Here is a 115,343-nt window from a genome sequence, read left to right as displayed (position 1 = left end):
GTGAATTGTGAAGTAATCGACGCCTTGCTCCGCTTGTTCGATTAAAGTATCCCGGAATAATTCCCAGGTCAGATCTTCGGCTTTTCCGTTCACTTTCTCCAAAGCCTGATAAATCGGTACGGTGCCGATTGGAACCGGAGAATTGCGGATAATCCACTCGCGGGTTTCATGAATGTTTTTTCCTGTAGAGAGATCCATAATTGTGTCCGCACCCCAGCGACAAGCCCACACAGCCTTTTCCACTTCTTCTTCAATGCTCGAAGAAACAGCAGAATTACCAATATTGGCATTGATTTTTACGAGGAAATTCCGGCCGATGATCATCGGTTCACTTTCCGGGTGGTTGATATTTACCGGAATAACCGCCCTTCCGGCAGCAACTTCCGCCCGCACAAGCTCCGGTGTAATCAGATTTTTTGGCGTGTTTGCTCCAAAGCTATTTCCGGCATGCTGGTGGCAAAGTGTATTGGCTTTGCCGTTTAATTCCTTGATCTGTTCTTCAATCCGCTGATTCTCGCGGATCGCGATGTATTCCATTTCCGCCGTAATAATTCCCTTTTTTGCATAATGCAGTTGAGAAACATTCTGGCCTGCTTTGGCTCGAAATGGTTTACTGATATGTGCAAATCTCAACGAGTCAAGGCTCTTGTCATTTTTTCTTTTTGTACCATATTCAGAAGAAATCGATTTCAGTTGTTCAACATCGCCGCGGTTTAAAATCCAGGAGGTTCTTAACGGTTCGAGTCCCTTTTTTACATCAATATCAATGCTTGGGTCTGTGAATGGACCGCTGGTATCGTACACTGTAACGGATGGATTTTTCTCAAGTAGGCCAGCTTTTCCGTGCACTTTGGTATCTGTCAGCGCTATTTCACGCATCGCTACGGATATGTCATGCAGTTGACCTTTTACATAAATCTTGGTCGATTTTGGAAATGGAGTACGGGTAATGACTTCGGTGTTGGGTGTCTTTTCAATTTTCATGGATGTACTGGCTTTTAGCTATTAGCCTTTGGCTGTAAGCTGTATGGATTGTAGGAAATCTGTGGAATTATTGTAGGTCGTTAACATGATTATCCACCCTGAGTTGCTTTGATCAGGGTTATTTTATCTTCGGGATGAAGAATACGAACTTGCCATTCTGTTTTTGGAATGATAGCCTGGTTGATGGCGATGGCAATTCCTTTTTTAGAATCTGTGAACAAAAAGGACAAAAGCTGTTCGACCGAAAAACGTTCGGGAATTTCTGTACGTTGCTGATTAATGCTGATTTCCATTCTGAAAAACTGTTTTATGAGAAAAACTTCAGGAATGGACCTTGCGAAAGATTCATTAAGATACAGTAGCAGTATCTCTTACTTTTCCCTATCGGCAGTACTAACTGCATCAGGTTCAAAGGGTATTATCTCAGTCCGCATACGGGACACCCCTAAAGTTTCCGTAAAGCTATTGGAAAAATTGGGGAAAGGAAAATAAATTCTACAAAGTTGGCGGTATCAACAAGCTTATAATTTGAGATTTGGTAATTTGAGCTAACTTTGAAACATTAACATCACCGATTAAACCGACCTAATCTTTTAATGGATCTTATCATAAGAAACGCTGCTCCGAAGGATTTACCCTCAATTCTCGAAATTATTAATCATGCCATTCTTACGACCACTGCCATTTATGACTACGATGCGAGAACATTGGAAGAACAAACGGCCTGGTTTGAAAAGATGATAAACGATGGCATGCCGGTTATCGTTGCAGAACATGATAAGCGTGTTATTGGTTATGGATCCTATAATATTTTTCGCCCGAAAGTCGGGTACCGGTTCAGTGTGGAACATTCCATTTATCTGGACGATAAGTCAAGAGGAATCGGAGTGGGTGGCAAACTTTTGGGAAGTTTAATTCAGCGTGCCAGGGAATCAGGCCTGCATTCCATGATCGGAGCAATCGACGCTGCAAATCGTGGAAGCATTGAGTTTCATAAAAAATATGGCTTTATCGAAAAAGGGTATCTCAGAGAAGTCGGATACAAATTTGACCAGTGGCTGGATGTGGTTTACATGCAGCTGATTGTGGAGGAGGAGGAATAATCTATTACAATTTCGATTCTAAAATCAGTCTTTCAAGATCAACAGGAACGTCTGTGGAAATCCACCTCGTTGTATTCTCATTAGATAGTCCTTTGACATAAAACAAATCATCTGATATGTTTTGAGAGATAGAAGCTTTTTTCTTCTTTTCTTGCTCTTCTTGTCCCAATGATGCGGATTTTCCCATTTCTAATTAAAAAATAAGCTGTAAGAAAGTGTGATAGTAATGTTCAAAAGGACTCTTAAAATTGGATTTGTACGGATTTTGAAGTTTTAGGTCACATTTTTATTAGTTCTTTTACAAGATTGCCTCAAAATCAAACTAACAATGCTCATGTATGTCTATGAGGGTTTTTAGAATTAAATATAAGCAATACAGTCCATCTCAACCAGCGCATTTCTTGGAATACCGCCATTTGCTGCAATGGTTGTTCGAACCGGCGGTTTGTCGCCGAACCGGCCTTTGTAGACTTCGTTCAGGTCTTTAAAATCCTTCATATCGTTTAAAAAAACGCTTACTTTCAAAACCTTTTTCATCGAAGAACCGGCCAGGTTCAGTTCTTTTTCTAATTCATCCAAAACATTTTTTGCCTGAGCCTTGATGTCACCTTCAACATTGGCCGCTTTACCTGCAATAAAAACCATATTCCCCAGCTTGGTATGGCTGGAATAAAGAGGAACTTCCTGGAAATTGATAATGCTGCCAACTTCTTTTTTGGTTAACGTTTCCACACTTTTTGCCTGTGAGGAACTAATACCGAACCCTGCAACACCGGCTATCGATGCAAATAAGTTTTTTAGTATTGAACGGCGTTCTGTTTTCATAAGATTCCTGTAAGTCCGGTTAAGTGATCTTTTTGATGCTGCGTTCTGTTTTGTTAAGATAGATAATTATTCCTTTTAAAGAAACGAAGTGCGTATTTGTTCCACGATTCCTACTAATAAATCATCCTTGCCGGGAGTCATGCCTGTGGAACGATTCTTTAAATAAACTCAGCAGATAAATTAGTAGATAACCTTTTAAATATATACGCTATGATACGTGAAAGAGGAGAACCTGCCATTGCCGATACGAGCAAACCTATTTTGGAAGCGCCTGTAGTTCCGGATTTTCCGGAGAACACGCAGCCGAAACGTCAGCCGGCCAATGATCCTGACCTGCTGAGAAATTCGAAGGAAGAGTCGGATGAGGAAGACGAAGATGATGACGATGTAGATTAAAAGATCATCCGGTTAACCGTTTAATTTTTGAAATAAAATAACAGGAAGCCTTTCAACCGAGCGTTGAGGGGCTTTTTTGTTTTTAAAATATGAGTATTCAAATGGATATTATGCCTTATCCTGCTAAATGCGGTACCATAAACCGCAAAGCCCAACCATCTGACTTCTTTGAATTAAATCCTGACCTTTAACTTACTAATGAGTTCAAACAAAAACGACGTTACACAAAGTATTACCCAGGTCATTGCCGCATCCTCTCTGGGAACACTGATTGAATGGTATGATTTCTACATTTTTGGTAGTCTGGCAGTTATTATCGGTCAGCAATTGTTTCCTAGCGATGCCGGCGCTTCTGCACTGATTAACACCCTGGCTATTTTTGCTGCCGGTTTTATTGTACGCCCTTTTGGTGCACTGGTTTTTGGACGCCTGGGTGATTTAATCGGGAGAAAATACACATTTCTTTTAACACTGGTTTTAATGGGCGGATCTACTTTTCTGATCGGCCTTATACCATCTTACTCGAGTATTGGTTATGCTGCTCCAATTTTGGTTTTGATACTCAGGTTGGTACAGGGACTTGCCCTGGGCGGAGAATATGGCGGAGCAGCGACTTATGTTGCGGAACATGCGCCGGTAGGAAGGCGAGGTTTTTTTACGAGCTGGATACAGACAACAGCGACAATGGGGCTTTTTCTGTCGCTCGGTATCATCGTTTTAACAAAGAATTTAATCGGTGCGGAGAAGTTCGCAGACTGGGGCTGGAGAATTCCTTTTCTTGTGTCGATCCTTCTCGTGGGTGTATCCATTTACATCCGTATGAAAATGCATGAATCGCCTGTTTTTACAAAACTTAAATCCGAAGGCAAAATTTCAGCTAATCCTTTAAAGGAAAGTTTTCAGAAAAAAGCCAATTTTAAAATGGTGCTCCTGGCGCTTTTTGGAGCAACAATGGGGCAGGGTGTTATCTGGTACACAGGTCAGTTTTATGCTCAGTCCTTTCTGGAAAATACCTGTAAGCTTGATTTTAACGAATCGCGGTATATTTTGCTTTGGGCAATCGTTTTGGCAACGCCATTTTTTGTAGTGTTTGGTTCATGGAGTGACAAGGTTGGCCGTAAGTGGATCATGCTTAGCGGCATGTTACTGGGAATTATCTTTTACAGACCCATTTACCAGTATTTTATCGATGCGACAAATGTTAAAGAATTTCAAAAAACGGAATTGAAAACGGCGACTGCGCCGGAAATTACCCGTGAGCTTGTGAAAGGAGAAAAAGATTCGATCATTACCACGACCTCTTATAAAACACTAAACAGCGGTTTTACTTTTAAAGAGTCAGTAGTTAAAATAATTCCTGACGATGTGCTGGCTCCCCTGCCGGAAGACAAAACGGTTATCGCGGATGTGACGCTTCCCGGCAAGACCTATGTAATTATTATTCTGCTGGTATTCTTTCAGGTTTTGCTGGTAACGATGGTTTACGGCCCGATTGCTGCATTTCTGGTTGAGCTGTTTCCCACGCAGATACGCTATACTTCCATGTCACTTCCTTACCATATCGGAAATGGTGTTTTTGGAGGACTTGTACCTTTCATTGCTACACTGGTCGCATCCTTTCCGGGTTCCACGCCGCTTTCAGGCCTTTGGTATCCGATTGGTATCGCGGCACTTTCGTTCATAATTGGTGCCGTTTATATTGATAATCGTGGTGACAGAAACGTAATGGACTGACCGGTTTTACAAATGTCTCATTGTTTTAAATTTTATTTTAAAAAAATATGAATGTTTTAAAAAAGATATTGGGTATCCTCTGGATCGTTTTGGGGCCGGTTATTATCCTGTTTTTGATCATGCAGGCGATTGAAAAAGTAGCCGCAGCAGCAGAAGGAATCGCCAGAACAAACACAACTTTGCAATGGTCAATCATCATTTTAATCTTTATTCCGATTTGTGCGGGATTGATGATCTTTGGCGTCTATGCTTTTAAGGGAGAATATGAACGCTTGCCCACAAGTTCTGATGAGTTATAAATAATTAGGGTTTTAATAACCTCAACACTGATTTTCGACAAAGGCGCAAGGATTTTCTTTGCGCCTTTGTTGCTTGTATATAACTTTGAAATATTGATTCATCAAACAGAAACCATGAAAGAGGAAGTTTTTATTTTATCTGCTGCACGTACGCCAATCGGAAGTTTTGGTGGTGTGCTGTCATCCGTTCATGCTGCCAAACTGGGTGCAACGGCCATTCAGGGTGCGGTTGAAAAATCGGGCTTGCCCAGGGAGGCCGTACAGGAAGTATTTATGGGGAATGTTATTTCCTCAAATCTTGGCCAGGCTCCGGCCAGACAGGCAGCGATTTACGCGGGTTTACAGCCAGATGTGATTTGTACAACTGTTAACAAAGTGTGCGCTTCCGGGATGAAAGCGGTTGTTTTTGGCGCACAAGCCATCCAGCTTGGCGATGCAGAAGTGGTTGTTGCCGGCGGAATGGAGAATATGTCTCAAATACCTTTTTATCTACCCAAAGCGCGATACGGCTATGGATATGGTAATGGAGAATTGGTTGACGGACTGCTTAAAGACGGCCTCACGGATGTTTACGACCAAATCGGAATGGGCGTTTGCGGAGACAGAACTGCTTCCAAATATTCTATTAGCAGAGAACAGCAGGATGCTTTTGCAATACAATCCTATCAAAGAAGTGCATTTTCAACAGAAAACGGATTTTTTAAAAATGAGATCGTAAATGTGGAAATACCTTCACCGAAAGGGGGAGAGCCTGTAATCATCAGCGAAGATGAAGAATACAAAAAAGTAAAATTTGAGAAAATCCCATCACTGAAACCTGTCTTTTCAAAGGATGGATCGGTTACCGCCGCCAACGCATCGACGATTAACGATGGAGCTGCTGCATTGGTCCTAGCAGGTGCATCAACAGTTAATCAAAAGGGATCAAAACCAATTGCACGGATCGTTGCTTATGCGGATGCTGAGCAGGAACCTGCCTGGTTTACTACAACACCGATTCTGGCCACACGGAAGGTTCTTAAAAAAGCAGGAATGTCGGTCTCTGATATTGATTTCTTTGAGGTAAACGAGGCTTTTGCGGTAGTTGCACTGGCCTACATGCAAGAATTGCAGCTAAGCAACAACCAGGTAAATGTTTTTGGGGGAGCAGTTTCTCTGGGGCATCCACTGGGAGCTTCGGGGGCACGAATTATCACGACACTGCTTTCTGTTTTGGATCAAAAAAACGGACGTTATGGATTGGCGTCTATCTGTAACGGTGGCGGAGGAGCATCCGCGATTATAATAGAAAGGCTTTAAGTTTAGCGGATCAGGACTTTTAACCGGTTGTAAAAGCCTGTACTTTTGAAGGTAAAAGTTTTGTGTAGAATATAATTGCTGATAAAGCTGAATCCCATTCCGACGATGTAACAAACCATGTCATTGACATTGACATCTTTTTTGGAATAGGGTATAAAAAAAATGTATTTCTCGAAATAATTATTTGAAATGTAATAGGCAGCAGTTGAAAATATGTAAGTTACAAATCCTGAAAATACAGCTACCATTAGAAATTTGACCATTTCCCGGCGGCTTTGGTTTGATTTCCGGGCATCAAATGCAAATAATTTTGTTAATGCGAAACCGACAATGAAAGATGCAGCATAAGCTGGCAAAATCGATTCCTGGAAAGTTAAATTAAACCAATCCTGAAATAAACTACTACAAAGTAGCTGAACTACTGCTCCTGTGCCGGCTACAAGAAAATAAACAATTAAATCTTTTGCATTAAAAATTTTACTCTTTTGACCTTGCGACACTTTGTGTATAGTTAGTTTGCAACTTTTCAAATCAGGGCGCAATATTAAAAATAAAATGATCCTGAAACAATTCAGGCACGGCAATTTGATTCAATGGTAATCGATCAGATTGTGCAATACGTAAATATTGTTGTGACCGATTTGATACTTTGCTGTCTTAATCTATCATCTTTGCTGCCAGGTTGGTTTTTTGCATATCAGCGGATAACTTAATTAAAGCAGTAAGAACAGGATTTTTGTATTTGCCGGCTTTGCTGGCCATTTTATTTTTAGTTATGAAAAAATATTTTTTGATTATCGCATTCTCACTAACAGTGTTCATTGCCAGTGCGCAAACCCAAAAGTGGGCAATCGGGTTTAAAATTGGGGAACCAACCGGTGTCAGTCTTCGTAAGTATGGGGATCGTAACGGGCTGGACCTGACAATAGGTACCTACACCGGTTTTCTCAAAAACAAGAAAACGTATAAGAGCTCCAAGGATGATCTGGGCAACATCGGACTAACCTTTAATGGCACCTATCTTTGGTACGTTCCCTTCCTGAACGACCGGATGATGGCTTACGGCGGAGTAGGAGTCCAGTTGAACTCGCGACGTTATTATCCTGATAGAAACATAAATTCGGTGCACACAACCAACATTTCCACAGGACCTTCTGCAACCGCCGGACTTGAATTTTTCTTTGCCAACAAACCAACTTCGTTTTTTGTTGAAGGTGGCGGTTATATAGAATTATTGCCTAAGATATTCTATTTCAATCCTAATCTTAACATCGGTTTAAGACATAATTTCTAAATCATTCAGGGTATGAAAACCAAAAATTTACTGTTTTTTGTTTTTGCCGTTTATGCCGGTTTTTCCTGCACAGGGGTGAAAAATATGTCAGGGACTCTTTCCAAATCGGATAACGGAAGGAGTACAGCAACAACGACTACCAGCAAACATGGTGATTATCTCTCATCGGGTTCGACGACGGACAGCAGTTACCGCAGGCCGGTTTCGAAAAGTTCATATACCCCCGTAATTTCTGCCACAGAAACAAGGAATTCAGAAACATACCGAAAGGATTATGGGAGATTAGCAGATACCAAAACAGAAAATTCAGTTCCCGTTATTTCCGGAAATGTTGATTATAATCAAAAGCTCATTGCTTTGTATACTGAGATGGACAAGATGGCGGATGTTGTTTTGTACGAACTTGATATTACCGAACGGCGTTGGAACATGCTTTTGGAAAAATATAAGACATCAAATGCCAACGATCGTGATATGATTTCAAGAGATCTTGACAAACTCACTGCAGATCAGCTGACGCTTTACAAAGCGTACACGAATATCTACAAAAACGGGAAATCAGATTGGCCAAGGGTAAAAAGTGAAGTAGAATCAACCCTAATGAATTTGAGGGGATTTGATAAAAAATGATCGCGGAGCCGGGTTACCATCCGGCTCCTTTTGTATTTGTCTTTATACGGCACAGATAACCGTCGACAGTCAGGTAAAGGACGGTTCCATCATTTCCCCAGGCGCAGTTGGACGTCAGTTCTCCCATTTCAATTCTCCCAAGTAATTTTCCAGCAGGTGTAATAACCAATAAACCTCCCGGGCCGGACGACCAGATATTGCCATTTTGATCAACCTTAAAACCATCGGGTAAACCTGCGGAACCTGCCTTTACCATTGCAGTTGCATCGTAAAGCAGTTTTCCTTTGCCTATATTTCCATCATTATCAACCGGATAAGACATCCAGATTGCTTTCTCGGGATCCGACTGTGCTACATAAAGTAATTTTCCATCAGTAGAAAAAGCAAGTCCGTTTGGTCGGGACAGATCTCCAATCTGCAAGGTCGTTTTTCCTTCCGGACTTATTCTGTACACACCAAATTGTTTTACTTCTCTCGACGGGTCATCCTGTTTTTTAGCAAGTCCGTATGGTGGATCGGTGAAATAGTAGCTGCCATTTGTTTTATGCTGAACAACATCATTCGGGCTGTTTAAACGTTTGCCTTCATAATTATCACTTAACGTGATTTTTCCTCCCAAAGTCAAAGACATAGCAGAAATACGGCGATCTCCGTGTTCGGAGGAAATTAACCTGCCTTTGCTGTCAATAAATAGTCCGTTACTTCCCGGTTCATCGCTGTATTCACCCAGGCCCGTATACCCCGAAGGTTTGAGAAAAACGGAAAGTCCTGATTTTTCTTCCCATTTATAAACGGTGTTTTTAGGCACGTCCGAAAACAGCAAATATCCGCCTTCTTTATTCCAAACCGGTCCTTCCGACCACTCAAAACCGGATGCAAGTACTTCGATCTTTGAGGATTTGGGGAGCAGCTTCTCAAATGCGGCATCTTCATAAATGATTTTGCCCATTGTTGGATAAGCTTTCTGTGCCAGTAGAACGCTGCCGGTTAGCAGAAAACAGCACGCCAAAAGAAGTAAAGAAGTTGGTTTCATTTTCAGGTTTTTCTTTTTGTCAGATAAAAGATATGCCGGCTTGCGTCCTACTACTGTCATTGTTTTCAGCATAAAACCAGACTTGCGAAAGGCGGCAGGTTCCAGCTTGAATTTACTTCGCTGACGATTTTATCACTTGCAAAAAGCACAGTTTTAAAATTTTTCTTTTCCTCAGGAAGCTGAACAGTTTTTGCATTTCCTGATAAATTATGAATAATCAAAACCGATTTGTCAACATTCGGACGGAGATAGGCGAGGAGTTCATCGTCTAAAAGGTGAACATTTAGCAGGTTTGGAGCAATTGTCTGACCAAGTGCAGGCTCACTTTTTCTAAGCGCAATTAAGGTTTTGTAATGGTTAAAAACCGATTGGGGATCCGCTTCCTGTTGCGCAAGGGGTTGTATATTTTTCAGGGTTGAAAATTCAGACTGTATCCATGCCGTGCGATCCGGATCGTCCGCTTTTTCAGTCCACAAGAAAGGTTCGCGTATATAAGGATCAGGTTTAGTGCCGAGCATTCCGAGCTCTTCACCATAATAAATATAAGGCTGTCCAGGTAAGGTAAGCAGGACGGATGCTGCTAGTTTTATTTTACCGGTATTGTTGGCGACTACACTCCCGATCCTGTCCTGGTCGTGATTGGTCAGGATAGTCGCATCGACAAATAACGGGTTGTATTTTGCAAACAGGAGATAACTTTCCAACAATTTTGCAATCAGGTTTTCATCTTTTTCTTTTATCAAAATCCGTTGCAGCGCAAAACTCAAATCGAAATGAAAGGCTCCGTTCAGGTTTTTAAAGTAAGGAGCAACCTCGGCAGCCGGCGCCCAGATTTCACCGACTGTGTAGGCCTCTGGTTTAATGTTTCTGACAAAATAATCAAAATACCACCAAAAATTCTGGTTATTATATTCCACCCAGGGCGGATAAATGTGGCGGGCTGCATCGAGCCGGAAGCCATCCACACCGATATCGATAAGCCAGAAATAAATAATTTTGGAGAGTTCAAACCGCAGTTCTTCCGAATCATAATTCAGGTCCGGCATGCCTTTCCAGAACATCCCGTAAAACTGTTCCTCATCGCCGGGATTGTCATGCCATGGATAAACCTCATCCGAATCTGCCGAAGTCTCTCTTTTACCAATACCTAATTCTTCAATTTTTTCAGGTGTCATCCACCAGAAAAACTTTCGGTATGGATTATCGGGACTTTTGCTTGCTTCAATAAACCAGGGGTGCAAAGTGCTGATGTGGTTTACGATCAGATCAAGATAAACGGCTATGCCACGCTCATGCGCCTGGGAAAGCAGGTTTCTAAAATCGTTAAGTGTGCCGTATTCAGGATCTATTTCGTAGAAATCGACGACATCATATTTGTGATAACTCGGAGAAGGGTGTACAGGTGTAAGCCAGATTGCCTCAATTCCAAGATCCCGGAGATAGTCCAGTTTTGAAATGATGCCGTTTAAATCACCAATGCCGTCACCGTTGGAGTCGCAAAAGGAACGGACAAAAATCTCGTAACAGACGCGCGGAATAAATTTCGTTTTATCAGTTATCATGAAAAGTGTCGGTCGGTTGGGAATTTAAAGCCTGTTTAGATTTAGAATGTAAAATTGTTTATCGCTCATTTTTTGAGCGACCGTCGCGCGGCGAAACAAGGTTAATTTTTATAGTGACGGTGCGCCGCGCGATAGCGAGCTATCGCGGAAAAATTTGACGCGGTTGTAGCTAAAAAATAGCATAAACAAATTACAGAATGAATTTTAACAGGCTCTTATTATGATGAAGTATTCATGTAAGGTTTTAGCAGCTGGTAAACCAAATGTACCGGAAGACCCATGATCGTATAAAATGATCCTTCAATTTTTTCGATACCAATCATGCCAATCCACTCTTGAATTCCGTAGGATCCCGCTTTGTCAAACGGTTTATATTGCTCAATATAGTAGTTTATTTCCGCATCATCCAGTTGCAGGAACGTAACCAGTGCAGTATCCGATACGGTTGTGATCGTATTTTCGTGCAAAATGCTAACCGCTGTAACGACCTGATGTGAATTTCCGGACATCATTTTCAACATCCGGAACGCGTCATCCCGGTTTGCCGGTTTGCCCAGAATCTGATTGTCCTGAATAACAACCGTATCTGCTGTCAGGACAAGTTTATCACTGTTTGCCGGACTTTTGAACATTTCTGCCTTTTCGTGTGAAATAAATCCAGCCACCTGATTTGACGCAAGATCGGCGGGAAAACTTTCATCTGTCGGCAAAACCTTTAATTCAAATTCAAATCCAGCTTCTGATAACAGTTGTTTTCTTCTCGGAGAATTGGAAGCAAGTATTAGTTTTTTCTTTAACTGAAACATTTAATTGAATTTTGTAAAAGGTTTAAGTGTCTGATTTTTAAATATTTGAAATTTAGTAAAAATATAAATCAAAATTTTTCTTCAAACAATGAACCATTAAAAGATAAATACATGTTACTACATTAAATGTATATACATAAGTATTGCATCTTAAATGATTCAGACCATGTCTATTGAAACTGATATAAAACAGAAAAAATTTCGAAGTCCTTATCAAAGGCTTTCTATTAATCTGACGTATACGAGCAATTGGTTGGGCTATAAGCAGTTAGAGCTTTTTAAGGAACATGATATAACTTCCCAGCAATACAATGTGCTGAGGATTTTAAGAGGGCAGCAGTCAAATGCGATCAAGGTTACTGAAATAGCCGAGCGTATGCTGGATAAAAATTCGAATACATCCAGGCTGATCGACAAACTTTTGGTAAAAGGCTGGGCAGAACGCACTTCCTGTCCGAGTGACCGACGCGCTGTTGATGTAGTGATTACACCGGCAGGTCTTGATCTTTTATCCAAAATGGATCCGGCACTTGAAGAGTGGGAAAACGGTCTTAGTTCTGTGATCACTCCGGAAGAAGCAGATTTGATGAGCAGCCTGCTCGATAAGATGCGTGAAGCAGAAAACAATAATTTATAATAACAGTAAACAACAATCAATTACAATTTAATGAAAACTACAATGAACTCAGTGAAATCTTTTGTTGCATCTCTTGCACTTGCTCTTTTTGTTTCTTCAGCAGTTTCGGCGGCAGATGCTGGTAAAGCAAAAGCAACAAACTATAAGGTAAATGCTTCAAAAAGCGAACTTACATGGCTTGGAAAAAAAGTCACAGGTGAGCATACCGGCAAAATTTCTTTGAAAGAAGGCGTTATCACTATGGACGGCGCGAAACTGACTGGTGGTAAATTTGTTGCTGATCTTACAAGCATCACTTGTACTGACCTTACAGACAAAGAGTACAACGGTAAACTGATTGGTCACTTGAAATCAGATGATTTCTTTTCGGTCGAAAAACATCCTACTGCAACTTTCGTAGTAACAAAAGTTGCTCCAAAAAGCGCTGGTGTTTATGACGTTACCGGTAACCTTACTATCAAAGGAATCACAAAACCAACTACTTTCCCTGTAACTGTTAAAACTACCTCAACTGGTGCAGAAGCAACTGGTACATTGGTTGTTGACCGTTCTAAATACGATATTAAATACAACTCCAAGTCATTCTTTGAAAATCTTGGTGACAAAATGATCAATGATGATTTCACTATCGATGTTAAATTGGTAGCAGCGAAATAATCTTAGGAACTGAAATTCCGTCAGAAAGTTACCGAAAACGCCTGTCAGACTTCAGATTTGACAGGCGTTTTCTATTTTAAAAATAATCAGAAATTAAATTACTGTCTGTAAACCGGAAAATCGTCCAGGTACTCAATCCGGCCATTAACAGCCTGAAAACAATAGTGGCTCATGCCATTTGTTGCGGCCAGATAAGTTGGTCGCAGCGTGAAATTGTACCGGCTGATCTGGGCCAATGCAGCTTCTCCAACAGAGATAAACGGCGCTTTGCATTCAACCAGCAAAAAAGGACTGCCGTCTCCGGCCAGAATCATGATGTCGGTTCTTTTGGCAAGTGTATTGTATTTCATTCCCGTTTCAATCGCAAATAAGGATTTGGGATAACCATATTGATTGATAAGGAGATGTATAAAATGCTGGCGCACCCATTCCTCAGGCGTAAGCGAAACGAATTTTCTGCGTATAATGTCAAAAATATATGGTTTCCCGTTTACCTGCTTAACTTTGTATTCGAACGCGGGAAGATTCAATGATTCCATAGACGAAGATAATACATTGAAAAAGAAAAAATGATTGTAAACTTATCTTGAGAAGCCGTTGCGGTGTGTTTGAGCAAACTGAACCTAATTAAGAAAATATGACTACCAAAGAACAAATCGTTGAAAACTGGCTTCCGCGTTACACAGGTACACCTGTTGAGGAATTTGGCAGTTATATTTTGTTGACCAATTTCGTAAACTATGTAACGATGTTTGCGGAAAAGTTTGAGGTTGAGATAAAAGGGCAGGGCAGGGCGATGCAAACGGCTACGGCCAATGACATCACAATCATCAATTTCGGGATGGGAAGCCCGATGGCAGCTACGGTTATGGACCTGCTGTCCGCGATCAGCCCCAAGGCAGTTCTTTTTTTAGGAAAATGCGGCGGTTTGAAAAAAACACAGGTTGGAGATCTGATCCTTCCAATTGCAGCGATCCGGGGAGAAGGAACGAGTGATGACTACATGCCCGCAGAAATTCCTGCATTACCTTCATTTCGTCTTCAGAGCACGGTATCTGCAAGTATCGCAAAGCACAAACTGGATTACTGGACAGGAACAGTTTACACAACCAATCGCCGGATTTGGGAACATGATGACACTTTTAAAGAATATCTCCGGGATATCAGGGCAATGGCGATTGATATGGAAACGGCTACTATTTTCATTGTAGGCTTTGCAAATTCAATTCCTCATGGTGCGCTTTTGCTTGTGTCCGATAACCCGCTGGTGCCCGAAGGTGTAAAAACAGAAGAAAGTGACAAAAAGGTGACGAACGATTATGTAAAACGCCATTTGGAAATTGGGATAGACTCACTTACCGAACTGGCACGTTCAGGAGAATCGGTGAAACACCTTCGTTTCGAAAGTTAATAGTACCTGCGTAAATGAATGAGGAAGAAAAATGAATGAAATAGATAACAGATCACTTTATGAACGCATTGGCGGTGATCAGGCATTAACGCTGCTCACCGACCGGTTTTATGACCTGGTTTTTGAGCATGAATTAATATCCCGGCTTTTCAAGAGCGATAAGAATGAAATAAAAGAAAAACAGCGTCTCTTTCTTACCCAGTTTCTGGGAGGGCCCCAGTTATACTCTGATGTGCACGGCCACCCGATGATGCGGGCACGCCATATGCCGCATACCATTACCGAAGATGATGCCGTGGCATGGCTTCAATGCATGTCTACCGCAGTTGGCGAACTTCCGATAGATAAGTCATTAAAAGACGAATTATTTGATCGTTTCCCACGAACTGCATTTTTTATGGTAAATAGTTGACTATTCCTGCTTAAAAAATAGACGGCTTTCAGCGGTCTGAAAACAGCCCTCCTAAAATTAATTAAAATAATTATACGTTTTACGGATCTAAAGTAGCCAAAAAAGCGTAACTTGTTTTCAATGTGATAATTTTAGTATAAAATGTAATTATGGGCGCATGAGTTTACTGGTGTACTTGCTTCGGTTTTTGGTGGGAATGATTTGGCTTGTGGCCGTTGCTATAACTGCAATTTTACTTGCACCTTTTCAGCTTTTCGTAATGTTGTCCGCCCATATCTGGCAGCCACAGAACATTCGTTACTAGATTTTAATCAATACAATTGATCGTCTTCAACCTGTTGTCGGCAGAATTTGCTGTATGTGACAAAATGAGGTGCTTATTGTATTTTGTCTTCACTAAAACGCTTTTGGTGTAGTTAAGGGTAAGAATTTATACCTTTGCCGCATGAATTTTAAAGAGCAGTTAATCCATTATCCAATTCTTGAAATTGTTGCCAAAGCTTCGGAAGAGCTGGGTGTGGATGCATATATTATTGGGGGTTTCGTTCGTGACCTTATTTTAAAACGTTCCAGCAAGGATATTGATATCGTTTCAATTGGCAGCGGGATTGAGCTGGCAGAACTTGTGGCTTCGCAGCTTGGGCCTGATGTACATGTAAGTATTTATAAAACTTTCGGAACTGCACAAATCCGTCAGGGAGATCTGGAAATTGAATTTGTTGGGGCCAGAAAAGAATCCTACACATCAGATTCACGCAAACCAGCTGTAGAAGACGGAACGTTACAGGACGATCAGAACCGGCGGGATTTTACGATCAACGCCATGGGGATAAGTCTTCACAAAAAGACATTCGGCGATTTGATCGATCCTTTCGAAGGTGTCAGAGATATCAGAAAAAAAATAATCCGAACGCCGCTTGCTCCGGATATCACGTTTTCCGATGATCCGCTGCGTATGATGCGCGCAATCCGTTTTGCTTCCCAGCTGAACTTTGATATCGAACCTGATACTTTTGACGCAATCATTGCCATGAAAGATCGGATTGAGATTGTTTCCATGGAAAGGATTTCAGACGAGCTGAATAAAATAATTCTTTCACCGGTCCCTTCTTACGGGTTTAAACTGCTTTATCATGCCGGCCTGCTTCACATTCTTTTTCCTGAAATGATTGAATTGCAGGGTGTGGAAATCATTGAAGGCAAAGGACATAAGGATAATTTTTATCATACTTTACAGGTTCTCGACAACGTCAGCAAGAACACCGATGATCTTTGGCTGAGATGGGCGGCTATACTTCATGACATCGCAAAACCTGCAACTAAAAAGTTTGACAAACGCGTAGGCTGGTCCTTTCACAATCATGAAGAAGTTGGAGCACGCATGGTTCCGGTTATTTTTCGAAGGATGAAACTACCGCTGAATGAAAAGATGAAGTTTGTAAAAAAACTGGTCCGTCTTCATTTACGTCCCATTGTGCTTTCAAAAGATCAGATAACGGATTCTGCCATGCGTCGTTTGCTGGTAGAAGCTGGTGAAGACATTGAAGCATTAATGAAACTCTGCCGGGCTGATATTACTTCCAAAAATCCTGATAAGGTAAAACGCTTCCTGCAAAACTTTGATCTGGTTGAACAGAAACTGAAAGATCTGGAAGAACGTGACAAACTGCGGAACTTTCAGCCGGTTATCACAGGTGAAATTATCATTGATACTTTCGGATTGAAACCTTCGCGCGAAGTAGGGATTATGAAGGAAATTGTCAGGGAGGCGATTCTGGAAGGTATTATTCCCAATGAGTTTGACAAAGCTTTTGCTTTCATGATTGAAGAAGGGAAAAAAATGGGATTGACTCCTGTGCAGTAGAAATTTGCATTATAGACATTTTCTTATCCTGTTTGACCAGATACCATATTGTTCTGTCGCCTTCGATTTCCTACTTTTGCAGACCTGATAAATCGATTTTTTAATACCTCCAATGGAAGCTACACGTTTCAGACGTTTTTTTGGTGCCTTACTTACACTGCTTGGCATCGCGGTTTTACTTTTTGCCTGTGTGGCATTCTTGTCAGACAAGCCTGTTTTGGGACTTACAGTGACCAAGTGGGAATCGGTTGTGCCATTTTTGGTTGGTTCGGTTTTTCTTCTGACGGGTGTTAATCTGGTAAGCCGATCTTAGGAACGAACAAGGCCCGAGCCGACGATACAATCCAGGCATTTTCGTTTTGAACAATAGTTGTTGAACCATTCGATTAGGGCTTGCGAGTCACCTGCTGTTTTTACTTTCATTCCCAGCTTTTCCCATTCCCGGGTTATGCGGTTATTTTCTGTTGGGATTTCCGATAACCAGCTTATCGCTCTTTCCAATATCTCCGGCTGCTGACGGTTTTTGGAATAGGCAACCATCAGCGGAACAACAGCATTGATAATCAGTAAATTGATTGCGTCTTTTCCCATAGCCGGAACTTTTGATTTTGATATTTTTCCAAACTGAAAGTGTTTTTGCCAGTATTCTGATTGCTCTAAATTCAGCAGTTCGTGCATCGGTCTTACCGTTTTTGGTGAAGTCAGTGAAGAAAATAAACCATTGCTTTTACTTAACAAAACAGCCAGCTGTGCAAGACGAATTGTCGGAAAACCGGCCGGCCGCAGCCGCAAAAATTTCCATTCATGCGGCTTCATCTGTGTATTTTGTAACCGGTATTTTGCGGAAAGAAATTTGTATTCACGATTTAATGCTATTATGTAAGACGTTTCAAGCGAAGTTATATCCGACTGATCAACTTCCGGATTTCCCGGAATCAAACCTGCTGTTCCAAAAAGTATGGCTTCGATTTGAAGAAGACTGTTACGATGTTTTAAAATAATTTTTAACGGAACCGCTTGGCTGAGCCTTAAAAACGCAGGATCGTTTAGTTTAAAGCCAAAGTGCTGTGTCAGCCATTGATAAGCAGTTTCTTCCCAGTCCTGTTGATTGGCATTCAAAAGATTTAAAACCTGTTCCCCTTTTTTATCCAATCGTTCGAGTAAAACACGATCCAGCATCGAAAACTTTTGCAGTTCCGAAACCTTTTCAAAGCTTTTGCTGCAGGGAATTTCCTCGTCTTCCTGCACGAGCTGGTTATAACGTTCGATGACAGATAATCTGACCAGGCCTTTGAGTGAGAGCGTTGGAACCAGTGAACTGTCTTGCCGGTAAACAGGTTTGTCATTTTCCCAAACAACATGTAAAACCACGCTTTCGTAAGCCGGATCGGTTTCGTGTGTATGCAGAAACCAATCGGAAGACTTTACATGAATTTCCACGCAGCCAACCCAATCCACGCCGTCAATCCGCACACGGGCATCCGAAAAATCCGGTCCGGCGTTTCGGTTTTTGAATCCTGTTCTTAAAACCGACAAGTGTGATCCTTCATCCGTCCTGAGATTTACCGATTCATAATAACCGAACCGCCATACAAAACTTAGTATCTCTTCATTCATAGCGTTCTGAAACAGAGTGTGAAGAAAAATAAGGCAGAACAGATCAAAATTTTCTTTGTCTATACCTGATTAGTTTCAGTTCTTTGTACGCTGTTTTACTCATTAGGTTTCTGTTAAGGAAGGAAAAAAATATTTTATGCTCCGCCGTTTGTCTTTTATTGCCCTTAGAATTTTTCTGTATTTTTTTGGAATTACCGTTATCTGGGTTTTAGTATTGAAATTTTTGCCCGTTTGGGTTACCCCGTTTATGCTTTCACGGAAAATCGATGCTTTTAAAGAAGATCAGGAAACCGAGATTTATAGCGATTGGGAACCGTATGAAAACATCTCAAAAGAAGTTGCATTGGCGGTAGTTGCCTCCGAAGATCAGGCTTTTCCGGATCACTGGGGTTTTGATTTTAATTCCATTTATGATGCCATGACCGAAAAGCGCAAGCGTGTCCGCGGTGCAAGTACGATTTCGCAGCAGGTGGCAAAAAATGTGTTTTTATGGCACGGAAGGAGTTTTATCCGGAAAGGCCTTGAAGCTTATTTTACCGTTTTAATCGAGATAATCTGGGGTAAAAAGCGAATTCTTGAAGTATATCTCAATGTGGCTGAAATGGGAAAAATGACCTTTGGCGTTGAGTCGGCTTCCCTGCGGTTTTACAAAAAATCAGCAAAGAATTTAACAAGGGCAGAAGCTGCGCGGATTGCGGCTGTGTTGCCCAATCCCGTACGTTTCTCTATCAAAAATCCTTCTGCTTATGTGATGAAACGCAGCAATCAGATTTCCCGTCAGATGCGTGCATTAGGCGGGCAGAAATACATTGCTGATCTGTAAATTTCTTGGTGTAAAAATCTTTCACGCTTTTGCCATTCCCGTTTTTCTTCATACCGGGATATGATTGTTGTCATATTTATACCAGGTGAAAAGTTTCAAATTTGCTAACATAGAATTGAAACTTTGATCAGGAAGAATATGAAAACGTTAGCAGGAAAAACAGCCATTGTAACAGGAGCGGGTTCAGGAATAGGTCGCAGTGTTGCTTTGATTTACGCTCAGGAAGGAGCCAATGTAGTCGTTTCTGATATCAACGAAAACGAAGGAAATGAAACGGTTCAGCTCATTACCGGAAAAGGCGGGGAAGCTTTTTTTGTAAAATCGGATTCATCAAAGGCAGAAGAAAATGAAAAACTGGTAGCTGCTACCGTTGAAAAATATGGCGCTTTGCATATTGCCTGCAACAATGCCGGCATTGGCGGCCCCTCTGCACCAACCGGTGAATATCCTGTTGAAGGGTGGGATAAAGTGATTGCAATTAACCTTTCAGGTGTGTTTTACGGAATGCGTTATCAAATTCCTGCCATGTTGAAATCGGGTGGCGGAGCCATTGTAAACATGGCATCAATACTTGGCAGTGTAGGTTTCGCAAACAGCCCTGCTTATGTTGCTGCAAAACATGGTGTAGTTGGGCTCACCAAAAACATCGCACTGGAGTACGGTTCACAGAACATCCGCGCAAACGCTGTTGGTCCCGCTTTTATCGTGACACCTTTATTAAAAGATTTCGACGAAGCAACCATGAAATTTTTGGAATCCAAACATCCGATCGGAAGACTTGGCAAACCGGAGGAGGTCGCTGAACTGGTTTTGTTCCTGAGTTCCGAGAAAGCGTCTTTCATCACCGGATCGTATTACCCCGTTGACGGCGGTTACCTGGCGCAGTAAGATTTTGATGCAGTTGTCCATCTTAAACGGGCAACTGCTTTTTACGGCAGCATGGAATAAATCCGTTCCGCAATCTGCTTCATGCCTTCATCTCCCGGATGGTTGGCAACGCCATTGTGATCAATCACATGTTTGGCTCCATCGTCACCCGTCACAATTGCTCCAATGCTGCTTTTATTTTCTTTGGTATCTAAATCATCAAGAGGAATGTACAGCACTTTTGCTGATTCGGCTGCTTTTTTTATTGCCAGATCTTTCGCGTGGTTTGTCCAGAAATTACCTGTAACAACAATCCGTGCAGCCGGTGATTTTTCTTTTATGTAGTTTATAAAATTGAGGTAGGACTGATCAAAACCTGCCAGCTCTTTTACATTTTCTCCAAGTCTGATAATGACCAGGTCGGGTTTATTTAGAAAAACGCTGTCATACGCAGCAAACACAAACTTTTCGTGATTCCTTTCCCAGCCGGACGCCTGCAATACCGAAAAATCGATCGACGGGCTGCGCTGCCTTAACAGCGAAACCAGTAAATGCACAAAATCTTTTTCCTTCGTACTTGCTGCCATCCCCCAGTTTCCCCACCAAAACGGTGCAAGCGGATGTTTGGTAATGCTGTTACCGATGATGAGGATGTTTTTGTAAGGCGTTTTACCTGAATTTTGCGAAACAATCGTTTTCCGGGCCGGTGCCTGAGAAATTAAACCTGTTTTTATTTTATAGGAAAAAGCGAGATGTGCATTTTCCATCACAGTCAGCTCGTTGCCCTTTCTGTTTTTTGAAACAAATATCTTACCTCCTTTTCCTGCAAAATAGCGCACAGGTCCGGCGGGTGTTTTGATGAAAAGCTGCTGGCCGGATTTGATGGTTTCATTAACGGCAATGACGTTTAAACCCGGTTTAACTTTTCTTTGAAATTTACGTTCAGGGATAAAAATATTGAATTGGTCGATAAGGCCAATCGCAAAAGTGACAGATCCGGTATATGCAGCGTTAATTTCAATTTTAGTTAGCAGCCCATCGGCAGGAGACAGTTCTTCGTTTCCATACCAACCTTCATTTTTTGTTTCCTTAAATGTTTTGTTAAAATCAGTGCCGCGTCCCAAGGTTAATGTGTCTGCGTCTATAAGTTTCGAATTGAAAGTTGCACAGACTCCATTTTTCTGGGAAACCAGGTTTAAGAAAAGCAGGAATGTGAAGATTAGCAAGTAGTTACGGTTTTGCATTTGTCTTTCAGGATTTAGGTAAAAATCAATGTCCTGACGACCAGAATGATTTGGCTGCCAGGACACGAAGTAAAACAAATTAAGTAACAGTGAAAAATCAGCTTAATGTTTTGGCAGCATGTTTAATGTCATTGCTTAAAACTTGCAGCTAACCGCTAATTAAACAGCCATTTCCGTTTCAGGAATTTTACATCTGAAAAAGAAAATTTGGATTCATCTTCCCTTGTTTTGTTGTAATAAGGCGAATACATCTTCGCCGACATGGTTTTCTTTTTTGTATCAATTTCCAAAAGCCTGATATAACCGCCGCCAAAATCTTCGTGCTGGTAATCCTGAAGCATCTGATAAATATCATTTCCTTTTTCGCCCTTATCTATTCGGTGCGCAGAAGGAACAACATGTCCGCTTAGTACCATCCTTACATTTTTGTGTTTGGAAATCATCTGATCATAAATCGCTTTCGTAGTCAGATCCCCGTAACCGGCATTGGTTTTGTTGATTTCTCCTTTTGGCGTCAGGTGAAAGTGCGTGAGGATAATCACGTTGTACTTTTTGTTGTCCGAGATAATTTTATTGGCCCAGTCAACAGGTCCCTGACGTGCACAGAATTCAAGAGTAATCACCAGCCATTTCATTCCGCCGGCTTTGAAAGTATAGTAAGCATTATCACTTTTATTTTCCTCATAACGACCCTTTTGCATGGTAAATCTACTTACAGGAAAGTAGGTGTTGAACTTTGTTGTTTTACGCAAATTCTGATTTACATTTCCCGGAGCGGCACTTCCGCTATTTACACCAACTGCCTCCGTATCATGATTTCCAACAGCAATGGCATAACCGACCTTCGCACTGTCCAGGATTTTGTAACCTTTGCTGGCGGTTTCGTAATGTTTGATGTTATCGAAATTAACCAGGTCACCTACATGCAGAACGATCGGCATATTCAGCGAATCTTTACTTTTTGCGATCCAGTTTAGCTGGCTGTAAAACATTTCCGGCTTGCTGCCTACTTCCGATTGTGTATCCGGAAGGATAGGCAAAACAAACTTTTGAGCTGAAACCAGCTGACTGCCTGTTGAAAATATTACAGCGGTTAAAAAAAATATTGCGCCTTTTAATCTGAATTTTTGAGCTTTCACTTTCTGAAATTTAATTTTTAAATAGGGGCAGATTACCATTTTGGATTTTGTTTCAAAGCCGGATTCAGTCCGATTTCGTTAACCGGGAAAGGCCACAGGTAATCTTTTGCCGGGTCGAAAAAGCGGAACGAAGCATTCTGAGCAATAATGTATCCCTGTGGATCCAGTACAACGGGTGTTTCGACGCCGAATTCTGTTTTGAAATAAAAATTGCCTAAAACTGTTTTTGGAAGTTCTGTTTCAGCCGTTTTCCATCGTATCAAATCCCAGTAGCGGAGGTTTTCTAAAGCCAGCTCAACGCGACGTTCACGGCGGATTTCTTCCTGCATACTCAAACCGTTGGCGGTAACGAAAGCGTTTGTCAACACGGCAACTTTTGCCCGTTTGCGAAGCAGGTTTATAGATAAATCAAGATCCGCATCCGAAATAGTGCCATCCAACTCATATTTCGCTTCTGCATAGGTTAACAAAACCTCGGCATAACGAAGCAAAGTAAGATCGAGCAAAGCCTGACGGGTTGTAAAGTCCAGTGCGTTAAAATATTTCTTGGGACCAAATCCTGTTTTGAAATAATTCAGTGGTGTGTTGAACTTTGCTCCCGTATTGTAATCTTCGCCTTGTTTGAAAACAGTTCCGGTAAGACGTTCGTCACGGTCTGTAAAGACGTCAACCGAAGTAACGGGGGTTTTGTATAGCGGTGATTTTGTTATTGGCAAACCGTCCTTCATCAGGTAGCTGTCCACCAGACTTTTGGTTGGGTTGACTCCACCAGTGTATAATTCAGTCGAAAAATTATGGTTTAAGACGAGGTTGGCGGGATCGGTTCCGTATTGTTTTACCAGGATATTTTCTCTGTTTGCACGTCCCTCACCTGCATACTGAAATAATGCGGTATAATTTGCAAAAAGGTCATGTTGTTTGCTGTCGATTACGGCTTTTGCTGCCGCGGCGGCCAATGTCAGATGCTGGGTTGGGTCTCCGTCTTTGTGAAACTTTGCCCGCGTTCCTTCAAACAAAGCGATCCGGGCTTTCATGGAAAGTGCTGTTGTATTGGCGATACGTCCATAACCGGCAGTTCCCAAAACAGTTGGCGTTGGTAAATTCGCTGCTGCGAAATCCAGATCTTCGTAAATCTGTTTCATGATTTCAGCACGTGGTTTTGCAGGTTCATTTAGTTCCGGAGAATCATTCTGCAATGTTTTCAGGATAAGCGGAACATTGCCATATTTCTGCACAAGTCTGATATATCCGTAAGCCCTGTAAAACCGTGCTTCTCCGATGTAACGGTTTTTAATGGCATCTGTAACCGGTGCCGGCGGAACTTTTTCAATGATGTTGTTGGCTGCACGAATCAGCTGATAAGGAGCTGTATAATCCGCAGATGTTGCCGGAGCCAGTCTTGTACCATCGCTGATCGGGTCTGACTGGGTGCCATAAGCATTGTCTGACCAAACCTCATCTTCGGTGAAACCAGGTAAAAATGTGTACAAATAATTGGCCGCTGCCTTGATGTCGGCTTCTGATTTCCAGAAAGATGCATCACTGATCTGCGTTTCGGGAAGCCGCTCTACGTCACAGGCAAGCAGACTTACAATTAACAGAAGAACAGGTATTTTATATAGTATCTTTTTCATAAATGTCATGAAAATATTTTTTTCTGAATAAACCATTAGAAAGTAAGGTTAAGACCTACGGCTGCCGTTGCAAAAAACGGATAATCAGCCGCTACGCCGTCGCGCTGTTCCGGATCAAAATAACCTCTGAATTTACCCAAACCCGAAAGCGTGAAAAGATCCTGACCGGTGAAGTAAATTCTTGCCCTTGCAATCTTCACTTTACTCAGCAGGGAAGGACGTAATGAATAACCCACCTGAATATTTTTCAGACGGACATATTTGCCATCCAGGATCCACTTATCGGCTGTCAGGTAGTTATGTGTTGCGTTCACAAATGGGCGGGGGAACATCGCATTCGGGTTTTCTGGTGTCCAGTAATCTCGGTGAACGGCCAAAGCCTGGTAGTAACTTGCGATGTTCGGGTCAAGTGCCTGACGGGTTGGAACAAAATTTCTTTTTCCTACACCTTGTAAAAAGGCAGTAAAGTCAAATCCTTTCCATTGCATGTTCAGGTTAAAACCGAATAAATAACGAGGCTGGGTTGTTCCCTGATAAACAAGGTCACCATGATCTTCTGAACTTCCTGAACCAACACTGATCCTCTTGTCACCATTTACATCAATATACTTCACATCACCAGCTGCCGTGCGGCTATCCTGAAATGCCCATGTTTTCACTTCGTCGTTGGTCTGGAAATAACCATCCGTTTTGTAACCCCAGATAGAATTGATCGGATAACCTTCCAGCGTACCAACTGTTCCGGCAGAAATTACTCTTCTTCCGGCAAAATTGATCAGTTTGTTCTGGTTGTCGGAAACATTCAGGCCAACATTAAAAGTAAAATGATCGCCGATGCGGTCGCGGTATCTAAGTTCCGCTTCCCAACCCCATGATTTAAGCTCGCCATTATTTACCCTTGGCGTACCTACACCAAATGTTGCCGGCAGTTGCAATGCACTAAGCATGTTACGGTTGTACTTCACATAATAGTCAAGACTAGCAGAAACTTTATTTTTGAAAAGGCCAATGTCAAGTCCGCCATTTGTCGTTTCAATTGTTTCCCATGACAGCTGTGAAGAAGGAACTGTTGTTTGAGCAAAATAGGTGCTTTTTACTTCCGGAGATCCCAAAACCAGATTTGCGTTTCTGTTCATTAAAGCCAGATAATCGTAAAGACCTATTCCCGAAGCAGCGCCAAGTCTTCCCCAGGATCCTCTTAGTTTTAACTCTGAAACAAATGGGACCGAAAACCAGGATTCACGATGGATGTTCCAACCGGCAGAAAGGGAAGGAAATGCTTTGGTACGAAGCCCGGGAGCCAAACGCGAACTTTCATCAACACGGAAGGTAGCCTCAAAAAGATACCGGTCGGCATAACTGTAATTAAAACGACCGAAGTAAGACTGGAACGCGTAGGTATTAATTCTTTGCGAATTTGTTTTTGTTGTTTCGTCTCCCAAACCAAGTGATGGCAATTCGTTGCTTACCATGTTGGTTACACCGGTTGAAATTTCTTCAAAACGGCTGTCTTCCCACTGGTAACCTCCCAAAACATGGAATTTATGATTTTTGGCAATCCGCAGATCGTAATCGACCAGAAACTGGAGGTTGGTATTTTGCGTCACATCGTTTGTTACAGAATAGGAGTTAGGTGTATTCAGGATATCACCGATGGCCGTACGATACCATCTTTGTACGGTACGTTTGAAAATATCACGATCTCCGCGGCGATACTGTGCGCCATAAATTGCACGTACTTCCAGACCTTTTACAAAATTGTTCAGCCTTGCGGTAAAAACGCCATCGAAGAAATTACGGTTATAGTTGTTGAACCCACCTGCGTCCATCTGAGCATAGGCGGTTGCACCCGAAGTGGTGTTATAACGGCCGTCGGGCGTCAACAATGGGTTTTGGCTCGAATAACGGTAAAGGTTAAAAAGTAAAGCTCCGTTACCGTTCGTTCCTACAGAAGGTGCTTCCTGTTTCTGCAGCGTGTAGGTAATTCTGGAATCCAGAGAGAGATGTTTCGTTAGTTGAGTTCCTAAATTCAATCGTAAATTATAACGGTTGTTTTTATCAGGACCCACTTTGAAAACACCCTGTTTGTCATAATATCCAAGTGAAACCAGGAAATTCAGTTTGTCCGTTCCGCCTCTTGCAGAAATGTTGTGCGTTTGCATCAGCGTGTTTTTCCTGAGCAGCTGATCAATGATACTTTCTGTTCCGTAGTATTGGTAACGGGTTGTGTCATTGGGATTAACACGGTAAGTAATTTTGCCTTCTTTTAAAATAGCAATCGTTTCGGCGCTGTGTGCCGCTGCCGCGCCCGAGTTCAAGCGGGCCATGTTGTTGTATTCCAATTCCTCCCAGGTCGGCATTCTTTCCGGCACGTTCAATGCCCAGTCTGTACCTACGATTGATGAAAACTCAAATACTGTTTTACCCGATTTTCCTTTTTTTGAAGTAACAAGAATAACGCCTCCCGCAGCCTGCGCACCGTAAATGGCCGCGGCTGCTGCATCTTTCAAAACTGTTACACTTTCAATATCATTTGGGTTGAGCGCCTGTAATGACACGCCGGGACTGCTTACACCATCCACAATCAAAAGCGGCTCTACGTTTCCGTTGGCAGAAGTTGCTCCGCGAACCTGGATCCCGATTCCTTCTTCTCCCGGCTGACCGGTTTGGCGGGTAATGGATAGACCGGGAGATAAACCCTGCAATGCCATAGCCAGATTGGATACAGGACGATTTTCTATTTCCCTGGAAGTAACCGTTGAAACTGCGCCTGTCAGATTTTCCTTTTTTTGCGTGCCGTAACCCACGACAACGACTTCTTCCAGCGATTTTGGATCAACACGAAGATCAATATCCAATCGTGAGCGGTTGCCGACGGTCGTTTCGAAAGAAGTGTATCCAACAAAGCTGAAAACAAGCACTGCGTTTTCATTAGGAACATTTATTTCAAAAGCGCCTTTACCATCGGTGGTCGTTCCCTGCGACGAACCTTTTAGAATCACACTTACACCGGTCAGAAATTCTTTGTCGTCCGGATCCCTGACAGTTCCTTTGATGGTTATTTCGGCTTTTGGAGAATTGGGCAAAGGTGTGATTACGCCTGTTTTTGGTTCTTCGGTGGCTGCCGGAGCTGGTTTTTTATTCAGGATAATGTAGTTTCCTGAAACGGTATACTTAATCTGAAGCGGCGTAAGAATCTGTTCAAGCACAACATCCAGCTGTTGATTGCTGGCGGAAATACTTACTTTCTGATTTTGAACCAGAGATGGCACATAGGAGAATTTTACTTTTGTGCTTTTTTCAATGGAAGCTAAAACAATTTTTAACGCCTGTTGATCAGCCTGAATACTTACCTGTCGGTTCAGTAACTCCTGGCCCAAACCATTGCTGGCAAGAGAAAGGCTGCTGAAAAGCAGTGTGATAAGAAATGGTACTAATGTAACTTTCATAGCAGTTGACAAAAGTTTTGACTGTATACAATTTTTTTGCATAATTTTAGAATGGTTTTAAATGTAAACGAACGGGCAAAACCCTCCCTTGCTCCATTTTATGGTGCTTTGTTTTTTAGTAAAACAGGGAGATTTCAAGCCGGCAATGCTCGACCCATTGCCGGCTTTCTTGATTAATCAGGTACTACTTTACAGGCATAGAAAGAATCAGATAGTTTAAATTTTTACTTTATTCACAACCTTCTCCGGAAATGATAATTTGTCCGTCTCTAACCTGATAGCTCGCACCAACTGTTTTGCAAACAATATCAAGCTTGGAGAAAAAGGATTCATTACTTAATGCAACTCTGAGAAAACAATGGCGCATAACAGCTTCGTCATAAATAATGGGGATACCGTAGGCTTTTTCCAGAATGGAGAAAACTTCGCCGATCGGGCGGTTATCGAACACAAAATCCGGCTCCGATTCGGGTTTGGTAATTTCAACCGGCGTTTCCACAATTGATTTTGAGATCAGGTTATCTTTTGCAGAAAACAGGGCTTGTTGGTTAGGGGTTAGGAGTAGTTCAGTATTCTTTTTTTCCTGATGGGCTATATCCCGGATCGGCACCACGGTTACCCGGCCTGAGCGGACAAGCACTTCAACATCCGCATCGATAGCTCGAATAAGAAAGCTGGTGCCTACAACCCGGGTTAAAAGACCATTGGCATAAACAAAGAATGGATTTTTAACATCCTTTTCTACATCAAAAAAAGCTTCTCCTGTCAGATAAACTTCTCTTTTATGATTTCTAACAAAGGTTTCAGCATAGCTGATACGGCTCGAAGGTGTTAGTTTCACGACGCTTCCGTCAGGTAGTTTGACCTGTTTTGAAACATTGGTCTCATTCACAATCTCCAGCAGTGGTTCATCAATCCGGGAAACATACTGGCTGTATGCTTTCACCGACTGCGGCTGATTTATGTCACTTGTGATCTTCCAGCCTATTGCTGTAAAAATGATCACAGAAGCGGCAGCGGAAAACCATTTAATGGGAAACAACGGCCTGGATTTGGCCACAATTTCTTTTTTGCCGGTTGTCTGCATGATGCGGTTCACTTCATTTTCCAGTTCAGGAGCAGAAAGTCCGGAGTTGCTTGCTATCAGGCTGAGGATGATTTCTCTTGCCTGGTACATGAGCGCAACTTTTTCGGGATAGTGAATGGCAATTTCATTCCAGATTTCATCACCTGCATGATCCTGCCCTGCAATCCATGCACGGAACTGGTCATCCAGTAAAAAGTCTTCGAGGGTGTAGTTATGATAGTCTTTCATTTCAAAGCACCATAATTGCGGCGCTTCCAAATGTATAATCGGAAATCCGATCAATTATCATCAAAAAAATGAAAAAAAATCTTAGATTAATTAATTGTTAAATTTTTGATTCTGAGAGAGGGCAAATTGTTAATCAAATAACAGTACTGAGAAGAAAGTATAAAGAAGAACCTGCCATTTTTCTCTGAATAATTTCAGGGTTTGGTAAAGCAGGTTGGCTACGGCAGGGCGAGAGATAACGAGTAATTCGGCGATTTGATCGTTGGATAGATTCTGATAAAATTTGAGATGGATGATCTCCTGCTGACGGCGCGTAAGCGTGCTCAGAATATGTTTGATCTGAAGCTTTTTTTCGTCGGACAACTCGTTTGAAATTATTCTGGTTTCTTCGTCTTCCTCAAAACCAAACTGGGTTGAGTCATGTTGGTCTGCTTCCTCGAAAACATCGGAGCGTTGTTTTTCTTTGTAGATCCGGTTACGTAAACTTTTCAGCAGATAAGGCCGGATGCAGTCGGTTTGTCCAAGCGCTTCACGACGTTCCCACAAATTGGTAAACAAATCGTGAACATGATCTTTTAATGCATCCCGGTCGGAGGTGAACTTTCGGCCGTACTCGAACAGAGGCTGGTAGTAGGTTCTAATCAATGATTCAAAAGCAACTCTGTCGCCTTCCTTAAATCGTTGCCAAAGAATACTATCCTGCTGCATTACCGGGTTGGAGAAAACTGTTGATTCAAAATTACCGCATTTCCTTCTGTGCTGAAAGTTTTCTGCCGTTCCGGAGTCATTGGTAACGATAAGATAATATTCCTGTGTTTCAAAAACTACTTACGTTTGAAACACAGGAACAGATGTTTATTTGATCGTTGCTTTAATCAAAACAGGTTGATGGTCAGAAGGATATCGTTGTTCCTTTGCATCGGTTAGTACACCGTATTTTAGTACATCAATATTCTTTGTCACAAAAATATAATCAATCCGAACGGTCATAGGTGCGTCAAACTTAAAAGCATTAAAGGTGCCTTCCGGCCCATAGGGTGGCTGTTTGGTAATATTATGTGAATCATTTAAATGTGCCTGGATTGTTTTGATCTGTTCTGTGTCGGGCGTTGAGTTGAAGTCGCCGGTCAGTATTGTCGTTGCATTTCCTGCGATTTCTTTGATCTTTTTAACCATTAAAAAACCGGATTGCCTGCGCGCTTCCACACCCTGATGATCAAAGTGAACATTGAAGAAAAAGAATTCTTTTTTGGTAACTAAGTCCTGAAATTTACCCCAGGATGAGATCCGGTTACAGCAGGTTGCGTCCCATCCTTTTCCCGGTTTATCAGGTGTTTCGCTAAGCCAGAAATCGCCGGATTTGAGTAACTTGAAACGGTCTTTTTTGTAAAAGATCGCAGAATGTTCTCCTCCTTCCAATCCGTCATCACGCCCTTTTCCAATGTAGGCGTAACCCGGTAATTCCGCTATGTTCTTCAACTGATCAACTAACGCTTCCTGGACGCCAAAAATATCAAATTCATGAAAAACGATAAGGGCTTTTACATTTTCCTTCCGGTTTGGCCAGGCGTTTATTCCGTCACCTTTGTTGTTATACCGAATATTATAACTGGCAATATTTAAAGTCGTACTTTTCTGTGCGACAGTAACTTCTGTAATAAATGGCAGAAGAAAAATTAAAAGAAATAACTTTTTCATGAATTAAACTATGTGGTAGCAAAAAATGGTTGAACTATTGATTTTAATAAAACTCTGTTTGATCGGCGGATAACCAGCTAATCGCTTACAGCTTCGTAATGATCATAAGCCTAAACAAGACAGGATTTACCTGGATTTTTTTACGATCGTATATTTGCCTACAACTTCGCCGTCGTCGCGAATCATGCGAAGATTCAGTTCTTTGCTGGTTGCATGCAGCTTGATCAAAGTGCGGTTTCCTTCAATCGGACCGCCGCCGATTACGATAGGAAAATTATGCGTTGCATCTGCATCGTGAGTAGCATAACGATGCGTATGTCCGGAAAGCTGAAGATCAAATTTTGCCTTGTTCAACGTAGGTCCAAAAACCTGCCGGCAATGCAAAGTCCCATGCCAGTCGCCTGAATGCCAGGGCGAGATATGGATTAACAGTATGCGGAAATGTGATTTTTTAAAAGCCTCTGTTTCAATTTCCTTTTCCAGCCATTTTTGTTGTGTTTCACGATAACGGTCAAATGCTGAAAGACCGCCGTACTCTACACTGTCGTCCGCTTTGTCTTCACCCGAATCAAGGATCACGAAATGAACGGGACCTCTTGTGAAAGAGTAGTAGAATTTGTTTTCAGGATAGGCAAAGTATTGCGGAATATGCCGGGAAAAGCTGCCGCGGCACTCGTGGTTTCCCTGTGTGAGTATAAAAGGAAACTCCGTAGCAAAAATATCAACGGTTGGTTTAATAAGATGATCTACTACCTGGCTCTCTTCTGTAACCCAGTCAAAACAGTCTCCGTTGAAAACCACGAAATCGTAATCCCGTTTGTTGCCCGTGTAACCGTGTCGGTAAAGCAGCTGCGGAATGATTTGAGGCCGGTCGTGAATATCGTTAAAAACCACCATTTTAAATTCATCTTCGTTAGCAGCAGGTGTTTTGAAACCATACATGACACTGCTGATCGTTTCACCAAACTCGACTTTTGAACCCTTGTACCCCAGAACTTCGGTAGAGACGATTTTGTACTTATGTTCGGTACCTGGCTTCAGACCTGAAATGGTGATTTTGTTGATCCGGTTGTTGGCTTCGATCAAACCGTTGCTATAACCGAATTCCCGCTTGCTGGTGTAAGTTCCCGCACCATATTCCAGCCAACTGAAACTGTTTTTGTGGGTAATCCACATCACCGTTACTTCATCACTGCTTATGTTTTGTAAATAAGGGCCGGCTACAAAATGATTCTTTTCTTCGGCTGCTTCTGATGTTAAAGGGTTAGCTGAGGATGCCGTGGCAGACAGCAAACTCAGTGCGCCGATTTTGGACATTTTGTCAAGAAATTCTCTTCTGTCTGAAAGCATTTTTATTTAAATTTTTAGGAACATATCCTGAAAAGTATACAAAAGAGATTTATTACTAAAACAAAAATGGAAGGTAATGTGCTTAAGCATTTTTATCTTCCATTTTTGTTTTAAGAAATTGATAAGATTTGGAATTCAAACATGGAAATTCAGAACCTGTACTTCATTGCCATTATCCCGCCGGAAGATGTTTGTGATGAAATCATAACAATTCAGCGATATCTTGCGGACCGGTTTCAGACAAGAAAATCTTTAAAGGTGGTGCCGCATATTACCTTGAAGGCACCCTTTGCGTGTTTGGCAACGGAGCATCAAAATGTTGTTGACTGGTTCGACCGGTTGCATTTATCTGTAAAACCTTTTTCTGTCGAATTGAACGATTTCGGTTCTTTTCCTAATAGCAAACAACCGGTGATCTATATTAAGCCGGAGGAAAATCAATCCTTAACAGAATTACAGAAAAGTCTTTTGAGTCAATTTCAAACAATTTTTCCTGAAAACGAAGTCAAAAAACTTGAACTGATATTCAGGCCACATTTAACGGTTGCATATCGTGACTTAAAACCTGAATTTTTCAGGGTGGCCTGGAAGGAATTTAGTGTCAGGAAATATGGAGCTTCATTTGACGTTGGGCATATTCATTTGCTTCTCCACGACCAGGTGAAATGGAATTTGATTCGAAGTTTAGCTCTTAACGGCTTAGCTTAAATTGTTTCACAGTAAGGTCCGGCCGGAGTTTGCTTTATTTGTCAAAAGAATCTTTTAACATACAGGATGTTTATACAGCACAACGAAGTATGACAAGTTATCCGAACATATCAGGCATTTTGCTGGCTATTGATTGTATCATTTTTGGCTTTGACGGGAAGGATATTAAACTGCTATTGATTAAAAGAAATTTTGAACCGCAGAAAGGCAGTTGGTCCCTGATGGGTGGATTCCTTGAAGCAAATGAAAATCTGGAAGATGGTGCAACCCGGATCCTGCATGATCTGACTGGATTAAAAAATATCTATGTCGAACAGCTGGGTGTATATGGAAATGTACAGCGTGATCCGGTAACGAGAACAGTTTCGGTCGTTTTTTTTGCTCTGATCAACATTGATGACCACAGCGAAGAAGCTGTCAAACTGCATAACGCCTCATGGATAAGCCTCGATCAGCGGCCGTCCCTGATTTTTGATCATAACGAAATGGTTTATAAAGCAATCGAACATTTGCGATACAAAGCTGCTTTGCACCCGATAGGTTTTGAATTACTTCCTGAACAGTTTACCATTCCCCAGCTTCAAAAGTTATACGAAGCGATTTATAATACACCAATCGATCGCCGGAATTTCAGCCGGAAATTATTGTCGACAGGTTTGCTGATTGACACAGGAATTAAAAATGCACATTCTGCAACAAAAAAAGCGGCGCTATACAAACTCGATACTGCCAGATACAAGGAGAAATTCAATTCATTCTGGAATTTCATGCCTGATTCGATGGAAAACGGAGTGAGAATCTAAAAAAACGATAAAGAGTAATGCTTAAAATATTTAACAAAATAAATGTGTCAAATATACACTATAAGTACAATTGTTTATATTTGTCCATCGATTAGTTAAATTTGATTTTAGTCGGTCACATTTTGTTCCACCCTTACAAATGCAAGAAAAATACGTAATTGGAATTGACTTCGGCACCGATTCGGTCCGGGCTCTGATTGTTAACGCTGCAACGGGCGAATCCGCGGGAACGGCCGTGTTCGAATATCCGCGCTGGAAAGAAGGGAAGTACTGTGATCCGGCGATTTCTCAGTTTCGTCAACACCCATTGGATTATCTCGAAGGACTTGAATATTCCGTTGTTAAAGCATTAACTGCGGCACCGGAAAATGTAAAAGAAAATATAAAAGCAATTGCCATTGATACAACCGGGTCGACACCCATTGCTGTGAATCGGGAAGGAAAAGCGCTGGCTTTGCTGCCTGGCTTTGAAGAAAACCCAAATGCTATGTTTATTTTGTGGAAAGATCACACCGCGAATGCAGAGTCAGAAGAGATAAATTCACTCGCACATAGCTGGCCGGTTGACTATACAAAATACGTTGGAGGCATATACTCGTCAGAATGGTTTTGGTCAAAAATCCTGCGTACACTTAGAGTGGATGAGCAGGTAAGAGAAAATGCTTATTCCTGGGTTGAACATTGCGACTGGATTTCTGCTGAGCTAACGGGTGTTACAGATCCCTTGCTTTTGAAAAGGTCACGCTGTGCAGCCGGTCATAAAGCACTCTGGCATCAGGAGTTTGACGGGTTGCCTTCCAATGATTTTTTTAAAGAACTGGACCCGTTGCTTGACGGACTTCGTGACAGGCTTTTTACTGAAACCGAAACCTCGGATAAACCGCTTGGTACCATCTCAAAAAGCTGGGCTGAAAAGCTTGGTATACCCGAAGATGTGGTTATTGGAGTCGGTGCTTTTGATGCGCATATGGGTGCAGTAGGAGCTTTGATAGAACCTTATGTACTTTGCAAAGTAATCGGAACTTCAACATGCGATATGCTTGTGGCACCTTCTGAGGAAGCCGGACATTTACTGATTAAGGGGATTTGTGGCCAGGTTGATGGTTCGGTTGTGCCGGGCATGCTGGGTATGGAGGCCGGACAATCGGCTTTTGGTGACATTTATGCATGGTTTGCAAAACTCATAACAGGTCCGGTTGAGGCGCTGTTGGGTGAAGCTGCTTCAAAAGAATTGTCGGAAAAACTGATTCCCTATCTGGCTGAACAGGCTGCTCTGCTGCCGGTTACCGAAAAAGATATTGTTGCAATTGACTGGCATAACGGAAGACGTACACCCGATGCCAAACATACGTTAAAAGGCGCAATCCTGGGACTTAATCTGGCAAGCAACAGCGCCAAAATTTTCAAATCACTGGTGGAAGCAACTGCTTTCGGCTCAAAAAGTATTGTAGAAAGATTCCGTAACGAAGGTATTCAAATACATGAAGTGATTGCAATCGGCGGAGTTGCCAAGAAATCACCTTTCGTGATGCAGACCCTTGCTGATATCCTGGATATGCCTATAAAAGTCGCGGTTTCTGAACAAGCCTGTGCCTTAGGAGCAGCCATGTTTGCTTCGGTTGCTTCGGGTATTTATGCGTCTTTGCCGGAAGCACAGCAGGCCATGAGTTCCGGTTTCGATGCCGTTTATCATCCCAGACCTGACATTGCCGCTGTTTATAAATTGCTGTATCAGAAATACCTGCAATCCGGTAATTTTGTCGAAAACGAATTTTTAAGAAAACAAAGTCATCTCGGCTGAGCCGGCTTATCAAATGATATCAAATGCTTGATTTAAAACAATTGGAAATCTGGTTTGTAACCGGCAGCCAGCACTTATACGGAGAAGAAACATTAAAACAGGTTGATGAACATTCAAAAATCATCAGCGGTCATTTGGATCAGTCTGCCAGTATTCCTGTTCGGGTGATCTTTAAGCCGGTGGTAAAAACGCCGGATGAAATTTACAATATCATTCAGGAAGCCAACGTAGCAAAAAACTGTATCGGGATTATTGCCTGGATGCACACTTTTTCACCGGCAAAAATGTGGATACGCGGCCTTCAGGTTCTGCAAAAACCATTGCTTCACTTACATACGCAATACAACCGGGATATTCCGTGGTCGGAGATCGACATGGACTTTATGAATCTGAACCAGTCGGCACATGGTGACAGGGAATTTGGATTTATCATGACCAGAATGCGCCTGAACAGGAAGGTGATTGTGGGCCATTGGCAGCAGGAAAGTTTGCTTAAATCTGTTGGAGATTGGGCGCGCGTAGCCGCTGCCAAATTCGATATGAACGGAGCAAAGTTCGCACGCTTTGGTGATAACATGCGCCAGGTTGCTGTTACAGAGGGAGACAAAGTTGCAGCAGAAATGAAATTCGGATTTTCGGTTAATACTTACGCGGTAGGCGATCTGGTTGAAGTGATTAATTCTGTCTATGACTCTGAAATAAATACACTTGTCGAAGAATACCAGTCGTCTTATCAGCTTGCAGAAACTCTTTTCAAAGGAGGTGAAAGGCATGGATCATTACGTGATGCAGCTCGGATTGAGCTTGGAATGAAGCAGTTTTTGGAAGAAGGAAATTTTAAGGGTTATACCAACACCTTCGAGGATCTTTACGGAATGAAACAGCTGCCGGGAATTGCTTCGCAACGTCTGATGGCGGCCGGATATGGCTATGCAGGGGAGGGCGACTGGAAAACGTCGGCAATGGTGCGTGCACTCAAAGTGATGGGAAGCGGCCTGGCGGGTGGAAACTCTTTTATGGAGGATTATACCTATCACTTTCAGCCGGATAATAATCTTGTTCTTGGCTCGCACATGCTCGAAATCTGTCCAAGCATCGCGTCAGGTAAACCTTCATGTGAAATTCATCCGTTAGGAATTGGAGGAAAAGAAGATCCTGTCCGATTGGTTTTTAACTCAGCTTCCGGCCCTGCGATCAATGTGTCATTGATAGACATGGGTAACCGTTTCCGCCTGCTGGTCAATGAGGTAGAAGCCGTTGAAGCTGTGGAAAAATTACCTAAACTACCTGTTGCCAGAGTTCTGTGGAAACCTGCACCGGATATGCAGACAGCTTGTGCAGCCTGGATTTATGCCGGCGGTGCTCATCATACGGTTTACAGTCAAAATCTTACGACGGAGCATATTGAAACTTTTGCTGAAATGATGGATGTAGAACTGGTTGTGATTGACAAGGATACAAAACTAAGGCAATTGAAAAATGAGCTGAGGTGGAGTGAGGGATATTTTAAGTAAGAGTTAGGAAGTTAAGTAGTTAATCAAGTTAATTTAGTACCGTAATATCCGGACCGTAGGAGGAGAATACAGCGCACTCAGCGAAAAACTCAATTAACTCTGTCTTAAAACGATGTCGAAGTATAAATACCTGAAAGAGTTGGTCTACGAGGCTAACATGGAAATACCAAAAGAAGAACTTGCGATTGTGACTTTCGGTAATGTGAGCGGAGTCGACAGGGCTGAGGGTATTGTTGCGATCAAGCCCAGCGGCGTGCCATATCACAAGCTTAGGGTTGAAGACATTGTGATTGTAGACATGGACAACATGCTGGTTGAAGGTAAGCTGAGACCTTCATCTGATACCAAAACGCATACTCTCCTTTATAAAAACTTCCCGTCGATAGGAGGGGTTTGTCATACACACTCCACCTATGCCGTTGCCTGGGCACAGGCAATGAAGCCGATTCCTAATCTGGGTACCACACATGCAGACCATCTGACCTCTTCGATTCCGGTAACGGATGTCATGTCTGATGAAATGATCCTGCTTGATTATGAAATGGAAACAGGAAATCAAATTCTTGATACATTCAGAAAAGGCTCTCTTAATCCTGATGAAGTTGAGATGGTTTTAGTGGCCTGCCACGGTCCATTTACCTGGGGAAATGATCCTGCCAAAGCGGTTTACAATTCCATCGTTCTTGAGGAAATAGCAAAGATGGCGTTTTTAACACTGCAAATAAATCCTAATATAACATCTATAAAACAAAGTCTGATAGACAAACATTACTTCAGGAAACATGGCAAGGATGCCTATTACGGACAGGGTTGCTAAGCAGGAAATACTTAAGTAAATATTAAAATCAGCTTTTCTTATCTCTCTTGGAGGCAAGATTCCTGAACTGTTGCAGCGCTTCCTGTCTGGTCATCTGCTTTTCATTTGCCTTTGCTTCCTGGATAGCATCTTTTGAAAAGCGCCCTCTCAGGAAAGTTAAAATCGAGAATATCATAGTTTCGTTATTTCTGACATGTGGAATTGTTATTCCGCTGTCAAAAATAACGAAAAACGTATGAATAACTTGCTTAAAAAATCTGTTAGCAGGAATGAATTAAGATTTTCTTTTGGATTTGGATCCGCCGGGAATAAACTCGTCTTTAATCCACCTTACAAAATTGTGAGAATTTGTTCTGTAAATGTCAACTGATAAGGGTTTGATGCCACTGTGCTCTACTTCTAAAACGTACTGGGCATGTAATTTCAAAATTTCATCGAGTGTTTTGTCGTCCGTTTTCATTAATTAATAAGGATATAGGTTTTTGTCTGACTAAGCAAACAAAGCGTTCCTGATATGCCTGTTGATAGGTCAAACCATAAAATATCATGTTTAAAAATGAAAATGTTATAGGTTTGACACGTGTAATAAATTCTATTAATATTTAATAAAGTAGAAATTGTACTATTTGGTAACAGTTTGGGGAATTTTGTTGTTTGGGGGCTATTCCGGCAGGAAAGGACTAAACATCTCTCCTGAACAATGGAGATAAATTACAAAAACAAATCGTTAGAATCAGATAGCTAATTTACGTTTCAGGAGATCAATTTCCAGAGGTTTGGGGAGAAGGTCGAGGATGTCAGGACTGGATTTTGCTTTTTCGATATCACGTGAATCGATTGTAGAAGATAACATGAAGATTCTGATCTTACTTTTTATCTCTTCTGAAACACTGCCAAAAGCTTCAATAAATTCAAACCCATTCATGTCGGGCATTTGCAGATCAAGCAGGATTACCGTTTCCGGCAATCTGCTTTCTTCCGTGGTCAGATATTTCAACGCCTCGCGGGCCGAGTTAAAAGTTTTAACCGTTCTGGTAATCCCGCTTTTGATGAGGAGTTTTTCGTATATAAATAAGTCAAACGCACTGTCATCAATCAAAATGATATCAATTAGAGTCATGACATTCTATTTATTGATAGAAGGAATGTTAAGCTCAAAAATACTTCCTTCTCCGTAAACAGAAGAAATATTTATAGTTCCACCGAGTTTTTCAATGGCTTCATGCACGATATATAATCCAATTCCTGAGCCACTATTGGTGGCACCTGCGCGATAGAACATTTTGAAAATTTTATCCTGATCTATTTCCCTTATTCCGGCACCGTTGTCTTCTACAATAATTTTTGCACCAGTTGGTGAAGCTTCGACTTTCAGATTAATGTACGGTTCCGATTTTGTATTATCCTGGAATTTTACTGCGTTATTGATTAAATTATTAAAAATGATCCGGAGTTTCATTACATCGGATCTGAAAAGTCCTTTCTGGTCAATTGTTGAAGTGATTTTTAGGTTGCCATATTCCGGAAGGTACTGTATGGTTGCCTGTACTTCCGTGATAAGTTCCTCAAAATCAATGTCTGTAATGACAGGGACTCCTCTTGCGTTTTTATAATAATCAATAATATTTATTATAAAGGTATCCAGTTTTTTGACAGATTTTCGAATCAATTCAAGATATTCGTTTTGAGACTGCAAATCATCTTCCAAAAGGGCCAGATTCACAATTCCCAGAACAGACATTAATGGCGCCCGCAGGTCATGAGATGCGCTGTATACAAACTTGTCAAGCTCTTCGTTTGCTTTCTGAAGTTCGATGTTACGCTGCTTAAGGTCTTCTCTTGTTTTATATATTTCGTAGGCGTGGGTGATGGCATTTTCCACATAAGTGTAATCCCACGGTTTATCAATAAACCGGAATACTTCACCTTTGTTAATCGCATCAATGGCTGCACCAATATCCGTGTGCCCGGTTATTAGTATTCTGATAATTTTTGGGTAGCGGTCCCTGATTTTCTCAAAAAACTGAACGCCTGTCATTACGGGCATACGTTGGTCTGCAAGAATAATATTGAAATCGTGAGTTTCCAGCATTTCCTCAGCATCTATCACCGAGATGGTCGTAGTGATGTCATACTGCTTACGAAAAGTAGCTTTGAAAGAGTGGAGGTTATGTTCCTCGTCATCTATATATAGGATACGTATTGGCTTGTCACTCATTGACTACTAAAATTGGTTTTTTTTTCTTTAAGATGGGAAGTGTAATGACGAACTCGGTCCCTTGACCTACTTCTGTATTTACGGCAATATTACCATTATGTACCTCAATTATTTTAAAAACTATTGACAATCCCAAGCCGGTGCCTTCTCCAACCTGTTTGGTAGTAAAAAATGGTTCGAATATTTTAGCCTTTACCTCCGGTGACATGCCAGATCCGTTATCCTTAATGGAAATACTTACATGATCTGTATCGCTCAGCCACGTTTTCACATGGATTGTAGGCTGTAAAATATTTGGATCTTTTTGAATAACATAAATGGAATTAGTCAGGATATTCATGAAAACCTGATTTAGCTTACCTCCGTAGCCTTCTACGTTCGGGATGCTTCCAAGTTCTTTAATCAGCCTCATGGAAGTACCCATCTGATAGTTCAAAATCACGAGTGTCGATTCGATTCCATCATTAATATTTACCATATTAAGATCGGTGTCATCAACTCTGGCGAACATCTTTAGCCCTTTTACAATTTCAACGGTACGGTGAGCGCCGTCTTCCATTCCTTTCAACAGCTCCGCAAGCTCTGTTTTGATGTAGTCAACATCGAGGTCATCTTTCAGATCCTGAATTTCTTTTAGTTTTGCATCAATGTCATTTTCAGGATTTCTTTCATGCAGGTCGCTGTAAGAATCCAGGATTTCTATCAGATCCGCAATATCTCTTCTGAGCGGTCGTATGTTAGAGCTTACGAAGTTGATCGGATTGTTAATTTCGTGAGCAATACCCGCGGTAAGCTGTCCAAGTGAAGCCATCTTTTCAGATTCAATCAGCTGTGTCTGGGCATCCTTTAATTTGGTTAAAGCGAGATTCAATTCTGTATTGGCAAGCTGTAATTCCTGTGTTCTTTCATCGACGCTTTTTTCAAGAAAAGCATTTTGATTTAAAATTATTTTCTCATTTTCCAGTGAAATCATCAGTGCCTGCGCCTGGGAAACTTCTTTCTCGCGCTTTAAAATATTGATCTTATCTGCAAGGGCGAAAGATAGCAGTATTACTTCTATTACTGTTCCTGCCTGCATGGTATAATTAGTTAAAATACTATACGGTAAGATATTAAGATTTCGCATGGTGTACAATACAATACCAACCAGAAATATCGACCATGCGACAAAATAAAACTTTGCAGGGCGGTAGCCTTCCCAGGAAAGTCTGGCAGAAACGATAAGTGCTAACAATGAAGCCGTTACCGCACATACATCGATTATTCTGTAACTTATTCTTTCCAGACCGGCAAGGTTTAAGATGGCTGAGAAAAGGTACAGGACTAACACCGCCGATAAGATCTTGTGAATTATTTTAGCACGCTCTTTTGTATGAAGAAAATTCTGAAAGAAGAGTATTGCAAAACTCCCGGCAAGTGCAGGGAAAGTTATGATGGAGAACTGATTGAACTCAGGTGAGCCGGGCCACAAAAATTTAAAAGTGTAGCCTGTAATGGTAGTTTGCGTAAGCCCTATAAACAAAATGTAAAGCACATAATACAGGTAACTTTTTTCCCGGATTGAAAAATAAAGGAAGAAGTTGTAGAGCATCATGACAAACAGAATACCAACATGGATTCCGGAAATTATTTCATTGGAAAGCGCAAACCGGAGAAAATCCACTTCACTTCTTAAAATCAGGGGAAGTACGATCTGCTCGCTGCTTTCTATTCTGAGGTAGTAAGTTTTTCTGGTTTTTTCAGGGAGTAATAATTCGAAAACAATGTTCTGGTGTTTTATTTTTCTGGTGTAAAACGGATCTGCCCAGGATATCGATTCCTCAACAACCTTATTGTTTTCGTCAAAATAAAGTGTGCATGACTTTACACGGGGATTCGCAAGTTCGAGGAATAATTTGTCAATTGTGGTGGTGTTTTGCACCGTGAACCTGACCCAGAAGGTGGAGCTGCTAAGTCCGAAGTTTGGAGTGATGTCGGTGTTCTTTACAAAATTTTTTGAGCTTGCAACAGCTGGATAGGTTAAGACGCCGTTGGTATCTTCCAGGATTTCCAGATTCTGACCAATGCCAATGTCAGGACCCGTGAATATAACATTTTCTGCTTTCGTTGCGATGGACGTAAGCGTGAGAAAAAACAGTAAAATGTGAATTAAGGTAAATTTTAATCCCATTGTTTTATGTCGTATATTATGGTCAATTCTCCCCTCCGTCCGTTTTCAGTTACTGTTTGCTGAGGATTTTCTCTCAGGCTGAATATTTTTTCCTGTTCTTCCGGTGTAGCCAGCGGCAGATTAATCAAATCACGCGCAATCAGAGACGTTGCAATAAGTCCTTCTTTTGGATAATAGAATGTGCCATTATTACCCAGATCTGTGAGTACTTCAAACCCAATGCGCTGACTTATAACCAATGTAATGGGCGAGCATAGCCCCATCAGATATTTTATTCCAACCATCGAAGAAATTGCCATGGCAGTTCTTCCCAAATATACGCTTCCTATTCCATATCCTGCTACTTCTTTTGAATTGAATAGTCCACAAAATTCAGCAACATTGTAATCGCCGATCTTGTTTACATAGTCATAAATGGTATCGTCAATTTTAGCAATGGCTCCCTCCATAGGCATATTCAGTTTGGGAGACCTTACCTGTACACGTGTTCCTCCAAAAATGCGGCTGCCATCCTCTGACTCTACGATGATGACATAAGTGTTAGGATCTTCGAGCCAGTCATAGCTTGATGAAGTAACCTTCTTGACTCCATAAGCCTCCAGAACCTTTCGGTGGCCATCTGCATATCTAAGACTCGTTTCAACATTGTCTGGTGCCCGATATGCTTTAATTCGTGCTACCATTATATGATCTGATTGTTTATAAATAACGTTTCTCCCAAAGGAAGGCGATAACTTTTAATTTCAGGCACCGCCGCTCTGGCAATTTTGAAAAGGAAAACACCGGCTGCGTTCTCATTTACTGGTACAATGTCAAGAAACTTTTTTCGCAGCGTTGTAAGATGCGAAACTTCTTTCTGATCCAATCCGGCACCGTTTCCGTTTGTAACTCTGGGGAAAAGATAAAACGGTGAGATGAGCGGGTGTACTGCAAATTGAAGTTCTTCTGCTTTCAGCCATAAACGCTGTAACGACATGCCTCCGAGGAAAAAATTTTGATAACTGTACTCAGGCAACGTAACAATTCCAAGGCCCGAAGCAGTACTGATTGTTTTCATTGTTACATCGATCAGAGCGGTTCCACCGTCAATGCTTTTTAATGCCTTCGAAATTTCGCTGTCACGGATAATCGATAAAGCGGCCATTTGGGATGAGTTCATTCCGAGCGTTCTGATATCGATTCCATCCCTTGACTTTTCCGCCTCATCTCCGGTCCATTTCATTTCCCGTTCCACAAAATCCCTGTGTCCGTTTGCATTTAAAAGACGAATCCGGTCACATTCACCAATGATTTTACCAAGTGCCAGCATTTGCTGTCTGTCGGAAATATAGTGAAATAGGGCTCCGTCAACACTTTCTGCTGCTTCTTTTAATGAATTAAGCTCGGTTTCGGATACCTCGGCAGGGTAGGAAGGATTTCTGTTGGTGGTACGATCATAAATAAATTTTACCGACCAGGGAGAAAAAACAGGTTCCGAAACAACATTTTTATTGCTGTTGAAAAAATCAATGGCAGCGATCAGTATAGATTCGGTTCCAAGCGGAAATAGGGAGGATTTTACTTTAAGGCCCAGTTCATTACTTTTGAGAATTACATTTTCAACAGCAGCTCCGAATGAAAGGTTGGATGCTATCTGGTCAAAATCTCCAAAGGAAAACGATCTGTAACGATCATGGAAAAGATGCAGCCGGTGATTTCGGTATAGCCATTTCCACGGCTGGTCATTTCCCGTTGAGGGCGCCTGACATGCAGCCTTTACAATTTCTTCAATGATTTGATCTTCCGGTGCGTAGTATCCATCCGCAGGAACCAGGGAATCTGCGATCCGGATTGCCTCATTCAAATCAAATGGCTGATAAGGATTTTGGCTTAAAATTTCTTCGTCGACGATACTGTTTGGATCAGCCTTTTTATTGGCAACTATATCTTCCAGATCAACATAATACCTTCCGGATTCTGTAAACTGATTTAGCAGGATTCTTCTGCTGACGTCGGCCACCACACCACCACCCATTGCTACGGCGCTTGCCAATTGCGGCCAGGTACTGATCGTCTGTCCGATTTCCAGCAGTGACACTTTTCCCCGCCGGGATCCGTTTACGGCATTTACCATTTTTAAAACAAGCGGAAGCCTGTCCTGTTCACTAATATTTTGGAATTTGTCAAGAGGCATATTGCTCAGAATTCCGTGTAAAACGGGTCTTTCAGGTTCAAGGTCGAACCTTTCCACATCGAGCATGCCCCGGTCGCTGGTCTCCATCAGAACCGGAATTTTTAGATCCTTCGCCATCACACGACTTGCAATCTTGATTTCGAGGTCGTCACACTCGTCTATCAGAATATCGAGTTTTCCTCCCTCTATTAGAAAGGAACTTAGATTTTCATTATTTATACCTTTTTGATAGCATTCAATCTCAATAAAAGGATCAATTTCTGCGATTTCCCGGGCAGTAACCACACATTTATTAAGGCCTATGTTATGCAGTCCTGTTTTTAGCCGGTTCAGGTTGCTGAGTTCAATGGTATCAAAATCGGCAAGTTTTAATTTTCCGCATAATCGCTCTGTTGCAATGCTAAGCGCAACCGCGTGGCCAACTGAAAGACCGATAATACCAATTTTTTTATTGAAAAGGTTCGATTGCTCAATCGGAGAAATTCTATAAAGATTTCTGTTGGTTCTAAGTTCAATAAATTCTTCCTTATCCAGGATATGGATCAGGCGATTACTCCATGGATAGTATACCCAAAGACCCTCATCTTCCAAGATTTTATCCGTTTCCCATTCTTTAAAAAGTTTGTCCGTTTGTTCGTGACTAAGCTTTGTTTTTGGGTTCCGTATTTTGAATAATTCTTTTTTCTGAGAGGTGAAAAGATCAAGTACTGCAATACCGGTATTGTGGTTTAAAATCTCTTCAATTTCCTGAATGCCATTTTCCTGATTCCGTTTTACTATGATTGGAAGGTAAATTGTATTTAATTCTTCTTTTAGGTACATTTCTAAGAATTTATTGTTGGTTTCTCCATCTTGTGTTTGTGCAATATTGAAACTATTCTAAAACTCAATTTTTTATTGACCAACTCCCTAAATTATAAACATTATGAACAAATTCATGATGCGGATAGTAGAAATTTATGGGTTTTAAGTTGAAATAAAATTTGATCGTTAGAGAAGGTAAAATTATTACTGTATTTCTTACCTGCAAAATGTTCTAACGGTTTATCACTAATTGTTTTCCATGATACATTTACCAGGTAGGTAGCGGATGTGTGGTATGTGAAGTTATAGAATAATTCTATAACTTTCTGAAAAGTAAATTATCTTTAACCCGCCCTTATCAGATTTACTCAGAGCCTAAGCAAAACCTAGATGGAACGCCAAGAGAAAATAAGTATACTATATGTTGATGACGAAGTAAATAACCTGAATTCCTTCAAAGCGGCATTTCGCAGGGAATTTAATGTACTTCTAGCTGCTTCAGGAACAGAAGGACTTGAAATCCTGCAAACCAATGTGGTGCATGTCATTATAACTGATCAGCGGATGCCGCAAATGACGGGAGTTGATTTTTTAATTGAAGTATTGAAGAAGTATACCGATCCTATACGGATTTTACTTACAGGGTATACAGATATTAATGCGGTAATAGATGCCGTAAATAAAGGGCATATTTATTACTACCTGAACAAACCCTGGGATGAGCAACAGCTCAAGATTATAATTAAAAATGCCTATGAAATTTTTAGGCTGAGGGAAGAAAATAAAGAATTGATTACCAAACTGATTGATGCAAATAATCAACTTGAGTTTTTGTTGAGGCAGAATCTGATTTCCTGATTATAATCAGGCTGCGGTATTTTCCATTCTGGTTTCTCTGTTTTGGCGAAACAGGATAATTCTTTTATTTAATTTAACAGGTTTAATGTTTTTAATCCTGATGCTCTTTATCAGATGGGTGATTACGGATAATGTGGCGCTTATCATTACAGCTACAAAAAGTACTGCAACTAAGAATAAGTTGCCGAGCGCTTCGAAAAAAATTGCTAAATCCATGGCCGTTCTGGTTGGTTTACAGTAACAATCATAAAATCGTACCAACCAACTCTTCAGGTTGGCTCCTCTCTCAACTCCCTTTCATGTTATTATTATGTTTTTGATACATATTGGATTATAGCATTTCGAAATTGTAATGGATATGAAAAGATCCCGATTCCAGGTCGTGAAAAAGGGGGCGCAATAATTGTTTTTTTTTTGACATTTTTCCCCATGTATTGTAAGCGAAACCGGGGAGACGGATGTGGCGGTCCTTTTGATAAAATCGATGATGGAGTGCTGGCTAATTAAAATCTGGATTGGAATATTGTAAATGTAAATATTTGATTTTCAGATTTTTAAATGTTTTTTTGTCGTTAGTTTTTTTACTTTCATTTTCTGTTGACTGAAATCTTATTGCTGTATTTCTGGATTGGAAGCTAAATCCGGTTCAGAACGGATTGTCTTAGTATTAAGGATCTGAGTTGCCCTAACTTCCCATTAAAACTATATTTTACAGCAAACACTAATACCGGACATCCGATTATTAATTCGTGCAAATAATGATATTTATGGATGCCATCATTGAATAGACCCTTTGATGACTCATGGGGCACTTTTCTCTGAATTGTGGCAAATGTGCCGCTAACTGATTGAATATGGCATCACTCCGGCAAAATCCTACACAAGCTGTTTTGCAGCTGTCTGTCACAGGGTCTGGCATCGATTTTTACGTCCTGAGAGTATTATTGCTGCCTATGGAAGGTAAAGTTGCACCACAGAACCCGATTACATGAAAGAACTCATAGTCGAAAGTAAAACAATTATAGATGCGCCTGTAAACAAGGTGTGGGAAGTGTTGATCGCTCCGAAGTTTATCCGTCAGTGGGATTCATTGCCAGAAGACTTTGCAGATTATTATCTGGAAGTCGGTAGAGAAATTGAATGGTCGGGCAGCTCAAAAATTACAGTAACAAAAATGGTAGCGCATGAATATTTGAGCATGTCCCTGTTCCTGGCAAAATGGGGTTTGTCTCCCTCGGAGGTAAATATCAGTTATGCCTACACGATTTCTGTCAGCGGTGAACAAACAGTGCTTTCTGTGAAAATCGGAGATTTTGGTGCCCTTCCAGAAGGAGAAGAATACCATATGACCTATGCCGAATTTGCAGAAAAGGTTCTTGAAAAGATAAAAGCACTTGCAGAAAATCGGGCATAGCCTAAAATGCGTAACCCACTCCAATTCGTACTCCGGCATTCATCAGACTTTGGCGCGTACCTAATTTTTCAAAAGGAATAAGGGCGTGCCTTTGTACAAACGGATTTACCATCATCGAGAAGTGCCCAAGATCCAGCTTCCCGCCAATTCCCAAACCGAATCCCAGTCCGGATTGCTTTTGAATGGTGTTTTTCTTGTTCACTTCAAAATCTACCAGTGCACCGCCGTTGACAAATAGATATTTGAGAAAGGTGACGTTGGCATAAACAGGCACCGTTATCAGATTGAGCTTTTCAGATTTTGAGGTCATGTCCAAGCCCGGATAGAATGCAGGACCCCTTTCATAATTAAAAAATCCATATTCAAGGCCTGTTTCGAGGCTCAGTACCTTGCCATTTTTGATCAAATAGCGTAGTCCGACGGATGATGCTGCTTTTCCATCAAAACTGCCTCCTCCTGCAACTCCCTGGTTATAGACGGGAGCCGCAATTGAATAACTGTATGTTGCATATATTTTGCTTTGCGCCTGTGCCGTGAGCATAAAGCCGGCGGAAAAGATAAGAACGGTTAGTATCAGTTTTTTCATGTTAGGGACGTTAAGTAATTTGCTTTCAATGACAAATGAAGTATCATTTTCTTTAAAATCAATATTACCGGTAATATTTAATTTAGAATTATTTCAATTAAAATACTTACCGCTTACATTTGTCTGCTAAGCCTGATGATATGGAATCTAACGCAAAAATATATTACGACACCAATGAGGTTGCAGAAATGGTGGGATGCGAAGCATCAGCCCTCCGTTTTTGGGAAAAAAAATTTCCGCAGCTGAATCCTAAAAGAGATAGCCGGAACCGTCGCCGTTACACAGAAAGAGATATTGAGATTATCCGGAAGATCATGCATCAGAAGGATAAGCAGGGGCGGACGATCAAAGGGGCGCGGGAACAATTAAGACGAAAAGAAGAATCTCAGCTGTTGATTCAGAGGTTGTTACGTGTCAGGAAATTCCTGGAAGAAATTCAGCAAAAATTATAGTAATTACACATTACAAGTGTATCGTCCATGAAAAAAATCCTTTCTCTTCTGTTTATTATTGCCAGTATTACTACCGCTTTTGCTCAGCAATTTAAAGTTGAAGATATTAAAAAACACATCACTTTTCTAGCTTCCGATGATCTGGAAGGGAGGGGTACGGGTAGTCTGGGAGAAATTAAAGCTGCTAACTACCTTGCTGATCAGTTTAGAATCATAGGGCTGAAGCCGGCCGGAACAGACAAATCTTTTTTTCAGCCCTTTCAGGTAACTTATTCGGTCGACGGGTATGCACATCAGGTAACCGGGAGGAATGTGGTCGGGTTTCTGGATAACGGAGCTGCAAAAACCATCATCGTGGGTGGCCATTACGATCATCTTGGAAAAGGATATCAAAGCGGGTCACTTTCTCCGGACAGTAAAAATAAAATTCACAATGGTGCAGATGACAATGCATCGGGTACAACCGGGGTAATCGAACTGGCGAAATATTTTGCAGGTAATAGTAAAGTCGAAAAGCATAATTTTCTTTTTATGGCGTTTTCAGGAGAGGAACTGGGGCTGCTGGGCTCTAAATACTTCACCGACTCTCCAACCGTTCCGCTGACATCGATTTCGGCTATGGTAAATATGGATATGATCGGACGTCTTGACGAAGCAAAAGGGCTGATTATTTCAGGTTGGGGAACCAGTCCGGTTTGGGGGAAAATCATTCCGGAACAGGCAGCAAAGCAAAACATCAGATATACTGTTGATTCATCCGGGGTAGGGGCTTCGGATCATACTTCGTTTTATCTGAAGAATATTCCGGTCGTTCAGTTTTTTACCGGTTCGCATGGAGACTATCACAAAACAAGTGATGATACCGACAAAATTAACTTAGCCGGGGAAGCCAAAATTTTGACGCTTATTGCAGGTGTTTTGGAAAAAACAGATCAGGAAACAACAGAGCCTGAATTTTTTTCAGCAGGAAATCCTCACAGCGGCCAAACAACTTCCAACTTTAAGGTGACCCTCGGCGTCATGCCAGATTACAGTTATTCAGGAAAAGGTTTGAAAATAGATGGGGTGTCAAAAGCACGTCCTGCCGAAGCGGCGGGTATTCAGGCTGGTGATGTAATTTTAAAATTGGCAGGCAAAGATATAGCCACGATTTACGACTACATGGAAATTTTGGGCGAGCATGAAAAAGGACAAACCGTCGAAGCCGAATTTCTGCGGGGTAAGGATAAAAAAACGGTTAAAATAACTTTTTGACAACAAGAATGCGTTGCGGACTAAGCTTCAATAGCGCCTCTCTTCCCAAGCTCTACCACCTCCATCTGGCTTATAACGCCTTCATGCAAATTGAAACGGAGCAGTGTACGCATTTTATGAAAACCTTCTTTTCCTGCCGCTCCAGGATTTATGTAAAGCATATTAGACAACGCTTTATCTCTTATAACACGCAAAATGTGTGAATGACCGCAGATAAAAATATCCGGTGTGTCAGACCTAAGCTGAGGTAAAACCATTGGATTGTAGCGCGGTGGTGCGCCGCCAATGTGGGTCATCCAGATGCGAAAACCTTCCAGTTCGAAGTTTAGATTTTCATGAGATCTCAATTGAATCTCCTTACTGTCGATATTGCCATAGACAATCCTGCACGGCTTAAAAGCCTCAAGCTGATCGATAATTTTCACTGACCCAATATCTCCTGCATGCCAGATTTCGTCGCACTGAGCCAGGTGGTCAAGCAAACGATTGTCCAGATAACCGTGAGTATCAGACAGAAGGCCGATTCTTTTCATTTTTCTAAACGTATTGTTTTCAGGATTTTTATCTTTTCTTTATTGAGGGCTGCAAAAGTAACAATTTATTTTTTTATTGATTTAAGTAAATTATATATACGGATTAATTAAATTGCGTTGCCTGTTATCCTTAATAAAAGTTAAAAAAACCTTTATTTAACAATAATCCTATTGAAACTAATTATTTAGTTGGAAATTATTGACGGATTTCATAACATTGCAATTAAGTACTTATCAGTTACAACCTTCTACCCTTTAAATCATCTAACAGCCTTGAAAAAAATCCTACTTCTGCTATGTTGTTGTCTTGCAGGCCTGGCAACTCATGCCCAATCCGGTGGACGATTTACTATGAAAGGGGTCATCGCAGACACGTCAGGTGTTGGCTTACCCGAAGCGACAGTCATGCTTCTGCTCCCCAAAGATTCTTCCCTTGTAAACTTTGGCCGTACCGACAAACAAGGTGCTTTTGAATTTAAGAATATCAAACGTGTACCTTACCTGCTGAAGGTTTCTTACGTGGGTTATCTTCCTTACCAGCAGAATGTTAATCCAAAGGAAGGTGATGTAACAGACCTCGGAAAATTGGGTATGAAGTTTCTTAATCAGGATCTTTATGAAGTCGTTATCAAAACGGCCAGGGCTCCTTTAAGTATTCGTGGCGATACGGTTGAGTATGATCCGCGTGCCTTTAAAGTGCCACCGGGAGCAACAGTTGAAGACCTTTTACGCCGCCTTCCCGGAATGCAGATTGAACAGGACGGAAGTATCAAAGCACAGGGCGAATCTGTGAAGCGTGTAACCGTAGACGGAAAGCGGTTTTTTGGTGACGATGTGAAAGCTGCTACTAAGAATTTGCCGGCTGAGGCGATTTCAAAAGTGCAGGTATTTAACGACAAAACGGAGCAGTCGAGAATTACCGGTGTTGACGATGGTAAACATGAAAAAACATTAAACCTGCAGTTAAAGGACAGCCATAAAAAAGGCGGATTCGGAAAAGCTTCCGTGGGAATTGGTACTGATAAGAGGCTGGAGGGAAAGATTAATTACAACCGCTTCAATGAGAAAAATCAGTTTTCTGTGATTGGTTTAGGTAACAATACCAACTCCGGCGGCATGTCGTGGGATGATTATCAGGATTTTCGTGGAAGCCAATCCTTCAACTGGGGCGATGACGGCGACTTCGGCTTTGGTGGGGGCGTACGCTATATTTCCTTCGGGGGAGATGGCGATGATCAGAGCTTAACGATTCAGGCAGGAAGCGGAGGCCAAAACCGCGGTTTTAACAAAAACTGGGCAGGTGGTGCGAATTATAACTTCGATGAAAAAAAGACAAAATTCAACACAAGTTATTATTACAACCAGACAGGCCAAACGCTGGATGGTATCTCCCGGCAGACGACTTATCTTACAAATTCTGCTTTTACAAAACTGGATACCAATGGCCGTCGCAATTTCAATGCAAACCATCGTGGAGGATTAAGGTTTGAGAAAACTTTGGATTCGTTAAACTCGCTGATCATCATCAGTAATATGCGGCTTGGAAACGGAACGTCAGATTATAAGAGCCATCAGGAGTATTTTCGCGGAGAACAGGAAGTCGATCAGCTGTCTACCGTGAGTGATTTTGCCAACTATTCCGATTTTAATTCCTTTGCGTTAGGAAACACAGCTATTTTCAGACATAAATTCAGAAAAAAGGGACGGAATTTTGCAGCGAGTTTTGCTTACAATGTTAACAATTCCACCGGAAATGTAATGCAAAGATCGACCAACCGTTTCTTCAAATCTTCCCAAACAAGTCCGGATAGCGTCGTCAACATCAATCAAAACAACGATACCAAAAGTTTACGTAATCAAATCAAAAGCAGTCTTTTATATATAGAGCCTTTGTCCAAGAAATTTTTCCTGGAAACTTTCTATAATTTCAGTCTGAAGACAGATGACGTGGACCGTAATGTTTACGATATTACCGAAGGCGGAAGCGAGATGAATCTTAATCTGAGCAGGTATTACAAAAACCGATCGACCTACAACAGAGGTGGAACCACACTGCGGTATTCCAACAAGGGTATCAATTTATCTGCCGGTCTTGGAGCTCAGGAAATCCGTCTGAATGGTGATTTCGCGGTAAATCAAAGTGATCCTGTACGTACCAAAATTGACAGGAGTTTCTTTAACTGGACACCTAACTTCTCTCTAAACTTCGATCTGAAGCAAAACAGATACCTTTATGGTAGCTACAGCGTCAATGTACAGGAGCCAAATATCCGGGATCTGCAGCCTATTGTTGACAATAGCAATCCGCTTTACATTCGCGTAGGTAATCCAAGCCTGGTTCCAACGCTGTCGCACTCGGGTAATCTTGGATTTAACTACTTTAACCCCGGGAGTTTTATCCAGATGTTCTTCGGTGCCAACTACAACTACTACGAAAATCAGGTGATTTATAGTCAGACGGTATCAGAAAATCTGGTTACCACAACGATGGCTACCAATATCAGCGGTGGAAATAGTTTTAGTCTTTACGGAAATTATGGCTTTCCGATTGTTAAGACCAAAAGTAATTTAAATCTTAATGTATCCTATAACAGAAACAATAACCTGACCAACATCAATACGGTGCTGAATGAGACCAACACCAACGGTTATAACTGGGGGATGAGACTGGATTATACGCCAAGCGATAAATTTACCATTTACACCAATGCGAACTGGAGTATCAACGATACAAAATATTCGATCAGTTCAGGACAAAATCAGAAAATCGTAAATACCAACTATGGCGCAGAAATGAATTTTAAGATGCCAAAAGACATCTATTTCAACAGCCGGTTCTCCTATAATTCATATGTAAATGATCGTTTTGACTTTGATCAGAAAATGCCGATTCTGAATCTGTCTGTTTATAAAACGATGCTAAAAAGTAAAAAAGGGGAAATTCGTCTTTCTGCTTACGATGTGTTTAATAAAAACAGAGGTATTTCGCAGCAGGCTTATGGAAACGTAGTATCGCAGGAGCAGGTTCGGACATTAGCGCGTTATTTCATGCTGAGCTTTACTTACAACATGCGTGGCGTGACACACTCTGTGCGCCGTAAAGGTTATGGTTATTGATTGGTGACCGGGGGATTCAATTTATAAAAACATTTAAAATCGATTTAATGAAAAGGTTATTCATTTTTATATTTTTCCTGTTAAGCCACAATTACTTACATGCCCAGGCCCAGGAAGGCGTTGTGACCTACGAGCGAACGCAATATTATACCAAGATCATTGCACGACTGACTTTTCTGAGTCAGGAAGAGAAAGACCGTGCAAAAATGACCTGGGGTAATGATGATGGGTGGAAGCAAAAAATGGTATTGTACTTTAATGGCAAGGAAAGTAAATACGAGGCTTTAAAAGAGGATTCTGAGGACGGATGGAGCGGACGGCCGGAAGATTTTTTCATTTACCGAAATTTTGAAACAGAGAAAAAAATTGAATTTGAAACGGTATCCGGAAAGACTTACTTTCTCGAAGATTCCTTAATTACTCCAAAATGGCAGGTAATGAATAAAATTAAGGAGATTCAGGGGTATATGTGTATGATGGCTGTGAGTAAGGATCCTGTCAAGAATCAGACAATTACTGCCTGGTTTGCTAATGACCTTGTCATGCAGTCAGGTCCGGAAAAGTTTTTCGGACTTCCCGGGTTGATTTTAGAGCTTGATATTAATGACGGCGATGTGATCATTACCGCCAGTAAAGTTGATTTAAAACCGGTGAAACCTGAGCTTCTTGCGATACCGAAAAAAATAAAGGGCAAGAAAGTGAATCAGGTACAGTACGATGCCATGCTTACTGATCTTATCACAACCAGTATCAAAGGACGTAGAAATCCTTTTTGGTCAATTCGTTACTGATATTTAACACATAACTGTCAATTAAAAACAAATTAGAAAAATCAGATTGTCTTTGGCAATCTGATTTTTTTATACCTTTGCGGTTTGAAAAGACGTTGTCTTACCCGACTGGCTGGCCCGGTTTTTGAGGTAAATTAAATTTTGTATCCTTTTAAACAGTGTTAATCTAAACCAAAATAACCCTAGTAATTATGAGAAATACGCTTGTAGCCGTTGCTATGCTGTTCGTACTTGGATCTTGTGCAAGTAAGAAGAAAATGCTTGCTGTACAAACCAAAGCAAACGAAATTCAAATCCAGCTTGACAAAGCCAGAGCAGATTTGAACGACTGCGATAGCAGAACGGCAAGTTTGAACAATGATCTTAAGCTTAAAAATGATGAGCTGGCTAGCAAAACTTCAAAAATGAAGGAGCTTGAAGATCAAATTGACTTCCTGAAGAGAAACAACAATAATCTTTTGGATCGTATGTCTGATCTTTCTGTAATCAGCAAAGAAGGATCTGAAAGTATCAAAAAATCTCTTGCTATGATGGACGCACAAGGCGGCCAGATCCGTGACCTGAATGCAAGCATTCAACGCAAAGATTCCTTAAATATGGCTTTGGTTCTTAACCTGAAACGTTCGTTGCAGGATGTTAGCGATGAGGATGTTCAAATCGAAGTTAAGAAAGGTGTAGTTTACGTTTCTTTGTCTGACAAAATGCTTTTCCGTTCTGGAAGTTCAGTGATCAATTCTCAGGCTGAGGTTGTGTTGAGCAAAGTTGCCAAAATTTTGAACGACTACAAGGAGATCGAAATTCTGATCGAAGGTCACACGGATAATGTACCTATCGCTACAGATAAAGTGGCTGACAACTGGGATCTTAGTGCATTGCGTGCTACATCCGTTGCACGTATTCTTCAAAAGAAATATGGTGTTGAGCCTGTTCGTATGATTGCAGGTGGTCGTGGTGAATATCTTCCTAAGGTTGCTAACGATTCAGCTCCTAACCGTAGTCTGAACCGTCGTACTGAAATTATCATTACGCCGAAAATGGATCAGTTCTTTAACCTGTACACTCCAAACGCAGGTAAATAACATTCTTGTTAAGATAAAGCATACGGCCTGTCAGTTTTTCTGACAGGCCGTTCTGCATTAGTATGAATCGATAACCGGATAATTTCTTTTTTTTGCTCGTACTTTTGAAACAGAAAATTTACCTTGCGTTGATTCCGACGGTTAAAGCTATTTTTGAAATTCGATATGATGACAACTGCCCCTAATCGGGAAAACATTCTGCAGGCGCATGAGCTTATTGCACCTTACATTCATCGCACGCCTGTTCTTACTTCCGTTTTTTTTGATCAGCTGTCGGGCAGCAATATTTTCTTCAAAGCCGAGAACCTCCAAAAAATTGGTGCATTTAAAGCCAGAGGAGGACTGAATGCTATTCTACAACTGACTGAAGAGGAACGTAAGAATGGTGTTGCCACGCATTCGTCGGGGAACCACGCCCAGGCTGTTGCCTATGCCGCTGCCATGGTGGGTGCAAGAGCTTATGTAGTAATGCCTGATAATTCCCCGGAAGTTAAAGTGAAGGCGGTTGAGGGGTATGGAGCAAGCATTACTTTTTGCAAAAATACGCCTGAGGAAAGGGAAGCGACGGTTCAAAAGATTGTTTCTGAAACGGGAGCCACGTTCATCCATCCTTTTAATAATTATGAGGTAATTACCGGACAGGCAACGGCATCAAAAGAACTGATAGAAGATGTAGATATTCATTTGGACATGATAATAGCTCCGGTAGGCGGTGGTGGTTTGTTAAGCGGAACGGCGTTATCCGCTAATTATTTTTCTCCCGGCACGCAGGTTTATGCCGGTGAACCGGAAGGCGCTGCCGACGCAATCCTTTCTTTTCGAAGTGGTAAAATTGAAAAAGCACCTTACGTAAAAACTGTCGCGGATGGCTTGCTGACCTATCTGGGAGACAAAACTTTTCCAATAATCAAGGAGTATGTGACAGATATTTTATTGGTTTCCGATGAGGAGATAATCAGTGCAATGCGTTTTTTATGGGAGAGGATGAAAATAGTTGTGGAGCCTTCCGGGGCTGTTTCTCTTGCAGCAGTACTTAAAAACCGGGCGATTTTTGAAGGTAAAAATGTTGGGGTCGTTATTTCCGGTGGTAACGTCGATTTGGGGAAGCTACCTTTTTGAACGGAAAAATTTTGTTAATGGCCGGTCTGAGAAAGAATAAAAATACTAAAAATTAACGGAGGACGTTAATTGCGCAATACAGAAATTCATAAATTTGGGTTAACATTGAAATAGTCTACATGAAAAATATTCAAATTAAAACACTTATTTTTTGCTGCCTGGTCGTTCTGCTGGGATCCTGTAAGAATAAAGAGAAGGAAGTGGAGCCGGAGGTTGATTTTGCTACAGAATTTAGTGGTAATTATTATACTTATACGGCAGAGACAGGCGGTGGAACGGAACAGCTTTGGGAGGTAACGCCAATCGCTAAAAACCAACTAAAGATTGCATTTACAAAAAATACCAATGCGACCATTTCGGGTGAGACCTTTACACTTTCACAAAAGTATAATCTGATCAATGTTGTTGCTACTTCAAAAGACTCATTCACTATCAGCGAAACGGCAAACGTGGAACAAAGCAACGGTATACCACTTTCTCAAAAAGTTGAAGGTGTTGGAACAAAGGTGATTAACAGTGCCGGTGTTCAACAAATTAATATTGAGCTTAAAAGGACAAACTCGGCTTCCGGCATAGTTACGAAGGAATATCTTGAATTCAAAAAGAGATAGATTTATCTTAAATTGACATCACTGACCGTTAGCCTAACAAGCTAACGGTTTTTTTTTGTTTTATCGGATATGTTTTGAAAATTGTAGTTTGTTTTGTTACGGATGACCCTCTGCAATCAACGTAAATCATTTTGGACAGAAATGACAAAAGAAATCATTCAGCTTTATTTTCGAAATAAAGCCGCCTTCGAAGAAGATGAGGCGGTGGAAGAGTGGCTGCGTCGTTCTCCGGAAAATACGCGGCAGGCACTAAAATGGCTGGACGAACTTTCTGATGAAGAAGAAAAGTTGTTTCTGAATCTTGTCCTGGAAGGCGATACGATCCGTAGGAATGCAATATCAGGTTTTGCCAAGCATGAGCATGCAAAAAACACAAGAATCTGGAACATCAGAATGCGCAACATAAGGCGCTTCGCTTACCGGAATGCGGCTTTGCTGACAAGCTTGGTTATGATCGGTTTTGCCATAATCATTTTTCAAAAGCATTCAACCGTGGAAGTAAATACAAAAACGGGGGAAAGTAAAAATTTTATTCTTCCCGATGGGTCCGACGTGGAGATCAGAAACGAAACCAGCCTTAGCTATGCTTACTCGCGAAACAGGGGAGACAGGGAAATATGGCTTAACGGGAATGCTACTTTTTCTGTAAAAAAACTTAGTGAGTCATCAGAATTTACCGTTCAGCTGCCGGGCGGAACAAAACTGCAAACAATCTCCTCTGAATTTAATGTTTTCAAAACTGGGAGCAATACCTACGTTTTTGTCAAATATGGGCTGGTGAAAATCTTTCGCCGGGGTTATCCGGATACTGATCTTAAACCAGGGAAAACGACAGCCTTGTATTAACGTAGGGTAGATGCTGTAAGAAAGGCTGTCCGAATGGCAAAATATCATTTGGTCATTCCCGGGGAATTGTCGTTACGTTGTGTTTTGATAAGAATTCTGAAATGTCAGGCTTATTTATAAGTAAATGTTGTAATTATTACATAAAATTTAAAATATAAATAAATATTAACTATTGATTAAAATAAACTAATATCCTGTACTAATCATGATTTGCGATTTATTATATTTATAACATCTAAATAATCCGAATAATATTTTGATTCAATTTTTATAGATCTTTTGACGAATATGAATAAATCAACATTTTCAGATAGGGAACTTGAAGGACTGCTTTCTGGCAAGGACGGCATCTCTTTCAGAATTTTGTTCGAGCAGTACCACCCAACGCTGGTTCGTGTATTGATTAATTATTCAAATGATCAGGAAGAAATAAAGGATTGGATTCAAAAAATTTGTAGAGAGTTATGGCTCTCTCGGCAAACATTGAATACTGATTCGATAGGAAATCTAAAAGCATATTTTATAGTAACGGCCAGAAATTTTGCTATTAAATCGATCAGTGAAAGGGGCAAAGCTAAACCGGAGAAAACGAATTTTTCCTTTGAAAATGAGTTTAGCATTCGCAGAAGCCTTGTGACCAACCATGAGGATGGCAGGTTGATGAATGAATATGTTCGTGCAATTGAAAACTTTCAAAAACCAATTAAGATTATCAGCTTGAAAAACAGGGTTATTGGCCCGTTTAATTTGAACAACCTAAATCTGCTTTCTCCTTTCAAAACTGTGGAAATACGGTTGGTAAGGATGCTTTCTTTTCTTCGTCAGGAAGTACAGCTTTTTCGGCAATGATTGGATTATTTATGTAGAGAGAAGCCCGATAAAATCTAATTAATTAAAACTGATACTAAATTTTTACTGTGAATATATTGACTAAATTGTGCTTCAAATTGTATTTTTTTTGATTGAAGATTTACAATCGCTGGTTAGTCACTTAAACTTCATCCCTAGCTTAGAAGGGCCAAATTAAAAGAAATGAAAAGAAGAGATTTTATGCAAATGTCGGGTATGGGGCTTGGCGCACTGATGCTCCCAAACGTACCTGTAATTGGAAATTCGGTCCCTGTTGAGCATTTGCTTGATCCCTGGATGGATGCACCTGTCAAGAAAATATTATCTGAAATAGCTTTGAATGCAGCCAAGAGCAAAGGCGCAACTTATACCGATGTTCGTATCGGCAGATATTTACAGCAATATGTTTTTACCCGTGAAAAACAAGTCCAGAACATTCAGAATGCAGAATCTTATGGAATCGGTATTCGTGTAATTGCCAATGGGACCTGGGGATTTGCGGCAACCAGCGACGTTACTGCGGACGGAATTGCGAAGTGTGCGGCTACTGCCGTTGCGATTGCCAAAGCAAATTCAAAATTTCAAAAGGAACCCGTTGTTCTCGCCGAGCAAAAAGGAGTAGGTGACAAAACCTGGAAGACTCCGATTAAGAAAAACGCTTTTGAAATACCTATTCAGGAGAAAATTGATCTGCTGATGAACGTAAACGGAGCAGCAATGGCTAATGGTGCCGGCTTTGTAACGTCGAATCTTTTCTTTGTAAACGAACAAAAATATTTCGCTTCTTCGGATGGTTCATTTATCGATCAGGACGTACACCGCATCTGGCCAACTTTCACGGTAACAGCCATTGATAAAGCTGCCGGAAAATTTAAAACCCGTGACGCCATCAGTTCTCCGATGGGAATGGGTTTCGAGTATCTGGACGGTCTTGCTTCTGAAAAAATCGCCGGTCCAAATGGTCTTGTCGGCTACCGGAATTCTTATGACATGGTAGAAGATGCGATCGTAGCTGCCAAACAGGCAAAAGAAAAAATGACGGCCAAATCGGTTTTGGCAGGAAAGTACGATCTGGTACTTGATCCAAACCACCTTGGACTAACTATTCACGAGTCGGTAGGTCACCCGACTGAACTTGACCGGGTACTTGGTTATGAGGCCAATTACGCAGGAACGAGCTTCGCTACGCTGGATAAGTGGCAGGCTAAAAATTTCAACTATGGAAGTAAACTTGTTAACATCGTTGCGGACAAAACACAGGCTCATACACTGGGTGCTGTTGGTTACGACGATGAAGGCGTTCCCTGCAAGGAATGGAATATTATCAAAGATGGTATTTTGGTAAATTACCAGGCAACACGCGACCAGGTAAGTATTCTTGGTGAAAAAGAATCGCACGGATGCTGTTATGCCGACAACTGGAATTCGGTTCAGTTCCAGCGTATGCCAAACATTTCTCTAAAAGCGGGTACAGAAAAACGCAGTGTTCTGGATATGATCAAAGGCGTCGACAAAGGGATTTACATCATCGGAAGGGGCTCTTATTCAATTGATCAGCAGCGTTATAACTTCCAGTTTGGCGGACAGGTTTTCTACGAAATCAAAAATGGCCAGATAGCCGGGATGTTGGAAGATGTTGCTTATCAGTCCAATACACAGGAATTCTGGAACTCCTGTTCACAGCTTTGTGACAAAGACGATTACCGAACATTTGGTTCTTTCTTTGACGGAAAAGGTCAGCCTTCGCAGGTGAGTGCAGTTTCTCACGGAAGCGCAACTACAAGGTTTGATGCTGTGAACGTAATTAATACGGGAAGAAAAATCTGACAGGGTTTATTGTTTAAGTTGTTTGATTTTTAAATCAGGACAGCCAGGCAAAATCATAAAACTAAGAGTAAGGACATAACGCATTTAACTTTTTTCAAATGGCAATTTTATCAAAAGAAGAAGCGAAGAAAATAATAGACAAGGTCTTGGCTTTTTCCAAAGCAGACGAAATGAGCGTAGGGCTTTCGGGCTCCCGCACAGGAAATATTCGTTATGCTAGAAATTCAGTTTCTACAAGCGGGGAGACAACAAATCTTTCGCTTTCAGTTACAGCAGTTTTTGGAAAAAAATCCGGAACATCAACCATTAATGAGTTTGATGACGCTTCCTTGGAAAAAACAGTAAGAAGAGCAGAGGAAATTGCCAAGCTTGCGCCAGACAATCCGGAATATGTACCGATGCTTGGTCCACAAAAATATCTTGAAATCAATTCTTTTTCGGACAGTACTGCCGCTATTACTCCTGATTACCGTGCACAGGCTGCGTTTGACAGCATTGATCCCTGTGCAAAGAAAAACCTGACCGCTGCCGGTTATCTGGAGGATACAACAGGTTTCTCCGCGTTGGGAAACAGCAAAGGACTTTTTGGATACAACAAAGCAACATCAATCGATTTCTCAATCACTGTTCGTACCGCAGACGGAAAAGGATCCGGTTATGCAGCCCGCGATTACAATGACGCTTCAAAATTGAGTGCAAAATCAGCAACTGAGGTTGCCATGCAAAAAGCGTTGGCTTCATCAGAAGCAAAAGCACTTGAACCAGGGAAATACACCGTAATACTGGAACCAACCGCCGGTGTGGATCTGCTGCAAAATATGATGCGCAGCATGGATGCGCGTAGTGCAGATGAAGGAAGAAGTTTTCTTGGCAAAAAAGGAGGAGGAACACGACTGGGTGAAAAACTTTTTGACGAACGCGTAAATATCTACTCTGATCCACAAAATCTGGAAATTCCGGGATCTCCGTTTGGCGGTGGCGGCGGCGGTCGTTTTGGTGGTGGCGGAGGCGATGGAATGCCTCAGGAAAAAGTGGTTTGGGTTGAAAACGGCGTAGTGAAAAATATGTACTACTCGCGTTACTGGGCTGAGAAAAAAGGCGTAAAAGCAATCCCTGCTCCTTCGGGCTTCATTTTCGCGGGCGGCACGCAAACCCTTGCTGAGATGATCAAGGGGACAGAAAAAGGAATTTTGGTAACACGCCTTTGGTACATACGTGCCGTGGATCCGCAAACGTTGTTATACACCGGACTTACCCGGGACGGTACTTTTTATATCGAAAACGGAAAAATCAAATACCCTGTGAAAAACTTCCGTTTCAACGAAAGTCCTGTCATCATGCTGAACAACCTGGAAGCGATGGGAAAACCAATGCGTGCCAGCGGAAATCTTATTCCGCCATTGAAAATCAGAGACTTTACCTTCACCAGCTTGTCTGACGCTGTTTAGGATTGCCTGACTTTTAAGAATCATATTTTCGTCATTTAGTAAACAACCTTACTTTGAAACGTAGAGATTTTATACAATTAGCTGGACTAGGAACCGGAGCGTTCATGTTGCCTGGCCTTGCAATGGGTAGAACGGTATCACCAGAGGCACTAATGGAACCCGGCCTGGATGTATCTGTTAAAAAACGACTTGCTGACGCGGCACTTAATGCAGCCAAATCTCAGGGCGCAACTTATGCGGATGTACGAATTGGCCGTTACCTGAACCAGTTTGTGGTAACTCGCGAAGATAAAGTTCAGAATATCGTTAATACAGAATCTTATGGCGTTGGTGTGCGAGTGATCGCCAACGGATGCTGGGGATTTGCGGCTGTTGCAGATGCGAAAAATGAAGCGCAAATGGCCAAAGCTGCAGCCGATGCAGTTGCAATAGCCAAAGCGAATTCTAAATTGATGAAAGAACCGGTACAGCTAGCGCCTCAAAAAGGTTTTGGTGAAGTGAGCTGGAAAGCACCGATTAAAATAAACGCATTTGAGGTTCCGATTAAGGAAAAAGTAGACTTGCTGCTTTCTGTTAATGCAGCAGCTATGCAAAACGGAGCGAACTTTGTGAACTCGATTATGTTTCAGGTAAATGAGCAAAAATATTTTGCTTCTACCGACGGATCATACATCGACCAGGATATTCACCGGATTTTTCCTCAGTTTAACGTTACCGCGATTGATCCTAAATCAGGTACCTTTAAGACAAGAAATGCACTGAGCTCTCCGATGGGAATGGGTTATGATTATTTGCAAACCAATCCAGCCGACAAAGTTACAGGTATCACAACCCGCTACAACAAAGGTTATGATATGCTTGAAGATGCAATTTCAGCAGCAAAACAGGCAAAAGAAAAGCTTACAGCAAAATCGGTCGAAGCTGGTAAATACGATCTGATCCTGGATCCTTCACACCTTTGGTTAACAATTCACGAATCAGTTGGTCATCCGCTTGAACTGGACAGGGTACTTGGATATGAAGCGAATTATGCAGGAACTTCCTTTGCGACTTTGGACAAATGGCAATCTAAAAATTTCCAGTATGGCAGCAAAGAAGTGAATTTGATCGCTGATAAACAACAGGTTGGATCTTTGGGTGCAGTAGGCTGGGATGACGAAGGCGTAAACACAAAGAAATGGGATCTGGTAAAAGACGGTGTTTTGGTTAATTATCAGGCAACACGCGATCAGGTTCATATTTTGGGTGAAAAAGAATCTCAGGGATGCTGCTATGCAGATAGCTGGAGTTCAGTTCAGTTTCAGCGTATGCCAAACGTTTCACTGGCAGCCGGTAAAACACCTTTGTCTGTGGATGACATGATCAAGGATGTTAAAAAAGGAATTTACATTATCGGTGACGGATCGTTCTCAATTGATCAGCAACGTTATAACTTCCAGTTTGGCGGTCAGTTGTTTTATGAAATCAAAGATGGAAAAATTGTAGGTATGTTAAATGACGTAGCCTATCAATCCAATACCCAGGAATTCTGGAACTCCTGCTCTAAGGTTTGTGACGAACGTGATTATCGTTTGGGTGGATCTTTCTCAGATGGAAAAGGCCAGCCTTCCCAATCGAGTGCGGTATCTCACGGGAGTTCAACAGCCCGTTTCGACGGAGTAAATGTTATCAACACAGCTAGAAAAATATAACGTTCAGGACATTATGGCCATTATATTATCTGAGGCAGAAGCAAAAGCCTTGTTACAAAAGGTACTTGCTTATTCCAAAGCAGATGAATGCGAGATTACTTTACAGGGGGAGCAGAGAGGAAATATTCGTTACGCCCGTAATGAGGTTTCAACGAGCGGAAGCCTTGTAAACCAAAATCTTGCAGTTAAATCATCTTTTGGGAAAAAAACAGGAATTGCGACCATAGATGAATTCAGCGATGAGTCATTTGAAAAGGTGGTGAGAAGATCGGAAGAACTGGCAAAACTCGCTCCTGAAAACCCGGAGTTTATGAGCATTATTGGGCCCCAGAAATATCTTTCATCAAAAGGATATTTTGAATCGACTGCTGCTGTCAATCCGGATTCCCGCGCTGCGGCGGTGGGGAAAAGTCTGGAGTTGTCAAGAGCACAAAACCTGACAGCTGCCGGCTTTCTTGAAAACGAAACGGGCTTTTCGGCCATGATGAATTCGAAAGGTTTGTTTGCTTATTATCCGAGTACCAGCGTCAATTTTTCGCTGACAGTAAGAACGCCTGACGGTACCGGTTCGGGTTATGTAGCAAGAGGATACAGTGATTTTAGTAAACTGGATACCGCAGCAGCAACAAGAATTGCGATTGCAAAGTCAAAAGGATCAGTTGGGGCAAAAGCATTAGAACCAGGAAAATACACAGTTATTCTCGAACCGACCGCCGCAGCCGTTTTACTGGAAAATATCTTTTTCAGAATGGACGCGAGAAGTGCGGACGAAGGCAGATCGTTTCTGAGTAAACAGGGAGGAACCACAAAATTAGGAGAAAAAATTGTTGACGAACGCGTTAATATTTATTCTGATCCGCTAAATCCGGATCTTCCCGCTTCTCCCTATTCCGGCGATGGTATGCCTCAGAAAAGGATGAACTGGATCGAAAAAGGTGTTGTGAAAAATATGTATTACAACAGATACTGGGCCCAAAAAAAAGGTGTTGAACCAGTTCCTTTTCCTAACAACATGATTATGGAAGGCGGAACAGCTTCGTTGGAAGACATGATCAAGTCGACCAAACAGGGCATTCTGGTAACCAAGCTTTGGTACATCCGCACCGTGGATCCACAAACACTGCTTTTAACAGGACTTACGCGTGACGGTACATTTTATATCGAAAACGGCAAAATAAAACATCCGGTGAAAAACTTCCGTTTTAATGAAAGTCCGGTTATTATGCTGAACAACCTTGAAACACTGGGTAAACCGGAACGCGTGGTAAGCACCGAATCGGAAAGAAACTATATGATACCTCCCATGAAAATCAGGGAGTTTACTTTTTCTTCACTCTCAGACGCTGTTTAGTTGACGGTACACAGAGCGAACGCTGCGAATTTAAAGAGTGTAAGAGAGCCACAGAATTATATTTATCTGACTAAGGAGTTATTAAGATTTACTTTTAAACTCTGTGGCTCTTTCTTTAACTCCGTGGTTCCCTGTGTAATACCACATTATGAAGCCATTCTTTTTTACACGTATTCAATACACATCTGGCAATTGGGACACCGACCAGCGCATGCCGTCAAACCTGCTGCATTCGCTGGTTGAATACACAACCGTGCCGATTGATGAGAAGGAAAAATTAGTGCAGCTGAACAGTAACGAAATTTTTAAAAGTCCGTTCTGTTATCTCAGCGGCCACAAGCTGGTAGAATTTTCTGCGGTGGAGCGGGATCATTTTAAAAGGTATGTTCAAAACGGCGGGTTTGTGTTCGTCGATGACTGCAATCATGATATCGACGGACTTTTTGCCAAATCTTTTGAACAGGAAATGGAAAGGACTTTCGGGCCAAAAGCTTTACAGAAAATTCCTAACAATCACGAAATATACAACTGTTTCTTCAAGTTTGAAGACGGCCCGCCAACAACTTCCTTTGAGCTCAACGGCTGGGGAGATGATCTTGTTCATGACTATCTGAAAGCAGTGACTGTGAACGGCAGGATAGGGGTTTTGTACAGCAATAAGGACTATGGCTGTGAATGGGATTATGACTTTCGAAACAAAAGATTTTTGGCCGTCGACAACACAAGGTTTGGAGTAAATATTGTTATGTACGCGCTAACTGCCTGAGAGCAATAGAAGAAGGTTCCACAGAACGGACGCCGCGCGGGCTCACAGACTTAAATCGAGAACAACAGAGGATATTTTATTAAAAGTTTAAAATGGAATATTAATCATTCCAACATAAATAGCTCTGCTCTGCGGCTCTCTCCCAAGCTCTTTGTCAGTCCGTGTGACCGAACCTATAAACTATAAAATCCACTAAGATTGGAAACACAGGAATTAACCCATTATAAAGCACTGGTAGCCAAGCTGCCTCTTTTAAAAAAGGAAATCGCTAAGGTAATTGTCGGCCAGCAGGAAGCAATTGATGAGATCTTGATTTCTCTTCTTGCAGGTGGCCATTGCTTGCTGGAAGGCGTTCCCGGTTTGGCTAAAACCCTGATGGTGAAAACCATGTCAGAGGCTTTGCATATGAGCTTTAAGCGGGTTCAGTTTACGCCGGATTTGATGCCGGGAGATATTATCGGAACCGAAATTCTGGAAGAAGATCATGAAACCGGTAAAAAATTCTTCAAGTTTAACCAGGGACCTATTTTTGCAAACGTTGTTCTGGCCGATGAAATAAACCGGACACCACCTAAAACACAGGCGGCTTTACTCGAAGCGATGCAGGAAAAAAGTGTTACTTATGGCGGGACAAATTATGAACTTCCAAGTCCGTTCCTGATTATAGCAACACAGAACCCGATTGAACAGGCCGGAACTTACCCTTTGCCAGAGGCACAGCTCGACCGGTTTTTGCTTTACATCAAGCTGAATTATCCAAACGAACAGGAAGAGCTGGATGTATTAAAAGGAACCACGGGCACTTTCCGTCCAACTATCAACAGAATATTGTCGGACGTGGATATCGTTGAATTACAAAAACTGACACGGCAGGTTCACATCAGCGATGAACTGATAGAGTGGATTAACAAGCTGGTTCGAGCAACACGGCCTGTGGGCAGCCCATCAGACTTTGTAAAAGAATGGTGTGACTGGGGAGCTGGTCCGCGTGCCGGGCAGGCCCTGGTATTATGCGCCAAAGCAAGAGCCGTTTTGAACGAAAGATTTGCTGTCATTCCCGAAGACATTCATACACTCGCATATCCAATTTTCCGCCATCGGATTGCCATGAATTTCAGGGCAGAAGCAGAAAATATCACAACCGATCAGGTAATTGGCGAGTTGTTGAAAACACTGAAGCAAGCGAAATAGTCATAGCTCCGGAGTGGCTCCCTGTTTCTAGTAAATGGTAGGAGTAACAGTTGCCGGCTCCAACGGAGCCTCCTATACCTGGAAAAACAGGAAACTCCCAGGGAGTTAATTCGATTTCAATCTTTTTTTGCTGTAAACAGGATGCCCCAATGGGGCTTTTGAAACAAAACAAATGGTTAAAACAACTGGCTTACTGGCTTCGGATCTGATCAAACTCAAAAACCTGCAGCTGACCGGAAAACTGGTTAGTGAGGAATTGATGTTGGGGATTCATACAAGTAAGCGGTCCGGATTGGGAACCGAATTTGAACAATACCGGCATTACCAGCCAGGCGATGATCCCAAAAGAATTGACTGGAAGTTATTTGCAAGAACAGATAAACATCTGGTGCGGGAGTCATCCACGGAAAGTGATAAGCAGGTCCGTTTTGTACTGGACCTTTCCGGTTCTATGAATTATGCGGAGAAAGGTATCAGCAGGCTGACTTATGCACAAATACTGCTGGCTTCACTGGCTTATTTGTGTTATATACAAAACGACCAGATGAGTCTGTATACGCTGCAAAACGGCTCTATCCAAACGCTTACCGGAACGGGATCATCTTCGTCAGGCAAACAGTCTTTTCAAAAAATACTGGTGGGTTTGGAAAAAACAGTTGCCGGAGGTGAATGGAAAATGGATCCGGAACAGCAGATTAAATTTCCGGAATTTCAAAATAAAGGCAAAGAGCAGCTGATATTTGTTACCGACTTTTTGCAGGCAGGAGAGGAGTGGCTTAGGTTGATCAGGTCTCTTGCTAATCCGAGAAGAGAAATTGTTATTTTTCAGATTTTGGGTGAGCAGGAAACAGATTTTAATCTCAAAGGTTTTTATCGTTTTAAGGATTTGGAGACCGGAAGGGAAATTGAACTTGATGCAGAATCGGTTCGTGAGAAGTTTGTCGAATCATCCGCGGCCTATCTTGAAAAGGTAAAAACCGAACTGCAAATCCCGCATGTACATCTGGTGAGAGCAAAACTGGCCGATCCGCTGGGAATGGTTTTAAAAACATTTTTAACAAAACGAAAAGGATAATGGTCTTTCTGCAACCTGCTTTACTTTGGGGTGCGCTGGCCGTCGCCATACCCGTTATTATTCATTTTTGGTATCAGAAAAAGGGACAGACTATTGCCTGGGCCGCAAGTCAGTGGTTGACAGACAAAACCAGTCTTCAGCATCGGGGACTGAGACTTGATGAAATTTTACTCTTGCTGTTAAGATGCCTGATGGTCATTTTGTTAGTTCTGTTGCTAAGCAAACCTATTGCCGAATGGCTGAATAAAGACAAGACTACATCCAAAGTGCACCTTATTCAACCCGATGAAAGGCTTGTCAGCAATTTCCGGTTTGAGTTGGAAGAAGCTTTAAAAAAGGGAGAAAAAGTTTTCTGGATCGGTCAGGAAACAGAGCAGGTTAAGGACCTAGCGATCTTGCCAAAACAGTATGCGCAATTTTTACTTTTACAAAATAGTATTTCAAAAGCCGGGAGTCACGGGGGTGAGCTGAATTTGTACATTAACAATACCGGCAGCCTGGCAAACTTACCTCCAATTTACACACCAGAATCTTTCAAGCTTCACTCCATCGCAGATTCTGCAACAGTTGGAAAGATCCCATATCTGGAATTGGGAGAAGGGAAAAAAATGTTCACGGATATTAAAACGGGGCTTTTGAAAACTGCATCGGATCAAACCGGAAGTTTCACTTCTGAACCTGTTCATAAAGGAAAAATTAAAGTTTTGCTGGACTATAAAAATCCTGTCGAACAACAAACAGTCCAGGCGTCTTTACTTGCTTTGGAAGAGATTTATGGTGTTCCTTTTGCCTTGGATCTCATAAAAAAAACAGACATAAAATACGACTGGATACTTTTGGATCAGCAAATTATAGCCCCTGATCCACGAGTTTTATATGTGCTTTCGGGAGATATTCGGGATAAATATTTGACTGATAACGTCTTTCAATTGCAGGATTCGCTGCGCGTGCCCACTTCGGAATTGGTCAGAAACGGACAGTTGCCCGAATGGCTGGGAGAGGCGATGGTTCAGTTTTATAAGCTCAAAACAACCAAAAATCTGTTGAGTCAGCAGCAGTTGAACGCAACGTTTGTCAAAAGTAAACCTGTCATAAATCAGTCGTCTGTGAAAATACATCAATGGCTTTTGTTGCTTTTTGTAATCACTTTATTAATTGAGCGCTGGATCGCGTTGAAAAAAACTGTCACCCAGAATTATGCTTGAACTACAAAAACTGATAGGTGCTGTTACGAATCAGCTTTATGCCAACGCTGTGCTTCGGTGTGTTCTGTTGGCAGCATCCGCTTTTCTGATTGTTTCGGCTTTAACTTCGTCTGCTTTTACTCCGGTATTGGCGGCTACGGCGGGTTTAGGTATTGGGATTTATCTTACACAGATATTTCAAAGTAAAAAACCGAAGGCAATATCGCTGATTCATTCCTATGTGGGCGAAACAGAATACAGCCTGCATCTGCTTGAAAAAGAAGTACTAAACCTGGCTGAGCAATTGCAGCTGGAACGTCTCGGTTACGTCTCAGGTGATGTTCAGTTTCCTTTCAGCAAGTTGTATTCCGGAATTGGAATATATGCCGGGCTGTTTTTATTCTCAGCTGCCTTTTATTTTACCTATCCAAAAATCAGTTTTGCTGCCAGAAACGATACAGGTATTCCGGAAAAATCTGAAAATATTCCTGGCAAGGTAGAGCCGCTCGTTCCACCGGTTTTTGAATTCGCCAAGGTGACAATTCAACCTCCTGCCTATACCAGGTTGCCTAAAAAACAAACCGAAGATCTTAACGTAAGCGCAATCAGCGGGTCGGCTTTGCAATGGAATATCGGATTTAGTCACAATCAGAATTTGTCGGTTCGTTTGGCAAATAACCGCGGAGAAGAAGTTCATTTCAAAAGTGACGGACAAACTTTTCAGTATACAGATAAACTTGCCGGTTCCGGGTTATATGCGATTAAAGCATACTGGAAAGATTCACTGGTTTATCAATCTGATTTTTACAGGCTCGAAGCACTGCCCGACCTGGCTCCTAAAATTGAGCCTGCTTCCAAAGAATTGTATAAATATCATTTACTTAAAGACAGTAAGTCTTTAAACATTTCTGCCAAAATTTCAGATGATTTTCGTGTGCGCCAGGCCTTTATCGTTGCGACGGTTGCACGTGGTTCAGGTGAAAATGTAAAGTTTCGGGAGATGAAATTTCCTTTAAGTCCTTCGGATTTTAAGGAAGCCAATATGCAAAAGGTAATTGACCTCAAAGCACTTAATTTTACTCCGGGTGATGAGTTATACTATTATTGGGCTGCGGTTGATAACAAGCAGCCGGAGGCTAATTTTACCAAATCGGATACCTACTTCCTGGTCTATAAAGACACGGCTCAGGTAGAGGAGGCAGAGCTGGCAACGATGGCGGTTAACATTATGCCGGAATATTTCCGCAGCCAGCGCCAGATTATCATTGACACCGAAAAACTGATTTCCAGGAAAAAGAAAATTTCTAAAAAGGAATTTTCATCGATTTCCAATGAAATCGGATTTGATCAAAAAGTACTTCGTTTGCGGTATGGACAGTATTTGGGTGAGGAATTTGAACAAAATCTTGGAGGCGGTGGTGGCCCGCCTGACGACCAGGACGCGGCTGGCGGAAACATACTGGATGCCTACACCCACAAATCCGATGGAGATGGTGAAGCAGCCGAGCGTCGGGCATCTGAACCGGCGCATAAGGAAGAAGGGCATTCTCATGCCGACGAACACGGAGGTGGTGAACCTAAGGATGCCTTGGCTGAAATTATGGAGCAGTATACCCACTCACATGATGACGCGGAAACCAATACGTTTTACGAGCAGTCTACCCGAAGTCTGCTGAAAATGGCATTAGAAAATATGTGGCAGTCGGAATTACATTTACGGATGTACGAACCGGAAAAGGCGATGCCTTACGAGCACAAGGCGCTGGAATTTTTGAAATCGGCGCAGCATAAAGCACGAACATTTGTCAAGAAAAGTGGCTACGATCCACCGCCTATCAAAGAAAAGGAAAAACGTCTGAGTGGAGAATTAAAGGATGTCAATTCGAATCTGGCGTCAGAAAAGATCTACGATCAAAAACGGACGGAACAACTTGCTGCCGAGGTTTTAGGATATCTGGATTACATGGGCAGCAACACAACCCGACAAAACAAGTTGCAACTTGCCGGTGCGACTTTATCTGAGCGGCTTATGAACAGCGGTCCACTCAACGGCGGACTTCAAAACTGGGCTGTTATTGCTTCTCTACAAAAACTGGTAAGTGGTAAAATGCTATCTGACAGGGAGAAACAGCAGCTTAAAACGGAGCTATACAAGCGTTCGAATCCTTCCGTACAAAGCAGTCGGAGCTATTCAAGTGATAAGAAACTGGAAGAAGCTTTCTGGAAAAAAATGCGCTAGACCTGCAGACTTTCCAAGTCTTCAAGACTTGGAAAGTCAAAACCAGGAAGGTAAAATAAATTAACATATGATTCAATTTAACTACGACTGGTCGGATTTTTTAAACCAGCTCATATTTGTGCTTGCCGTTGCTGTTCTTCCAATGCAGCTGTGGTTGCTGGTTTTTAGGAATTCATCAGGATTTACAGGCAGACAAGCACTGAAATTGGGTCTTAATGTTGTGCTTTGGGTTGCAGTGATGGGTTTTATTTTACAGCCTTATTTAAAAAGAGAATCGTCATCTGCAACCGGGATTATTTTTGGTAAAAATGTTTCCTCGGAATTTGCGAAGTCACTAACCGATAGTTTGAAATCAGCCGAAATTTTAGACTTTTCAAGTCTTCAAGACTTGGAAAGTCTGGCTAGTCTTGATACTGTAATTTTAGCAGGAGCGGATTTTCATCCATCTGTTTTTTCAACATTGCTTCAATCGGAACATCATCCGGCCATTAAATATATTTCCTACGTTAAGCCGGACCAATTGCAGGAATTAACCTGGAAAGCGATTCTTAGAAAAGGCGAAATGCAGAAGGTTAAAGGACATATAAAATCTTCCGTCGCGCAGGTTCTGAAACTTAGTTACGGCAGCCAGACTTTGGATTCAGTTAAATTAAATAAAGAAACGAAATCATTCACTCTGAATTTTCCGGTTTTTACAGAAGGACGAAGTTCGGTAGATTTGTCTCTAAATGGCAAAATCATTGATACCTTGCGATTCTATGCCCGACCGTCCGAGCCGTTGACTTTTCAGTTCATACTTGATAATCCGGATTTTGAGAGCCGTAATCTTGCGGGTTGGCTGGGGAAAAACGGGCATTCGGTTTTATACACTACGGCTCTTTCAAAAGACATTCAAAGCAAACTCACAATTAACAAGGCAAAGGATCCTGATGTAGTGATTACTGATCCGGGAAATGCTTCAAACAGTATTGTCAAAAAAGCAGTTGCCAATGGTAAAAGTGTGTTGTTCATCAATCTGACAAATCCTTTAAAAGAAATTGCCGCTATCAATGGTACTTTGGGAACAAAGATTCAAACCAGAAGAAGTTCTAATGAAGAGGCCGTTACCATTTCGCCTGAGCTGACTGCTTTGCCATACCAGTTTGTCGCTTCCAATCATGCTGTGTTGGTTCCCGGATACCCGGTGTTGGTTGAGAAAACAAGGGGAAATATTGGCGTGAGCCTTCTGAACGAAACGTTTCCACTGATGCTGACAGGTGACAGCGTTGCTTATCAGAAAGTTTGGAACGCGATTTTGGCCATTGTGCATCCGCCGACTAAATCAAACATAGATCTTACAGCCCCGATATACCAGAATTTAAAAACCACAATTAACCTGAATAATTTTCCAAAAAAACCAAAGCTGTTACAAGTTGAAGACGATACTGTTTTCCTGAATGGCTCCGCATTGAACGTTCAATCGGCAACTGGTTCCTTTAGTCCCGTACAGTCGGGTTGGCTTACTTTATCCGATTCTTTGGGAACTGAAATGTTTGTTCAAAACGCAGGTGAAACCTTTAATCTCACAAAAATGCAGGATTTTCTACGCACTTATAATACTTACAAAACAAGATTGACCGAAGCAATGATTGGCCCTGACCGGAAGATTGAAGAAGGAATCAAAAGGCAGTTTTCTTCCTGGATGTGGTTTGGGATTGTGATGGTCTGTTTGGCGGCAGTTTGGGTTGAAGGGAAGTTGTGAAAAGAGAAAGAATATATTTGATCAGGTAAACCCAATCCCATAATAACCTAAACGATTAAATTTAACTTGGTAATAAGATCAGGTAAAAATACTCTTTTCACTTCCCAAACTATGGCATAATCAATGCCGAAGTAGTCATGTACAATTCTGTTCCTAAATCCGCGTATCCTGTGCCAGTTAATTTCTGGATGTTGATCTTTGAAATCATCTGATAGCCGGTTCGATGCCTCACCAATTATTTCAAAATTTCTTACCACGGCATCCACTGTTTTACTATCGTTGATAAAATCTTCGAATGAGTATGATCTGTGTATTCCAGTATTTTTATACCACTGTTCAAAATGTCCTGTACTAGAAGTTGTGGGTTCCGCTTAGACATAGATAATTTCTGATTGTATCGCCTGAAAGTATTTGGGTTTTATACCATTCCTGGAAACGAGATCAACATTTTTCCTGATCTTACTTTCAATATAATCGGCCAGGTCAACAAATTCAATTCCGATAGGCCGGTTAAACTCAACGATAATATCAACGTCACTGGAATCGGTAAAATCGTTACGAACAATTGAGCCAAATAAACCTGTAGAGCTGACATGAAACTTTTCAACCAGCTCATTTTCAACTGCATAAGAATTTGCCGTATGGATGATAGTTCTGTCATTTCACAAATATAGATAAGTTTCACTGGAGCAAAAACGCTGCTTTATGTTATTTGCTGATATTCAGTTTATCTTATCCGGGATTTGTTAAAGTGACTTTCTAAGATGCAATTAGTAACTTGGCAAATCAAAAATGATCACGCCATGAAAATCGCTACCTTCAGTACGCACCACTACGACGAACAGTTCCTGAATGAATACAATACCGGTCATGATATCACTTTTATGAAAGTACCGTTAAACGAACAAACGGCGTTGCTTACAAAAGGATTTGATGCAGTTTGTGTTTTTGTAAACGACGTGATCAATAAAGCGGTGCTGACGGTACTGGCCGATAACGGAGTGCAACTTGTTGTATTACGCTGCGCAGGGTTTAATAACGTGGATATTAAGGCGGCCCGGGAATTAGGTATTTCAGTTGTTCGTGTTCCTGCATATTCGCCGGAGGCCGTTGCCGAACATGCGATGGCGTTGATCCTGACACTAAACCGAAAAACGCATAAAGCTTACAACCGCATAAGGGAAGGCAATTTTTCTCTGGAAAGACTGATGGGTTTTAACCTCCACAACCGGAAAGCTGCCGTGATCGGCACAGGAAGTATCGGTAAAGCTTTTTGCAAAATATTAAGTGGTTTTGGCTGTAACATTGCTGCTTTTGACATTCATCTCGATCCTGCTTTGCAGCAATCCGGCGTAGTGTATGGAACGCTGGAAGAGACACTTGCGGATGCCGATATTGTTTCACTGCATTGTCCGTTACTGGAAAGTACTCACCATTTGATCAACGCAGATACATTAAAACTGTTTAAGCCGGGTGCGATGCTTATCAATACGAGCCGGGGCGGACTTGTTCATACGTCTGACGTAATAGAAGGATTAAAAAGCGGACAACTTGGTTCATTGGGACTGGATGTTTATGAGCAGGAAGCTAATTTGTTTTTCAGGGATTTTTCAGAAGATATTATCCAGGATGATCTCATCGCCCGGCTTATTTCTTTCCCCAACGTGCTGATTACCTCACACCAGGGATTCTTCACCAAAGAGGCGATGGAACAGATTGCGGTTATTTCGTTTAAGAATATTGACGCGTTTGTAGCAAATGAAGAATTGGTGAATAAAGTTGTATAAGATAATCCAGGATTCATATTTTAAATTTTATTACTTATTTTTGAGTGAAAAAATTAAGTGTTTTGTAACGAAAGCGATATGATGATCGACATTGTGGAAAGCTATATTGAATTAAAAAAAAATATGGCAAATCTTATCAATAAATCGGGTTATAAAAATTCCTTCCTCGCAGAGCAAATTGGTATACCGGCACCAACCTTTAGCGTAAAAAAACAGCGTGGGAACTGGACTGAATCTGAGATAAAACAGATTTTGGCAATAATAGAAAATGAAAAACTTGAAGACTATTTCATGGTGGAATTGATGGAGGCGGCAAAAGAGGAGCCAACCTTTCCTATATCTCAGCTGAAAGCAGAAATGGGATGGAAGTAAGGTATAAAATAAGGTTTAAAAAGGCGCTTCTGTCTACCCCTAAACATATCCAAAAATCCGTATTTGATTTGGTTCTCCGGCTGGAACCTTCTGAAACACTTGAAGAAGCAGGTGTTGATTACAAGCGAATGGAAGGTCAGAAAAAGACGGATAACTATTACAGAATCCGTATAGGTCAATATCGGTTAGGTCTTGAATATCTCAAACCTGAGGTTGTACTAATAACCATTTTAATTCGTGGGGACATTTATAAGGTGTTTCCTCCTAAATAAAACTGCCAGTCAGCGCTTCTGCATAAACACTTCCGATTGGTATTACATGAGTTCCAACGTGTAATTGTTGCCTTTCAATCCTGCTGACTTTATTCTTTGCTACAACAAAAGATCGGTGAATACGAATAAAATCCTTCTCAGGCAGTAACAAAAGCGTTTCTTGCATGGTCAGACGGGGCACAACCCGTCTGTTGGTAAGCGTGAAAATCATGTAGTTACCTGAACTTTCGATAAATTGAATTTCAGTAAAAAATACCTTAACCTGTTCATACCCCGATTTTAAAAAGATGAAATCCGGCTTTTGCTGAAAAGCATTTTCTCTTAGGGCAAGCATATCATTTACCTTATTACATGCTTTTAGAAACCGTTCCTGAGAAAAAGGTTTCAGTAGATAATCCACCGCGTCGAGTTCGTAACTTTTAACAGCATGCTCGGTGTAAGCTGTTGTAAAAATAACCAGCGGTTTATTTTTCAGACGCTGGTAAAAATCGATTCCCGAAATATCGGGCATTTTGATATCCAGGAAAATAAGGTCAACCTGATTATTTTCAAGGTATTTAAATGCCTCAAAAGCGTTAATATAGCTTGCTTCCAAACTGATAAAATCAACTTTAGAAGCAAGCGATGAAATAATGTCCAGCGCAATCGGCTCGTCATCAATAGCTATGGTCCGAATCATTTTTGTGCTTTAAAAAATGTAACCGATTGTGTAAGAGTGTCCTCATTTTTATTTGGTGATAAATTACTAAAAAATGTTCTGTCAGGACTAATTTGAACCGGTTCCGGAAAGGCTTTTTCCGGTAAAAATTGTTTGATGGAACCAATCATATTCCCAAGAAGGATAACTGCAAGTAAATAAACTATTTTCATGGCTCGAGGATAATGCTTATGTGGACGAAATATTCCATCTGGGACTGGCGAATCGTAAGCTCATGCCTGCGCGGATAAAGCAGCTGTAACCGCTGTTTTACGTTTTCCAGTCCAATTCCACCATGTTCACTTTCAGGGTCTGTTTCTGTTTTTGCATGAATGCTGTTATGAATGTCAAACTCAAGTCTGTTTCCTTCAAATCCAAGCGAAACATTGATCCATGATTTGTTCAGAAAACTGATTCCGTGTTTAAAGGCGTTTTCAACGAAAGGAATCAACAACATCGGGGCAATGGAATGATGGCAGGGAACATCGGATATATTTACCTCGACAACAACCTGTTCTGACCTTGCAAGACGCAGTTTTTGCAGGTGAATATAGTCCTTTAGGTATTCAATTTCGCGGGCAACGGGGATAAGGTCAAGGTTGTTTTCGTAAAGCATAAACCGCATCATATCACCTAGTTTCTGGATACCTTCGCTGGTTCTTTCTGCATTTTCCTGTATAGCTGTTCCGTATAGAGTATTTAAAACATTGAATAAAAAATGGGGGTTGATCTGGGAACGAAGAAAACTAAGGTCAGCAGAGGATTTGCCCAGTTCGGTTTTGAGTGTATAAAGCTGCTGAAGCTGTTGCTTATTCTGGCTGTAAACAAACCATGAAAATGAAACTGCAATTACCGAGGACACAATTGCCAGCGGGATAAAAGCATCCGGATCCGCAGCAATTCTATTTGGGCCGACTATTTGAAAAAATACAAAAAATGAAAAACAGATGCCTAGGATTGAAATTGAAAGTCTAGAAAGGTATAGCATTCTGCCCTTTTTCTGAAAACCCGGAATGAGCCAGTAGAGATTCAGAGCATAAATGAAATAACCCAGCGGAACAATGGTTAGCCAGACTAGTCCAAAACTGCCATTGCCTGTAAAGATCAGGACGAACAAAACCAGGGCCCAGAGCGAAAATACAACCACAAATTCTCTGAGAATCTTCGCTTTCAGTGTCTGACTTTGCGTCTGGTCCAGCAGATAAAACTGAATAAGTGTTTTGGCAGCCCCGTAGAAAAATAGAACCAGGAATATCTGAACCGCCAACGGCAGGTTATGGATAAAACCTTCCAGGAAATTCGGGTTGTTTAAAATGTGCTGATAACGGAAACTGGTTGCCGTGCAGCACGCAAGAAAAATAAACGTAACGAGCGACCAAAATCCGAGCCAGTTCCATTTTTTTACAAACTGGTATTTTGGGAAAACGTATCCATTTAAAAAAAGGAAAGAAAAATATATCGCAAGTACCAGCGATATATCCGGGAATGTTACATATTGCCAATGGTCATAAATCAACCCCTTTTCGCGAAAAGGTTTTGAAAGCACATCCATATCCTGCGGCTGACTGGTTAGTGTCAGCGCATTGTTGATAAAAATGTAAATGCTGAATAAAGCAATGAGCGTTGCAGCCCAGAATTCAATTTTGCGGAGTTTCATATAGCTTTTTTGTTTCTTGCTACAATGTTAGTCCCGCTATTTTCATTAAAAAAATGTTAGGTACGGAAACCCCGATCTATGTGACGAAATGCCTATCTGCCACAAATTCCAACAAAATCGCAGTACGTGCAGGTGTTTAGTTCTTCGGTTTTGCGGAACGGAATATCGGGATCCAGCATCTCATTGAGAATGTCGGTTAATATTCGTTCTGATTTGGAAATAAATATCTCCGGATCGAGACCTTCGGTGAGTTCGAGTGGGTTGGCAATAAGATTTTTAGGGTCACGGAAGGAGTAAAATCCGGATTTTACCAGATAATTCCCAAATTCATAGGTTTTTCCTTTTAAGTATAACCCTCTCTCATCCAGCATTTTGCGGTACATGAGATACTCGTAAAGCCAAAGCTGGCGCACGTAACCCATTTTTCTATCCGGGTCGGTACGGATTACTTCTTCTCTAAGTGTTGGATCAGATAATTTCTGGCGACCCGAAATTTCAACACTTCCCGTTTTATAATCCATCACATAAAGTGTCCCGTCTTCATCGAGTTCAATTCGGTCAATTTTTCCTCCGATGTTCACTGGAGTGAAACTTCCCTGTAGCACAAGCTGTATGCTGGTCCGCAGAGGCTGCTCAGCGGCCAGAATTTTCCGCCTTGGTTTCTGGTTCATCTGGTGTCTGAGAAAGGTCAGCATTTGCTGCTCGCCAATCTGGTAATAAATCCGGTTGAGGCCAAGATCTGTGACATAACCACGGAAAAGGGTATCAAATTCCTGTTTCAAAACAGCTTTAATTTCCTCTTCGGAAGGGTCTGTTTCGTTTAAGAAATATTCCTGATCCAGTCTTTCCAGACAGCTATGCAGCCAGGTCCCGATTTTGTCCATGCCGAGTTCTTCCTCCACATCTTCCTTTTCCTGTACACCCACAATGTGTTTGAGATAAAACTGCATAGGGCAGCGGATAAATTCATTCAGATGGGTGGGATAGAGGCCTTTGCCACCCAGATAACCACGGATTGCAGCAAGAATTCCTTCGTCTTTCTGGATAAATTCTTCCGGTTCTTCTCTTTTGCCGGATTCAAATACAACCGTTTTATTTTCAATGTGGATTAAAGGATTGTATTGCGTCAGCTCGTACTCAACCTGCTGTATAAAACGGCTCTTTTCTCCTCCTCCCGGCGCATCGTTGGTGCTGGTGTAAAGCATGTGAACCTCAGAAGCACGCTGGAGCAAATGGTAAAAATGATAAGACATCACCGCTTCCTGATGCTGGTGGGTTGGCAAACCGACAGCCTGCGCCGCATCAAAAGGGATAAGCGAATTTTGTCTTTTTGCCTGAGGCAATATTCCCTCATTGACTGATAAAATAATGATTCGTTCAAAATCCAGCGCCCGTGTTTCCAGCATTCCCAGAATCTGCAGATCACTGATAGGCTCGCCGCTGAAAGGGATTCGTGTTTGCCTGATCAGTTCAAACATAAACGAACGGAGCGTTTTCAAAGTAATCGGTTCCGTCCGCTCTTCGAGGGTTTGTTCAAATTGTTTTAGCAGTGTATAAAACAGATATAAATACTCCGTTTCCAAAGCGTTTTTATAATCTTTGTAAACATCGCGAAGCAAATCAATCAGTTGATAAAACGAGCTAAGGACAGAGACCGAATTGTTTTTTTGCCAATGCGTGAACAGGATTTTAAACAAAATATGCCCGTTCCCCAATTCCATCAATTCATCTGAACTCAGGAAAACACGGTTCTGATCCGTTATTTCTCGAAGTGTTTTCTGAACAATAGTTTGGCCATCTTCTTCCGGTTTCAGCACGACATATTCATAGTGCCGGAGAAAAGGGTGGTTCAAAACTTTACTGATTGATTTATGACCGAATTTCGGAACGCGTATTGTGCGTCCGCTCTTGTTACGAAACTCAACTACGTTTTGCTGTAATTCGAAAATGCTGTCAATCAGCGTGTAAAGCAGCGAACTACGCAGCGACAAACCCATGGTAACGTTCAGGTCTGTTACGCCTTCGTCCAGCGAATAGAGCATTGGCATCAGCAGATTTTCATCCGCAAGAACAATCGCAGTCAAAACCGGCTCATCGGGATTGTCTTTTTCCCGCATTGTCCTGTAAAGCTGGCCTGCTACCTTGGTTTGCAGGGTCGCATTGGGAACGCCATATAACGTGATGTGTTTTTCGGAGGTAAGCAAATGATCTGTCGACCAATTCCACTCTGCGCCAAAACGTCTGTCTTTCTGATAATCCCGTAAGCTTTTTCCTGCCTCAACGCCCGTATTTTCATGCATGTAATACAAATCCGAATCCCAGAGGGCTTCCGCTTTTCCTGCTTTTACCAGGGCAGTAACAATCCTTTTTTCAGAGTCCGTAAATGCATTAAATCCTGCAAAATAGATCTTTTTATATTCCGAATCTGAAACTAATAGCGTATCAACATTTTCTGCCAGCTGCCGGTAAGCCATTCCACGGTAGGCTTTATTTTTTTGTAAAAGCCTCTCCCTGAATGCAACGTATATTTTTTTTATATTATTAAACAGCGAAAAATATTGCTTCGTACCTCCGCTGTCCTGTAAGATCCGGTCGCTCGGCAGGCTTTCCTGCCATCTCGAAATGGCCCTTACTTCGGACAGATAATCAAACAGATAAGTTGTATCAACCAGATACTGATCAATTCTGTCCAGGTCACTTAAAAGTACAGAAGCCCAGCCCATAAAACGGTCGAACTGGAGATCGGGATCAATGTCTTTAAAAGTTTCGTAGAGTTCAAAAAGCAGGTGTACAGAATCTTCAATCTGAAGAGTACAAATGTTTTCCACGAAATCATCTACGGCCAGCACGGTCGGGCTCATGATGGGTTCCTTGGTAGCATTGGCCAGCTCCTGTATTACAAAAAAAGCCGCCCTTTTCGTAGGAACTACAATCGTAATTCCGGTAAGGTCGGTAGGATGATTTCTGAAAATATGAGCGGCGACTTGCTGCAGGAACGTTTGCATGCTTTGTTGGTTAAGCGCGGTTTCAGGAGTTTTAAATAGAGTAAATTACAACTCTAATGTATCCGGTCTCCTCTTGGTTTCAGTGTTTTAATGATCTCTGCTTCTTCGTAGAGCAATTCCTTCCAACGGTTACGAACCAGGTCTTGTGGAATATATTCTTCCGCAAGTTCGATGAACGTCCGGTAATGCCCGGCTTCGGAAATCATAAGTTCACGGTAGAATTTCTGTAAAGACGGGTCTTCCAGCGATTCTGACAGTAATTTAAAACGTTCACAGCTTCTTGCTTCAATTAATGCACAAATCAAAAGCCGGTCAAGAAGTGCTTCTTCGTAATCACCTTTATTCCGAACCAGTTTTAAGAGCTGCCCAACGTATTCATCTTTTCGCTGCCGGCCAAGCGGAATATTTCTTTTCCTAAGTTCTTTCAAAACAGCCTGAAAATGCCCCCATTCCTCTGCAACGATTGGCGTGAGCGTTTCCACAATTTTTGGTTTTTCCGGATAATGTACGATCAGCGAAATACAGCTGGATGCGGCTTTCTGTTCGCAATATGCATGGTCAATCAGCACATCGCCGATTTGCATCGCAGCGATATTGACCCACCTGGGATCAGTTGGAAGTTCAAGACCTAATGTGGTAAGAGACATGTGGCAAATTTAATCAAATAAAGGCCAGTGTATGCCAAAAGAAAAAGCTCTTGCCTGTCCAAGATAACCCGGAGTTACGTAATAGCCGGCAGGGAATATATTGCCGCCGCCGCCCATGTTGAGATAAGACATCTGGAAAAACAGCCTTACTCTTTTAATACGTACATTAGCAAATGCATCCGTAACGACGCGTCCCTGAATCTGCGAAGTGTTTTGCCGGTAAAACTGCTGAGTTATCGGCATGTAGGCATCTGCATAATAAGTTGACCTGTATCTGGCAGCAATCCCCAGCTGAATGTATAAAACCTTCGCATAAATGAAGTCAAAAGTAACTTCTCCGCTGGCAAAAATATTGGGCACTTTAAAAATGTCGCTATTATCCGTCCCTGAAAAATAAGCCATTCCCGCAAAATTCCATCTTTTGAAATGACTTGCCGTAGTAGCACCGATGCGATAAATACCAAACCGCGGATCAAACTGGGTTGGAAGTGCCAGTGTGTCATAATATATGTAATCGACGATCTGATGGATTTGTGCTTCAGGTGTGAAATCGATACGTTTCGTTTTTAACGGAAGTGAAGCATAAAGTGTCAATACTTTCTGAGGGTCCAGATTATTACGCCAGTTAAAATGATTTCCCGAATAACGCTGCGCAATCAGATCCGGTGCTGTTTGGATAAGCTGAACACCTGCTTTTCCCCATTTCGTGTTTAATTCACCTTTCAGGTTATATTCTACATTTAAGGATAAATTCAATTCAGCCTCAGCGGTTAAATACTGAGCAGAATCTTTCAGATAATAGCCCAGCCAGGTTCCGAGGATATTATCAAATTTCAGGCCGGTGCGATAGGAAGTGTAAGGCGAACCCAGTTCATTTGGAACTTGTCCGGCCGTTTTCAGACCATACAAGCGTGGTCGCGCATAAGCCCGGTAGTTAAATCCGGAAAAATTTCCTTTAATACCCAGCTTGGTATCCAGCAACTTATAATAATTGTCCTGCCGGGTATAGGTAGAGTCGAACCGGACCATTTTGTACACCCCTTTTTCAATTCCTCTTTCCAGACTTAAATCGGTGAAGCGATTGATAACGCTGGTAAAATCTCCCTGCTGAAAAAGTTGAAAACCATTAGCCAGTTTATACTGCTGGTAAACATGAAAAACATGGCGTCGTTCCCAGGAATTAGCATCATCACTAATCCGGGCGGCACCTTCATAAGGATAGGGGTCAATAATTCCGGTTGTGGCATCTGCTTCCAGGATTACACCTCCCTGTTCCCGTACTTTTTGGTTTAAATGACGGTAATTAGCGAGTATAAGATATTTTTTGTCTTTGGAAAAAAAGCTTGCATGAAGCATGAAAGTCCAGTTTTGGCCTAAAAAGGCACCGGAACTAAGTGTGTTATAAACGCCATATTGTTTATTTGAAGTAAGCCTTTGAAAGTTCAGGCCAAAGTTCAGGCGTGAGTGCACGTTTTGAGAATATCCAAAGCGGCCCATTGATGTTTTTTTACCACCATTTACAAAAGTAAGATACGTATGCTGTGACTTGGTGTCGATGTATGGAACTTCATCCCTGATGGCGTAAGCGTCATAGGCACGGAGTCCTAATTGCGTACCAATATCCTGGCGCGGTTGAAAGAAAATACTTCTCGAAGCCGTTGCAATGTTTCCCAGGTCCACCAGCTTTCCCCATGACTGATCGATTGGCGACCAGCGATGGAAATTGGTCAGCGCAGTATCAACGCGATATCTTAGAGAATCCCGGTTGTTGAGAATATCGTTTTCGTAATAATGAAGCGTGGTTTTGGGACCATAAATATTTTTGGTGCTGTCATCCAGAACAGCAGTTCCGCCTCCACCACTACCTCCGCCGCCACCGGTTGGCATTCTCATTCCTCCGGGTAAACTAACCTGTGCCGAAACCTGATGGCCGGCAAAGATGAAGCTCAAAAAGACCCAGAATATTAAACTTAAAGCAATTCTCATAAAGGAAACTGTATTTCTGCCGAATTTATAATTGGTTATGGAAGGCGGTTTTTAAGCCATTCACTAAACGGTCCGGTATCTTTTCCAAAATCAACTGCAATGGGTATATAAGCAAATTGAGTGGCAAGACCTGATTTTTCGACCAGCGGTTTTAGTTTGACCATATCCTTTTCGGTTGTCACCACAAAAGTATCGTTTTTTAGGTACTTAATCAGTCGTTCCAGATCGGCAGATGTGTAATTATAATGATCAGGGAAAATTATTTCTTCAATAACGTTAAAATGCTGGCTCAGATGTGTAATGAACGTTTGTGGATTTGCGATTCCGGCCACCAGTTTAACATTCTTTAGCGTAACCTCGCTGCCGGAATAGTCGACAGGCTGTGCATACCGGATGGATGAGAAGAAAACCGGTGCTTTTGGATTGCTGTATTTTCTGATTTTTTCAATAATTTTTTTCCGATCCGATTCCGGTAAGTCAGTTGGAGATTTGGTTACCACAATCGCATCGGCACGTAAAGCGCCATTTCTGTTTTCTCTCAAACGACCAGCCGGAAAGGGTAGATCATTGTAAAAAGGTCGGTTGTAATCATTAAGCAAAATCTTAATATCCTGCTTTATTGCCCTGTGTTGAAATGCGTCGTCGAGTAGTAACAAATTATTATCCGGACGAAGATCCGCCAACTGCTTCGCGCCTTCCACACGTTTTTCACAAACAGCCACAGCCACTTTTTTACCATACTTTTGGAAATACTGAAGCGGTTCGTCACCAATATCTTCGGCTGTGGATTGTGACCCGGCCAACAGAAAACCCTTTGTTTTTCTGCCATATCCACGGCTTAAAATGGCAAGATGAAAATCAGGCTGAAGCATCCGTACAAGATACTCAGTCATAGGTGTTTTTCCAGTTCCGCCAACGGTCAGGTTTCCTATTGAAATTGTAAATTGTTCCGGTTTTTGAGATAAGAAAATATGCTGGTCGTACAATCTGTTACGTACACTGGTGACAGATCCGTAAATCCACGACAGCGGCGTAAGTATTGTTTTTATCCAATTATGTTCTTCCATGTATCTGCATAATTACATATTTTTTGGCTAATATTGTGCCCCCTGAAATCTGACATCGCCAATCATGCCGTTAAAAATTGTGTTTAAACCCCACCTGCTCAAATTTAAAAAGGAGGCAGGAACTTCACGGGGAGTGATGACACAGCGAAATTCCTGGATACTTAAAGTTACCGATTCCGATCAGCCGGGTATTGAGGGTTATGGCGAGTGCGGCCCGTTGCCGGGACTTAGCATTGACGATATTCCTGATTTTGAAGAACAGCTAACTTCTGTTTGCGAAACGTTTAATGAAATGGATCTTGAAGTTTTTCCTTTCAATCTTTCCATTATTTTAGAACAGATTGTTCCTGAACATCTTCCGTCTGCAAGATTTGGAATGGAAATGGCTTTGCTGGACTTTATGAACGGAGGTAAAAGGATCATTTACAAAAATGAATTTTCTGCTGGCCAAAAAGGAATTTTGATGAACGGCCTGATCTGGATGGGTTCCTGTGAAAATATGCTCGAACAGGTTGATCAAAAGCTGAGCCTGGGATTTTCTACATTAAAAATGAAAGTCGGGGCGATTGATTTTGAACAGGAACTTACCGTTTTAAGATCTGTCAGGAAGCGTTTTTCAAAAGACGAAATTACATTAAGGGTAGATGCAAACGGCGCTTTTCAGCCGGATGAAGTTAATGAAAAATTGAAACGACTGTCTGAATTTGACCTGCATTCAATAGAACAGCCAATCAAAGCCGGGCAGCATGATCGGATGGCAGAAATTTGTAAGTCATCTCCGGTACCCGTTGCGCTGGACGAAGAGCTAATCGGTATTTTTGATTATCGTGAAAAGTTTGCTCTGCTTAAAAAAATACAGCCGCCTTTTATCATTTTGAAACCTACATTACTCGGAGGTTTTCAGCATACAAAGGAATGGATCGAAATTGCAAACAGGCTCAATATCGGCTGGTGGGTAACTTCGGCTTTGGAGTCCAATATCGGTTTAAATGCAATAGCGCAGTTCACCGCAGCTTCTAACAATACTTTACCGCAGGGGCTGGGCACCGGTCAGCTGTATCACAATAATTTCGAATCCCCGTTGACCATTAAAAACGGATATCTGTTTTACGATCTGTCAGAAAGTTGGGAGTTGCCGGAGATTGTTTAAGGTTTTTTTTGTTTCCAATGTTTGACAGTTAGGGTTTAAACCTCAACGGAGCAACATTCAAACGTGCAAACAATCAAACATCAAAACAACAAGTTTAACATTGATACGACTAACTTACCCATTCTACACCCTTCCGTAACCATTCGAGCGTTTTTGCTTCTTTCGAACCGCTTTCAGGAATAAAATTATACTCCCAGTTGGCCTGCGGAGGTAAACTCATCAGGATGGATTCTGTTCTGCCGTTTGTTTCCAGTCCGAATTTTGTACCCCGGTCCCAAACCAGGTTGAACTCCACATAACGACCGCGGCGCAGGAATTGCCATTGTTTTTCTTTTTCGGTAAAAGGTTCGTCCCGGTGTTTGGTCATCAGCTTCGTATAAACAGGCGCAAAACTTTCTCCGATTTCCTTTACAAAAGCGAATAATTGTTCTTTTGATAAATTTTGGCCGTTTCCCGGTTCGTCCGGTTTGAGATAATCAAAAAAGATCCCGCCAATTCCTCTTGTCTCGTTTCTGTGGGGAATGTAAAAATAATCATCAGCCCATTCTTTAAACTTAGAATAGAAATCCGGGTGATGTTTGTCACAGGCTGTTTTTAAATGTTCGTGGAAATTTCTGGCATCTTCTTCAACGACATAATGCGGAGTAAGATCGATGCCGCCGCCAAACCAGCAGGTGCCATTATTCAGCTCAAAATAACGAACGTTCATGTGGATGATCGGTACGTTGGGATTGTTCGGATGCATCACAATGGAAACGCCTGTTGCGGTGAAGTGAAAATTATCGTTTTCTCCCAGGTTCATTTGTTGTCGTAAACGAGGATGTACTTCACCTTGAACCTTAGAGAAATTGACTCCGCCTTTTTCGATCACACTTCCGTTTTGAATCAACCGTGTGCGTCCGCCGCCGCCGGAATGATGTTCCCAAAGATCTTCCTGGAATTTAGCCGTTCCATCAGCCTCTTCAATCGAACTGCAAATATGATCCTGTAAACTTTTAAAAAACGATTCTATTTCTTCAACCTTCATTTTCTGATTCCTGTTGTGCCGGGCAAAAGTACGATAAATCTGAAAAGTGAGGCATCAAAATCCTATTTGCTCGAATTGCTTGCCGAGAATATTAGTTGGTTTGTGTTGGCTAAGACAGCACGGTTATCAACTGTTGAAATTCACCTGGCAGGTTGAGCTACTGTTGAATGTTCTTTTACCTCAATCGTAATTAAAGGAATTTATATAGAAAGCATGATACTCAATAGCACAGAATACGGTTGAATCGAAATGTCTTTGATACGGTGAATTTATTGATAAAATGTCTCCATCGGTCTATCAATGAAGGAGTTTTGACAAATCATTTTGAGATTAAAACAAGATTCTTTACGCGGTAGTCATAAGTTTTGTCAAAGTAATCATTCGTAAGCAAGTTGAGCTGATACTTGTAAATACGTCCTTTCAATGCTGCACCGTATAGTTTGCTGAGGTCATATTCGGCTATGTCGGAATATTTGTATTTATCCAATGCTGAATTTGGTACATGTTTGTCATTGATCCAAATTCCGAAAACGGTCGGTTTCTTCCAATTCTCAAACATTTCGGGAGTTGGTGCTTTTTTAACAGGCATGTCCATTTTGAAAATTGTTATTCCCGAATCATAAACTTTTATTTGCTGATCCTTGGTCATCAGCATATATAGGTCATACATCTGGTTTTCTAAATCGGACGACATCTCAACAATTGAGTATTTTAGCCCTTTTTCGGATGTTACATATTTCGTATGATTTTCAATCGTGCTTATAAACACTCCATACTTTTCCGCGGAAAGCCCAGGTCCGGATTTTTGCTCATACAGTCCCTTTGGACGCTTGGTTGGAATTGATTTGTCAGCTATTCTGATATTTCCTGACTTCATAACCGGCTCTGCCTTTTTTATAGCAGTATTACCCTTTTCCTGAGAGTAAATTTTTTCGCAAAAAACAAAAGCAATACAAAGGGTAAGCAATGGGGTAGCAAGTTTTTTCAGCATTTGAATGGTTTTGTTTGAGGTCCTGGTCATCATGGCTAGTCGTTGTTTGGTTATTGAATAGTTAAAACTGCTGGTGAGGTTCACTTGCTTTGTGCAAAGGATTTTATCTAAAAGCATTAACTGATAACTGCTTACACTGAAATGTTTCGAAATGACCGCTTCGTCGGCCAAGAATTCGTGATTAAGCTGAATGGCTTTTTTGTAGAAAAAAAAGAACGGATTAAACCAGTACAATGCCTGGATAACCTCTATGAAAAGAATATCGAGCGAATGTTTTTGCCTGACATGAGCCATTTCATGAATCAGTACTTCATCTTCGATCAACTTCTGCAGATAGTCGTTCTTGTTTACAAAAATGTGATTCAGGAAGGTAAAAGTTACCGTTGGTTCGGGCAGCAGTACTATGTTGATTCCCTGGTAAAAGATTAACTCGGTTCCGTATTTTTTAGAGAAAATGATGCGCAAATTACGGATTAGCCTGGCAAGCAGTAACAGGACTACAAAAATGTAAATACTTATTGGTGCATATTCCAGCCAGTTTGTATCAGACTTTGAAATGTCAATGTCAGATTTTACAGCTACGTTCCGTACGGTTAAATCCATCACAAAATTTGAGGTTCTATCATACTTAGAAATAGCTGTCGGTATCGAATCTGACTCTAATTCAATACTGACAAGCGGGACTACCAGCGAAAAAACAATGCCCGCAAGCAGATAAAATCTGTTAAAGCGACACATCTTTTCCTTTTGCAGAAAGAGATGATAGACGGCCAAAAGAATGCCGGAGCAAAGGATCGATTTAATGATGTAGCTAGTCATTTTTCTTTCTTTGAATTTCCTCGTCAATTACTTTTCTTAATTCTTCAAGCTCCTCGGTTGTCATGTTGGTGTCTTTCGCGAAAAATGACCCAAACTGTGAAATAGAGTCATTAAAAAATGTTTTGACGATCCCATTTACATGGTTGGTAAAATAGTCTGTCTTTTTTACCAGTGGATAATATTCCCTTGAATTGCCAAACAATGTATATCCCACAAAGCCTTTATCCTGCATTCTTTTTAAAAGGGTTGCAACGGTGGTGGTGGCAGGTTTTGGATCGGGAAAGCATTCAATCAGATCTTTCATAAAGACTTTTTTTTGCTTCCAGATGTATTGCATAATCTGTTCTTCGGTTTTTGTCAGCTGCATTCGTATTTGTTTTTTTTGCTCTACAATTTGATATATTGCTCTACAAATGTAGAATAAAAATGTATAAATAAAAATAATTCTTAAAATATTTATGTTAACATAATTTTTATGACCCGTTTCAAACGAAAAAAAGACGAAGCAGATGCCCCGTCTTTATGAAGATTAAACTGTTTGTTATTAGTCGTTTATTCTCAAAAATCCACCACTCAGGTTGAATACCAGTTCAAGCCGGCTGGATAATTTTATCTCCTGGTTAGTTTTGTCTTTTTCCCAATCTGTAATGAATTGGTCAGGATAGGTTTTTTGTACATATTCCAGGACTTTTAGCGGGATAACTGAGTCGGGAAGTTTTGTAGTTAACGTTCCCTCTGCATCGTAGCAATCGCCGTCTTTGTCAAAGCTCAATTTTACCTGGTTGTCAAGAATCACGTCAAAGCTTGTTTTCAAATCGTCTCTTTCTTTTACAACCTGCTGAATTGAGGCTGACGGAAAATGTGCTTCTACGTATTCCTTAGCTGAGTTTGGAAGGTTGTTTTCACTCACTACTTTTTCACTTTCGCAGGCTGTTAATAAAAACAGAAAAAGGGACAGGCCTAATAAATTTTTCATATTGATGTCGATTAGATGATTATTGTTTTCCATGTTATGACAGCTGTCCGCGGCGTTCCCCCTATGTGCCTGATGGAAATTTAAGATTTGTGATAAATGATTAGTATCGCCGAACAGGTTACTTTTACAGGAGATTAATTTTTTTACCCAATAACAAATGATCAGAATTCTCCTTTTGCTTGTCTTTACCGGCTCTCTTTCTTTTGCACAATCGTATACATCAACTATTCGCGGAACCGTAAAGGATGCAGATACCGGTATTCCGCTTGTTAATGCGAGTATTCAGCTTTCACCTGCCGGGTTGGGGATCGGCAGCAACGCAGAGGGTATTTTCAGATTTGACCGGATTCCTGTCGGACGATATGTTTTAACTGTTTCCTATCTGGGTTATGAGACGATCACGATTCCGGAAATTTTACTTGAATCAGGGAAAGAAAGTATTCAGGAGATCAGACTGAATCCTGCCGGCAGACAGCTGGATGAAGCAACAGTCGTATCGTCAGCCGGGCATGTTGCATTTAACAGTATACAGGCAATTACAATTGAGCAGACTTTACGTTATGCGGCAACCTATCTGGATCCGGCGCGGGTTGCTACATCCTTCGCTGGTGTAGCAACTACCAACGACCAGGCAAACGGACTGGTGATACGTGGTAATTCACCGAATAGCATGCAATGGCGGCTGGAAGGGGTTGAAATTGTTAATCCCAATCATCTTTCCAATGCAGGTACTTTTAGCGATCGTGCTACGCAAACTGGCGGCGGAGTGAATATTTTGAGTACACAGTTACTAGGTACAACCTATTTTCTGACAGGCGCATTTCCTGCTCAATATGGTAATGCCTTGTCGGGTGTTCTGGACATGAATCTGAGAAAGGGTAACGATGAAAAAACGGAATTCGTAGCACAGGTTGGGTTAATCGGACTGGATATTGCCGCCGAAGGTCCGTTTTCTAAAAAGTCAAAAGCATCCTACCTGGCAAATTACCGTTATTCATTTACCGGCTTGCTTGGGGCCATCGGAGTGGATTTTGGCGGCGAGTCAATTAATTTTCAGGATTTTTCATTTAATATCAATCTGCCGACCGCCAAAGCAGGAACGTTTACTTTTTTTGGTTTAGGCGGAAACAGCAGTAATACCTTTTCGCCTGACAAAGACACAACCGCCTGGGAGTTTCAAAAAGATGGATATAATATCATTTACAAAAATAAAATGGGGGCAGCCGGCGCAACTCATGCAATATCCCTGGGAAAAAGAAGTGCTTTAAATTCAACCGTTGTGGCTTCCGGACTCAGCACTTCCAGATATGCCTACACTGTAAATAAAGAAAATTTTGAAGACCGGAAGCTTTTTGAAAGCGACAAAATGGCGAAAAGCAAAATCTCGGCTAGCAGCATTATAACCCACAAATACAGCAGCGAGTTTCGTTTAAAAGGCGGTGTTTACGGAACCTGGCAATTCGACGAAATCACGCGCCCCGGTGATTTGGGCTTAATAAGCAACAGTATTAAAGGGTTTATTTTTCAGCCATTTGCAAGTTTAACTTACTACATTTCTCCTGTTTTAACTGCTGAGGTGGGCGTGCATTATCTGCATTATACCACTACCAGAAGTAATTCTTACGAACCAAGAGGTGCTTTGCGCTGGCAGGTGAGCAAGTCCGGGCAGTTTAGTTTTTCCTACGGGCGGCATAGTCAGCTTCAACTGCCACAGGTTTATTTGTCAGGATCCGATGCTTTTGCTTTTAACAGAAAAATCCACCCAACAAAATCCACTCAGTTTGTTGTAGGTTATCAAAAGAAATTCAGGAAAAGCAGCAGTCTGAAAGTGGAGGTTTATTCACAGGAACTTTACCAGGTACCTGTCAGTGCGTCGTCACAATCTTCATTTTCAGCAATTAATCTGGTGGAAACCTATATAGATCAAAACCTTGTCAATAATGGTACCGGTAACAATTACGGCGTGGAAGGGACTTATCAAAAGCTTCTTACTGATCAGTTTTATATTTTGCTGTCTGGGTCGCTATATAGTTCAAAGTATGTGGGTAGTGATGGAATTCGCCGCGACAGCCGGTTTAATGGCGGGCATACTTTCAGTTTTACAGGAGGTAAGGAATTTAAAAACAGGAAGGAAAGTACCTGGGGGATTAATACCAAGATACTTTGGATAGGAGGGTTTCGCGATACACCAATTGATTTCGAAGCTTCTTCTCAAAGTAATTCGACAGTTTACCTGAACGACCAGGCATTTACTTTAAAAATGAGAGATTATTTCCGGCCGGATCTTCGAATTTACTGGAAAAAAAGCAAAGCTAAGTTTAGCCGGACGCTTGCTTTGGATATTCAGAATATTTCCGGTACCAAAAACGATGCATACAGTTATTATGACACGTATCAGAAAAAAGTAGTGCGTCAAAATCAATTGGGCATGATTCCGGTTGTGAGTTATCGCTGGGAATTTTGATTCCTGTCTGAATGGCGCAGCCAGGCTGAACGGAAGGCGTTTATGCTCTGAACGGCAACTGGTTACGGTCTGAACGGCAAAGACGGGCTGAACGTTCGATACTAAACGGCCTATTATTTTACAAGAAAAAGACGTTCAATTTGAACTTTTCAAACAAGAACTTTGTAAAATAAAAGCAACAATACTTTACCTCAAAATGAAGTTTTAATTGCAGGTTAAAATGGGGGTGACTGGTATTGACAGCGGGCTGGAAGTCTGTGTGTAAGCATGTCGGGAGTTGAGAGTACCTCCCGTAAATAATATTCTCAAACAATAACTGGCGAATCTACTTACGCCATGGCTGCTTAATCCGGAGGATTAACCAAATGCCATCATCCCTCCAACCTACGTGCTGATGGTTGGGCTCCGGGGTGTCGCAAATCAGCGCTGGTTGAAATAGTGGTACGGAAATTCAACGAGACACCAGTATCTAAGGTTTTGACGCGGGTTCGCCTTGTACCTTGTCAGGCTCGAAAACTTAAACGAGGATAAGCATGTAGAAGGCGCAGGGTTTCCCTGTTCTGGACCAGGGTTCGAATCCCTGCATCTCCACGAAAAAGTCATACAAATCATTCAAAAGCCTGTTTAAATCATTTAAACAGGCTTTTTTGTTTCCCAAGGGGTATCAAAACTTATAAAAATGGACATAACTCCAGTGAGTTATTCGTGTAGTACGATGATCACAAAAAAAGTACTCACTGGGAGTGGTTTAAGTATTTGTTATTCAACTTGTTAACCTAATTTACATCTTGTTTCTTTTAGGGTAGAATCTGAACTTTGTTTCATTCTAAACGTACTTGAAAAATGATGGAAAAGACACTTGGGTTATTGTTTTATCTAAAACCCACAAAAAACGACAGAGGGGAAGATCGGTTTATCTATCTCAGAATCACAATTGATGGGAAGTCTAATGAGATTTCCCTGAAGCGAAAGTGGGTGGTTAGCCGGTGGAATTCGAGGTCCGGTCGTGCGCAGGGTAGCAAGGAGGATGCCAAAACATTAAATGTTTTTCTTGATACCGTTGCCCATAATGTTCATTATGCCCGCCGTAAGTTAATGGATGCTGGAAAAGAAGTTTCATCCGAAATGGTCCGTAACATATTATTAGGACAAGAGGAAAAGAAAAGGATGGTTTTGGAGTTATTTCAGATTCACAATGATCAAATGGAGAAGCTGGTAGGGAAGGACTTCGCCTATGGTACATTCCAGCGATATCAGACAAGTCTGGAACATACCAAAGCATTTATCTTATGGAAGTATGAGAAATCCGATATGGAAATCAGAGATCTAGATTATGACTTCATTTCTGAGTATTCTTTCTGGCTTAAAAGCGTTAGAAACTGCGGTCACAACGCAACGATGAAATATCTTTCAAATTTTAAGAAGATCGTTTTGAGCTGTGTTAAAAAAGGTTGGTTACCTAGAGATCCATTTTTTGGGTTTAAGCTGGCTCGTCGTGAAAAAGTCAGAGAATTCCTGACCAAAGACGAACTAAAAATGGTAGCGAATAAAAAGATCGAGATTGAACGTGTCGGACATGTGCGGGATATTTTTGTTTTCTGCTGTTACACAGGTCTTGCTTATATTGATGTGAAACAACTCCGCCGTAAAGAACTTTTGAAAGGTGTTGACGGCAAAGAATGGCTTATGACACAAAGGCAAAAAACTGAATCACCGACGCGTTTGCCACTACTTCCAAAGGCGCTGGAAATAGTTGCAAAGTATAGTTCGCATCCACAATGTGAAAAGTTAGATTTGGTTCTCCCTGTGTTGAGTAACCAGAAAATGAATGCTTATCTAAAAGAACTGGCTGATATTTGTGGTATTAAAAAAGTACTCACTTTTCACATTGCCAGACATACGTTTGCTACGACAGTAACCTTGAGTAATGGGGTGCCTATAGAAACCGTTTCAAAGATGCTTGGGCATAAAAACCTAAGTCAGACTCAACACTATGCAAAAATTATAGATCTGAAAGTGAGTGAAGATATGCAGCGGTTAGAGGATCGATTGGGTAATTAAATTAAGCCCCGAAAAGAGTATTTCTTTTCGGGGCTTAATTTGTTGGCGATAGAACAATATGAAATAGAACTCTGCTTTACACACGCTTCTTCGATGTCGCAATTTTCAAATACAGATTGGTCCTTCACCTATAACCTGGCATCGGCAAAATCTCGGAAAATCCATGTTACTTTGATATATGGATTTGCAGTGAAGCGTTTATTTGGCAGTAAAGGCTGATCATTAAAAAAAGCCTCAGTGATAAAATAACCTTAATTTCACGTGCAGCTGCAACATTGGGTTATTGTACCGGAAAACGGTGGTTTAAATGAAATATAATTATTCCAAAAGCGGCAATTAGAATTGTGGTTTAGAAGTAGATGGGCAATATTTTGGTTCAATAAATTTAAATAGGAGTGGGTTAAAATGAAATTTTACCCAAGAGCCGTATAGTCTAGCGAAAACCTGTTTCTTTGAACCTTGGCCTTGAATTTTCTCTCGACTTTACCGCAATAAACTAATGTTAAATCAGTACACTTTTTAGATTTAAAAATCATGAAGGAAGCCGGCTGCGACGCTGTTTTGATGATGATACTTTAAATCGGTACAGTTTCACTATTTATCTACTAACGCATTACCCGAAAAACTGATTCTCGATGTGAAGTCGCCACTTAATCAAGATTGCTAAATCGTCGGTTGGCAATATCATGCAAAACGCTGCGTCTTTTCGGTAATGATGTCCGTAAGAAAAAAACAAAATCTACGAATAGGAATGTATCCGTTAAGCTTACCAAAAATCGATGGTGAAACTGTAAATTATGTTGGATAGCAAAAATTCATTTTTACAACATATTAAACACTAACTCGCTTTTCTAACGTGCTTTTATGAATGCGCAAAAGGTTGGCTTGCGAATATCAAGCATCTCATATATTTAATCAACGATTTTTAACCTGAACGAGACTGTAAACTGAACTGTGTCACCTCTTAATTTGATCAAGGGGAAAAATAAGTAAATTTAACTTATAGACACGATGAAGACAAACGAATCCTTCGATTTTCAGCGCTTCAAAGAAGAAGCAATGCAAGGTCTCTACGACGGCAAAAAAATGGGCGGTACTGATGGTTTATTTGCTCCAATGTTAAAACATCTACTTGAATCTATGCTCGAAGGTGAGCTGAACAACCACCTCGAAGAAAGCAAAGCTGCTGGTGAGAGCAACCGTAAAAATGGAAAAACCAAATAGACTGTCCGAAGTCTTCAGTCAGGTCATTTAGAGATCGAAAGTAGTCGTGACCGCCAAGGTACTTTTGAGCCTAAAATCCTGCCAAAACGCCAATTAATCGTCACCGAAGAGCTTGAAGATAAAGTAATTGCGATGTATGCACGCGGTATGAGTACGCGCAATATCTCCGAGTATGTCAAGGAAATATATGCAATGGAGATTTCTGCTACCGAAATTTCTCATATCACAGACAAGATAATTCCGCTGATGAATGAATGGCGTAACAGGCCATTGGAAGCCGTTTATCCCTTCGTTTTCCTGGACTGCATGCATTATAAAGTGCGGGATAATGGAACCGTTGAATCGCGGGCAATTTATAACATATTGGGAATAACCCGTGAAGGGAAAAAAGATTTGATTGGGATTTATCTGTCTGAAAACGAGGGTGCTAAATTTTGGCTGTCCTTCCTAACAGATTTAAAACAACGCGGCGTTGAAGACATTTTAATCGCCTGTATAGATGGCTTGAAGGGCTTTCCAGAAGCTATTGAAGCGGTATTCCCAAAAACTAAAATTCAACTTTGTATAATTCATCAGATCCGTACCACTATCCGATATGTGCCTGAGAAAGATAAAAAGGCCGTTATTGCAGATTTGAAACCTGTTTACAAGGCAGTTAATCAGGAACAAGCATATGAAAAGCTATTGGAATTTGACGACAAATGGGGAAAAAGATATCCTTTGGCTGTGAAATCCTGGATGGATAATTGGATGAATCTATCGACCTTTTTTGAGTTTACTGCTGAAATAAGAAAGGTTATTTACACCACAAATGCTATCGAAGGAATGCATCGACAAATTCGTAAAGTAACAAAAACAAAAGGAGCATTTACCTCAGATCAGGCGCGACTAAAACTGGTATATTTGGTTGTAAGGGATCTTTCAAAAAAGTGGACGATGTCAATCCATAATTGGGGCTTGACGATGTCTCAATTGTATATTAAATTTGGTGACAGATTACAGGCAGATCGAGAATTTTTCCTGGGAGGATGAATCTTCCAAAATCAAACCCTGACACAGTTCAGCGTACACTCCCACCTGAACAGAAGTTGTTGTTTTATCTGGTTTAAGTATTCTGTTACTTTCGTTTATTAGAGTTTGGTGCTATTAAGGTCTACCTTGTAGATATTATTCCAATCCGACTACCTTATGCTTACAGCAGAACCACACCATATCATTGCAATAGGTGCTTCGGCGGGTGGCCTCGAGGAAATTAATACTTTTTTCGACCATACTCCAGTCGATGGCGTTTCCTATATCATTGTCCAGCATTTATCTGCCGAGTTCAAAAGCCGTATGGTTGAGCTGCTTTCCAGGCATAGTAAGCTCGCCGTGCAGCTGGCCGAAAACGGTATGTCAATACGGGGCAATCAGGTATATCTGATTCCAAATGACAAGTTTATGACCGTTCGCGGGCATTGTCTGTATTTAAGGGGCAGAGAGAATGACCGCAGTCCCCACATGACAATCAATACTTTTTTTTTATCGCTGGCGGCAGATTATGGCCCAAAAGCAATCGGGGTGGTCCTTTCAGGGATGGGATCGGACGGCACCGACGGTATCAAAGCCATAAAAAAAGCGGGCGGCCTGGTAATAGCCAGAGAGCCAGAAGGTACAGAGTTCCACAGCATGCCGGCTAACGCGATCGCAACCGGGATGGTGGATTTTATCCTTGAACCCGCATCCATGCCTGCTGTGATAGAAGATTATGTAAAACGAGACCTGGATTTAATGACCTCAGGTATTAATGATGAGCGGCACCTGGTTGAAATCATTGAACTGATCAATCAGCAGTTACCTCTTGACTTTTCTGACTATAAACAGTCCACCATACTGCGAAGGATAAAAAGAAGGGCAGCGTCCAATAACTTTGGCGAGCTGGAAAGCTACATTGAATTTGTTAAAGCAAATCCCCTTGAATTAGAAGCACTTGCCAAAGATTTTTTAATTAGCGTAACAGGTTTTTTTCGGGATACGGAGGCTTTTAATTTCGTCGAAACCAAGGTGCTGCCTGCTATTGTTACCGCCCTTGAACCACAACACGAGCTCAGAATGTGGGTGGCAGGATGCGCTACCGGGGAAGAAGCCTATTCGCTGGCTATGCTTATCAGTGAGCAGTTAGGTGATAAAATCAATAATTGTGTTGTCAAGATCTTCGCTACCGATATCGACAGTGCAGCATTGGCACATGGCGGTAAAGGTATATACCACTCCGGGATCATGGGCAATGTATCAAAAGACCGTCTTGAAAGGTTTTTTTTACTGGAAGGCGATAAGTACAGGGTAAAACCTGAGCTTCGCAAGATGGTGATTTTCGCCCAGCATGATCTGGTAAAAAACCCGCCGTACTGCAATATGCATTTTGTCAGTTGTCGGAACCTTCTGATCTACATGACACCGGCACTGCAAAAGAAAATTTACATGATGCTGCTTTTTGGCCTCAGACAACATGGATACCTGTTTTTGGGGTCCAGTGAAAATCCCATGCCGATCATGCAGAGCCTGGAAGTGGTAAGTAAAAAATTGAAAGTGTATAAGAACCTTGAAGCCAATCAGGCTGTCAGGTTTGATTCATTTTCGTTGCCCGAACTTTCATATAAAAGACCTGCTGACTCAACCTTTGCGCAAGAAGAAATATTGAAAAGCCCGGACCGGACCCTTGGCGATGCAGTCAGCGAGACTTTGAGTAAAAATCAGAAAGAGCTTGTCATATGTATTGATCAAAATGAACGGATCCTGAAATTCTATGGGGATAATACAAAATTTCTACTTCAGAAAATCATGACCAGTGATTTTACAGAGCTGCTTCCAGGTCCGTTGTCCGTAGCTTATAAAACAATGATCAATCAGGTAATCAAGACCGGAGAAGCTTCCTGGGTTAACGGAATAAAAATAAAACAGGGCCAGGATATCGTCGAAGTTACTTTGTCGATCATCCCAATGATTTTTAAAGGCCGGCCTAATGGATTTTTGGTAGTTCGTATTCAACAAGACAAATTACTTCAAATTTATACAGATGCCGATGCCGATCTGGCCTTTGATGAAGAAGTATATCTTAATAAGTATACACTCAGCCTGGAACAGGAAAATAAAGAGCTGAAGGAAAAACTTGCTATTTCGAATGAGAAATTATACTCGATGAATGAGAACATGCAGTCATTTAATGAGGAGCTGTTGTCTGCAAATGAGGAAATGCAGAGTACAAGTGAAGAAATGCAATCAATCAATGAGGAACTGCACACCATCAATTCCGACTACCAGTTTAAAAATAAAGAGCTTTTAGAGCTCAATGACGATCTCAATAATTATTTCCGAAGCAATATCAACGGACAGCTGTTTATAGATAGTGAACTCCGGCTGATAAAATTTTCCCCTGGCGCGGCTAAACTGATCAATGTTGTTGACGGTGATATCGGAAGGCCACTAGGCAACATCTCTACGAATTTTAAAATTGAGACCATTATTAAAGATATCAGACAGGTACTTGCCAGCGATGATCTTGTCGTAACAAAAGAGATTGAAGCGCAAAATGGCAAATGGTACCAGGCCATGACGATGCCTTATATCCGTCACAGCAGCAACAAAACCTCAGGGGCTATCATTACATTCAACGATATCTCTGAGCTAAAAAGGACACAGCAGCAACTCGATAAAAAAAATGAGATCCTGATGCGTATCAATGCTGACCTGGAAAATTTTGTCCACACAGCCTCGCATGATCTTCTGGACCCGCTAAATAGCATAGAAGGAAGTATCAGCGTGATGAATGCAATCAATGTCAATGATCCGGAGCTTAACGATTTTTTGCCGATCATAAACACTTCGGTGAAAAAATTCCGTTCCTTGATCAGTGAAATTGCCGTTGTGGCTAAAATTGAAAACGATTCTTTGCTAACCGAATTGGTCGACATGGATGAGATCCTGGACAACATCGACTGGAGCCTCACGGAGAAGATCAAATCCAGCGGGGTAGTAATTAAAAGGGATCTTCAGGTGAAACACATTGTATTTTCAAAAAAAAACCTGCGAAGTATTCTTTACAACCTTATTTCAAACGCAATTAAGTACCGATCGGAGAACTCGCCAGTCATCCATGTACGTATTGCCTCTGAAGACGACCATACCATACTTTCAGTCCAGGACAATGGAATGGGGATGGATAAACGGCATGTAGATAAAATTTTTGATAAATATAGCAGGCTCCATACCGAGATTGATGGTCATGGGATTGGGCTATACCTGGCTAAAAAGATAGTCAACGCATCTGGCGGTACCATTACCGTCGAAAGTGAGCCTGAAAAGGGAAGTAAGTTTACTATTTTATTGAGTAAAGTGCCTGCTGATTTGTAAATAATAATTAAAGATGAAAGATTGCGCTCCCCGTAACCAGGGTTAGAGATTAGAAGATGATATATAAAAGGATTGTAAGGTAAAAACAGGACGATACATTATTACGATTGTCCAGATAATCACAGTAAAGGGATATAATACTCCCTAATATCTGGATAGCTACTTAAATTTTTTAATCTAGCAGTTGACTATGAAAAAGAAACGCAGAAAATTCAGCGCGAGCTGCAAAGCCAAAGTGGCCATTAAAGAGATAGTACCTCACAAGAACTTGCTGAGAGAATTCTTTGCAATTTTTCTTTTTTAATCTCGTATCTGTGCACTAAATAAAATGCGAGAGGCTTATATACATTCGGTAGTGTATTTATAAATTGTATCATTAGGTTAAAAAAATAAAGTATAGCACCGACTACCAGATGAACCATTACGACATCACGACGTCCGTGTAGGATTTTTCCTTGCCCTAAGCGGGCTATATCCAAACCTCAAGCATTATACTTGCATTTTTGATCTAACTTATAGGCTTTAAAAATAGGATATAATAAACACACATTCACAAACCTTTAATGTAATCTTTTCATGGAACACATATGGTGTTCAACGATGCTATATCTCGCCTAAGCAAGAAGACAAACATGTAAGGTTTTCGAGGACAAGACTCCAAGCCTTCAAAAAAGGGGTGTGGATATTTTATGTATAACTTTCAATTGCCGCATAAACAATATGGTTAAAACGTAGCCTTTTCAATGTAAACCTTGATTGAGTCACTTTTTAAGCGCACGCCCAGCCAATTGTTAATCCGTCTAAAATCCCTTCTGGTTTTAGATGGGTTTGAAGAGCCTAAGACCAATACGTTAAAATGTCGCACCTTGCCGGAACCCGTAAAAAATGACTGTTTGTCTGCCGAACAATATTTGATTTCTGGGAAAAGCGGCTTCATTTCCCGGTAAAGCTGTCCTGCAATTTGTTTTTGTACCGAAATACTGTCCTGCATTTGTATGTTAGTACTGAGCTGCGCTTTTAAGCGGTTGATTTCAGCCTGATACAATTGGGACTCGGTCAAGTCTTTGGATACATCACTAATCGAAAAGCCTTGCTGAATAATCAGTGTGACGTTGTGCAGGCCATAAATGTTTTTTCTTTGGACCAGGCGCTTTTTCTCATCTTCTCCGATCATTTTACCACCATATATGAGCTTAATCTGCCTTTTAGCCGGATCGAGTTCATTTTTTAATAGGAAATCCCCTTCAATGTAGGTTTCGTTGGTGACAAACTTATTTGCATTTTGGATAAAAGTTTCCTTCTGTACAAGCAAATAACCATAATATACACTTGGTACCATTGTAAGGATTACAAGAAAGGTTACCCATCTGTTGGCCATCCTTCTCTGATCTTTATCTGCTGAATCACGGATAGGGTAACGAAGTAGCCTTACTGTTATCAAGGTGGCACTACCAATGAAGACTGTATTGATTGTAAGCAGATAAAGAGCCCCAAAGAAAAATGGCCAGTTTGCCGTTGCAAGGCCATATCCTGCTGTACAAAGTGGGGGCATCAGCGCCGTTGCGATAGCAACACCAGGAATCACATTTCCTTTGCTTCGGCTTGAAAGCGCTACGATCCCAGCCAGACCGCCCAAAAGAGCAATGAGCACATCATAAATGCTGGGCTGTGTCCGGGCCAGCAGCTCTGAATGCGCCTGGTAAATCGGGGTGATCGAAAAGTAGGCAGCAGAGGTCAAAAGCCCGGCCAGGATTGCAAACAGGTAATTGAAAAAAGCTTTTTTAAAGAGCGCAAAATCATAGGTTGCCAGACTATAGCCCATGCCAAGGATTGGTCCCATCAACGGGGATATCAGCATGGCGCCGATAATGACTGCGGTCGAGTTGACGTTCAGGCCGACCGAGGCGATAAAGATGGCGAAGATCAGGATCCACAAGCTTGTGCCCTTGAATTCGATACCACTTTCAACAGTGTCGTGAATAACACTGTATTCTTCACGCTGGCTGGAAATGTCAAACCGTTTTAATAAGTTATTTGCTGAGCTCATAGATGCTAAACGGCTTTATTATTGGTTATTGAAGCCTTCTGGCTTACTGCGTTTTAATATAAAAATGCCGACAGATCCTGCTATAACGGACGCCAGTAAAATACCATACTTTGCCTGGTCTATCAGCAGCTCGGAGCTGAAAGCCAAGCCGGTTATAAAAAGGGACATGGTGAAGCCTACGCCGGCAAGCGTTGCCACTCCCGAAATGTGCTGCCAGGTTGCCGATGCGGGCAGCTGCGCAAATCCGGAGCGCACCATTAGCCAGGTAAACGAAAAGACGCCAATGAATTTGCCCAGCACCAGGCCCAGCAGCACACCTAAACTGACTGGATTGCCCAGCGATGAGAAAAAGTCCGAACCAATATGCATTCCTGCATTGGCAAGGGCAAATAAGGGCATAATCACAAAGGCAACCCAAGGATGCAGGGCATATTCTATTTTCTGTAATGGGGTTTCAGCAAACTGGCTAAGCATTTTTATTTTTTCGATCATATGATGCTGTTCTGTGGTCGTCAGCGATCCATTTTGCGGAATAGCCTTTTCAAATTTTGCAATGTACTTTTTTATATTACTTGCATAGTCATTTTCATTGATTCTGGTCCTGGCCGGAATGGTAAAGGCCACGAGTACACCCGCTATGGTAGCATGTACGCCCGAGAACAAAAACCCGGCCCAAACCACAATGCCAATAATCAGGAAGAAAAGCGTGTTACGGATGCCCAGGAAATTGCCAGCTGCCAGCACAGAGAGAAATCCTGCTGCTACCAATAACGGTACCAGAGAAATGTGGGGCGTGTAAAAAAAGGCGATAACCATAACTGCGCCCAGATCGTCAGCGACTGCAAGGGCAGATAAAAAGACCTTAACCGAAGCTGGTATATGGTTGCCGCTCATTGATAGCAGCGCAAGGGCAAATGCAATATCAGTAGCCATTGGGATGCCCCATCCATGTTCAGAGCCCATGTTAATATTGATCAGAAAGTAAAGCAGGGCCGGCACTAACATGCCACCCAGGGCTGCCATCATAGGTAAAGAAGCCTTTTTGATCGTGGACAATTCACCGGCAATAAATTCCCTTTTCAGTTCCAGCCCAATGACGAAGAAAAAGATAGCCATTAGGCCATCATTGATCCAGATATGCAGTGGCTGGTTTAACAGATAATTGTTAATGCCAACGGATAACTTCGTCTCCCAGAGATGATGGTAAGATGCTGACCAGGGAGAATTAACCCAAATGATTGCAATCAGTACGCTGACAAATAAAATGATCCCACCTGTAAATTCCTGATGGATGAACTTACTGACAGGTTTAAGTAAATAATCAATGGGAGCTTCGTTCATGATGGGAGGTAAGTTTTTTAATAATTGTAAGCGAAGTTTTATGTTTTGAGCTGATGTGATACTGGCTATATTATTAGCCTTACCCCACCTAGGTCGGACACGCGGTGTGAAAACCGGTCACTTGGCGAGCTGATAAACATAAAGTTGATCGGGATGTTCCATTCCTGGCTGAGCCTTTCGATGATCTCAGGGCCAAATGTGCCGTGGATTTGCAAGTACTCAATTTTTATTTCCGGATAAGCGCGGTCAAGCACATCCAGGTCACGCAGAAAATCTTCAGAAACATGCCCGCCGTCAACCAAAACGGTAACGATTTTCAATTTTTTTGTTATTTCATTCTCCTGTACATAAATCATGACCTTGTTCAGGACCGATATATCATCCCCCTTTGTGAAATAGACAAACTCCTGCTCGGTCAGCCTTTTCAAAGCCCGGGTGAGATGCAGCTTGCTCAATGCAGCGATTCTTTTGACCGAAGTAAAGAAACTATCAACGACAACGAGCAGATATTGGAGCAGCTCGTTGCGGTTTAAAAGCAGCGAAATGATAATGATGGCTGGCAGAAAATACTGTAAGAAGACAATGAGGTATTCTGCATGCATGGTCACATTGCCATAAAGGGCAACCATGACTGCAAGGATAGCCAGGGCGACTGTCAGGCCGGAGGCCCGTTCGGGCCTTGGCAACCGTGCCCGTTTTATTTTCAGTAGAAAGTTGCCAAACCCGAAGTATATCATGACCAGCAAAAATGATATGGTGTAGACGCCCGCCAATGGGCCAAGCTGCCCGCGCGTGATCACCAGCACGGACAAACACAGCAGATAAAACAAGATCAGGATCCGGGGAGAGCTTCCTCTTGAATTTTCCTTTAACAGGAATTGGGGAAGTATCCTGTCCAAGGTCATTCTTTTAATCAGGCCGTTGACCCCCACGTATGATGTGAGCAGCGCGCCGCTTAAAACCAGGACTGCATCAACAGAAATGAATGTTCTTAGCCATGGACCTGCCGTGATTCCGCCCATGTGGGAAAGCAGCGCTTCCTGGTTGACAGCAACTTCCGTTAAGAGAAGTACGGAAACTGCGGCCAAAGCCATTAGGGGGTTGATTACCGACACAGCCACCCACATGTTTCGCAGCGTTTTCCTGAATACACCCGCTTGTTGTTCTTCCACAAAATTGGCCGAGCTTTCGAATCCTGAAATCCCAAGCATGGCCGTGCTAAAACCCAGGAACAAAGCGGTGGCAAAACTTCCATGGGCAGGCATCTTAAAATTGGCAGTCGCAATATCAAGGCCATTTGCACATACATACCATGCAGCGCTACCAATCAGGGTGACCATGGCTACTATATGCAAAACAAAAATAATGACGGCAACGATGGATGATTCGCTAATGCCTGACATGACCAGGAACAGAAAAATGGTTATTAGCCCGCCGGTAGCTAAAAGAACAGGCAGGGAAGGAAGAATACCATGCAGATAATGCATTGCTTCACTGGCCGATATAACCGCTGTGGCCATGTAGGATAGGATGGTCAGGCAAGCTGCAATCGAAGCATTGCTTTTACTGGTCGTGTTCAGAAGCACATTGTAAGCCCCGCCATTTAATGGCAGCGCGCCTACTACTTCCCCATAGATTTTGCGGAAGAGAAAAAGTACAATCGCTACCATGAGCAGTGCCAGCCATGCATACTGGCCTGCATAAATAATAGTTAGGGAAGAAACATATAAGCAGGACGAAGTGATATCGTTGCCGCAGATAGCAGTTGCTGCCAATTCATTAAGCTTTTTGTGGGTTTGCATAAAAATTATATTGGCATAGTGGTTTGTTTGATGCTTATCTGGGCACTGAAAAAGTTAAAGGTAAATAAATAGAGACTTTATATAGCTCTTGCTGATAAGGGTTGGCCACATTAGAGCCTAAGGACTTGGAAAAATAAATGCTAGATTAACTACCCTAAGCGGTATAGCAAAGGATTCACATGGGTAAGTTGTAAACAAATTTTAAATTTTTTATAGGGAAAACCTGTGCAGGTGCTTTTGAACGGCCAAATCTGCGAAAGCCAGCTTTGCACATTTTGATGTATAAGGCAACCTGGAAAGGGTAAAAGCCTATGTGGCGCAGTCGGCAGCAGCATTGTTAAGGAAAATTGAACTAGGCTTTGGAATTGTAAATCGTCTGGAATCAAGTTTGGGGAGGGATAAATGCGACTTCTCTGACAGCGATTTCACTTATGAGCATATCAAAGATGGTAGTTGCCGTTAACGCCCTTAATTGCTGACAGATTAGATAAAGCTCCCGGCAGACCAGCCGGTCATTTTTGCCATAGTCCCAGATGGGATTGATGCTCTCGCAGGCAACTGTTTCAAAACTGATTTCTGAATTTACCGTTAAGACGGTCCCTTGGTCATCGGTCAAGGCACTTTCTGGGAAATGGCTTGCTCTGTACAGGATCAATGAAGATAGCGCCCGCAAACTGATAATGGCCGTAACAGGATCATTAATGCCCGGGCTCAGGGCTTTTAAGGCAATTTCCCTTAACTGGGAAAAACCATAAAAATAATTTCCTTTAATCGTTTCCGTAAGGGGGATTATGACCAGATCAAGAAGTTTGCTTTGGAGCTCTTTGGGCAAATCTTTACTGGTGCCAATAATTGGGGTGCCCTGCAACACAAATGTTCCGGGTGAGATCAGGATGGTGATCTGAAAACTTTGCTGTGTGCAAAGGGATTTTAGGGGATCTATTTCAATTCCTTCGAAAATACCAGACTTGGCAGCCTTAATGTTGTAGGGAGTAACCAGCTGGGTGGGCAAGGACGATTGGTGCTGGCTTGGACATGCTTTTTTTAGTGAATCCATGGTGTCGTCAAATATCCGCTGGATAACCACTTCGTATTTGACAGACTGGGTGATGTAGTGAAGAAAATAGATAAAAATGAAAATATCGAAAATGGTAAAAAATATCAGCAGATAGGTGCTCAGGGCGGGAATGTAAACCCCTGAATCAATGTCGCGTATGGTACTGAGAAGAAAAAAAGCATAGATAATCGTACCGATATAAATACCTAAGACGATCTGCTGGAATTTATTGCCGATCAGTTGGCCCAGTACCCGGTTGCTCATCTGGGATGCGGCCTGGTTGAGCACGATCACCACCATGGAAAAGCTGAAGACGGTCAGCGATATCACACCCGCTGCAACGGCCGATATGATGCTTCTGGCAGTAGTTGCGTCTTTTAAACGCAGCCAATGAAGTTGTCCTTTAATCAGCTTTCCTTGCTGGGAATAATCAAAAGATATCATCAGCCCACATAAAACAAGAAACCCAAGCGCAATGATAGCCGGGTAAAAGGCTATGCTGTTGACTGTTTTCTGGTATTTTCTCTGAAAGAAATTATTCGCATTCATTGATCTTTACTGCATATAGGATGAGAGCTTTAAAGAATTTGGATTCAAAGTTACTAGGAGGTAAGCCGCCCAAGAAAATCAAAGCAGCTATCAGCCACATTAACCGGGAATCATGGTTCATAAGGAAGGCTTTCCTTGATTTGCAGCTGTGATAGGCTAACGGCGATTTCAGATCCGGCCCACTTGATTTCAGTAACGGCCCTTACCGGTAAAAGGACTTTGTCAGAGGAAAACCAATTGCCCATTTCTATAACCAGGTTAATAATTTCCCAGTTTTCAGTTTCGACAATCAAATCTACAATTTTTCCGGATTGTCCATCGGTTGTCTGGATGTCATAACCAATTAGTTTATAAGTACTTCTCAAATGCGGATTATCGTAACTGTTGTGATAATCCGGATCATTTGCCAACGCGGCCTTGACAGATTCTGTCAATGGCGCAAGCTCACCTTTTGAGCCCATATCTGGCCCCCAATAAATACGCCACGGGAAATGGTCGTATAGTTTCTTTTCCTGTTGACGGGACACGGGCTGCTCCGTGTCAATGTCCGGACTGTTTTTGATCTGGTCCAGGGTAAGGTCAGTTTCAAGGACATCGTTTTCCCAGTCCTGGATAGTTAGCGACTGTACTGAGATCAGTACCTTTTTACCAGGCAACCAGTCGCCTGTATCCACGATCCAATAGCGGATAAACCAGGATTCATCGTCTATATATAGATCTTTCACTTTTCCGATTTGTCCATCTGTACCTGCAAGTGAAATTGAGGTAAGGCTTTTAAGGCTTTTTTTCATCTTTTGATATTGTTTCGTGAGAATTATTTGGTGGTCAAGACCACCTGGCCTTCCGGATATAGAATTTTTGCCTCTTTTTCAGCTGTAATGAAAAAGTTTACGGGTTCAAAAGTGGTGACTGTTTTCAAGCTGCTCTTAAGGCTTTTTGAAAAAAGGCCGTGAGAGTTTTCTAGTTGTCCCATATTACGGACTCCGTTATCTTTGGTATTTGCCCATACGATATAAAGGTTTTTAGATTCTACTAGCCTATCAGGCGCTGAAAGGTTGCGCACATTGAGTTCAACCGCATAGTTTTCATTTTTGTCCTTTTTGATTTTAACCGACCCTTCGGCCGCTGGGACAATTGCTGAAGTTGAAAAGCTTAATTTTTTAGAACAAGAAGATATAATACAAAGGATAACAAGTAAGGGGATGAGATAATTGGTAGCTTTTCGGATTGACGCTCTTGGATTCATTCGGTTGGATTCATATGATGTAATTGATTCTGGTGCCATAATCATGCCAGTAAGATGCGCAATCTGAATACGGTCTTCAAGATCATTTCATGTTTGCATTTCGAAAAAACCTTTTCATGTTGCTTCCAATGAAATATTTGCACGTTGGAAGGCGGCGCCCTGCTCCACACTTATTGGCACCGATCAGTAAAATCTGCAAGTATTTAACATGCTTGTGTAACAAACTACCAGATTTAACCTGTCACCTTTACAGCCATATTTATACGAAAAGTAAGAGATGAATTCTTATAGGCTCTCAATTGTTGCGAAAAATGTCTTTTTAGTTTTTGCCTTCCTTGTTTTACAATCGTGTGATTCGCAGAAATATAATTTTGCTATTTCACAAGTTGTTCCAGCGGCAGAAGGGTCTGTCGAGGTAAGGCAAGATGACAACAATAATTATGAAATTGACCTGGAAGTCACTCGTCTGGCAGGCCCAGAAAGGCTTAGCCCGGCAAAAAAGCTGTACATCGTTTGGGTGCAGACAGAGAAAAACGGGGATAAAAATATTGGCCAGTTGAAAACAGCCTCCGGCTTTTTATCAAAGACACTAAAAAGCTCATTGAAAACGGTGACGTCTTTTAAACCTACCGGCTTTCTGATTTCTGCTGAGAACGATGCGGGCGTTCTGCATCCGGGTGAGCAGGTGGTGCTCAGGACAGCCATGGAGTGAGTACGTCCGACGGAATGACGAATATTTGATGATTCACAATTTAAAACAACTCAATCTTTATGGAAAACAGCAACAGTAATACGGCAAAAGGTAAATGGTTCAAGGGCCTTTCAAGCATCTCAATGGTATTTTTATTGGCAGTGTCAATCAGTTGTGGTACCAAGGATAAGGAAGAAGAGAAGACTGGCGAGACAACGATGAATGATGCTACGGATGTAAAAGAAGATAATAGTAAGGTAGCTGAGTACGTAACTTTTATAGGAAACGATCAAAATAAAATGGCGCTTGATCATGCATATACCAATGAAGCGCTTTTGAAATTGACTTCGGCGGTCGATGCGATGGCCAGTGAAGTCAATTTTGACATCAAAGCAGATCTGGATAAAGCCAGACAGTGTGCTAATAAGATCACCGAGAACCCTTTTGAAACTTCACATGCTGATGAAATAAGAAAGGCCGCAGAGATATTGTCAGGCTCATTGCAGAACATGCAGGTGGCAAAATATCCAGGATTGTCAAATGAGGCGGAAGAAGTCAAAAGCGCCGCGATGGCTATTGACCCAAAGACGTTGACCCTTGACCAGAAAGATGCAGTAAAAGCTTTTTTTGCCAAATGCTCGGACCTTCTTGAAAAAATGAACTAAGGGGTTGACAGTTAAATAGTCCATTTATTTATTCCGACACATACTGGCTGTATTACGTAAGATCCTGGAAGGGTGAGCGCATCCATAAATATGTTAACCATGAAACGATATTCAGGATTCTTGCTGTCGGCCCTGCTTGTTACCTTGCAGGCATCGGCAGCTGGTTGTGAAAATAAGGAAAGCCCTGCAACTGGTGTTTCAGGCATTACCCAAATTATTTCGCAAGATACGCTTCGAATCGACCGGTCAAAGGGAACCGTCAGCTTTGTTGCAGCTGCCAAAGCTGCTATGCCTGCGGTGGTCCATATCAAGATCCGCTTTAATTCAATGGCAGGGTATGGAGCATCAGGTTCGGGTGTGATTATCAGCGAGGATGGGTATATCGCGACCAATAACCACGTTGTCGAAAAGGCCGAGCAAATTGATGTTACCTTGCCCGACAAGCGCACATTCAGAGCAAAACTGATTGGACGTGACCCGAATACAGATTTGGCACTCATTAAAGTTGAAGCCAGAAATCTTCCTGTTGTAAAAATTGGGGATTCAGATGCGGTTCAAATCGGTGAATGGGTGCTTGCAATCGGTTTTCCACTTTCATTAAATACAACCGTTACGGCTGGCATTGTAAGTGCCAAAGCAAGAAGCATCGGGATCATCAACCGGAATGGACAGAGTAATCCAGCTGATAACCAACAGCCGATGGGCAGTACCGCAGTAGAATCCTTTATTCAGACCGATGCAGCTATAAATCCAGGCAATAGTGGCGGTGCACTGGTCAATGCAGATGGAGAGCTCATTGGTATCAATTCGGCTATTGCATCCCAAACCGGCAGTTACGCAGGTTATGCGTTTGCTATTCCGGTAAACCTTGCAAAAAAGATTTTAGAGGATTTAAAGGCATTTGGATCAGTCAAGCGTGGTGTACTTGGCGTTTCATTTCCTGCCCCATCTGCCGAAGACCAGTATATAATCCAGCAGGGCCTTAATCCTGCTAATATAAAAGGGGTTTATTTAACCGGGGTGCAGCCTGAAAGTGCCGCTTCGGCGGCAGGTTTACGGGAAGGGGATATTATTCAAAGTATAGATGGTATTTCATTAAACTCTTCAACAGAATTTTCAGAGCGCATAGCCAGGCATAAACCAGATGATGTCATTAAGCTGGGTTATCTTCGAAAGGGTAAAACAGGGAATTTGTCGGTTACCCTAAAAGGGGAAGGGGCCGAAAAGTCCGCTCCCAAATTGAACCGGCCGCTGGAATTACGTAGTAAACTTGGAGCTACCTTTGCCCCGCTTACCGAGGAAATCAAACAAAGGTTTAGTTTGAATGCAGGGGTACAGGTAACGAATGTGCGGAACGGTGGTTTTTTTGACCAGATCGGTATACCTTCGGGAACCGTAATTGCCTTCATAAACGGGCAGTCAATCAATAATCCCGGTGATATCGATGACGCTCTTATATCTGCACAAAACGGAATAATCAGAATCTTTGCGATCGCTCCTGATGGTTCAAAGGTCGTTTTCGATTTTTCGCTGGGCACTTAAAGGTTATAACTCTCTTCACTTCACAGTTGTAAGCATCATAGCATCTAGCATAAATAACCACAGATTTTTAGGATGTCAAACTTATGCAGGCACTTGGCTGAAACTTTGACAAAATTTCAAATCTATTATCATGGTTTTTGAAGGCAGTACCCCGGCTTGGTTTGGTCATTTTGATTGTCATCATTGGTATCCTTGTCGCGGGATGGCTTACATCGTTATTTGAAAAAAAGCTCATGAAAAAGTCGAAGTACCAGTTAATGAGCAGTCTTCAGGCAAAGGCTATTAAATTGATCCTGATTATGTATGTGATCTTGCTGTCAGTTCATGCAGCTGGCCTAAGCGGGATAGCATGGGCAAGTACGGCAACTTGCCCATGCGCCGGCGATTGTGCTGGGTTTTACGTTTAAAGATATTGCTGAAAACTTTCTGGCAGGTATTATACTTGCATTTAACCGTCCGCTCGATGTGGACGAACTGTGCAGATCGGGAGCGTATTTGGGAAATTAAAATCGATGCAGTTCAGATACACGAAGATCTCCACTTTCGTTGGCAGAAATGTCTATATATCCGATACCGATTTTGAAAAAGCCTGTATTTAGTTATACCGAAGACGGGTTTTTTCTATCTGATTTTATCGCGGGTATCTTTTACCAAAACGATATCGAGAAAGCCAGGGCATACCGGGAGATGGCTGCTTAGCCGTGGCCTGAATAACCAGTACTATTTCAAACATTTGGCAATAATCGGTGGTAAGTCAACAGATGCCTTTATGTCATACTCAGACATTGTTGACTATCCTTTGAGTCAATACTTGGCAGGCCTTAATTATTGAGCATGCTCATTTTGGTAAGTAAGATAGTTTATCACTGCCCTTATGCCAAAAATATCCATGATACACTTTTGAGCAGAAATCCTTTCTTTTTGTAAATGAACACTTCCTTCTAAAAATACGAGGCGCTCTGATACACGAACCCGTATTTTTTCACAGTTGATGAATGCATTGGCCTGAAGGGCATTTAAAACTTTTTGTTTCAGGTTTTTGTCAGTTTCAAGTCTGGCAGCATCGGAATCAAAGTCCGGCTCCCAGGATTGTTGAACTTCTGCGGATTTTTTCATGATTCGAATTTCTAGAGTGAATGATAGTAAAGTTTTGCTGGGGGGTGCCTGGTATTGTCAATGGAATAGGGATGTATAAAACTTGGTGGAATCTGCAATCAGGCAAGCTCCGTATTCTTTTTAAGCAATGCAGTAACGACAAATGTTCTTTCTGCCTTTCTGGCTTCTTTAAGTTGCTTTTTACTTCCAAGGCAAATAGCTTGTTTTCTTTGCTCAATTTCATTTTTGCGATGTGCAGGAAATCCTCTTAGAGCTTCTTCGCAGCTTTGCGGATGGCATTCTCCTGTTTTGTGGTTTCCTCGTTGTTCTCATCAATTTTCAAGTTTGCATTCAGGGCCTGGATGATTTCAGTGACGCGCTGTTGTTTTTCTGGTTTCATAGTGTTTTTGTAGATTAAGAGAACCCAATGACATGGGACTCTTTTTACAAAGGTCTGGTTATTACAGGTTTTAATCTTACATAACAGGCAGAAGAACTTACATATTTTACGTATTTTCCAGATTACCGCTTCGTTTCATTTTAATCTTTTTGAAGTAAGACGGGGACAAGCCGGTGATTTTTTTAAATTGGTTCGACAAGTGAGAAACGCTGCTGTAATGTAGTTTATATGCGATTTCTGTTAGGTTAAGGTCATCATAAAGTAATAATTCTTTGACCTTTTCAATTTTGTGAAGAATGATAAACTGTTGAATGTTTACCCCCTTTACTTCGGAAAAAGTATTGGAAAGGTATGTATAGTCATAACCTAGTTTGTCACTGATGTAATTTGAATAATTTGTTACAGGCAATTCTTCGGCGTAATGGACCATTTCTATGATAACAGCCTTGATTTTTTCGATCAGAATGCTTTTTTTGTCATCAAGTAATTCAAGTCCTGATTTAAGGAGGCTTTTCTTCAGTTCGTCATGCTGCTGCTGCGTAATGTTTTCGAGTATTTCAACAGTTCCCAGATCAACGATTACATAGTGAAGTCCTAATTTGATCAATTCATCTTTCACCAGTATTTTGCAGCGCAGACTGACCATGTATTTGATGTAGAGTATCATAGTGATGGGTGAAGGTAATTTTCATTAGAAATAGGATTGCCTATTAATTACTAATCTGTGATTAATGCAACTAATGAAAATTCATGTATAACATTTACCAGTGTAAATCCGGTAAGCTTTGCAATCCTGATATACCAGCCTCTATAACCGTGCCAATCGCGACTATTAAATTATCATGTAATTGTTTTTATTTCAGTGTATTAATAATATTCAAGGCAGGCAATCGCGTGATAGCATAGTGGGGCAAAAGGGCTTACTTTATCTTATAAGTGTAGGGGCAAAATCTATTTCATCAATAACTAAAATTACCAGATGAAAAAATTATTATTTGTTGTAACGATGTGTTTAGTAGGCACATATTCTTTTGGCCAGACATTCAGTTTTGGCCCTAAGGCGGGTATTAATGTCAGCAATTACTCGGGCGGTGATATTAATTCAGATGCGAAAGTGGGTTACCACCTGGGCGGAATGCTTAATTTCGGTTTCTGCAAAATTTTCTGTATCCAGCCCGAGGTACTTTTTTCAACCCAGGGGGCTAAAGTTGAAAATGCTGGAAGCAAGAAGGATTTTAAAATCAACTATCTAAACATTCCCATCATGGTAAAATTCAGGATCGCCAACAGATTTTACATCGAAGCGGGTCCTCAGACCGGTTTCAGGTTATCTGAAAATATTCCCGACCAAACCATCAATAGCTTTGCGACGAAGCTGGATCTATCTGCTGGTGCCGGGCTTGGATACCAGTCAGATGCCGGGATTGGGGTAGGGCTCCGCTACTTGGCGGGATTGTCGAAGGTAGGGGACTTTTCCGGAATGGAAATAAGTCCTGATTTCAAAAACAGCGTTGTTCAGGCAAGCGTGTTCTGGATGATCCCGATTATTAAAAAGTAGATGTTTATATTGATTTTTTAAACAGGATGCACAGCATGCCTGAATATGATTTTACCGGCTGAATGGAAAGCCATTATTAACCCCTTATGTTGAGCCTTTTAAGTATTTCCTCGGAATTCGCCTCGGTAGATATACCATAACCTGTTACAAGTATTCCTTTAACCCCATAATATGATTCTATCGCATAAACAGCCGCTTCATCCTCCGCATCAGAATTGCCTTCATACCGGTATACATCCACTATGATAAAGTCATCGGCTTTGATCTTTCCCTGTGGATGAGCCAGACAATTGTCTTTCAAATTGAAGTCTGTTGTAAAACCCAGTTTGCGGAGTTTTTCAATAGCGACGCTGATCGTATCATATTGTTCTTTCATTTGAGTTTTTTTACCGGAAATTCTGCATCCGTGTATTTTGGCAATTTGCCCCACGACAATACCCACGGCACCCACGGCACCCGCTGCGCCGGATACCACAACGGTTTCGCCGGATTTTGGTTTTTCAATTTGCATAAGGGCAGTGTCAGTGGTAAGGCATGTCATACCGAGCACAACCAGATAATAACTTGAAGGAGCCACGGCTGCGTCGATTTGGTGGATGTCTTTTTCACTTGCCATCCAATTTTCTCTCCAGGGCACAGATCCTAAAACGTAATCGCCTGCTGTAAATGAGTCAGACCTGCTTTTCGGTTACCTTTGCGATGACTTCACCGGTTAGGTTCGTTCAGTTGAAAAGGTGGCGTGTAAGATTTGGCATCATTCATTCTGCCCCGCATGTAGGGATCAACAGAATAATACATTCCTTTGACCAGTATTTCTCCTTGTTTCAATTCGGCCAGATCAGCATTTTCAAACCTGAAGTTTTCCTGAGTAGGTGTGCCCACCGGCCTTGATGCGAGTACGATTTGTCTGGTTGTCATAAATTTGAAAAAAGTAGTATAGAAGGCACTTGATGCCTCCTATACTGGTTATTTTTTTAGATGTTCAAACGAATCTAAGATTAAAAGAAATTAAAAAGGATCATCCAGTTCACTGATTCTGATGAGTTTTTTGTTGACAAATTCGTCGATCCCAAGTTCGGATAACTCACGACCATATCCGGATCCTTTTGTTCCTCCGAAAGGCAGATCTGCCTGGGTCCATGTTGGATGGTTGATAAATACCATGCCGGTATCAATCTTATCGGCAAGTAACTTGCCACGTTCGATATCCTGCGTAAATATGGATCCACCCAGCCCAAAGGGAGAATCATTGGCCAGATCAATCGCTGCCTGATCATCTTTTACGCGGTAAAATGACGCTACCGGGCCGAACAGCTCTTCATAATAAGCTGGAATTCCCGGATGCAGATCCGTCAGGATGGTCGGTTCCATGAAGGCGCCTGGTCTGTCGGGACGTTTCCCGCCCAGCAGCACTGTTGCTCCGGCATCCACAGATCTTTGTACCTGGTCGGCCAGGTCAACAGCGGCTTCTTCACTACTCAGCGGCCCCAGTTGGGTTGCTGCATCCATCGGATCTCCCATCACAAGAGCTGCCATTTTATCCTTGAATTTTGTGATAAATTCGTCTGCAATTGATTCGATCGCTATAAAACGTTTGGAAGCTACGCAGCATTCGCCGTTATTATTGATCCGCCCTACAACTGCCCA

The 115,343-nt window shown here is 41.6% G+C and carries 107 protein-coding genes, 1 other RNA gene, 2 pseudogenes and 1 riboswitch (2 of these 111 only partly in view); of the genes and pseudogenes, 58 read left to right on the top strand and 52 right to left on the bottom strand.

Features of this window, described 5'->3' with window-relative positions:
* A protein-coding gene (gene thiC / locus E0F88_RS01310) for a phosphomethylpyrimidine synthase ThiC (RefSeq protein ID WP_131955902.1) crosses the window boundary here: on the bottom strand, positions 1 to 984 show its 5' portion. Its footprint begins 900 nt before the window's first position; 984 of the gene's 1,884 nt are visible here — the first part of the coding sequence; its start codon is at positions 982 to 984; its stop codon lies beyond the left edge, outside the window.
* A gap of 89 nt (positions 985 to 1,073) precedes the next feature.
* A complete protein-coding gene (gene thiS / locus E0F88_RS01305) occupies positions 1,074 to 1,277 on the bottom strand; it encodes a sulfur carrier protein ThiS (protein WP_131955900.1) in 204 nt (67 codons plus the stop codon).
* 68 nt (positions 1,278 to 1,345) lie between these two features.
* Positions 1,346 to 1,441, bottom strand: a riboswitch (TPP riboswitch).
* A gap of 139 nt (positions 1,442 to 1,580) precedes the next feature.
* On the opposite strand from thiS, the gene E0F88_RS01300 reads away from it, so the two are divergent.
* Positions 1,581 to 2,087: a GNAT family N-acetyltransferase gene (locus tag E0F88_RS01300; RefSeq protein ID WP_131955898.1), complete on the top strand. Its 507-nt coding sequence runs from the start codon at positions 1,581 to 1,583 to the stop codon at positions 2,085 to 2,087.
* A 4-nt stretch (positions 2,088 to 2,091) separates the two neighbouring features.
* On the opposite strand, the gene E0F88_RS01295 is transcribed toward E0F88_RS01300, so the two are convergent.
* Together E0F88_RS01295 and E0F88_RS01290 are read right to left on the bottom strand one after the other, a co-directional pair.
* Positions 2,092 to 2,274, bottom strand: coding sequence for a hypothetical protein (locus E0F88_RS01295; RefSeq protein ID WP_131955896.1), 183 nt, complete (start codon positions 2,272 to 2,274; stop codon positions 2,092 to 2,094).
* Positions 2,275 to 2,447: 173 nt separating this feature from the next.
* Positions 2,448 to 2,912, bottom strand: coding sequence for a RidA family protein (locus E0F88_RS01290; RefSeq protein WP_131955894.1), 465 nt, complete (start codon positions 2,910 to 2,912; stop codon positions 2,448 to 2,450).
* A 210-nt stretch (positions 2,913 to 3,122) separates the two neighbouring features.
* On the opposite strand from E0F88_RS01290, the gene E0F88_RS01285 reads away from it, so the two are divergent.
* The 4 genes from E0F88_RS01285 (at position 3,123) to E0F88_RS01270 (ending at position 6,640) form a co-directional block, all read left to right on the top strand.
* Positions 3,123 to 3,308, top strand: a complete 186-nt coding sequence (locus E0F88_RS01285; protein WP_131955892.1) for a hypothetical protein — start codon at positions 3,123 to 3,125, stop codon at positions 3,306 to 3,308.
* Between the two features lie 198 nt (positions 3,309 to 3,506).
* Entirely contained in the window at positions 3,507 to 5,042 is a 1,536-nt protein-coding gene (locus tag E0F88_RS01280) for an MFS transporter (RefSeq protein ID WP_131955890.1), read from the top strand.
* Positions 5,043 to 5,089: 47 nt separating this feature from the next.
* Complete coding sequence (locus E0F88_RS01275) at positions 5,090 to 5,341, top strand: DUF6814 family protein (protein WP_131955888.1); 252 nt, start codon at positions 5,090 to 5,092, stop codon at positions 5,339 to 5,341.
* Between the two features lie 114 nt (positions 5,342 to 5,455).
* On the top strand, positions 5,456 to 6,640 hold the full coding sequence (locus E0F88_RS01270; RefSeq protein WP_131955886.1) for an acetyl-CoA C-acyltransferase: 1,185 nt from the start codon (positions 5,456 to 5,458) through the stop codon (positions 6,638 to 6,640).
* Between the two features lie 2 nt (positions 6,641 to 6,642).
* On the opposite strand, the gene E0F88_RS01265 is transcribed toward E0F88_RS01270, so the two are convergent.
* Positions 6,643 to 7,140 (bottom strand): GtrA family protein, encoded by a 498-nt coding sequence (locus E0F88_RS01265; protein WP_131955884.1) that lies wholly within the window; start codon positions 7,138 to 7,140, stop codon positions 6,643 to 6,645.
* A gap of 275 nt (positions 7,141 to 7,415) precedes the next feature.
* Between E0F88_RS01265 and E0F88_RS01260 the strand changes: the two genes are divergently transcribed.
* Together E0F88_RS01260 and E0F88_RS01255 are read left to right on the top strand one after the other, a co-directional pair.
* Positions 7,416 to 7,934 carry a hypothetical protein gene (locus E0F88_RS01260; RefSeq protein ID WP_131955882.1) on the top strand — a complete coding sequence of 173 codons (519 nt, stop codon included), beginning with the start codon at positions 7,416 to 7,418 and terminating at the stop codon, positions 7,932 to 7,934.
* Between the two features lie 12 nt (positions 7,935 to 7,946).
* Complete coding sequence (locus E0F88_RS01255; protein ID WP_131955880.1) at positions 7,947 to 8,564, top strand: hypothetical protein; 618 nt, start codon at positions 7,947 to 7,949, stop codon at positions 8,562 to 8,564.
* A gap of 13 nt (positions 8,565 to 8,577) precedes the next feature.
* Here the strand turns inward: E0F88_RS01255 and E0F88_RS01250 are convergent, their stop codons facing one another.
* The 3 genes from E0F88_RS01250 to E0F88_RS01240 all read right to left on the bottom strand — a co-directional run bounded on the left by E0F88_RS01250 (position 8,578) and on the right by E0F88_RS01240 (position 11,965).
* Complete coding sequence (locus tag E0F88_RS01250; protein ID WP_165939984.1) at positions 8,578 to 9,597, bottom strand: SMP-30/gluconolactonase/LRE family protein; 1,020 nt, start codon at positions 9,595 to 9,597, stop codon at positions 8,578 to 8,580.
* A gap of 65 nt (positions 9,598 to 9,662) precedes the next feature.
* The gene (locus tag E0F88_RS01245; RefSeq protein ID WP_131955878.1) at positions 9,663 to 11,159 is read right to left on the bottom strand and encodes an alpha-amylase family glycosyl hydrolase; all 1,497 of its coding nucleotides are present in this window, start codon (positions 11,157 to 11,159) and stop codon (positions 9,663 to 9,665) included.
* 218 nt (positions 11,160 to 11,377) lie between these two features.
* Positions 11,378 to 11,965, bottom strand: a complete 588-nt coding sequence (locus E0F88_RS01240; protein ID WP_131955877.1) for a Maf family nucleotide pyrophosphatase — start codon at positions 11,963 to 11,965, stop codon at positions 11,378 to 11,380.
* Positions 11,966 to 12,131: 166 nt separating this feature from the next.
* On the opposite strand from E0F88_RS01240, the gene E0F88_RS01235 reads away from it, so the two are divergent.
* Together E0F88_RS01235 and E0F88_RS01230 are read left to right on the top strand one after the other, a co-directional pair.
* Positions 12,132 to 12,602 carry a MarR family winged helix-turn-helix transcriptional regulator gene (locus E0F88_RS01235; RefSeq protein WP_131955875.1) on the top strand — a complete coding sequence of 157 codons (471 nt, stop codon included), beginning with the start codon at positions 12,132 to 12,134 and terminating at the stop codon, positions 12,600 to 12,602.
* A 42-nt stretch (positions 12,603 to 12,644) separates the two neighbouring features.
* A complete protein-coding gene (locus tag E0F88_RS01230; RefSeq protein WP_131956788.1) occupies positions 12,645 to 13,259 on the top strand; it encodes a YceI family protein in 615 nt (204 codons plus the stop codon).
* Between the two features lie 98 nt (positions 13,260 to 13,357).
* Here E0F88_RS01230 and E0F88_RS01225 read toward each other — a convergent pair whose 3' ends face one another.
* Positions 13,358 to 13,798, bottom strand: coding sequence for a type I restriction enzyme HsdR N-terminal domain-containing protein (locus tag E0F88_RS01225; protein WP_131955873.1), 441 nt, complete (start codon positions 13,796 to 13,798; stop codon positions 13,358 to 13,360).
* A gap of 98 nt (positions 13,799 to 13,896) precedes the next feature.
* Between E0F88_RS01225 and E0F88_RS01220 the strand changes: the two genes are divergently transcribed.
* The 4 genes from E0F88_RS01220 to E0F88_RS01205 all read left to right on the top strand — a co-directional run bounded on the left by E0F88_RS01220 (position 13,897) and on the right by E0F88_RS01205 (position 17,259).
* Positions 13,897 to 14,670, top strand: a complete 774-nt coding sequence (locus E0F88_RS01220) for an AMP nucleosidase (RefSeq protein ID WP_131955871.1) — start codon at positions 13,897 to 13,899, stop codon at positions 14,668 to 14,670.
* A gap of 31 nt (positions 14,671 to 14,701) precedes the next feature.
* A complete protein-coding gene (locus E0F88_RS01215; protein WP_229213640.1) occupies positions 14,702 to 15,082 on the top strand; it encodes a globin domain-containing protein in 381 nt (126 codons plus the stop codon).
* A gap of 445 nt (positions 15,083 to 15,527) precedes the next feature.
* A complete protein-coding gene (locus E0F88_RS01210; RefSeq protein WP_131955869.1) occupies positions 15,528 to 16,946 on the top strand; it encodes a CCA tRNA nucleotidyltransferase in 1,419 nt (472 codons plus the stop codon).
* Between the two features lie 112 nt (positions 16,947 to 17,058).
* Positions 17,059 to 17,259, top strand: a complete 201-nt coding sequence (locus tag E0F88_RS01205) for a hypothetical protein (RefSeq protein WP_131955867.1) — start codon at positions 17,059 to 17,061, stop codon at positions 17,257 to 17,259.
* Here the strand turns inward: E0F88_RS01205 and E0F88_RS01200 are convergent.
* A complete protein-coding gene (locus tag E0F88_RS01200) occupies positions 17,256 to 18,563 on the bottom strand; it encodes a DUF2851 family protein (protein WP_131955865.1) in 1,308 nt (435 codons plus the stop codon). The genes E0F88_RS01205 and E0F88_RS01200 overlap by 4 nt on opposite strands.
* Positions 18,564 to 18,699: 136 nt before the next feature.
* Between E0F88_RS01200 and mtgA the strand changes: the two genes are divergently transcribed.
* Positions 18,700 to 19,386: a monofunctional biosynthetic peptidoglycan transglycosylase gene (mtgA, locus tag E0F88_RS01195; RefSeq protein WP_131955863.1), complete on the top strand. Its 687-nt coding sequence runs from the start codon at positions 18,700 to 18,702 to the stop codon at positions 19,384 to 19,386.
* 138 nt (positions 19,387 to 19,524) lie between these two features.
* Complete coding sequence (locus E0F88_RS01190) at positions 19,525 to 20,274, top strand: SDR family NAD(P)-dependent oxidoreductase (RefSeq protein WP_131955861.1); 750 nt, start codon at positions 19,525 to 19,527, stop codon at positions 20,272 to 20,274.
* Between the two features lie 41 nt (positions 20,275 to 20,315).
* On the opposite strand, the gene E0F88_RS01185 is transcribed toward E0F88_RS01190, so the two are convergent.
* The 8 genes from E0F88_RS01185 to E0F88_RS01150 all read right to left on the bottom strand — a co-directional run bounded on the left by E0F88_RS01185 (position 20,316) and on the right by E0F88_RS01150 (position 32,082).
* Positions 20,316 to 21,497, bottom strand: a complete 1,182-nt coding sequence (locus tag E0F88_RS01185; RefSeq protein ID WP_131955859.1) for an SGNH/GDSL hydrolase family protein — start codon at positions 21,495 to 21,497, stop codon at positions 20,316 to 20,318.
* 155 nt (positions 21,498 to 21,652) lie between these two features.
* On the bottom strand, positions 21,653 to 22,636 hold the full coding sequence (locus E0F88_RS01180) for a metallophosphoesterase (RefSeq protein ID WP_220466204.1): 984 nt from the start codon (positions 22,634 to 22,636) through the stop codon (positions 21,653 to 21,655).
* Positions 22,637 to 22,668: 32 nt separating this feature from the next.
* The gene (locus E0F88_RS01175) at positions 22,669 to 24,270 is read right to left on the bottom strand and encodes a RagB/SusD family nutrient uptake outer membrane protein (RefSeq protein WP_131955855.1); all 1,602 of its coding nucleotides are present in this window, start codon (positions 24,268 to 24,270) and stop codon (positions 22,669 to 22,671) included.
* A 35-nt stretch (positions 24,271 to 24,305) separates the two neighbouring features.
* Complete coding sequence (locus E0F88_RS01170; RefSeq protein WP_131955853.1) at positions 24,306 to 27,719, bottom strand: SusC/RagA family TonB-linked outer membrane protein; 3,414 nt, start codon at positions 27,717 to 27,719, stop codon at positions 24,306 to 24,308.
* 229 nt (positions 27,720 to 27,948) lie between these two features.
* On the bottom strand, positions 27,949 to 29,034 hold the full coding sequence (locus E0F88_RS01165; protein WP_131955851.1) for a FecR family protein: 1,086 nt from the start codon (positions 29,032 to 29,034) through the stop codon (positions 27,949 to 27,951).
* 129 nt (positions 29,035 to 29,163) lie between these two features.
* The gene (locus tag E0F88_RS01160; protein ID WP_131955849.1) at positions 29,164 to 29,742 is read right to left on the bottom strand and encodes an RNA polymerase sigma factor; all 579 of its coding nucleotides are present in this window, start codon (positions 29,740 to 29,742) and stop codon (positions 29,164 to 29,166) included.
* Positions 29,743 to 29,889: 147 nt separating this feature from the next.
* Positions 29,890 to 30,732 (bottom strand): endonuclease/exonuclease/phosphatase family protein, encoded by an 843-nt coding sequence (locus tag E0F88_RS01155; protein ID WP_131955847.1) that lies wholly within the window; start codon positions 30,730 to 30,732, stop codon positions 29,890 to 29,892.
* 126 nt (positions 30,733 to 30,858) lie between these two features.
* Complete coding sequence (locus E0F88_RS01150; RefSeq protein WP_229213639.1) at positions 30,859 to 32,082, bottom strand: purple acid phosphatase family protein; 1,224 nt, start codon at positions 32,080 to 32,082, stop codon at positions 30,859 to 30,861.
* Positions 32,083 to 32,223: 141 nt separating this feature from the next.
* Here E0F88_RS01150 and E0F88_RS01145 point away from each other — a divergent pair, with 141 nt between their 5' ends.
* The 5 genes from E0F88_RS01145 (at position 32,224) to E0F88_RS01125 (ending at position 37,725) form a co-directional block, all read left to right on the top strand.
* Positions 32,224 to 32,790, top strand: a complete 567-nt coding sequence (locus tag E0F88_RS01145; protein ID WP_131955846.1) for a 2'-5' RNA ligase family protein — start codon at positions 32,224 to 32,226, stop codon at positions 32,788 to 32,790.
* Between the two features lie 89 nt (positions 32,791 to 32,879).
* The gene (locus E0F88_RS01140) at positions 32,880 to 33,593 is read left to right on the top strand and encodes an NUDIX hydrolase (RefSeq protein WP_131955844.1); all 714 of its coding nucleotides are present in this window, start codon (positions 32,880 to 32,882) and stop codon (positions 33,591 to 33,593) included.
* A 139-nt stretch (positions 33,594 to 33,732) separates the two neighbouring features.
* Entirely contained in the window at positions 33,733 to 35,394 is a 1,662-nt protein-coding gene (locus E0F88_RS01135) for a ribulokinase (RefSeq protein WP_131955842.1), read from the top strand.
* Between the two features lie 23 nt (positions 35,395 to 35,417).
* Positions 35,418 to 36,908 carry an L-arabinose isomerase gene (gene araA / locus E0F88_RS01130; protein WP_131955839.1) on the top strand — a complete coding sequence of 497 codons (1,491 nt, stop codon included), beginning with the start codon at positions 35,418 to 35,420 and terminating at the stop codon, positions 36,906 to 36,908.
* Positions 36,909 to 37,020: 112 nt separating this feature from the next.
* Positions 37,021 to 37,725 carry an L-ribulose-5-phosphate 4-epimerase gene (locus E0F88_RS01125; protein ID WP_131955837.1) on the top strand — a complete coding sequence of 235 codons (705 nt, stop codon included), beginning with the start codon at positions 37,021 to 37,023 and terminating at the stop codon, positions 37,723 to 37,725.
* A gap of 28 nt (positions 37,726 to 37,753) precedes the next feature.
* Here E0F88_RS01125 and E0F88_RS33560 read toward each other — a convergent pair whose 3' ends face one another.
* The 7 genes from E0F88_RS33560 to E0F88_RS01095 form a co-directional block, all read right to left on the bottom strand.
* The gene (locus E0F88_RS33560) at positions 37,754 to 37,900 is read right to left on the bottom strand and encodes a hypothetical protein (RefSeq protein WP_165939973.1); all 147 of its coding nucleotides are present in this window, start codon (positions 37,898 to 37,900) and stop codon (positions 37,754 to 37,756) included.
* Positions 37,901 to 37,999: 99 nt separating this feature from the next.
* The gene (locus E0F88_RS01120) at positions 38,000 to 38,185 is read right to left on the bottom strand and encodes a hypothetical protein (protein WP_131955835.1); all 186 of its coding nucleotides are present in this window, start codon (positions 38,183 to 38,185) and stop codon (positions 38,000 to 38,002) included.
* A 273-nt stretch (positions 38,186 to 38,458) separates the two neighbouring features.
* Positions 38,459 to 38,845 (bottom strand): response regulator, encoded by a 387-nt coding sequence (locus E0F88_RS01115; protein ID WP_131955833.1) that lies wholly within the window; start codon positions 38,843 to 38,845, stop codon positions 38,459 to 38,461.
* 6 nt (positions 38,846 to 38,851) lie between these two features.
* Complete coding sequence (locus E0F88_RS01110; RefSeq protein WP_131955831.1) at positions 38,852 to 39,943, bottom strand: hybrid sensor histidine kinase/response regulator; 1,092 nt, start codon at positions 39,941 to 39,943, stop codon at positions 38,852 to 38,854.
* Positions 39,936 to 42,113, bottom strand: a complete 2,178-nt coding sequence (locus tag E0F88_RS01105) for a sensor histidine kinase (RefSeq protein WP_131955829.1) — start codon at positions 42,111 to 42,113, stop codon at positions 39,936 to 39,938. The genes E0F88_RS01110 and E0F88_RS01105 overlap by 8 nt, the downstream gene beginning before the upstream one ends.
* The gene (locus E0F88_RS01100) at positions 42,104 to 42,796 is read right to left on the bottom strand and encodes a hypothetical protein (protein ID WP_131955827.1); all 693 of its coding nucleotides are present in this window, start codon (positions 42,794 to 42,796) and stop codon (positions 42,104 to 42,106) included. Before E0F88_RS01100 ends, E0F88_RS01105 begins: the two co-directional genes overlap by 10 nt.
* Positions 42,796 to 45,108, bottom strand: a complete 2,313-nt coding sequence (locus E0F88_RS01095; RefSeq protein ID WP_131955825.1) for an Rv1355c family protein — start codon at positions 45,106 to 45,108, stop codon at positions 42,796 to 42,798. The genes E0F88_RS01100 and E0F88_RS01095 overlap by 1 nt, the downstream gene beginning before the upstream one ends.
* Positions 45,109 to 45,480: 372 nt before the next feature.
* Between E0F88_RS01095 and E0F88_RS01090 the strand changes: the two genes are divergently transcribed.
* From E0F88_RS01090 to E0F88_RS01085, 4 genes are all read left to right on the top strand, one after another.
* The gene (locus E0F88_RS01090) at positions 45,481 to 45,948 is read left to right on the top strand and encodes a response regulator (protein ID WP_131955823.1); all 468 of its coding nucleotides are present in this window, start codon (positions 45,481 to 45,483) and stop codon (positions 45,946 to 45,948) included.
* Between the two features lie 85 nt (positions 45,949 to 46,033).
* Entirely contained in the window at positions 46,034 to 46,189 is a 156-nt protein-coding gene (locus E0F88_RS33555) for a hypothetical protein (protein ID WP_165939972.1), read from the top strand.
* 613 nt (positions 46,190 to 46,802) lie between these two features.
* Complete coding sequence (locus tag E0F88_RS33995) at positions 46,803 to 46,940, top strand: hypothetical protein (protein WP_220466203.1); 138 nt, start codon at positions 46,803 to 46,805, stop codon at positions 46,938 to 46,940.
* Positions 46,937 to 47,362, top strand: a complete 426-nt coding sequence (locus tag E0F88_RS01085) for an SRPBCC domain-containing protein (protein WP_131955821.1) — start codon at positions 46,937 to 46,939, stop codon at positions 47,360 to 47,362. Before E0F88_RS33995 ends, E0F88_RS01085 begins: the two co-directional genes overlap by 4 nt.
* Before the next feature lies 1 nt (position 47,363).
* On the opposite strand, the gene E0F88_RS01080 is transcribed toward E0F88_RS01085, so the two are convergent.
* Positions 47,364 to 47,948 carry a hypothetical protein gene (locus E0F88_RS01080; RefSeq protein ID WP_131955819.1) on the bottom strand — a complete coding sequence of 195 codons (585 nt, stop codon included), beginning with the start codon at positions 47,946 to 47,948 and terminating at the stop codon, positions 47,364 to 47,366.
* Between the two features lie 140 nt (positions 47,949 to 48,088).
* Here E0F88_RS01080 and E0F88_RS01075 point away from each other — a divergent pair, with 140 nt between their 5' ends.
* Together E0F88_RS01075 and E0F88_RS01070 are read left to right on the top strand one after the other, a co-directional pair.
* The gene (locus E0F88_RS01075) at positions 48,089 to 48,400 is read left to right on the top strand and encodes a MerR family transcriptional regulator (RefSeq protein WP_131955817.1); all 312 of its coding nucleotides are present in this window, start codon (positions 48,089 to 48,091) and stop codon (positions 48,398 to 48,400) included.
* 27 nt (positions 48,401 to 48,427) lie between these two features.
* The gene (locus tag E0F88_RS01070) at positions 48,428 to 49,654 is read left to right on the top strand and encodes a M28 family peptidase (protein ID WP_131955815.1); all 1,227 of its coding nucleotides are present in this window, start codon (positions 48,428 to 48,430) and stop codon (positions 49,652 to 49,654) included.
* Positions 49,655 to 49,674: 20 nt separating this feature from the next.
* Here E0F88_RS01070 and E0F88_RS01065 read toward each other — a convergent pair whose 3' ends face one another.
* Positions 49,675 to 50,187, bottom strand: coding sequence for a metallophosphoesterase family protein (locus tag E0F88_RS01065; RefSeq protein ID WP_131955813.1), 513 nt, complete (start codon positions 50,185 to 50,187; stop codon positions 49,675 to 49,677).
* Positions 50,188 to 50,460: 273 nt separating this feature from the next.
* Between E0F88_RS01065 and E0F88_RS01060 the strand changes: the two genes are divergently transcribed.
* From E0F88_RS01060 to E0F88_RS00980, 17 genes are all read left to right on the top strand, one after another.
* Positions 50,461 to 53,304, top strand: coding sequence for a TonB-dependent receptor domain-containing protein (locus E0F88_RS01060; RefSeq protein WP_310589668.1), 2,844 nt, complete (start codon positions 50,461 to 50,463; stop codon positions 53,302 to 53,304).
* Between the two features lie 47 nt (positions 53,305 to 53,351).
* Positions 53,352 to 54,095 carry a GLPGLI family protein gene (locus tag E0F88_RS01055; protein WP_131955811.1) on the top strand — a complete coding sequence of 248 codons (744 nt, stop codon included), beginning with the start codon at positions 53,352 to 53,354 and terminating at the stop codon, positions 54,093 to 54,095.
* A gap of 191 nt (positions 54,096 to 54,286) precedes the next feature.
* Positions 54,287 to 55,174 (top strand): OmpA family protein, encoded by an 888-nt coding sequence (locus E0F88_RS01050; RefSeq protein WP_131955809.1) that lies wholly within the window; start codon positions 54,287 to 54,289, stop codon positions 55,172 to 55,174.
* A gap of 165 nt (positions 55,175 to 55,339) precedes the next feature.
* Complete coding sequence (locus tag E0F88_RS01045; protein ID WP_131955807.1) at positions 55,340 to 56,293, top strand: threonine ammonia-lyase; 954 nt, start codon at positions 55,340 to 55,342, stop codon at positions 56,291 to 56,293.
* A gap of 119 nt (positions 56,294 to 56,412) precedes the next feature.
* Positions 56,413 to 56,904, top strand: a complete 492-nt coding sequence (locus E0F88_RS01040; protein ID WP_131955805.1) for a hypothetical protein — start codon at positions 56,413 to 56,415, stop codon at positions 56,902 to 56,904.
* A 141-nt stretch (positions 56,905 to 57,045) separates the two neighbouring features.
* Positions 57,046 to 57,750: a FecR domain-containing protein gene (locus tag E0F88_RS01035; protein ID WP_165939971.1), complete on the top strand. Its 705-nt coding sequence runs from the start codon at positions 57,046 to 57,048 to the stop codon at positions 57,748 to 57,750.
* A 288-nt stretch (positions 57,751 to 58,038) separates the two neighbouring features.
* The gene (locus E0F88_RS01030; RefSeq protein ID WP_131955801.1) at positions 58,039 to 58,599 is read left to right on the top strand and encodes an RNA polymerase sigma factor; all 561 of its coding nucleotides are present in this window, start codon (positions 58,039 to 58,041) and stop codon (positions 58,597 to 58,599) included.
* Between the two features lie 183 nt (positions 58,600 to 58,782).
* Entirely contained in the window at positions 58,783 to 60,426 is a 1,644-nt protein-coding gene (locus E0F88_RS01025; RefSeq protein ID WP_131955799.1) for a TldD/PmbA family protein, read from the top strand.
* A gap of 98 nt (positions 60,427 to 60,524) precedes the next feature.
* On the top strand, positions 60,525 to 61,874 hold the full coding sequence (locus tag E0F88_RS01020; RefSeq protein WP_131955797.1) for a TldD/PmbA family protein: 1,350 nt from the start codon (positions 60,525 to 60,527) through the stop codon (positions 61,872 to 61,874).
* A gap of 53 nt (positions 61,875 to 61,927) precedes the next feature.
* Positions 61,928 to 63,565, top strand: coding sequence for a TldD/PmbA family protein (locus E0F88_RS01015; RefSeq protein WP_131955795.1), 1,638 nt, complete (start codon positions 61,928 to 61,930; stop codon positions 63,563 to 63,565).
* 13 nt (positions 63,566 to 63,578) lie between these two features.
* The gene (locus E0F88_RS01010; protein WP_131955793.1) at positions 63,579 to 64,916 is read left to right on the top strand and encodes a TldD/PmbA family protein; all 1,338 of its coding nucleotides are present in this window, start codon (positions 63,579 to 63,581) and stop codon (positions 64,914 to 64,916) included.
* Between the two features lie 148 nt (positions 64,917 to 65,064).
* Positions 65,065 to 65,682, top strand: coding sequence for a DUF4159 domain-containing protein (locus E0F88_RS01005; protein ID WP_131955791.1), 618 nt, complete (start codon positions 65,065 to 65,067; stop codon positions 65,680 to 65,682).
* Between the two features lie 198 nt (positions 65,683 to 65,880).
* Complete coding sequence (locus E0F88_RS01000; RefSeq protein WP_131955789.1) at positions 65,881 to 66,873, top strand: AAA family ATPase; 993 nt, start codon at positions 65,881 to 65,883, stop codon at positions 66,871 to 66,873.
* Between the two features lie 172 nt (positions 66,874 to 67,045).
* On the top strand, positions 67,046 to 67,948 hold the full coding sequence (locus tag E0F88_RS00995; RefSeq protein WP_131955787.1) for a DUF58 domain-containing protein: 903 nt from the start codon (positions 67,046 to 67,048) through the stop codon (positions 67,946 to 67,948).
* Positions 67,948 to 69,153, top strand: coding sequence for a BatA domain-containing protein (locus E0F88_RS00990; RefSeq protein WP_131955785.1), 1,206 nt, complete (start codon positions 67,948 to 67,950; stop codon positions 69,151 to 69,153). The genes E0F88_RS00995 and E0F88_RS00990 overlap by 1 nt, the downstream gene beginning before the upstream one ends.
* On the top strand, positions 69,146 to 71,371 hold the full coding sequence (locus E0F88_RS00985) for a hypothetical protein (protein ID WP_131955783.1): 2,226 nt from the start codon (positions 69,146 to 69,148) through the stop codon (positions 71,369 to 71,371). Before E0F88_RS00990 ends, E0F88_RS00985 begins: the two co-directional genes overlap by 8 nt.
* A gap of 67 nt (positions 71,372 to 71,438) precedes the next feature.
* A complete protein-coding gene (locus E0F88_RS00980; protein WP_131955781.1) occupies positions 71,439 to 73,112 on the top strand; it encodes a hypothetical protein in 1,674 nt (557 codons plus the stop codon).
* A 47-nt stretch (positions 73,113 to 73,159) separates the two neighbouring features.
* Here E0F88_RS00980 and E0F88_RS34715 read toward each other — a convergent pair whose 3' ends face one another.
* Both E0F88_RS34715 and E0F88_RS00970 read right to left on the bottom strand, forming a co-directional pair.
* On the bottom strand, positions 73,160 to 73,369 hold the full coding sequence (locus tag E0F88_RS34715; RefSeq protein ID WP_374756304.1) for a HepT-like ribonuclease domain-containing protein: 210 nt from the start codon (positions 73,367 to 73,369) through the stop codon (positions 73,160 to 73,162).
* A gap of 114 nt (positions 73,370 to 73,483) precedes the next feature.
* Positions 73,484 to 73,678, bottom strand: coding sequence for a nucleotidyltransferase family protein (locus E0F88_RS00970; protein ID WP_229213666.1), 195 nt, complete (start codon positions 73,676 to 73,678; stop codon positions 73,484 to 73,486).
* Between the two features lie 237 nt (positions 73,679 to 73,915).
* On the opposite strand from E0F88_RS00970, the gene E0F88_RS00965 reads away from it, so the two are divergent.
* The 3 genes from E0F88_RS00965 (at position 73,916) to E0F88_RS00955 (ending at position 75,543) form a co-directional block, all read left to right on the top strand.
* Positions 73,916 to 74,899, top strand: coding sequence for a 2-hydroxyacid dehydrogenase (locus E0F88_RS00965; RefSeq protein WP_131955779.1), 984 nt, complete (start codon positions 73,916 to 73,918; stop codon positions 74,897 to 74,899).
* A 93-nt stretch (positions 74,900 to 74,992) separates the two neighbouring features.
* Positions 74,993 to 75,271, top strand: a complete 279-nt coding sequence (locus E0F88_RS00960; RefSeq protein WP_131955777.1) for a hypothetical protein — start codon at positions 74,993 to 74,995, stop codon at positions 75,269 to 75,271.
* Positions 75,262 to 75,543: a type II toxin-antitoxin system RelE family toxin gene (locus tag E0F88_RS00955; RefSeq protein ID WP_131955775.1), complete on the top strand. Its 282-nt coding sequence runs from the start codon at positions 75,262 to 75,264 to the stop codon at positions 75,541 to 75,543. The genes E0F88_RS00960 and E0F88_RS00955 overlap by 10 nt, the downstream gene beginning before the upstream one ends.
* Here E0F88_RS00955 and E0F88_RS00950 read toward each other — a convergent pair.
* The 7 genes from E0F88_RS00950 to lpxK form a co-directional block, all read right to left on the bottom strand.
* Complete coding sequence (locus E0F88_RS00950; protein ID WP_220466201.1) at positions 75,536 to 76,222, bottom strand: LytR/AlgR family response regulator transcription factor; 687 nt, start codon at positions 76,220 to 76,222, stop codon at positions 75,536 to 75,538. The two genes, E0F88_RS00955 and E0F88_RS00950, sit on opposite strands and share 8 nt — an antisense overlap.
* Positions 76,219 to 76,413: a hypothetical protein gene (locus E0F88_RS00945; RefSeq protein WP_131955773.1), complete on the bottom strand. Its 195-nt coding sequence runs from the start codon at positions 76,411 to 76,413 to the stop codon at positions 76,219 to 76,221. Before E0F88_RS00945 ends, E0F88_RS00950 begins: the two co-directional genes overlap by 4 nt.
* Positions 76,410 to 77,897, bottom strand: coding sequence for a sensor histidine kinase (locus E0F88_RS00940; RefSeq protein WP_229213638.1), 1,488 nt, complete (start codon positions 77,895 to 77,897; stop codon positions 76,410 to 76,412). Before E0F88_RS00940 ends, E0F88_RS00945 begins: the two co-directional genes overlap by 4 nt.
* A 92-nt stretch (positions 77,898 to 77,989) precedes the next feature.
* Positions 77,990 to 80,902, bottom strand: coding sequence for a PD-(D/E)XK nuclease family protein (locus E0F88_RS00935; protein WP_131955771.1), 2,913 nt, complete (start codon positions 80,900 to 80,902; stop codon positions 77,990 to 77,992).
* Positions 80,903 to 80,955: 53 nt separating this feature from the next.
* The gene (locus E0F88_RS00930; protein WP_131955769.1) at positions 80,956 to 81,549 is read right to left on the bottom strand and encodes a MiaE family protein; all 594 of its coding nucleotides are present in this window, start codon (positions 81,547 to 81,549) and stop codon (positions 80,956 to 80,958) included.
* A 9-nt stretch (positions 81,550 to 81,558) separates the two neighbouring features.
* The gene (locus E0F88_RS00925; protein WP_229213637.1) at positions 81,559 to 83,499 is read right to left on the bottom strand and encodes a putative porin; all 1,941 of its coding nucleotides are present in this window, start codon (positions 83,497 to 83,499) and stop codon (positions 81,559 to 81,561) included.
* Positions 83,500 to 83,570: 71 nt separating this feature from the next.
* Complete coding sequence (gene lpxK / locus E0F88_RS00920) at positions 83,571 to 84,602, bottom strand: tetraacyldisaccharide 4'-kinase (RefSeq protein ID WP_131955765.1); 1,032 nt, start codon at positions 84,600 to 84,602, stop codon at positions 83,571 to 83,573.
* Positions 84,603 to 84,666: 64 nt separating this feature from the next.
* Between lpxK and menC the strand changes: the two genes are divergently transcribed.
* Positions 84,667 to 85,752, top strand: coding sequence for an o-succinylbenzoate synthase (menC, locus tag E0F88_RS00915; protein ID WP_131955763.1), 1,086 nt, complete (start codon positions 84,667 to 84,669; stop codon positions 85,750 to 85,752).
* Between the two features lie 109 nt (positions 85,753 to 85,861).
* On the opposite strand, the gene hemF is transcribed toward menC, so the two are convergent.
* From hemF to E0F88_RS00895, 4 genes are all read right to left on the bottom strand, one after another.
* Entirely contained in the window at positions 85,862 to 86,779 is a 918-nt protein-coding gene (gene hemF / locus E0F88_RS00910; RefSeq protein WP_131955761.1) for an oxygen-dependent coproporphyrinogen oxidase, read from the bottom strand.
* Between the two features lie 319 nt (positions 86,780 to 87,098).
* Positions 87,099 to 88,589: a M56 family metallopeptidase gene (locus E0F88_RS00905; RefSeq protein ID WP_131955759.1), complete on the bottom strand. Its 1,491-nt coding sequence runs from the start codon at positions 88,587 to 88,589 to the stop codon at positions 87,099 to 87,101.
* Entirely contained in the window at positions 88,582 to 88,956 is a 375-nt protein-coding gene (locus tag E0F88_RS00900; protein ID WP_131955757.1) for a BlaI/MecI/CopY family transcriptional regulator, read from the bottom strand. Before E0F88_RS00900 ends, E0F88_RS00905 begins: the two co-directional genes overlap by 8 nt.
* 177 nt (positions 88,957 to 89,133) lie before the next feature.
* Positions 89,134 to 89,565: a PepSY-like domain-containing protein gene (locus tag E0F88_RS00895; protein ID WP_131955755.1), complete on the bottom strand. Its 432-nt coding sequence runs from the start codon at positions 89,563 to 89,565 to the stop codon at positions 89,134 to 89,136.
* A gap of 157 nt (positions 89,566 to 89,722) precedes the next feature.
* Between E0F88_RS00895 and E0F88_RS00890 the strand changes: the two genes are divergently transcribed.
* From E0F88_RS00890 to E0F88_RS00870, 5 genes and pseudogenes are all read left to right on the top strand, one after another.
* Positions 89,723 to 92,029 carry a TonB-dependent receptor gene (locus tag E0F88_RS00890; RefSeq protein WP_131955753.1) on the top strand — a complete coding sequence of 769 codons (2,307 nt, stop codon included), beginning with the start codon at positions 89,723 to 89,725 and terminating at the stop codon, positions 92,027 to 92,029.
* 222 nt (positions 92,030 to 92,251) lie between these two features.
* Positions 92,252 to 92,623: a transfer-messenger RNA gene (gene ssrA / locus E0F88_RS00885) on the top strand.
* A 249-nt stretch (positions 92,624 to 92,872) separates the two neighbouring features.
* Positions 92,873 to 94,090, top strand: a complete 1,218-nt coding sequence (locus E0F88_RS00880) for a site-specific integrase (protein WP_131955751.1) — start codon at positions 92,873 to 92,875, stop codon at positions 94,088 to 94,090.
* A gap of 1,011 nt (positions 94,091 to 95,101) precedes the next feature.
* Positions 95,102 to 96,346 (top strand): annotated as a pseudogene (locus tag E0F88_RS00875) (IS256 family transposase).
* A 156-nt stretch (positions 96,347 to 96,502) separates the two neighbouring features.
* Positions 96,503 to 99,703, top strand: coding sequence for a chemotaxis protein CheB (locus E0F88_RS00870; protein WP_131955749.1), 3,201 nt, complete (start codon positions 96,503 to 96,505; stop codon positions 99,701 to 99,703).
* Positions 99,704 to 100,427: 724 nt separating this feature from the next.
* Here the strand turns inward: E0F88_RS00870 and E0F88_RS00865 are convergent.
* The 6 genes from E0F88_RS00865 to E0F88_RS00840 form a co-directional block, all read right to left on the bottom strand.
* Complete coding sequence (locus E0F88_RS00865) at positions 100,428 to 101,750, bottom strand: DUF389 domain-containing protein (RefSeq protein WP_131955747.1); 1,323 nt, start codon at positions 101,748 to 101,750, stop codon at positions 100,428 to 100,430.
* 18 nt (positions 101,751 to 101,768) lie between these two features.
* On the bottom strand, positions 101,769 to 103,091 hold the full coding sequence (gene nhaA, locus E0F88_RS00860) for a Na+/H+ antiporter NhaA (RefSeq protein ID WP_131955745.1): 1,323 nt from the start codon (positions 103,089 to 103,091) through the stop codon (positions 101,769 to 101,771).
* Positions 103,092 to 103,156: 65 nt separating this feature from the next.
* Positions 103,157 to 104,893: an APC family permease gene (locus E0F88_RS00855; RefSeq protein ID WP_131955743.1), complete on the bottom strand. Its 1,737-nt coding sequence runs from the start codon at positions 104,891 to 104,893 to the stop codon at positions 103,157 to 103,159.
* Between the two features lie 382 nt (positions 104,894 to 105,275).
* Positions 105,276 to 106,499, bottom strand: a complete 1,224-nt coding sequence (locus tag E0F88_RS00850) for a DUF2254 domain-containing protein (protein WP_131955741.1) — start codon at positions 106,497 to 106,499, stop codon at positions 105,276 to 105,278.
* A gap of 110 nt (positions 106,500 to 106,609) precedes the next feature.
* Positions 106,610 to 107,290 carry a PRC-barrel domain-containing protein gene (locus tag E0F88_RS00845; RefSeq protein ID WP_131955739.1) on the bottom strand — a complete coding sequence of 227 codons (681 nt, stop codon included), beginning with the start codon at positions 107,288 to 107,290 and terminating at the stop codon, positions 106,610 to 106,612.
* A 23-nt stretch (positions 107,291 to 107,313) separates the two neighbouring features.
* Entirely contained in the window at positions 107,314 to 107,784 is a 471-nt protein-coding gene (locus tag E0F88_RS00840) for a hypothetical protein (RefSeq protein ID WP_131955737.1), read from the bottom strand.
* Positions 107,785 to 108,022: 238 nt separating this feature from the next.
* Here E0F88_RS00840 and E0F88_RS00835 point away from each other — a divergent pair, with 238 nt between their 5' ends.
* The 5 genes and pseudogenes from E0F88_RS00835 to E0F88_RS34705 all read left to right on the top strand — a co-directional run.
* On the top strand, positions 108,023 to 108,457 hold the full coding sequence (locus tag E0F88_RS00835) for a hypothetical protein (RefSeq protein ID WP_131955735.1): 435 nt from the start codon (positions 108,023 to 108,025) through the stop codon (positions 108,455 to 108,457).
* 59 nt (positions 108,458 to 108,516) lie between these two features.
* A complete protein-coding gene (locus tag E0F88_RS00830) occupies positions 108,517 to 109,101 on the top strand; it encodes a hypothetical protein (protein ID WP_131955733.1) in 585 nt (194 codons plus the stop codon).
* Positions 109,102 to 109,200: 99 nt separating this feature from the next.
* The gene (locus E0F88_RS00825; RefSeq protein ID WP_131955731.1) at positions 109,201 to 110,643 is read left to right on the top strand and encodes a trypsin-like peptidase domain-containing protein; all 1,443 of its coding nucleotides are present in this window, start codon (positions 109,201 to 109,203) and stop codon (positions 110,641 to 110,643) included.
* 113 nt (positions 110,644 to 110,756) lie between these two features.
* Positions 110,757 to 111,050: a mechanosensitive ion channel family protein gene (locus E0F88_RS34710; RefSeq protein WP_131956782.1), complete on the top strand. Its 294-nt coding sequence runs from the start codon at positions 110,757 to 110,759 to the stop codon at positions 111,048 to 111,050.
* 66 nt (positions 111,051 to 111,116) lie between these two features.
* Positions 111,117 to 111,242: pseudogene (locus tag E0F88_RS34705) on the top strand (mechanosensitive ion channel domain-containing protein); the annotation flags it as partial.
* 226 nt (positions 111,243 to 111,468) lie between these two features.
* Here the strand turns inward: E0F88_RS34705 and E0F88_RS00810 are convergent.
* From E0F88_RS00810 to E0F88_RS00805, 3 genes are all read right to left on the bottom strand, one after another.
* Entirely contained in the window at positions 111,469 to 111,759 is a 291-nt protein-coding gene (locus E0F88_RS00810; RefSeq protein WP_131955729.1) for a BON domain-containing protein, read from the bottom strand.
* A 247-nt stretch (positions 111,760 to 112,006) separates the two neighbouring features.
* Positions 112,007 to 112,138 carry a hypothetical protein gene (locus E0F88_RS34500; RefSeq protein WP_262709850.1) on the bottom strand — a complete coding sequence of 44 codons (132 nt, stop codon included), beginning with the start codon at positions 112,136 to 112,138 and terminating at the stop codon, positions 112,007 to 112,009.
* Positions 112,139 to 112,244: 106 nt separating this feature from the next.
* Positions 112,245 to 112,805, bottom strand: a complete 561-nt coding sequence (locus tag E0F88_RS00805) for a helix-turn-helix domain-containing protein (protein WP_131955727.1) — start codon at positions 112,803 to 112,805, stop codon at positions 112,245 to 112,247.
* 312 nt (positions 112,806 to 113,117) lie between these two features.
* On the opposite strand from E0F88_RS00805, the gene E0F88_RS00800 reads away from it, so the two are divergent.
* Positions 113,118 to 113,696, top strand: coding sequence for a porin family protein (locus E0F88_RS00800; RefSeq protein WP_131955725.1), 579 nt, complete (start codon positions 113,118 to 113,120; stop codon positions 113,694 to 113,696).
* Positions 113,697 to 113,772: 76 nt separating this feature from the next.
* Here the strand turns inward: E0F88_RS00800 and E0F88_RS34180 are convergent, their stop codons facing one another.
* The 3 genes from E0F88_RS34180 to E0F88_RS00785 form a co-directional block, all read right to left on the bottom strand.
* Positions 113,773 to 114,312, bottom strand: coding sequence for a hypothetical protein (locus E0F88_RS34180; RefSeq protein WP_229213636.1), 540 nt, complete (start codon positions 114,310 to 114,312; stop codon positions 113,773 to 113,775).
* A gap of 89 nt (positions 114,313 to 114,401) precedes the next feature.
* Positions 114,402 to 114,614, bottom strand: a complete 213-nt coding sequence (locus tag E0F88_RS33990) for a hypothetical protein (protein WP_220466197.1) — start codon at positions 114,612 to 114,614, stop codon at positions 114,402 to 114,404.
* 90 nt (positions 114,615 to 114,704) lie between these two features.
* On the bottom strand, positions 114,705 to 115,343 hold the 3' portion of the coding sequence (locus E0F88_RS00785; RefSeq protein WP_131955723.1) for an NAD-dependent succinate-semialdehyde dehydrogenase. The gene runs 744 nt beyond the window's last position; the window shows 639 of its 1,383 coding nt (coding positions 745–1,383); the start codon falls outside the window, past its right edge; its stop codon occupies positions 114,705 to 114,707.

It is taken from the genome of Dyadobacter psychrotolerans, assembly GCF_004349265.1.
Lineage (GTDB): Bacteria > Bacteroidota > Bacteroidia > Cytophagales > Spirosomataceae > Dyadobacter > Dyadobacter psychrotolerans.
The sequence above is the reverse complement of the archived record's forward strand: the minus strand, read 5'-3'. Positions and strand labels throughout refer to the sequence as shown.

Coding starts and splice junctions, on each gene's coding strand:
- thiS (WP_131955900.1), bottom strand. CDS start 1,277: ATGGAAATCAGCATTAATCAGCAACGTACAGAAATTCCCGAACGTTTT.
- E0F88_RS01300 (WP_131955898.1), top strand. CDS start 1,581: ATGGATCTTATCATAAGAAACGCTGCTCCGAAGGATTTACCCTCAATT.
- E0F88_RS01295 (WP_131955896.1), bottom strand. CDS start 2,274: ATGGGAAAATCCGCATCATTGGGACAAGAAGAGCAAGAAAAGAAGAAA.
- E0F88_RS01290 (WP_131955894.1), bottom strand. CDS start 2,912: ATGAAAACAGAACGCCGTTCAATACTAAAAAACTTATTTGCATCGATA.
- E0F88_RS01285 (WP_131955892.1), top strand. CDS start 3,123: ATGATACGTGAAAGAGGAGAACCTGCCATTGCCGATACGAGCAAACCT.
- E0F88_RS01280 (WP_131955890.1), top strand. CDS start 3,507: ATGAGTTCAAACAAAAACGACGTTACACAAAGTATTACCCAGGTCATT.
- E0F88_RS01275 (WP_131955888.1), top strand. CDS start 5,090: ATGAATGTTTTAAAAAAGATATTGGGTATCCTCTGGATCGTTTTGGGG.
- E0F88_RS01270 (WP_131955886.1), top strand. CDS start 5,456: ATGAAAGAGGAAGTTTTTATTTTATCTGCTGCACGTACGCCAATCGGA.
- E0F88_RS01260 (WP_131955882.1), top strand. CDS start 7,416: ATGAAAAAATATTTTTTGATTATCGCATTCTCACTAACAGTGTTCATT.
- E0F88_RS01255 (WP_131955880.1), top strand. CDS start 7,947: ATGAAAACCAAAAATTTACTGTTTTTTGTTTTTGCCGTTTATGCCGGT.
- E0F88_RS01250 (WP_165939984.1), bottom strand. CDS start 9,597: ATGAAACCAACTTCTTTACTTCTTTTGGCGTGCTGTTTTCTGCTAACC.
- E0F88_RS01245 (WP_131955878.1), bottom strand. CDS start 11,159: ATGATAACTGATAAAACGAAATTTATTCCGCGCGTCTGTTACGAGATT.
- E0F88_RS01240 (WP_131955877.1), bottom strand. CDS start 11,965: ATGTTTCAGTTAAAGAAAAAACTAATACTTGCTTCCAATTCTCCGAGA.
- E0F88_RS01235 (WP_131955875.1), top strand. CDS start 12,132: ATGTCTATTGAAACTGATATAAAACAGAAAAAATTTCGAAGTCCTTAT.
- E0F88_RS01230 (WP_131956788.1), top strand. CDS start 12,645: ATGAACTCAGTGAAATCTTTTGTTGCATCTCTTGCACTTGCTCTTTTT.
- E0F88_RS01225 (WP_131955873.1), bottom strand. CDS start 13,798: ATGGAATCATTGAATCTTCCCGCGTTCGAATACAAAGTTAAGCAGGTA.
- E0F88_RS01220 (WP_131955871.1), top strand. CDS start 13,897: ATGACTACCAAAGAACAAATCGTTGAAAACTGGCTTCCGCGTTACACA.
- E0F88_RS01215 (WP_229213640.1), top strand. CDS start 14,702: ATGAATGAAATAGATAACAGATCACTTTATGAACGCATTGGCGGTGAT.
- E0F88_RS01210 (WP_131955869.1), top strand. CDS start 15,528: ATGAATTTTAAAGAGCAGTTAATCCATTATCCAATTCTTGAAATTGTT.
- E0F88_RS01205 (WP_131955867.1), top strand. CDS start 17,059: ATGGAAGCTACACGTTTCAGACGTTTTTTTGGTGCCTTACTTACACTG.
- E0F88_RS01200 (WP_131955865.1), bottom strand. CDS start 18,563: ATGAATGAAGAGATACTAAGTTTTGTATGGCGGTTCGGTTATTATGAA.
- mtgA (WP_131955863.1), top strand. CDS start 18,700: ATGCTCCGCCGTTTGTCTTTTATTGCCCTTAGAATTTTTCTGTATTTT.
- E0F88_RS01190 (WP_131955861.1), top strand. CDS start 19,525: ATGAAAACGTTAGCAGGAAAAACAGCCATTGTAACAGGAGCGGGTTCA.
- E0F88_RS01185 (WP_131955859.1), bottom strand. CDS start 21,497: ATGCAAAACCGTAACTACTTGCTAATCTTCACATTCCTGCTTTTCTTA.
- E0F88_RS01175 (WP_131955855.1), bottom strand. CDS start 24,270: ATGAAAAAGATACTATATAAAATACCTGTTCTTCTGTTAATTGTAAGT.
- E0F88_RS01170 (WP_131955853.1), bottom strand. CDS start 27,719: ATGAAAGTTACATTAGTACCATTTCTTATCACACTGCTTTTCAGCAGC.
- E0F88_RS01165 (WP_131955851.1), bottom strand. CDS start 29,034: ATGAAAGACTATCATAACTACACCCTCGAAGACTTTTTACTGGATGAC.
- E0F88_RS01160 (WP_131955849.1), bottom strand. CDS start 29,742: ATGCAGCAGGATAGTATTCTTTGGCAACGATTTAAGGAAGGCGACAGA.
- E0F88_RS01155 (WP_131955847.1), bottom strand. CDS start 30,732: ATGAAAAAGTTATTTCTTTTAATTTTTCTTCTGCCATTTATTACAGAA.
- E0F88_RS01150 (WP_229213639.1), bottom strand. CDS start 32,082: ATGCTTTCAGACAGAAGAGAATTTCTTGACAAAATGTCCAAAATCGGC.
- E0F88_RS01145 (WP_131955846.1), top strand. CDS start 32,224: ATGGAAATTCAGAACCTGTACTTCATTGCCATTATCCCGCCGGAAGAT.
- E0F88_RS01140 (WP_131955844.1), top strand. CDS start 32,880: ATGACAAGTTATCCGAACATATCAGGCATTTTGCTGGCTATTGATTGT.
- E0F88_RS01135 (WP_131955842.1), top strand. CDS start 33,733: ATGCAAGAAAAATACGTAATTGGAATTGACTTCGGCACCGATTCGGTC.
- araA (WP_131955839.1), top strand. CDS start 35,418: ATGCTTGATTTAAAACAATTGGAAATCTGGTTTGTAACCGGCAGCCAG.
- E0F88_RS01125 (WP_131955837.1), top strand. CDS start 37,021: ATGTCGAAGTATAAATACCTGAAAGAGTTGGTCTACGAGGCTAACATG.
- E0F88_RS33560 (WP_165939973.1), bottom strand. CDS start 37,900: ATGATATTCTCGATTTTAACTTTCCTGAGAGGGCGCTTTTCAAAAGAT.
- E0F88_RS01120 (WP_131955835.1), bottom strand. CDS start 38,185: ATGAAAACGGACGACAAAACACTCGATGAAATTTTGAAATTACATGCC.
- E0F88_RS01115 (WP_131955833.1), bottom strand. CDS start 38,845: ATGACTCTAATTGATATCATTTTGATTGATGACAGTGCGTTTGACTTA.
- E0F88_RS01110 (WP_131955831.1), bottom strand. CDS start 39,943: ATGAGTGACAAGCCAATACGTATCCTATATATAGATGACGAGGAACAT.
- E0F88_RS01105 (WP_131955829.1), bottom strand. CDS start 42,113: ATGGGATTAAAATTTACCTTAATTCACATTTTACTGTTTTTTCTCACG.
- E0F88_RS01100 (WP_131955827.1), bottom strand. CDS start 42,796: ATGGTAGCACGAATTAAAGCATATCGGGCACCAGACAATGTTGAAACG.
- E0F88_RS01095 (WP_131955825.1), bottom strand. CDS start 45,108: ATGTACCTAAAAGAAGAATTAAATACAATTTACCTTCCAATCATAGTA.
- E0F88_RS01090 (WP_131955823.1), top strand. CDS start 45,481: ATGGAACGCCAAGAGAAAATAAGTATACTATATGTTGATGACGAAGTA.
- E0F88_RS33555 (WP_165939972.1), top strand. CDS start 46,034: ATGTTTTTAATCCTGATGCTCTTTATCAGATGGGTGATTACGGATAAT.
- E0F88_RS33995 (WP_220466203.1), top strand. CDS start 46,803: ATGGCATCACTCCGGCAAAATCCTACACAAGCTGTTTTGCAGCTGTCT.
- E0F88_RS01085 (WP_131955821.1), top strand. CDS start 46,937: ATGAAAGAACTCATAGTCGAAAGTAAAACAATTATAGATGCGCCTGTA.
- E0F88_RS01080 (WP_131955819.1), bottom strand. CDS start 47,948: ATGAAAAAACTGATACTAACCGTTCTTATCTTTTCCGCCGGCTTTATG.
- E0F88_RS01075 (WP_131955817.1), top strand. CDS start 48,089: ATGGAATCTAACGCAAAAATATATTACGACACCAATGAGGTTGCAGAA.
- E0F88_RS01070 (WP_131955815.1), top strand. CDS start 48,428: ATGAAAAAAATCCTTTCTCTTCTGTTTATTATTGCCAGTATTACTACC.
- E0F88_RS01065 (WP_131955813.1), bottom strand. CDS start 50,187: ATGAAAAGAATCGGCCTTCTGTCTGATACTCACGGTTATCTGGACAAT.
- E0F88_RS01055 (WP_131955811.1), top strand. CDS start 53,352: ATGAAAAGGTTATTCATTTTTATATTTTTCCTGTTAAGCCACAATTAC.
- E0F88_RS01050 (WP_131955809.1), top strand. CDS start 54,287: ATGAGAAATACGCTTGTAGCCGTTGCTATGCTGTTCGTACTTGGATCT.
- E0F88_RS01045 (WP_131955807.1), top strand. CDS start 55,340: ATGATGACAACTGCCCCTAATCGGGAAAACATTCTGCAGGCGCATGAG.
- E0F88_RS01040 (WP_131955805.1), top strand. CDS start 56,413: ATGAAAAATATTCAAATTAAAACACTTATTTTTTGCTGCCTGGTCGTT.
- E0F88_RS01035 (WP_165939971.1), top strand. CDS start 57,046: ATGACAAAAGAAATCATTCAGCTTTATTTTCGAAATAAAGCCGCCTTC.
- E0F88_RS01030 (WP_131955801.1), top strand. CDS start 58,039: ATGAATAAATCAACATTTTCAGATAGGGAACTTGAAGGACTGCTTTCT.
- E0F88_RS01025 (WP_131955799.1), top strand. CDS start 58,783: ATGAAAAGAAGAGATTTTATGCAAATGTCGGGTATGGGGCTTGGCGCA.
- E0F88_RS01020 (WP_131955797.1), top strand. CDS start 60,525: ATGGCAATTTTATCAAAAGAAGAAGCGAAGAAAATAATAGACAAGGTC.
- E0F88_RS01010 (WP_131955793.1), top strand. CDS start 63,579: ATGGCCATTATATTATCTGAGGCAGAAGCAAAAGCCTTGTTACAAAAG.
- E0F88_RS01005 (WP_131955791.1), top strand. CDS start 65,065: ATGAAGCCATTCTTTTTTACACGTATTCAATACACATCTGGCAATTGG.
- E0F88_RS00995 (WP_131955787.1), top strand. CDS start 67,046: ATGGTTAAAACAACTGGCTTACTGGCTTCGGATCTGATCAAACTCAAA.
- E0F88_RS00990 (WP_131955785.1), top strand. CDS start 67,948: ATGGTCTTTCTGCAACCTGCTTTACTTTGGGGTGCGCTGGCCGTCGCC.
- E0F88_RS00985 (WP_131955783.1), top strand. CDS start 69,146: ATGCTTGAACTACAAAAACTGATAGGTGCTGTTACGAATCAGCTTTAT.
- E0F88_RS00980 (WP_131955781.1), top strand. CDS start 71,439: ATGATTCAATTTAACTACGACTGGTCGGATTTTTTAAACCAGCTCATA.
- E0F88_RS00965 (WP_131955779.1), top strand. CDS start 73,916: ATGAAAATCGCTACCTTCAGTACGCACCACTACGACGAACAGTTCCTG.
- E0F88_RS00955 (WP_131955775.1), top strand. CDS start 75,262: ATGGAAGTAAGGTATAAAATAAGGTTTAAAAAGGCGCTTCTGTCTACC.
- E0F88_RS00950 (WP_220466201.1), bottom strand. CDS start 76,222: ATGATTCGGACCATAGCTATTGATGACGAGCCGATTGCGCTGGACATT.
- E0F88_RS00945 (WP_131955773.1), bottom strand. CDS start 76,413: ATGAAAATAGTTTATTTACTTGCAGTTATCCTTCTTGGGAATATGATT.
- E0F88_RS00940 (WP_229213638.1), bottom strand. CDS start 77,897: ATGAAACTCCGCAAAATTGAATTCTGGGCTGCAACGCTCATTGCTTTA.
- E0F88_RS00935 (WP_131955771.1), bottom strand. CDS start 80,902: ATGCAAACGTTCCTGCAGCAAGTCGCCGCTCATATTTTCAGAAATCAT.
- E0F88_RS00930 (WP_131955769.1), bottom strand. CDS start 81,549: ATGTCTCTTACCACATTAGGTCTTGAACTTCCAACTGATCCCAGGTGG.
- lpxK (WP_131955765.1), bottom strand. CDS start 84,602: ATGGAAGAACATAATTGGATAAAAACAATACTTACGCCGCTGTCGTGG.
- menC (WP_131955763.1), top strand. CDS start 84,667: ATGCCGTTAAAAATTGTGTTTAAACCCCACCTGCTCAAATTTAAAAAG.
- hemF (WP_131955761.1), bottom strand. CDS start 86,779: ATGAAGGTTGAAGAAATAGAATCGTTTTTTAAAAGTTTACAGGATCAT.
- E0F88_RS00905 (WP_131955759.1), bottom strand. CDS start 88,589: ATGACTAGCTACATCATTAAATCGATCCTTTGCTCCGGCATTCTTTTG.
- E0F88_RS00900 (WP_131955757.1), bottom strand. CDS start 88,956: ATGCAGCTGACAAAAACCGAAGAACAGATTATGCAATACATCTGGAAG.
- E0F88_RS00895 (WP_131955755.1), bottom strand. CDS start 89,565: ATGAAAAATTTATTAGGCCTGTCCCTTTTTCTGTTTTTATTAACAGCC.
- E0F88_RS00890 (WP_131955753.1), top strand. CDS start 89,723: ATGATCAGAATTCTCCTTTTGCTTGTCTTTACCGGCTCTCTTTCTTTT.
- E0F88_RS00880 (WP_131955751.1), top strand. CDS start 92,873: ATGATGGAAAAGACACTTGGGTTATTGTTTTATCTAAAACCCACAAAA.
- E0F88_RS00870 (WP_131955749.1), top strand. CDS start 96,503: ATGCTTACAGCAGAACCACACCATATCATTGCAATAGGTGCTTCGGCG.
- E0F88_RS00865 (WP_131955747.1), bottom strand. CDS start 101,750: ATGAGCTCAGCAAATAACTTATTAAAACGGTTTGACATTTCCAGCCAG.
- nhaA (WP_131955745.1), bottom strand. CDS start 103,091: ATGAACGAAGCTCCCATTGATTATTTACTTAAACCTGTCAGTAAGTTC.
- E0F88_RS00855 (WP_131955743.1), bottom strand. CDS start 104,893: ATGCAAACCCACAAAAAGCTTAATGAATTGGCAGCAACTGCTATCTGC.
- E0F88_RS00850 (WP_131955741.1), bottom strand. CDS start 106,499: ATGAATGCGAATAATTTCTTTCAGAGAAAATACCAGAAAACAGTCAAC.
- E0F88_RS00845 (WP_131955739.1), bottom strand. CDS start 107,290: ATGAAAAAAAGCCTTAAAAGCCTTACCTCAATTTCACTTGCAGGTACA.
- E0F88_RS00840 (WP_131955737.1), bottom strand. CDS start 107,784: ATGGCACCAGAATCAATTACATCATATGAATCCAACCGAATGAATCCA.
- E0F88_RS00835 (WP_131955735.1), top strand. CDS start 108,023: ATGAATTCTTATAGGCTCTCAATTGTTGCGAAAAATGTCTTTTTAGTT.
- E0F88_RS00830 (WP_131955733.1), top strand. CDS start 108,517: ATGGAAAACAGCAACAGTAATACGGCAAAAGGTAAATGGTTCAAGGGC.
- E0F88_RS00825 (WP_131955731.1), top strand. CDS start 109,201: ATGAAACGATATTCAGGATTCTTGCTGTCGGCCCTGCTTGTTACCTTG.
- E0F88_RS00810 (WP_131955729.1), bottom strand. CDS start 111,759: ATGAAAAAATCCGCAGAAGTTCAACAATCCTGGGAGCCGGACTTTGAT.
- E0F88_RS34500 (WP_262709850.1), bottom strand. CDS start 112,138: ATGAAACCAGAAAAACAACAGCGCGTCACTGAAATCATCCAGGCCCTG.
- E0F88_RS00805 (WP_131955727.1), bottom strand. CDS start 112,805: ATGATACTCTACATCAAATACATGGTCAGTCTGCGCTGCAAAATACTG.
- E0F88_RS00800 (WP_131955725.1), top strand. CDS start 113,118: ATGAAAAAATTATTATTTGTTGTAACGATGTGTTTAGTAGGCACATAT.
- E0F88_RS34180 (WP_229213636.1), bottom strand. CDS start 114,312: ATGGCAAGTGAAAAAGACATCCACCAAATCGACGCAGCCGTGGCTCCT.
- E0F88_RS33990 (WP_220466197.1), bottom strand. CDS start 114,614: ATGACAACCAGACAAATCGTACTCGCATCAAGGCCGGTGGGCACACCT.